Below are 115,343 nucleotides of genomic sequence, written 5' to 3'. Positions count from 1 at the left end.
ATTAAAGCTAAACCATTACCCTTGTTATTCAAGATTTTTTCCTCCTTTGTTTATATTTAAACAAAAAAATAAGAGAGATTAATAAATTAATCCCTCATTACTGGTGCGTTATCAGGGGATCGAACCCGGGACACCCTGATTAAGAGTCAGGTGCTCTACCAACTGAGCTAATAACGCATATATATGGAGCGGGTGATGAGAATCGAACTCACGTAACTTGCTTGGAAGGCAAGGGCTCTACCATTGAGCTACACCCGCATATCTTATTGACAATAACCATTATATATTCCAATAATATTACTGTCAATAAAAACTTTATACCCTTATATAATTTCAGTTAGAGATTTTAGCAAAATATCTCTGAATTTCTCACCATTTCTCTTATTTACATCTGCACTTTCACAAATATTTTTCCACTCTAACAGATTTAATCCCGTTCTTTCAATAAAATCTTCTTCTGTAGTTGTTATATAACTTGAGTTAACAACGAATTCTCCTAATTCTTTTGGCTTATCAAATATCTTTAAGTATAAAAATTCTTTGTTATCTCCATACCAAGTTCTATTAAAATCTCTACAAAATCTTTTTAATGATTTTATTAGTTTATCACTTGGTAAATTCCAAAAGCTTTTAATCATATCTAGGTGTTTTCTCATGTTATCCGCTTCTTCTTTTGAGATTTTGTTGTTTTTTTCACCGTCAGTAATTATTCTTTCTACTGGAACATTGGGTATATTTATTATTAATCTTTCTTTTCCATAAATCCATTTATAAAAAGCTTCTTGTAAAAATGAGTATTGAATATATCCTAATAATGTCCTTTCATTCGGAAAGTATGACCATATATTACTAAGACCATTATTTTTTGAAAATATTAAGCTATGAATATATATACTCTTATTATCTGGAAGCCTATCCATAAACATATGACCTCTTATAGTTTTATTTTCATTAATTAACTCTTCCCAATAATCAAAAGAATCATAATTATGCCTCACAGTATCACCTTTCTTTCAATTTCGAAATAAAATATACTATGAATATATTATATAGTATATTTTAACTCATTTTCAAGTAAATTTTCGGATTATAAAAAAGTAACTTTAAACACTTTGAATTCAAAAAAATTCATTTTATTCATAATATGTTAATTTTTATAAAATTCTTAATAATCTAGATTATTCTTCAAAATAATTATATAATATATGTAAAGAGATATAAAGTTATATAAAGGAGGCATGACTTTGTACCACTGTGAAATTTGTGGGGCTAAAGCAGATATACATCATATAGTTCATAAGCACGAAGGCGGTTACGATATTAATATAAACTATAAATATCTTTGTAACTACCATCATAGAGGTAAAAATGGACCCCATAACTGCATAGAAACCGACATTAAATATAAGCTTGAAATGCAAAAAAAGCTTTTTAAGCTTTTACCAAAGGATTACTATACAGCTAAAGAGCTTTATAGTCTTTTAGAAATAACAAATTCTTCATTAAAAAAGTTAGTGAAAAATTTAAAGCTTTATAAAGAAGGTTATTCTAAAAGAGAAATAATTACAAACTTAATGGGTGGTAAACTATACTCCTATAATATACTTGAAGAAATAGAACTAGAACGTCTTTACCATAATATTAATATTAGCTAAAATATTATTTTATATTCAATTTATTAAAAGAAATATCATATTTTTCTAAAATAATATTTCTTTATGTTGACATTAATATATTAAATAATTATAATAAATAATAAATATTTAATGCGTTGAAGAGAAGAGTAAACTACTTTTCATTTCCAGAGAGAGATATGCTTGGTGAAATTATCTTATTTGAATTTAGTTGAAGACCACCTCTGAGCGGCTCTAATAAAGCCCGTCAATATCACGTTACGATATCTTAAGAGGCCTACTTATATATTTAGGCAATTAAGGGTGGAACCGCGGGAAATATAGAATTTTATCACTCTCGTCCCTTCTATTATTGAAGGGATGGGAGTTTTTTTATTTTTAAAATACGAAGGGAGAATATAAGAAATGATTAAAATTACTTTAAAAGATGGATCTGTAAAAGAATTTGAAGCTGGTATTTCAGTACTTGATATAGCTAAAGCAATAAGTGAAGGTTTAGCTAGAAATGCTTGCTGTGGAATAGTTAATGGGAAGGTTGTAGATTTACGTTATACTGTAAATGAAGATTCAGATCTTGCAATCTGTACATTTGATTCTCAAGAAGGTAAAGATGCTGTAAGACACAGTATATCTCACGTATTAGCTTATGCTGTTAAGAGATTATATCCAGAAGCAAAATTAGCCATTGGACCAGCAATTAATGATGGTTTCTACTATGACTTTGATGTAGAAAATTCTTTCTCTGCTGAAGATTTAGTTAAGATTGAAGATGAAATGAGAAAAATAATAAAAGAAAATCCTTCAATAGAAAGATTTGAATTACCAAGAGCTGAAGCTTTAAAATTAATGGAAGATGCTAAGGAGCCATATAAGGTTGAACTAATAAATGATTTAGGAGAAGATGAAGTTATTTCCTTCTACAAAATGGGAGACTTCGTTGATTTATGTGCTGGACCTCACTTAATGTCATTAAAACCAGTTAAAGCTGTTAAACTTCTTAGAAGTGCTGGTGCTTACTGGAAGGGTGACGAAAAGAATAAGATGCTTTCAAGAATTTATGGAACTGCATTCTTAAAGAAATCAGATTTAGATGCTCATTTAGAAGCTTTAGAAGAAGCTAAAAAGAGAGATCACAATAAATTAGGAAGAGAACTTAAACTATTCACTACTGATGAAAAAGTAGGTCAAGGATTACCATTATTAATGCCAAAGGGTGCTAAAATAGTTCAATTGCTTCAAAGATGGGTTGAAGATGAAGAAGAAAAGAGAGGCTATGTATTTACAAAGACTCCTTATATGGCTAAAAGTGATTTATATAAGGTTTCTGGGCACTGGGATCACTACAAAGATGGTATGTTTGTTTTAGGAGATGAAGAAAAGGATACTGAAGTTATGGCTTTAAGACCAATGACTTGCCCATTCCAATATACTATTTATAATGCTGAACAACACTCTTATAGAGAATTACCTATAAGATATTCTGAAACTTCTACTTTATTTAGAAATGAAGCATCAGGTGAAATGCATGGTTTAATAAGAGTTAGACAATTCACTTTAGCTGATGGACATATAGTTTGTAGACCAGACCAAGTGGAAGAAGAATTTAAGGGTTCTCTTGAGTTAATAAAACACATAATGAGTACTTTAGGTATTGATGGAGATATTTCATATAGATTCTCCAAATGGGATCCAAACAATACTGAAAAATATATAAACAATCCAGAAGCTTGGGAAGAAACTCAAATATTAATGAAGGGTATCTTAGATCACCTTGAAATTGATTATGTTGAAGCTGAAGGAGAAGCTGCATTCTATGGACCAAAGCTTGATATTCAATTCAAGAATGTTCATGGAAAAGAAGATACAATAATAACTATCCAAATCGACTTCGCTCTTGCAGAAAGATTTGATATGACTTATATAGATAAAGATGGAAATAAGAAACGTCCATATATAGTTCACAGATCTTCAATTGGATGTTATGAAAGAACTTTAGCTATGCTTATTGAAAAATATGCTGGTGCATTCCCAACTTGGTTATCACCAACTCAAGCAATAGTATTACCTATTTCTGATAAATACAATGACTATGCTGAATCAATAGTTAAAGATTTTAAAAATGCAGGAATAAGAGTAAACGGAGATTACAGAGCTGAAAAGATAGGTTATAAAATTAGAGAAGCTAGACTTGAAAGAATTCCTTATATCCTAGTTGTTGGTGAAAAGGAAGCTGCTAACAATGAAGTTTCTGTAAGAAGCAGAAAGAATGGAGAAGAAGGAGCAATTCCAGTTTCTGAATTAAAAAATAGATTAATTTTAGAAATAGCTAACAAAGAAAGATAAGATAGTAAGAATATAACATTTTACAATTAATATATTAAAGATAAAAAGGCGCTTAGACGCCTTTTTATTAGTTATTAAGAAAGTTAATTAATATGTGCTACTGCTCTAATTTCAATTAATTGATCAGGAAATGCCATACCAGAAAACCCTACGAGAGTTCCAGCAAGCTTATGATTTTATTAAGTCCTCAATTAAAAGAATTGGAGGCAGATGCCTTGGTTATTCGTAAAGAATATCCTCAAGTTCCACCTAAAGTTGAGTACAGTCTGACACAGAAAGCGGAAACCCTATTACCTATTTTAGAAGAGTTATGTGAGTGGGGAGAAAAAAATCAGAATAATTAAACAATGTCATATTCGCTACTTAGCGATCTAGGCTCATTCCTTGCAAAATCGAAATCATATCAATATTATCTTTTACAATTTATATACTAAATGAAAAAATCCAGCAATAGCTGGATTTCTCTAGATTTTTATTTTATGTGTTTATCGTAATTTAAAGAAAATTTATCTCACTATTATTTGTCCAATTTTCTTATTACTTTACATGGATTTCCTGCTGCTAACACATTTTCTGGAATACTTTTAGTTACTACACTTCCAGAACCAATAACTGCATTTTCCCCTATTTTTACTCCTGGATTAATTGTAGTTCCACCACCAATCCATACTCCATCTCCTATTTCAACTGGATTTGCATATTCTAGTCCTTCCATTCTTTCTTTAGGTGATAAAGCATGATTTGCAGTAAATATATTTACATTTGGTCCTATCATAACATTATTCCCTATATTTACTCTTCCACAATCTAATATAGTACAATTAAAGTTAGCATATGAGTTTTCTCCCCAATGAATATTGTAACCATATGTACATCTAAAAGGCTGTTCGATATAAAATTCTTTAGGGCTCTCACCAAATAAACATCTTAATAAATCCATCCTTTTTTCAACTTCTCTTGGATGTAATGAGTTATATTTAAATATAATTTCACTAGCATTTTGCCTATCATTAAATAATTCTTGGCCTAATGAAACATACCATTCCCCTCGTAACATCTTTTCTTTTTCAGTCATATCATATGTACCTCCAATTTCTTATTGTCATAAATTATTGGTCATCATTTTATTTTTTTCTTTATAAAGAAATATAAATACTAGAAAAAACTAAAGAAAATAGCATTAGAATTGTGGCTACCCCAGCATCTCCATCCTTATTTTACCAGTAATCTGTAAAAAAAGAAAGCTACTATATAGCTTTCTTAATATAAATAAGTCTATTTATTTTCTTCCATTAACTTCTTAAGCTTATTTTGAAGTAGCCAAACCTTCTTTTGCTTTCTATTATAAGCAACCATTCTATCCTTATTATTTGTACTAGATTCCAAAAGTTTAGTTGTCTTTTCTTCATACATCTTTACAGCTTCATTAATAATTTGAAGTTCTTCTTTATTAAACATAAAAACACCTCTTACTCAAATGTAAAATAATTGATCATGCTATAATTATCATTTTATATTATAGTTTATAAAGATATGCTTTTCAAATTTAAATATTGTAAAATCACTTCTTCTATTAAAATTCATTATATTCTCTTATAACTAAAGCTTTTCAATTTCAACTATTATTTATAAATTTTATTAAATTTTGTATTTGTTATTATATAATCGAATTTAATATCATGATTTTCTCCATGAATAAAATCTACAATTTGTAAATCATATGCTAATACTACTTTATTCCTTATTGCTTTTATATCTTCTAAATATCTATCGTAATATCCTCCACCATATCCTATTCTATTACCGTAAAAATCGAAAACTGCACCTGGAACCACTATTAAATCTATTTTTTCTTTTTCAATATAATTACTATCATCAATAGGCTCTAATATTCCCATTGAATTTTTCTTTAAATCATTAAAGGATTTTAATCTAATAGCCTTCATAGACTTATCTTCTTTATATATCTTAGGTATAAATACTTTCTTTTTATCTTCTAATGCTTTATTGATTATATTTTCGGTCTCTACTTCACTACCAAAACTTAGATAAATAAATATATTATTAGCTTTTATATATAAATCAGAAGTTATTAGTATTTTATAGATTTCTTCATCCATTGCATTCTTAGTCTCTTTACTTAAAGAGTTCCTTATAGATAAAATCTTATTCCTTAATACCCTTTTCTCTTCTCTATTCATAACTTCTCCTATTAAATCCCTCTATTTTTCAAATTAATTATATCTCTTAATATAGATGCAGCAGCATTTATTGTTCCTGATGCACCACCAATAATGCTAATATCTCCTAAGGTATCTGTCTTATAACATACACCTTTATTTTTATTATCTACAAAGTATAGTGGATGCTGGCTATTTAATACTTCTGGCCTAACATAAGCCTTAATTTCATTATTTTCTCTATAGACTTTTCCTATTAATTTTATCTTATTTCCCCTATACTTTTCTTCTATTATCTTATATTGCTTTAAATTATTTATTCCTTCTACTTCTATATCCTTTAAAGTTAAATTAGAATTCATTAAAACATTTGCTAAAATCAATATTTTGCCAGCAGTATCAAAGCCTTCTACATCCAAATTATAATTAGCTTCAGCTATTCCTAAGGAAATAGCATCCTTAAGAGAAGTTTCATAGTCTATTTCTTCTTCATACATTTTAGATAAAATAAAATTACTAGTTCCATTTAGAATAGCTTCAATAGATAATATATCTGCTCCTGCTATATCAAAGCTTCCTACATTAATAGAAGGTAATGCTCCTCCAGTAGTACATCCTATTCCTAATTTCACATTATTTTTATCTGCCATATTTCTCAAAGCTTTATATTCTAAAATAATAGGTCCCTTATTTCCCGTAACTACATTAATTCCATTTTTCAATGCTAATTTAATATGAGTTAATCCAGGTTCTCCTGATTCTATATTTGTACTTGTAAGCTCTACTAATGTATCTATATCATTATTATTAATAATAGTATTTATATTTATATCTTCTTTAAAATCTAAAGTGTTTAAGTTATAGTTTTCTCTTATTATACTTTTAAGATTTATACCTTCCTTATTATAAATACCACCATTACTTTTAATAATATATTTAATATTTATATTTAATCCCTTTGCTTTGAGGGTATCTTCCTTATCCACTAATAGTTTTATAAAAGCCTTTCCAACTCCTCCAAAGCCTATAAGCCCTATATCCATAGTTCTTCCCCCCTATATTAATACAATAAGTTTATTTTGAAATTTCTATGTTATATCTCCATTGCTTTTCTTTTATATCTCTTGCTTTAATTGTAACAGTATTCCCAGTTACCTCAACATAAATTCCACTAATATATTCATCTTCTCTTCTAATTCCTCTTTCTTCATATTCATCAATTACTAAAGTATAATGAACTGCACCTGTATTTACTATGGTAAATGGCTTATCTAAAGATATGCTATTATCAGATAAATCTCTATGGGTATGAGAAGAAAATAATATTGCCTCTGGATACTCTGATAATATATTTCTTAGCTCTTCCTCTTGCTGAACTCCAACCCACTTGCTATTTGGATATTCTAATTGCTGATGTAAAAATACAAAAATAGGTTTTCCTTTTTCATATTTCTCAGCTATCTTTTCTTTAAGCCAATCTAATTGTTCCTTAGACAAAAAGGCTGTTACTGAATTCATAGTTTCAGAATTACCATCTTCAGAACCTAAGGAAATAAAATGATAATCTTTTATCCACTTATCATGATATACCTTTTCTTCTCCTGCAAATTCTAAGTAGTTATTAATAAAACCTTCAACTTCCTCCTTGGAATTTGTCTCAATATTATAATCAAAAAATTCATGATTACCTATATTCTTTATTATTATTTCAGGTAATAAATCCTTATTTTTTTCTAAGATTTCATTCATGGAGTCGTATTGCTCATCTATTCCTTGATCTACATTATCACCATTTAAAATTAGTGCATCCATATTTGGATTTATTTTATAAAAATCATCTATTGCTTTTTGAAAATGATTTATATTCTCATGTACATCTCCGAAAACACCAAAAGCAAGATCTGGATTTGTAATCTCTACTACTTCTTCAGCCTTCTTAGGAAAGATTTTAGATCTATTTATATATAATAATGAAGCTGCTATTAGAATAAAAATTGTACTTAAAGTCATTATTTTTGCTTTTTTCATTTCCTACTCCTTTCTAAGTATTATAGGTTTTAATATTCATATAACCTATACTTTTTATCTATATAATAATAATTTACCACTTATTTAGGAATATTTTAATAAAAAAATACAAATTTAACAGATTTTCTATATAAAAATAAAAACTCAGGAAACTAAATTTCCTGAGTTTTTTTATTTAAACTAATCTATATCTAAGATATTTTTAATTTCATTTTTGTAAGCATCTGCTTTTGCACCAAAGATAGCTTGAATTCCATTACCAACTTCAACTACTCCTGCTGCTCCTAATGCTTTTAATTCATCTTTGTTAACATTTGCTTTATCTTTAACTTCTACTCTTAATCTTGTAATGCAAGCATCAACGCTAACTATATTTTCTTCTCCACCTAAAGCTGCTAAAACTGCTGGAGCTTTTTCAACTATTTCGTTGTTCTTTCCGCCCTTTTTGTTTCCAGCTTTTTCATTGATATCAGCTTGAGGGATTCCAGCTTTTGCTTGATAATCAGCTTTTGAATAAAGCTTAACTTCTTCATCGCTTTCTTCTCTACCAGGAGTCTTTAAGTTAAACTTCTTAATTAAGAATAAGAATAAGAAGTAGTAAACTACTGCATAAACTATACCAACTAAGATTAATCTTAACCAGTGAGTTGGAACTCCTGCTCCTGCTGGTAATAAACCGAATAATGTAAAGTCTATTAAACCACCTGAGAATGTCATACCTATAAATACATTAAGTATATCCATTAACATGAATGATAAACCTGCTAATACACAGTGAACTACGTATAATACTGGTGCAACGAATAAGAATGTGAATTCAATTGGTTCTGTAATACCAGTAAGTAATGCTGTAACTGCTGCTGATGCTAATAATGATCCAACAACCTTTTTCTTGCTTGGAGCTGCTGTTCTATACATAGCTAATGCTGCTGCTGGAAGACCAAACATCATGAATGGGAATTTACCAGCCATAAATCTTGTAGTACCTGAAACCACTCTAGCCATATCTGCTGATGAAGCTCCAACTAAGCTACTCATACTTGATAATTGAGCAAAGTAAGCTGTATTAGCTCCTGCAACTGTTTGCCATGCACCATCTACTAAAATTTGTCCATCAACAAATGATCCATACCAGAATGGTGTATAGAATACATGGTGTAATCCAAATGGAATTAATGCTCTTTCAATAAGTCCATAGAAGAATGTTCCTATAGCTCCTGCATTTCTAACTAATTCTGAAAGTACACCTATACCATTTTGAACTACTGGCCATATGAATGCTAATAAAGCACCAACTATTGCCATAGCTAAAGAAGTAATTATTGGAACAAATCTTGATCCTGAGAAGAATCCAATAACTTGTGGTAATTGTATTGTATGATATTTATTGTGTAATATTGCTGTAACTATACCTGTAATAATTCCACCGAAAACTGACATATTTAAAGTAAATATACCTAAGTTAGTAGTAACATAAGTACCATATTCACCAACTGCATCTGGAGTAAGAACTCCTAATTGAGTTAATCCTAATGCTAACATTGAAGATATAACTTGGTTCATAACTATAAATCCGAAGATTGAAGCTAATCCTGCAGTTCCTTTATCCTTTTTAGCAAGTCCAACTGCAACACCTACTGCAAATAATAATGGTAGGTTTCCAAATATGATATCCCCTATATTTTTCATTATTGTTAATATTGCTGTAACAACTGGGATATTAACAAAAGCCATTAATGGTTGATAAACTGCTGGGGCATTTTCTAAACCTGCAATTCCTAATAAAGCTCCACCAACACCTAGCAATATACCAGCAATTGGTAATGCTGCTATTGGAAGCATTATAGCTTTACCGATTCTTTGTAATTGTTGTAACATTAATAATTCCTCCTTAAGTTAATCTTTATAAATAAATTAATCATTTGATAATTGCTAAAGTAGAATGTTTCTATTTACAGATATTATTTGCATTTATTTTTAATTTTATTATAAATTTATGAAAATAAAAAAGGACCAAAACTTATAGATATAGTTATAGTATACCTATAATAATTTTAGTCCTTGCCTGCTTTACCAGTAACACACTACTTATTTGATTATGCTCATATACTATCATAAAAAAAATCAAATGTAAATGTTTTTTTCGAAAAAATTTTATTGATATTTTATTTCAGATCTCATTAATTAAGTCATTTTAATTATATAAAAACTATCTTTTTATTTTTTTACATATATTATATTAAAAATACTTATAAACTAATTATCTATTTATCATTTTTTAGTGTTAATTCTGTATAAATTATCAAATATTTCTATGGATTTTTTGTAAAAGTGCATATATAATATTATCTATACTTTATATAACAAATTTCGAAAGGATTCGATAAAAAATGGCATTAATAGGAATACTAATAATCATAGTAGGATTTGCTCTTAAATTTAATACAATTGCAGTTGTAATTGTTTCTGGTATTGTAACAGGATTAATTGCTGATATGAGCATTTCTGAAATATTAACAACTTTAGGACAAACCTTCGTACAAAAAAGAGAAATGAGTTTATTTCTTTTAACATTACCAGTAATAGGTTTATGTGAAAGATATGGATTAAAAGAAAAAGCAATAGAATTAATTAAAAAAGTAAAAGGTTTATCTACTGGTAAACTTATATCAGGATATCTATTTATTAGAGAGGCTGCTTCAACTATGGCAGTTAAACTTGGTGGACATCCTCAATTTATAAGACCACTTATTAACCCGATGGCTCAAGGTGCTGCTATTTCAAAATACGGTGAACTTGATGAGAAGGATGAGGATTTAATCAAAGCTGCATCTGCTGCTAATGATAACTATGGTAACTTCTTTGGACAAAATGTATTTTTAGCTAATTCAGGTGTTTTACTAATTGCTGGTACTTTAGAAACCCTTGGATATAATGTTGATACCTTACAAATTGCTAAAGCTTCAATTCCTGTAGCTATAATAGCATTTATTTTAGGAGTTATTCAAAACTATTTATTAGACAAAAAACTTTCAAAAAAATATAAAAAATAGGTAGGAATATATATGGATATTAAAGCAATTTCAAATATACTATTAGAAATATTCTATATTATGGTTGGTTTATTCTTTATACTAACTATGATGTTTACTTTAAAAGATAAAAATCATAAAACTAGATATGGTACATCTTTATTCTGGGGAATTCTTGGTGTTATATTTATACTTGGAGAAATTATTCCATCAGTTATCACTGGTTCATTAATTGTAGTAATAGGTGTTTTAGCTGCCTTTAATCAAATTAATATTGGAACTTTAAAAGATTTAGATACAACTTTTGCAAGCTTAAAGTCAAAAGAAATTGGAATAAAAATATTTATCCCATCATTAATAATAGCTTTAGTTGCATTAGTTATTGCTCAATTCACAGAAATCTCTGGTGTTGCTGCTGTTGGTATTGCAGCTATAGTAGCTTTAATAACTACATTTATATTAACTAAAGCTAAACCTAGTGAGTTCTTAGAGGATAGTAACAGAATGTTCCAAGCTGTTGGCGCCACTGCAATATTACCTCAATTATTAGCTGCACTTGGTGCTTTATTCACAGCTGCTGGTGTTGGTGACATTATATCAAACATAATTTCTGGAGTAATTCCACAAGGGAATATACTTGTAGGAGTAACTGCTTACTGTGTGGGAATGGCTTTATTTACTGCTATAATGGGAAATGCTTTCGCTGCATTTTCAGTAATAACTGTTGGTATTGGAGTACCTTTTGTATTTGCTCAAGGTGGAGATCCTATAATAGCTTCTGCTTTAGCTATGACAGCTGGTTTCTGTGGAACTTTAATGACTCCAATGGCTGCTAACTTCAACATATTACCAGTGGCATTATTAGAAACTAAAGATAAGAATGCTGTTATAAAATATCAAACTCCATTTGCAATAATTTTACTTGCAATACACATAGCATTAATGTACTTCTTAGCATTTTAATTAATAAGGAGGATAACAAATGAAAATATTAATTACAGGTTTTGATCCTTTTGGTGGAGAAAATATAAATCCAGCTTTAGAAGCTGTTAAGAAATTACCTGATACTATTTTAGGACATGAAGTTATTAAACTTGAAATACCAACTGTATTTAGAAAATCTCTTGAAAAAATTGAAGAGAATATTAAAAAACATAATCCAGATGTAGTAATTTCTGTTGGCCAAGCTGCTGGTAGATTCGGAATCACTCCTGAAAGAGTTGCTATTAATATAGACGATGCAAGAATTAAAGATAATGAAGATAATCAACCTATTGATATATCTATATATGAAGATGGTGAAAATGCATATTTCTCTAACCTACCTATAAAGGCTATGGTAAAAGAAATGATTGACAACGGAATTCCAGCTTCTGTATCAAATACTGCAGGAACCTTTGTGTGCAACCATGTTATGTACGGAATTTTATACTTAATAGATAAAAAGTACCCAAATATGAGAGGTGGATTTATACATGTTCCATGTATTCCAGCTCAAGCAGCTACAAAGCCTAATATGCCATCTATGTCAGCAGATGATATAACTAAAGGGCTAGAACTTAGCATAAAAGCAGTTATAGAAAATTCATCAGATATAAAAACTATAGGTGGAACTATCTGCTAATGAATAAAAAGTTAAATATTTTTGTATATGGTAGTTTAAGAGAAGGCTTTTTTAATTATGACCTTTATCTAAAAGGAAAAATTAATTCTATAAGACCAGCTGAAATAAGCGGTTTTGAATTATATCATATGCCTTATAAGGGTTATCCAGCAGTATTGCCTGGAAATACTACCATAGTAGGTGAAGTTGTTGAACTTACGGATTATGATGCAACAATAGAACCTATGGATAAAATGGAAGGCTTCTTAGGTGAAGGAAATCCAAACAATGAATACTCAAGAAAAATTGTAAAAGTAAAATTAACTGATGATGAAAGCTATGAAGATTGTTATTCTTATTTTTATAATAAGGATGTAGATCCAAGATTCCAAGATGAAGCCATACATATACCAAATGGTGATTGGAAAGCATATATGCTAAGAGAAATGAAAAATGTAGAATGTAAAATGTAGAATTAATGATAAAACTCAGCTTAGCAGCTGAGTTTTTTTAATTTTTTTATTAAAATACTTGTTATCTTACAACTGTGGACCTCACAAGCTCCAAGTCGACATACGCATTAATAACTAGCAATTTTATCATTATATCTTATATTTAACTTTAAAAATCAAAGGAGAAAATTCAGCAAAAGCTGAATTTTTTATATTAAAAAAGTATTATATTCTCCTACTGTCGACCTCGCAGGCTCCAAGTCGGCCTGCGCATTAATATATCAAGGTTTCTCCTTATACAGTTTATATCTTGTAAAATTAATAAGTTAATGTTAAAACTCAGCATAGAGCTGAGTTTTTATTATTCATTATAAGTATCCTTTTCCTTCAATTTATCGTATCTTTTTAGCGCATTGAAAACTCCATTTTCTACTGCCTCTTTTATAACATAGTATAAAATAACAAAGAAAATTATACCACCTATTACTCCTAAAGTATTTACCATATTACTTCACCACCAATATTTAAATAATTGTAATGATTATAGATTTCTTAAAAATTCATTGCACTCTTTTCTATTTTTAAATATGTATATTTGTTTGTCTTTTTCTTCTTTAAGTATTTTATAAAATTTATCTCTATGTTCTTTATTGAAGTTCCATATCCATTGTAAAAACTCTAAATCGATTTTTTCTGGGCATCCTTCTGCCATATCTTCTCTAACTTTTCCACGATGTTGTATTACTCTTTTGAATACTCCTAAGAGGCATGTCCTTCTTGGATAATCTAAGTAAATTACAGTATCGCATCTATTTAATCTTTCTTTTAATGTCCTATCATAGTTACCGTCAATTATCCATTTATCCTTCTTTAGTTCTTCTCTAAGTAAAATATTAAATTCTTCTCTAGGTATATTAATCCACCCTTCTCTCCAAAACAGTTTGTCTAAATGGACTACTGGCAACTTAGTTTTTTCTGATAAAGCTCTAGATAATGTAGATTTTCCACTACCTCCACAGCCTATTATTATTACTCTATCCATTTCTTATTTATCTCCTACGTATATTATAATATATTCATTTTATACCCTCATTTTCTTCTATACCATTGCCTATTAATTCTTTTAGTTCATCAACGCTCCTAACATTGTTGCCACAATTATTTCCACAACAGATACCCTTCTTAATTGGTGCAATTAAAAATCCTGCAACAACTCCCCCCAAAAAACAAGTAAGTCCCAATAATATTTTTTCTTTATTTTTCATATATATCCTCCACCCTTACACATAACTTTTATTAGAATAATTATATCATATTAATATACATTTTTATCCATTATCAATTCTTTATATTAGAATTATATATAATATATTTTTCTTTAATAAACTGTAATAAATTCTTTTTCTTCATCTTTAACTAGAATATCTACTTCCTTAATATCAGTAACCTTTATTCTCTTTATTGAACACATATAAGTTTTTAAAAATTCTATTTTATCTCTTTCCCCTTGTATTTCTGCTTCAACTTTTCCATCATCTCTATTTTTAACCCATCCTGTTAATTTAAGTTTTGTGGCAATAAGATAAAGCTCATATCTAAAGCCTACTTTTTGTACCTTTCCAGAAAAAATTATATTTTTTCTAACAACATCACTTCTTTTAAATTCAGGAAGCTTAATATCTTCACCTTCATTTAATATATACTTATCCTGCAAATTTTTTAATAATTTTTTTATTAACATTTAACTTACCTTCTTTAAATAATTTTATCTTATAAATATTATAATATGTATTAATTAACAAATTCAAAAAGAGTGCCCATTAAAGCACTCAAATTTTTAATCTAATTTATTTTCTTTTCTACAGGTATCCATATTTCACAAAATAAATCTTTATCACTATTTTCCGGATAAAATTCAAAATCTAAATCATCTAACATATTATAATCAGAGCTAGGTAAAAACTCTTTAAATATTCTATCCCAAGTATCACTAATACATTCTGCATCTGTTCCTATACATTTAAATACTGCCCAAAGACTAGGTTTAACATTTAAAATTGTATATCCTTCTGGAAATTCTCCACCATCATATTTCATTGCTATAGCATAATCAAAACTATTACTTTCTTTTGAAATAGGTGTGCAAACACCATATGAATCGTACTCCTTAGAATATTTGCTTAATTCATCAAAAACTCCTGTATCACTACATTCTTTCCAGAAATCAGGTATTTCTGTATTCCCCTCTTCTGAAATACTTTCGTTTCTAAAGGATCTAACTTTACCTAATAGCCTAAATTTTTCTTTCTCAACAATCTTGTAATCCATTATTGTTCCACCTTCCAATATTATTTTTATTAAAAGGGGATTAAAAGATTTTAATTGTATTCCTGAGCCCTTTGCTTCCTTAGGGGTAACTCCATGAAACCTTGCAAAAGCTTTAGAAAAACTCTCTGGAGAATCATATCCATACTTCATAGAAATATCTATAATCTTAGAATTAGACATAGAAAGTTCTTGTCCAGCCATAGATAGCCTTCTTTTTCTAATATAATCATTGGCTGTTATTCCTGTAATCATACTAAAAAGTCTATGGAAATGATAGTTTGACATATAAACATACCTTGCAACATCTTCATAATTTATATTTTCTAAGATATTTTCTTCCATGTAGTTAATTGCTCTTTGTATACTTTGAATACAATCCATCTTTTCTTCACCTCATATATTTATTGTAAGGTTTTATAAATTTTAATTCCTAGCTTATCTTGCTCAATTTTGTCCATTAATCTATTGAAATATATGTTTCTTTTTATTAAAAAATATAATTAATACCTTAATTATATCACTTTTGTTAATTTATTCCTTATTTTATTTTTCCAATTATTTGTGTAATAATAAAAATATAAAATATAATAAGGTCGGTGATTAAATTATGAGTACTGAAATAGAAAAGTTATCTCAAATACTAAAAGAAAGTAATAATATTGTATTCTTTGGAGGTGCAGGAGTTTCTACTGAATCAGGTATTCCAGATTTCAGAAGTTCCAATGGTTTATTTAATGAAAAACTTAATATTACCTTTACCCCTGAACAATTGGTATCTCATAGCTTTTATATAAGATATCCTGAAGAGTTTTTTAACTTTTACAAGGCTAAACTAATATATCCTGAAGCAAAGCCTAATGAAGCACATATTGCTTTAGCTAAGCTTGAAGAAATGGGAAAATTAAAGGCTGTTATAACACAAAATATAGATGGACTTCATCAAGCTGCTGGAAGTAAAAATGTATTTGAACTTCATGGATCTGTACTTAGAAATTATTGTGTTAAATGTAATGCCTTTTATGACGAAAAATTTATATTAGAATCAAAAGGAGTACCTACTTGCACTAAATGTGGCGGAAGAGTTAAGCCTGATGTAGTTCTTTATGAAGAAGGTTTAGATGATGCTACTATTAGAGGAGCTGTTGATGCAATAGCTAAGGCTGATACCTTAATAATTGGTGGAACTTCTCTTGTAGTTTATCCAGCTGCTGGACTTATAAATTACTTTAGAGGTAAGAATCTTATTCTTATAAATAAGAGCACAACTTCTGCTGATAATAAAGCTGATTTAGTTATTCATGATTCTATTGGTAAAGTTTTAGGAGAAGCCGTTAATAATTTATAAACAATACATTCTAATAGTAGGAAGAGTTATTAACAACTCTTCCTATTTATCTTGTAGATAATTTATTTCTTTTTATAATTATAGAAAATATAATTAGTACAATTAGTATTACAATTAAGTTTCCATTAAATTTTATTAATTCTATAGAATATGCTAATGAAATTGAAGTAAATAATTTAGATAGTGCTGCTATTACAATAAATTTATAACTATTAAGTTTAGCTAATCCTGCTCCAATGCAAATAACTTCATCAGGTAATATAGGTAAAATAAACAACACAAGTATAATTAAAGTATCATTTTTTTCTATATATTTATTAAACTTATCTAACTTTTTCTCATTTACAATCTTATTTATTATATTTATACTAGCAAATTTTGCAATGAAGAACATAACTATTATTCCAAGAGTAGTTCCGCTAAATCCAATTATAGAAGCTCTTAAAGGGCCTAAAACTGAACTTCCCCCAACTATTGTAACAGGCTCTGGAAAGGGTAAGATTATTGGTTGTAAAAAACATATAATAAAATAAATTAATTGTTCCCTCATAACTTTATTACTCCCTTACATCTTTTCTAAAATAGTAAAAAGCTACTATAGATATCAATAGTGTTATTATTGCTAAAGAATATTTGCTAAAAATTAATATATTCAAAATAGAATCTAATATTGATTTCATAATTTATTTCCTTTCTTCTAATTGATTCACATAAATAATAAAAAAAATACTTTAATGAAATACCTATAAAAATATTAATTTTTCTTAATAAATAAAAGAAGCATAACCTCTAGTTATACTTCTTTTAAAATAATATCAAATTTTATATCCTTACCTATCTTTTCTGCTGTTATATTCCCTTCATGTAAATCAATTATTCTTTTTACTATTGCTAATCCTAGACCTGTCCCATCTTTATTTCTTGATTTATCTTCTCTATAAAACCTCTCAAATAAGCGTTCTAAATCCTCTTCTTCTATATTCTCACACTCATTTATAAATGAAATTAATATTTTTTTATCAATAGTTTTTAAAGATACTTTAAACTTAGAATAAGGATCACTATATTTTTCAGCGTTATTTATTAAGTTTTCAAAAACTCTTAAAATATTAACTGCATCAATACTACATAAAACTTCATTATATGGATTATCTAGTATAACCTCCATATTTTTTTCACTGAATCTTATTATACTCTCACCAACTGCTTGATTTAATAACATTGCTATATTAACTATATTTTTTTCAAGTTTAATATCATTACTTGCTAACTTAGTATACTCAAATAATTCATTTACTAAGGATTTAAGTCTTAAACTTTTGTTATAGACAATACTTATATATTCATCTCTAATATTTTCATCAACCTCTTTATTATTTAGTAGCTCTAAATACCCTACTATAGATGTTAATGGAGTTTTTAAGTCATGAGATATATTAGTTATTAATTCATTTTTATTTTTTTCAATTTTCTTTTCATTTTCAATCTTTTCACCTAATTCTAATGACATATCATTTATGCTCATGCAAAGTTCAGCTAGCTCATCATCCCCCTTTACCTTTATTGTTTTTCCAAACCCCTCTTCTTTAATTATCTTAACCTCATTTGTTAAGAACTTAATATATTTTACCTTTCTATTAACAAGTAAAACATATGTTATTAAAAATATTGCTATAACTATAAAGAAGAACAAATAAGCCATATTTATTGAAAAAAAATCATTCACTCCTAAGTAATTCATAATATTAGGAAATATTCTTATAACAATTGTACTTAAAAGAATTGTTCCTTCTATTGCTGTTATAATAGATATTAAAACTACTAAAATTAAATATATACTAATTTTATCAAAGTTTATTTTTCTAAATCTTTTGGTATTAAATATGACTATAGTTGCTAAAAATAATATTATTGCTAATATTTTAAAATAAACTATATCCTGATTTTGCAAATTAATACTTATAATTCCAACCCTATTTTCTTTTAAAGATAAAATTGCATATCCTTCAAATATAACTAACTGTGCTAAAACAAATCCAATAAGAACACCTAAAATCAAATTATATTTTATCTTTCTTAGATTTATCATATTTTATAACCTACTCCCCATACTGTTTTTATATATTCTGGATTTTTAGAATCCTTTTCTAATTTTTGTCTAAGCTTAGTTATATGAACCATTATAGAAGTATCTGCAACAGAATATTTATCTCTCCATATAGATTCATAGATTTTTTCTACACTAAAGACAATATTTCTATTCCTTGCAAGAAGCTCTAATATTTTATATTCAGTTGGGGTAAGATTCTTTTCTTCACCATCAACAATAACTCTATGCATTTCTGTATCTATTTCTAAATCTCCTATTTTAATAATACTTTTATTGCTATTATTAAAAACAGTATATCTTCTAAGCTGTGCCTTTACTCTTGCAATAAGTTCCATTGAGCTGAATGGCTTTGGAATATAATCATCAGCTCCTAAAGTAAGTCCTTGAATCATATCAATTTCTTCACTTTTTGCAGTTAAAAATATAACTGGCATAGTGTATTCTTTTCTTATATTTATTAGGGCTGTTGTTCCATCCATATTAGGCATCATTATATCTAAAATTACTAAATCATAGTCTTTCTCATTCACAGCTTTCACTGCTTCTTCTCCATTGGAAACTGTATCTATTTGAAATCCTTCAGACTTTAAATATATTTCTACTAAATCCCTAATTTCTTTTTCATCATCTGCTACTAATATTCTTTGATTCATAGCTACCTCCATTACATATTAAGATATAGGCTGGTGAAATATTTCTAAAAAAACATTTATCTTATTCCACTTAAATATTATTTTTTACAAATATAAAAATAAATACTTAATTTGTTACCTATAAAATTATTAATATTTATTAATAATTTATAAAGTTAATGCTAAAAATAAGAAAGAGAGAATTAAATTTACTCTTGATAAATTTAATTCTCTCTTTCTTTATATAAAAATCTATTTTCTATGTTCTAATATAAGTCCTTCGATTCTTGCTCTGCATCTTCCAGCTCCACATCTTCCTGTTCCAGCTTCTGTATCTTCTTGAATCTTTTCAAAAGTATCATTACCTTCTTTTATTGATTCAATTATAACATCATCAGTAACCCCTTTACATATGCATACTAAGTTCATTATTTCACCTTCTTTTTTTAAACATTTGTTTAATAATTAATATTATATAATATCAAATATTTATTATATCATATTTTTTTATATTGTATATAATTTTCAATAAATATAAACTATTAATATGACCTTAATATGATTTTTTCTATTAAATATATTTTATTTTAATTTCTACTCTATATCCTTCCACCATTTCTCTTGATAATTCATATATTTATCTAAATATACTGTTTCTCCAATTTTAGGAGTAACTGCATCAATACCAAGCTTTTCAGAAACAGTTAAAAATCTTTCTATTGGATCATCCCAGCCATGGTCTGATAATACAAAGGCTCCCCAATGAATAGGCATAGTCTTTTTTGCTCCTAGTATTCTTGTAGCTTCAGCTGCTTCTTCTGGAAACATGTGACTGTTATGCCACTTCATATTATATTGTCCGTTTTCCATAATAGCTAAATCAAAATCACCATACTTTTCATGTATTTCTTTAAAATGTCCTCCAAAGCCACCATCACCACTTTCATATACTTGGTAGTTTTCATTCTTTAATACCCAAGAAGCATAAAGCGTCCTATTAATATTAAATCCTTTTCTATTAGAAAAATGTCTAGCAGGAGTACATGCTATTGTTAATCCATTTACTTCAACTTCTTCCCACCACGCCATATCTTGAATCTTACTTTCATCAATATTCCAACGTTCCAGATGTTTATTAACTCCTAGTGGTACTATATATTTATCTACTTTATCATCAAGTTCTTTAATTGAGTTCATATCTAAATGATCATAGTGGTCATGAGAAATAATTACTATATCAATTTCAGGTAATTCTTCTATTGTAATTGGTGGTTCGCTAAAACGTTTTGGACCCATAAAAGAAATAGGCGATGAGCGTTCGGAAAACATATGATCAATAAGAATATTCATTCCATTCATTTGAATTAATAAACTGGAATGTCCAAACCATGCTACTGCAAATTTCTCTTTTGAAGTCTGACTAATTGATGGATTTGCTGATGGTAATACTCCTTTTGGAAGTTTTTCTTTCTTTGATACAGGATTATCAGTAAACTCATTTTTTATTTCATATTCTGATGGATAAATAAACCTTCCATTTACATAGTTTTCTGCACGTTTTTCATAATTACTTTTATCTTCTTTTGATATTCTCCCACCAAATACAGGGTTAATATATACAAATAACGTAATTATTATAGTTACTATTAATATCACTTCTAGTATTCTCAATGCTATTTTCCCCAGCTTCATTTTTTTCATTATTAATTTACTCCTTAAAGAATTTTAAAGTATCTAATTAATTCTTTCTCTTTTATAATGTTTATATTCTAAAATGCACCTGAAAATATTATATAATACTTTCAAGTGCATTTTTCATCTTCATTAATATTTGTTTTATAACTTTTTTTCTATTCTATCTCTTATTTCTTCCATACGTTTATCTAAAGCTGCACTAATTTCTGAGCACTCTAATAACTCTTTTCCAAGCATCTCATTTTCTTTTTGATCAATATTTTTCTTATACCTTAGCTTATGTTCAAGGCTTGCCCAAAAATCCATAGCTATGGTTCTCAGTTGGACTTCTACTTTCATAGATTTCTTTTCATTTCGTAAGAAAATTGGTACTTCAATAATTAAATGTAAGCTCCTATATCCACTTTTTTTAGGATTCTTTATATAATCTTTTTTTTCAATTAACTTAACATCATCTTGACTTAATAGGCATTCTGCTAACATATAAATATCTTCTGGAAATGAACAAATTACCCTTACCCCTGCTACATCTCTAATATTTTCTTGTATTGCCTCCAAGGAAAATGGTAAATCCCTATCTTTAAGCTTTTTTATAATACTTTCATAAGATTTCAATCTAGATTTTATACTTTCTATTGGATTTCTATCATACTCTAATGAAAATTGTTCATTTAATACTTTAAACTTTGTTTCTACTTCCATAATTGCACAACGATAATAAGTCATTAACTCGTTCATTGGCATCATATTTTTATGTATGCCATCTATAAATTCATCACTTATTATTTTGTCTCTAAAAAATTTCTTACTAAGTTTTTTTAACATATCCCCATCCTCTACCATAATTTAAATTAATATTAATACAGTAATATTTTAACACGAATTCAATATAAAAACATTAATCTCAAATCAATCTTAATTAATTTATAACAATTTTATATTAATTATTATAATAATAATATACATATTATTGAGTATATTATTATAAATATTACTCGAAATATGCTGAATTTTTCATCAATTTATAGTATCTTATAATTAAGTAAAGATAATTGTAACTTATTAAATTATGTATTGAAATGGGAGATGTTCATGAAAACAGGGAAATTAAATAAGATTACTGATGTTAAAGGAATAAAAGTGGGGCATAAGACAATTGATAATGGTGATATCCATACAGGCGTAACTGTAATTATTCCAAGTGAAGAGAATATTTTTTTAAATAAATATATAGCTTCTACCTATGTAATAAATGGATTTACTAAAACAAGTGGATTAATTCAAATTGATGAACTTGGTACCTTAGAAAGTATTATAGGCCTTACTAATACTTTAAATGTTGGTACCGTTCAACAAGCTATAGTAAAGCATATGTTAAAGGATAATCCTGATATAGGTAAAGATACTGGTACTATTAATACTGTTGTTGGAGAATGTAATGATGGATATCTTAATGATATTCGTAAATGTGCTGTAACAGAAGAAGATGTTTATGAAGCTATAGAAAATGCAACCATAGATTTCGAACTTGGCAGTGTTGGTGCTGGAAGAGGAATGTCCTGTTTTGAAATGAAGGGTGGCATTGGTTCTGCTTCTCGTATTATTGAACTAGATGAAAAAGAGTACACTGTAGGCGTTCTAGTATTAAGTAATTTTGGACTAAAGAAAGATTTCATTTTTGATAATGTTAGACTTTCTGATTATCATGATGAGACCTTAGAAAAAGGAAGTATTATAATTATTCTTGCTACAGATATACCTTTATCCTCACGTCAATTAAAAAGAGTTTGTAAAAGAATGAACGTTTCACTAGCAAGATTAGGCTCTCATTTAGGTAACGGTAGTGGAGATGTTGTAATCGGATTTTCAACAGCAAATGTTATTCCCCACTACAAAACAAATGATATCATTAATATAAATGAAATTCATGAAGATAAAATTGATACAGTATTTAGAGCTTCTATAGAAGCCTGTGAAGATGCAATTATGAGTTCATTATTAAATAATGAAACCCTTATTGGTAGAGATGGCAATACTCGTCTTTCATTATTAATACATTAAATATAATAAAAAAAGCACTCTATTAAATAAGTAATAGTGTGCTTTTTATTCTACTTAAAATTATATATTAAACTACTCTAGTTCCGTGAATTTCTTTAGCTCCAGTATATTCCATAATATAATCTCTATTTTGTTTATTTACGCCCTTACCTGGCATAATTATAATTCTATCATTTGCATACTTAATTAAATCTTTGATAGTTTCTCTTCCAATTAGTGCATTTCCACCCTTTCCACCTTTTGTTAGTATTCTATCTATTCCTAGGTCTACTAACTCATCGATAGCTTCCTTTTTATCTTCTATTTCATCAAAGGCCATATGGAAGGTAATATTCATAGGCTTGGCTACTTCTACTAATTTCTTAGTTGTATTTAAATCTATTTTATCTCCTTTTAAAGCTCCAATTACTACTCCGAAAGCTCCTAATTCCTTACAGCTTTTAATATCTTCTATCATAATTTCTACTTCTTCTTCAGAGTATTCAAAGTTTCCACCTCTTGGTCTTATAATAACCATTACTGGAATATTAAGAGTATTAATTGCCTTTTTTATATTTCCAAAGCTAGGTGTTGTCCCATCTTCTAAAAGATTATCACATAGTTCTATTCTATTTGCCCCTAACTTTTCCGCTTTAATTGCATCAGCATAATTCCCTACGCAAGCTTCATATATTTTCATAAACTCCTCCTTAGTTGACCCACTATAGAAATGCAAAAATCTATAGTATATTTTTATACAAATACATTAAGTATAAAGAAAAACTCAATCTAAATGATTTTTTTCTTTACACGCAGTATCATTTTAACTGTACAATATAAAGAAATAAATCACAAGATTGAGTCATGAATTTAATATTTTTTTAATTTTTTTAATTATAAAATCTTATTTTCTGCTAAACTCTTATATCTTTCATATCTTTCCTTAGCATTTTCTTCTGTCTTTTCAAATAGCTCATCTGCTATTTCTGGGAAAGCTTTTGCTAATGATGAATATCTAACTTCTCCCATTAAGAACTCTCTAAGACTTGCAGTTGGTGCCTTTGAATCTAAATTAAATGGATTCTTATTAGCAACCTTTAAATCTGGATTGTATCTATATAGATGCCAATATCCTGAATCAACTGCTCTCTTTTCTTCATATGGAGTATTAGACATACCCATCTTAATTCCATGAGATATACAAGTAGAATAAGCTATTATTAATGAAGGTCCCTTATAGGCTTCTGCTTCTGCAATTGCTTTAAGTGTTTGATTTAAGTTAGCTCCCATACATACTTGTGCTACATATACATAGCCATAAGTCATAGCCATTAAACCTAAATCCTTCTTTTTAGTTCTCTTTCCTGTTGCAGCAAACTTAGCAACTGCTGCTTCTGGTGTAGCTTTTGAAGATTGACCTCCTGTATTTGAATAAATTTCTGTATCAAATACTAAAACATTAATATCTTCTCCTGATGCTAATACGTGATCTAAGCCACCATAGCCTATATCATATGCCCAGCCATCTCCACCAAATATCCATTGTGATCTCTTAACGAAGAATTCCTTATCCTTTAATATTTCCTTAGCAATTTCTGAATTATCTTCTTCTAGAACACTTCTTAAGTTTTCTGCTCTTTGTCTTGTTCCTTCTCCATTATCTACATTATCTAACCAATCTTTTAATATAGCATTGGCTTCTGTAGACATATTTCCTTCTTCTAAAGCTATTCTTACATTATCTGCAATTCTATCTCTAATTGTCTTAACTCCTAAGAACATACCTAATCCATATTCAGCATTATCTTCAAATAATGAATTAGCCCAAGCTGGACCATTTCCTTCATGATTAGGTCTATAAGCAGTTGAAGCTCCTGATGCAGCCCAAATTGATGAACAACCTGTAGCATTTGCAATCATCATTCTATCTCCAAATAATTGAGTTACAAGCTTAGCATAAGTAGTTTCTCCACATCCTGCACAAGCTCCTGAGAATTCTAATAAAGGTTGTTCAAATTGACTTCCCTTAACTGTAGTCTTACTCATAGGATTTTCTTTTGGAGTTAATTCTTCAATTGCATAGTTCCAAGCCTCTATTTGTTCACTTTGTGTATCCATAGGCTTCATTACTAAAGCTTTTCCTGGTGCTGGACAAATTTCTGCACAGTTTCCACATCCAGTACAATCTAAAGGAGTAATTCCTATAGTATAGTTAAATTCTTTATCTCCTTTAATTCCATTTGCTTTAATGCTCTTATAGCTATCTGGAGCATTTTTTAATTCCTTATTAGTTGATAAGAAAGGTCTTATAACTGCATGAGGACAAACAAATGAACATTGGTTACATTGGATACATTTATCTGGAATCCATTCAGGTACATTAACTGCTATTCCCCTTTTTTCAAAGGCAGTTGTACCAGACATAAAGGTTCCATCTTCTGCTCCTGCATCTATAAATGTTGATACTGGAATGCTACTACCTTCTAATTTATTTATTGGAATACATACTTCTTCAACAAACTTTGGAACATTCATTTTTTCTTCCAACATATCATCTTCAGCATCCTTCCAATTTTCTGGAGGATTTATTTTAACTAATGACTCTAAACCTCTATCTATAGCTTCAAAGTTCATATTAATTACTTTTTCACCTTTTTTACCATAGGAAGTTACTACTGCATCTTTTAAATATTTAACAGCATCTTCAATAGGAATAATATTAGCTAACTTAAAGAAAGCTGATTGCATTATCATATTGATTCTTCCACCAAGACCTATTTCTTGTGCTATCTTTATAGCATTAATAGTATAGAACTGTATATTATTTTCTGCTATGTATCTCTTAATCTTAGCTGGAAGTTTCTTATCTAATTCTTCTTCACTCCAAATAGTATTTAATACAAATACTCCATTCTTTTTAAGTCCCTTTAAAACATCATAATTATATACATAAGATTGATTATGACATGCTATAAAATCTGCCTTATCTATTTCATAATGAGATTTTATTGGAGATTTACCAAATCTTAAGTGGGAAACTGTAATTCCACCTGATTTCTTTGAGTCATAGGCAAAATATCCTTGTGCATACATATTTGTATGGTCACCTATTATTTTTATAGCGCTCTTATTTGCTCCAACTGTACCATCTGACCCTAATCCCCAGAACTTACAAGCTGTTATACCTTCTGGAGTTGCATCTAAATCTTCCTTTGGTGTTAATGATAAATAAGTTACATCATCATCAATTCCTATAGTAAATCTATTCTTTGGTTTATCTAAATTTAGATTATCAAAAACAGCTTCTATATGAGCTGGATATGGGTCCTTTGAACCTAATCCAAATCTACCACCATAAACCTTAGGTGGATTTTCCATTTCATTAACTGCTCTAACTATATCTAAATATAAAGGCTCACCAATAGAACCAGGTTCTTTAGTTCTATCTAATACAGCTATTTTCTTAACTGTCTTAGGAATAACCTTTAATAATTTTTCTATTGAAAATGGTCTATAAAGTCTTACCTTTACAACCCCAACCTTTTCGCCCTTAGCTCTTAAATAATCTATAGTTTCTTCTGCTACTTCTATTACTGATCCCATAGCTACTAATATTCTATCTGCTTCTTTATCTCCATAATAATCAAAACAATGATATTCTCTTCCAGTAAGTTCAGTTATTTTAGACATATATTCTTCCACTATATCTGGAATATCATCATAATACTTATTTAATGATTCAGTTAATTGGAAGTATGTATCTGGATTTTGTGATGTTCCTCTTGTTACTGGATGATCAGGATTTAATGCATTTTTTCTAAAATTATTTAATGCTTCATAATCAACAAGTTTTGCTAATTCATCATATTCTAAAACCTCAATTTTTTGTATTTCATGAGATATTCTAAATCCATCAAAGAAATTTACAAAAGGCATTCTAGCCTTTATTGCTGTTAAATGTGCTACTGGAGCTAAATCCATAACTTCTTGAACAGAACCTTCAGATAACATTGCAAAACCTGTTTGTCTTGCTGCCATAACATCTTGATGATCTCCAAATATACTTAATGATGAGGTTGCTATTGCTCTTGCAGCTACATGAATAACTGCTGGAAGTCTTTCACCAACCATCTTATACATATTAGGAACCATAAGTAATAAACCTTGTGAAGCTGTAAAAGTTGTACTTAATGCACCTGCTTGAAGAGATCCATGAAGTGCTCCTGCTGCTCCTGCTTCAGATTGCATTTCAACTACATTTACTGGCTTTCCAAAAATATTTTTTCTTCCCTTTGCTACCCATTCATCTATATGTTCTGCCATAGGTGAAGAAGGTGTTATAGGGAAAATTGAACTTACTTCGGTGAGAGCATATGAAACATAAGCTGCTGCTGTATTCCCATCCATTGTTTTCATTTTTCTCATTTTCTATTAATCTCCTTTAATATTTAATAATATCTATTTATATAAAAACACTTTATTATTTTAAGTATTTGCATTGGCATGTTCTATTATGCAATTTGTTTTTGTACATATAACATGGCCCAAATTTACTATACCAAAATTTTCTTACAAATAAAAGATAATAATTATTAAAAGACAATTCCTAAACAATAAAAAAAGTAGGAGAAATTCTCCTACTTTAAAATTTTACCACTTTAATTGTTTTTTCATTTCAATTACAAGTATATGGGATTTTTTCTTAGCCTTAATGTTTATATCTTCTTCAACTATTTCAAGAGCATCTCTTTCATTAAGTTCAAGGTTATTAATAATTGAATCTCCTTCTATTTGAACTAAATAAGCCTGTCTATTAGATGCAACCTTAAAATCTATTTCTTTTCCTTCATCTAATTCCACTACATAGAAGTTTGCATCTTGATTAATTTTTACAGCTGCAGTTCCCTCTTTACTTGATACTATATTTAACCACTTATTTTTTCTATCTTCTTCTTTATACTTATAGTCTCCATAGGCTGGTTTATGTCCCTTTTTATCTGGAAGTATCCAAATCTGAAGTGATCTTATAGTTTCATCTCCTATATTTTGCTCACTATGATAAACTCCTGTACCAGCACTCATATATTGGACTTCTCCTCTATATATAGTGTTTTTATTTCCCATTGTATCTGAATGAGTTAATCCACCTTGGATAACATAGGATATTATTTCCATATCCTTATGTGGGTGATAATCAAATCCAGTGCCACCTGCTATTAAGTCATCATTTATAACCCTTAATACACCAAAATTCATATTATCAATATTATAATAATCTGCAAAAGAGAAGTGGAATATAGTCTTTAACCATCCTAAATCACTTTTCCCCATATTTCTATGGTCTATTTTTTTTAACATAATGTTCTCCTTATTTTAAAACCTTAACTCTATCTTCTATTGGAGTAAAAGCTTTTTCGCCAGCTGGTGCTAATATATTACCAAAAGGCATTTGGGCTAACATCTTCCAATTATTTGGTATATTAAATTCTTTTCTAACTTCATTATCTATTACTTCTGTATAGTGTTGAAGGCTTGCTCCAAGTCCTTCAGTTGCAAATGCAGTCCAAACTGCGAATTGCATCATTCCTGAAGTTTGTGTTGCCCATACTGGGAAGTTATCCTTATATAATTCAAATTGTTTTTGTAATCCTTCAACTATTGCAAAATCTTCAAAGAATAAAACTGTTCCATATCCAGCTTTAAAAGAATTAATTTTTTCTTCAGTTGCTGAAAAATTATCTGCAGGAACTACCTTTCTTAAAGCTTCCATAGTTATATTCCATAACTTATCATGAGATTCTCCTAATAAAATAACTGTTCTTGTTGTTTGAGAATTAAAAGCAGATGGTACATGTTTAACTACCTCTTCTACAATTTCTTTTATTCTTTCATCTGATATTGGTGAGTCCTTACCTATAGCATATATGCTTCTTCTTTCTTTTATTGCTTCAAAAAAATTTTTATTCATTTATTAACCTCTCCTTTTTTATTTATATTTCTCTTTAATTAATATTTATAAAATCTCTAGTTAATTATCACTTTAATACCTTTCTTAATTTAATTAAATTTTCAATAAGCTGTTTTTTACTATCATCACTTAAATCTTTAAATAAATTATCTAAAAAGCTCTTGTGCTTAGGAAATATATGGGCTATAAAACCTCTTCCTTTTTCTGTTAATGAAACATAATAAACTCTTTTATCTTTAGTACATTTTCTACGAACAACAAGCTCTTTCTTTTCTAACTTATTTATTACATAAGTAATTGTTCCACTTGTTACAAGTATCTTTTCAGCTACCTTTTGCACAGGTTGATCTCCCTTATGATATAACATTTCTAAAACACCAAATTCACTGATATTTAAACCAAATTCTTTAAAATTCTTTTCCATTTCAAAAAATAAACTATCATAAGTTCTACTCATTGCAATAATTAGCTTTAAATTCATATTGTCCATATATTCACCTACATTATCTTGATTTCAAGATAATTATATTCCTAATATATCTCGAAGTCAAGATATTTATTGAAAATAATTCTCAATATAGTTGAAAAACTATGGATTTAATTATCCATAGTTTTCTAACTTCTTATTTAACTATTAATCTTTTATATATTATTTATCTTCTTTGATTAAATTTAGTACTATATCTTCTCTTTCAATATCTTTAATAATCATTTTTAACTTATCTAAATTGTCAAAAGTAGTTAAATCGTACATAAATGAAATATTTATTCCACTCTCTGTATCTTCCATATTTCCATTAGTAAACTTATATATATTTTCTCCGCTTTCATCTGTAAGTATAATTTTATTTATTATATTCTCATCTACTTTTTTATTTATATCCATATTTATAATACTTCCAGTTGGCATAACTTCAATAGAGTTCAAAGTAACAATATCATTACTTTCTTCTGCTATATATTTTATTGTTTCTATTTGCTTATTTTTATTGTCTAAATCTAATGATAGTTTCCAATCTCCATCTATAGCAGTACTAAATCCTATATTTTCTTCATATAATTTAATTTCATCTATATTTATTGATAGATTATTAATATTATCTAGTTTTCCATCAATTGAGTACATTATTAAATAATATTTTATCTCACCAGTAATCTTATTGCTAGCATCTGTATTTGAGTTTTGACCTATCTTCATTGGAGTATATAAACCCTCTGATAAATGCTCAATAAGAACTCTACCATTATTATCTTTAATATTTAATCCCAGCTTAATATCATTAACATTTTTTAATTTACTAGTGTCATCAAATCTAAAAGTAAAGGCAATCCCAATTTTATTCTTATCTGATACTACAGAATCAATATTCATTGTAATACCACTATCTTTAACTAAGTTTTCTGTACTCTCATAGGAATAACCATTATTTGTAGCCTTTTGAATTCCTCTATCTTTAAAAATTGAGCTTATACTGGCAAATACTTTTGGACTAATTATAAGTCCACTTATAACTAGTACCGCAACTAGTGAGGCAACTAATTTTTTATTAAATGTACATACTGATTTCGCTACATTCCCTTCTTCTTCTCTAATTTCTTCAAAGGCTCTGTCAACTTTATTTAATACAGACTGAGGTATCTTTATATCTTTTTTTAGTTCTATCTCAATTTTTTCATCTAAATTCATATTCAACTTATATTACCTCCTAAATTCATATTAATAGAAGAATTTTCATTATCATATTTCAGATAATATTCTTTTAACTGTTTCCTCGCCCTACTAAGTCTTGATTTTATAGTTCCTTCTTTTTCCTTTAGTATTTCGCTTATTTCTCTTGTATTAAAACCCTCAACATAATATAAAATTACAACTATTCTATACTCTTCATTTAAAATGCTTAATGTTTCATAAAAAATAATATTTTCTTCAATAGTTGTATTATCAGTTAATAAATTATTGTTTGAATCATCATAATACTCTTCAACATATACTATCTTCTTATTTTTATTTATAATGTCATTGCATTTATTTACAAGTATTTTTATTATCCAGGTTTTAAAATAGCTTGTTTCCTTTAGAACACATATATTTTTATAAGCTGATAAAATAGTATCTTGTATGGCATCTCCAATATCCTCTTCAGAATTCAGTCTTGTCTTAGCCACTTTATACATATCTTGAGTATATTGATTTATTACTTTTATAAAAGCTTCTTTATCTCCTTTTTGTGCTTTTTTTATCATTAAATCCATGACTTTACCTCCTGTAACTTTCTCCATATGCGCATATGTCTTTGTTACATATATTAGACTTTAAAATTATATAAATAGTTGCAAAAAATGAAGAAGAATATAAAAATATTCTTCTTCATCTTATATGATTTACCTTTTATAATATTAAAATATTATATATATTCCTTAACTTTTTCTACTATATTTTCTACTGTAAAGCCAAATTCTTTATATAAATCTTCTGCTTTTCCAGAGGCTCCAAAGGTATCTAGTGAAATAATTTCTCCATCAAGTCCTACATACTTATGCCATCCAAAGAAAGATAATGCTTCAACTGCAATTCTCTTTCTAATCTTATTTGGAAGAACACTTTCTTTATATTCTTTATCTTGAGCATCAAATATTTCAAAGGATGGAATACTTACTACTCTTATATCTACTCCCTTTGCTTCTAGTTCACCTGCTGCCTTGTAAATTAATTCAACTTCTGACCCTGATGCCATTAATATTGCATCTGGAGTATCCTTCTTAGAATCCTTAAGTATGTATCCACCCTTTAATGCTTTCTTTTCAGATTCATTATATAAAGGTAAACTTTGTCTACTTAATACTATTGAAGTTGGACTTTCACCATTAGTTACAGCATAATACCAAGCTGCAGCAGTTTCCTTTGAATCTGCTGGTCTAAATACAGTCATATTTGGCATACTCCTAAGTGCTGCTAATTGTTCTATTGGTTGATGAGTTGGTCCATCTTCACCTACTCCAATACTATCATGAGTTAGAACATAGGTTACTGGTAATTTCATTAATGCTGATAATCTCATTGCCCCCTTCATATAATCAGTAAATACAAAGAAGGTTGCACAGAATACCTGTAATCCTCCATGAGCATAAATACCATTTGTTATAGCAGCCATGGCATGTTCTCTTACTCCAAAGTGAAGATTTCTTCCACTTCTATTTTCTTCTGAGAAGTCTCCTTTTCCATTCATATAACTTTTATTAGAAGGTGCTAAATCTGCTGATCCTCCAATAAAATTAGGAATTAATTCTGCTAATCTATTTATAATTATTCCTGAAGATTCTCTAGTAGCCATATTTTTATCAAAACTCCAGAAATCCTCATTATTTAATAGAGCTTCACTATCAATTGTTCCAGACATCCATTTATGGTATTCTTCTGCTAGCTCTGGGTATTGATTCTTGTAATCTCTAAATAAATCATTCCAAGCCTTTTCTTTTTCTATTCCTAAATTGATGTAATTATCCATATTAGAATATACTTCTTCTGGAACATAGAAATCTCCATCATTCCATCCTAGATTTTCCTTCATTGCTTTTACATTTTCAGCTCCTAAAGGTTCCCCATGAGCAGAAGCCTGCCCTTGTTTTGCAAGACATCCAAAGCCTATTTGATTCTTAACTATTATAATTGATGGTTTAGAAGTTTCCTTCTTTGCTTCTTCAATAGCTTTTTCAACTGCTTCTATATCATTCCCATCATTTACTTTAATTACTTGCCAATTGTATGCTTCATATCTCTTAGCTACATCTTCTCTAAAGGCTATATCTGTGTCGCCTTCTATAGAAATATTGTTTGAATCATATAGAACTATAAGTTTACCTAATCCTAAAGTTCCTGCTAATGAAGATGCTTCTGCTGAAATTCCTTCCATTAAACATCCATCACCAACTATAGAATAAATATTATGATTAACTATTTCATATCCTGGTTTATTAAATTTTTCTGCTAAATGACTTTCTGCAATAGCCATACCAACTGCATTACATATACCTTGTCCTAAAGGCCCTGTTGTTATTTCAACCCCTTTAGTATGACCATATTCAGGATGCCCTGGTGTTAAACTACCTAATTGTCTAAAATTCTTTATATCTTCAGTTGTTATTCCATATCCAAATAAGTGTAATAAAGAATATTCTAGCATTGAACCATGACCAGCTGATAGTATAAATCTATCCCTATTATCCCAATTTGGATTCTTGCCATTATGATTCATCTTAGTCCATAATGTATACGCCATAGTTGCTGAACCAAGGGGTAGTCCTGGATGTCCTGATTTTGATTTTTCAATTGCATCTGCTGAAAGTACTCTTATTGCATTTATAGATAATTCATCTAACTTTCTACTCATTTTCAGCCTCATTTCTCATATATTATATATGTTATCTACTATTGGATATTTAACTCTTTTTACTTTCCAAAAGCTGATTGCCAGTCTGCTTTGAATCTTTCTAAGCCTTGATCAGTTAAAGGATGCTTAAGCATGTTCATAATTAACTCATAAGGAACTGTAGCTATATCAGCACCTGCTTTTGCAGCTTCTATAACATGAATTGGAGTTCTTACACTTGCTGCAATTATTTTTGACTCAATTCCATGAATTGAGAATATTTCAGCTATATCTTTTATAAGATCCATTCCATTCATTGATATATCATCTATTCTTCCTAAAAATGGACTAACATAAGTTGCTCCTGAATTTGCTGCAAGTAGTGCTTGTGTTGCTGAAAATATTAAAGTAACATTTGTCTTTATTCCTTCTTTTGCTAAGACTTTTACTGCTTTAAGACCTTCTTCTGTCATTGGAATTTTTACTATCATATTCTTATGAATAGTAGCAATTTTTCTTCCTTCTGCAATCATACCTTCTGCATCTTCACTTACAACTTCACCACTTATAGGTCCATGAACTATTTCAGTTATTTCTTTAATAACTTCATTAAAATCTCTTCCTTCTTTTGCTATAAGTGATGGGTTTGTTGTAACACCTTTTATTACTCCCATATCATTTACTTTTTTAATATATTCTACATTTGCTGTATCTAAGAAAAATATCATATTAATACCGTCACCTTTCTTCTTAAGTCTTAATTAGCATTTTCTTCTTTTATAATCTTACTTCTGTTCCACATCATTAAAGCTAATGTAAAGATAGTACCTATTGCTATACCAACCCACTTAAATTTTACTAACATAATAGATATCCATGGGAATATGCTTGAGCCATAATCTATACTTGATATTAATGCTGTTCCACTTGGAATTGCAAAATTAGCTGCAGCTGCTGCCTTTGTAAATAGTGGTGCTAAATTTGTTCCTATTAATAATCCAAGAGCTAATGTTATAACACCTATAACGAAGGATCTAAAGAAGTCTCCTCTTGCAATAGGAACTATAAGAACAAACATAAATGGTAATCCAGCTAAGCTTGCAAATGGTAAGAATTGATTACCTGGTACAATAAATGCTAATAATAATGCTACTGGTATTGATACTAATGAAATTGCTAATGTTACTGGATGACCAACACCAACTGCTGAGTCTAATCCTATGTATAAAGTACCTTTTCCTGAATATCTCTTTTGAAGGAATTCTTGTACTGCTTCTGAAACAACCATTAATCCTTCCATAAGTACTGCAGCCATCTTTGGTGTTAATACTAATACAGCTCCCATTACTACTGCTAAATTAAGAGTTTCTTTAACATTATATTTAGCTAAAATCCCTAGTAATGCACCTATTATAGTACCTAATATAGCTGGTTCTCCGAAAACTCCAAATTTCTTTTGAATTGTAACTGCATCTAACTTTATTTTATTAATTCCAGGTATTCTATCTAATACCCAATTTATAGCTAAAGCAAGTGGTACAAAAGAAGCTGTAAATCCATGAGCTATTGAAACTCCTGGTAATCCTAAAGATTTTTCAACCATTGGTGCTGTTCTATCCCCAATAATCATAGTTATAATCATATTTAATGCTGATATAAATAAGCTTATCCATAGGTTTCCTGTTAGCATATATACTAAAGAACCAGTAAATGCAAAGTGCCAGAAATTCCATATATCAACATTAATTGTTCTTGTTGTTTTTGTTAATATCATAATTATATTTACTACCATACATAATGGAATTATTAAAATCCCAACTGTTGATCCAAATGCAATTGCTGATGCAGCTGGCCAACCAACATCTAATACTGTTAAATTCAATCCAAAGTTTTCAACCATTCTTTCTGCAGCTGGTCCTAAATTTTCAGTTAATAATGTTATTATTGCATTTAATCCAATAAATCCTATTCCAACTAATAATCCTGATTTAATTGCTTGTCCTAATTTAACTCCTAAAATTAATGCAAAAACTGTAAATATAATAGGCATCATAACTGAAGCCCCTAAATCCACTAAATATTGTAATGCAGCCATTAATATTCCTCCTCAAATCCTATAAATTTAATCTTATAATCCTAATTTTTCAACGATTTCATCCATTACCTTATCTACACCCATTCCAGTTATAAAAGGTAATCCTTTAACTAATGGCACTCCATAATCTTCTGTTGTCATAGCTGTTGTAACTATTAAATCATATCTACTTGCTTGCTTAGATAATTCAACTACTGTAGATTGTGTTATTTGAACTTTATCAAGTAATCCTCTTTTTTCTAATCCTGCTTTTATTTTTTGAATTGCTATTGTTGAAGTTGCTACTCCAGCTCCACATGCTACTATTATTTTTTTCATCTTAATCCGACCTCTTTCATAATATTAATTAATTTTTCATTATTATTTTCATTGTACAACTTAGTAAGAATATCCTCGTTAGATATTACTTCCATTAATTTTTGTAAAACTTCTACTTGTTTTTCTTTTTCTTTAACAAGTAAAACAAAGGCTATTTTAACATTTACTTCTTCTTCGCCTGCCATACTTATGAATTTTACATCATCTTTAAATTTTACAAACACTATTCCTGCTTCATTTACATGCTCACTATTACAATGAGGTATTGCTACTCCAATAGGTTCAACAGGTAATCCAGTTGGAAAAATCTTTTCTCTTTCTATTATTGCATCTTTAAAACTTTCCTTAACATATCCATAGTCTAATAATCTATCAGATATATTTTCTAAAAACTCAAAACAATCGTTGTAACTTTCATTAATAAATATTAAATCTTCCTTCAATAGTCTACACTTCTTTCTCTAATTGCCGTATATTTGTTTAAACTCCTTAAAATCTCTGCACTTAATTAATTTATTAACTTTGTTAATATCATCTATTCCACTATAAATTTCTAAAAATAATTCTTCAGAACCCTTACCTAATTTGAAGGCTAGCATCATAACAAGTTGTACTTTTGTCTTATCCCAATTTATTGGATTTTTTAAAATTGCAATTGCAATAGCCTCTTTATTAACTTTTCCTTTTATAAAGTGAGGTATAGCAACTTTATTGCCTATCTCTGTAGAAGACATATCTTCTCTTTCTTTAAAGGAACTTGCTGCCTCATTATCTATATAACCTTTTTCATACATAGTTTTAGATAAATATTCTATTATTTCATCCTTATTATCTAAATCTAAATTTACAAAAAATAAATCCTCTTTAAATATACTTTTTTTCAAATCATTATTTTTATCCATTGTAATAAATCTAGTTATTTTCCTACAATCTTCTTCAAGCATTATAGGCGATACATTTAGTACTGGTAATTTAACATTTTCTAATGGAATAGTACTTATAATTAAGTCATATGAAGATAAATCCATACTATTTAATTTAAATGCTGGATAGAAACCTTTAATCTCTATAAACTCGTTAAATTTACTTTCTAACTTAGTTTTTAATAGAATTGCAGTTCCTCCACCGGTGGCACAAACTACTATAGTTCTATATTTGTTTATTTTATTTGCTAATTTTAATCTTTCAACTGCTCCTGCAAAGTGTAATGTTATAAATCCTACTTCATCTTCTGATATATCTATATTAGCTTTTCTTTTTAATCCTTGGCAAAAAATAATAGCTATATCATAATCAAATGCATAATTAGACTTAATTTCATCAAGCATTGTATTTTCTATCTTCATTCCAAAATTAATTCTATTTATTGCACTTCTAAGATGAATTAATAATCCACTTTTCAAAATATTATCATTAAAAAAGTTTATTCCACTATGTTCATATACTAGGTTAAGACAGTACTTAAATAAATTATCAATATAATTATCCTTATAATACTTGTCCACATTGGTATCTATAGATAGCATTTTTTGTGATATTAAATGTTGATATAAATAAACAACTTCTTCATAAGGTAAATCTATAGCAAAATTTGAATCTAACATTTTTTTAAGCTCTAATGCAGCTTCATATTCTTTACATTCCTTATCACAACTTAAATTAGAATAAGTGATAAAATTATTTTTCTTCACTCTATAAATAGCTATTATTATATGAATACATAGATTTTTAAATCCTAAGTCACTTAATTCAATATCATATTTTTTAACTATATCTAATACAATATCTGATATTAATTTATATATGCTGTTATCCTTAGATGCTGAAAAATTAAAATCATTAACATTTAAATATTTAAGTTCCTTACTGTTTTTAAATAAATAATTTGAAATGAAGACTCTTATATCAATTTCACTTCCAATTAAGGATATTCCATTATTGGAAATTCTACTAATTTCTAAATTATATTTATTCAATATCTTTTTCACTTCTTTTATATCTTGCTTTATAGTTGATAAACTTACATATAATTCCTTAGATAGTTCTTCTAATTTTATGGCTTTATTATTTTGTGAAAAATTTCTTGAAATTAATATTTCTAAAATATCATTTAACCTATTATTATCATTTCCACTTGCAGAACTTTTTTCATTTAGAGCTTCTATAATTGTCCTTTTTTCATACTCATTTTCAGCTATAAATTTATAACCTAAACCTCTTTTTAAAATTAGCTCTGTATCTCTTTCCTTACAAAACAGTTTTATTTTCATAATTTCATTAGCTAATGTTCTTTTTGATATATTAAATTGCTCTTCTAATTCTTGGCTATTAATATAATCCTTTGCTTCTAAAATATACTTAAGTATATTTTTTTGTCTTATTGTTAAATTATAGTAAACCATTTCACCACCCGATTTCATTATATATTATGAGTACTTTTATGAATAGTCATATAAACTGCACTTTAAATTGCAGATAAATATACTACTTACTTATTTGTTTTTATTTCTTAATAATAATTATCCATTTGATTATATAAGTTATTTTAGCATATATATTTTTTAATGTATAAAGCTATATATAATAAAACCCTATCTATTTATTTAAATAAAAAACTATTGCAAAGAAATAAATTCATTGCAATAGTCTTATACTAAAATACTATTTTAACCAAATTATATATGTAATGTTGTTATCTATATTTAATAACTTATATAATTTTTATGTACTAATAATATATTTCTAAAGATTATTTAATACTTCATTATAATCATCTACATATTGAATAGATTCAGTCCAACCAGGTACCTCTTTGCCTAGTCTTTTAAATTGAGAAACAGTAATTAGATTTCCTTTTGTAATTAAGAATCTCTTTTTAAAAGGAACCTCCATATATTTATGTAATAATTCTCCTAGCATTTTTGCTACTTCTGGACTTGATGGTTTTAACTCTGGTGCGTCAATTACCAAAGCATAGTCCTTAGTAGAAAATTCCTTTGTACTATCAATATAATCCTTTAAGAAGGATTTTCCATCCTCCTCACTAAAAAACCCTGCTGCTTCAGCATGAAATACTTTTTTAATATTGTCCACATCAAATTGATAGCTTGAATTTTTTCCTTGATACTTTTTCATAAATAAACCCTCCTAAAGTTATATATTAAAAATATTTATACTTGTTATTATGAATATTATTTAAAACTTAAATAATAATACAGTTACTACTGAGCCAGAACCCATAGATGATAATGTTACATAATCTCCATGATTAATTTTTCCAGTTTTTAATGCTCTATCAAGAGCCACTATAGGACTAGTAGTTCCAGTATATCCATATTCATTACCTATATAAGTTGTTTTATCAGTATCTAATCCCAACTTTTCTAATGCTAGTTTAGCATCAGGAATTGTAAATTGAGAAAATATAAGATGATTAATATCTGTTACTTTTATACCATTGTCTTCTGCAACTTCTTTAATTAATTTTACCCATACATCTGATATAAAGCTTCCATCAAAGGGTTCCCAGAACCATTTATTATCATCTTCATTTTCAACACCACATCTAGTTATTTTTGAGTATCCTACTTTAGGCATAAGTATATTATTACATTCTGATGTTTGTGTTAAATGAGTGGAATCGATAAATCCTCTTTTAACATTTTCTTCTACCTTATCTAAAATAACCGCTGCTGCTGCATCCCCAAAATTAGGATAAGAAACTGAATCTCTTTGATTTCCAACAGAGCTAAATAAAATTCCTCCAACAACTAAAGCTTTTTTAAATCTTTTATTTGTCATTAATATTCTACTTGCTTGATCTAAGGCAGTTATCATTCCTAGGCAATTTGCATTTGTATCATAAGCCATTTGAATTCTAATATCACCTTTACCTAACATATCTAACAACTTCACAGCATTAGACGGTGATGTGTATTCTGGAGTATCTGTTGCAAATATAAGTAAATCTATATCTTTAATGCTTATATTTGCGTCATTTAATGCTTTTACACTTGCATTATATGCCATAGTTATTACAGTTTCATTAGGATCATTAGAAAGATATCTATATTCTCTTTCTAAATGCTTTAAAAGACCTTCTACTTCAATTCCCATTTCATTAAAATGATTAACAAAATAATCGTTATGTACTTTGTTTTCAGGATGATATACCCCTGTACTAATTATATTGATGTTTTTTTCTATCATAGAATCTACCCCTTGAAATCTTATTAATTATATTATTTCCTCCAAATATAATATGTATTTATTTTACACATTATATACATAAATACATATTATAACAAATAATGTCAAATTACAATAAAAATAAATTTTATTTTTAATATTATTTTTTATTAAATTATATTCCCAATTAAAGTGTAATATAAATTGGTTCTAAAACTTATTTAGAAGTCTTTCCACCGAATTTTGTATTGCTAATTTCATTATTATCTCAAAAAAAAACTATTGCAAAGAATTAATAAAAATTCAATACAATAGTTTTGTATTTAAAATATTATTTTAGGGGGCGAATTTAAGGTTTAATTCATATACTTATTTCTTATAAGTCCATACTATAACAAATAATTCCAAAATACAATAGTTTTTGCATTAATTTTAATAAAATCTTAATTTTAATTATATTTTATATTAAACTTTTGTTTATTTATATATTTATAAAAAAAATAAGTAATATTCTTATAAAGAATATTACTTATTTTTCTTTATTTTTCAATTTTCCATTAATCTTTTAACTTGATTGTAGTAATCCTCTATTTTAATTAATATCTCACTATCTTCTGGAATCTTTGCCACTTCAGATAATGATCTTTTTACTCCTTTACTTTTTATTAGGCTTTGCAACTTTACACTCTGCTCATCCTCCTCATTTTTATAATGCATAGCTGCTCCAACACCTAGTAGTAAGCTTTCAGACTCTATATTATATGACCTTGCAGTAATTAATGGTTTTATTAATCTATCATCTTTATTCAGCTTTCTTAAAGGCTCTCTTCCTACCCTTGCAACATCATCCTTTAAATAAGGATTTTTGAATCTACTAATTATTTTATCTATATACTTAATATGGCTTTCTCTATCAAATCCATATTTAGCAATTAAGGCTTCTCCACTTTCAATCATAGCTTTTCTTACAAACTCATATATCTTTTCATCATTTATACTTTCATCTATTGTTTTATATCCTTTTAAATACCCAAAGTAAGCAGTTATAGCATGTCCTGTATTTAAAGTGAATAATTTTCTCTCTATATATGCTACTAAATTATCTACTAAATTCATTCCTTCAATATTAGGAATTTCCCCCTTAAAGGCAGCCTTTTCTACATTCCATTCATGAAATTTTTCAACAACTACATCTAGAATATTTTCGCTTTTTACAGGAGGAACTATTCTATCAACTGAACAATTTGGGAAACCAATATTTTCATCTAAATATACTATTTCTTCTTCACTTAAGTACTTCTTAACTTCATCCTTAAGTTGAGAACTTGCATTTACAGCATTTTCGCAAGCAATAATATTTAAGTATTCTTTAATACCTGCTTCTTTTCTAATTTTAATTCCTTCAGCAATTGTACTTGCTATCCTAGGTAAAACTAATGGTCCAACAGCTGTTGTAATTATACTAGTATCCTTAATTTCATTTAATATATCTTTACTTGTTGACAGTACTCCACTTATATTACTAATTTTTTCTGTAGTACATTGAACATCCATAATATTTATTGTATATTCTTTGTCTTCATTAATTTTATTTATTACTTCATTATTTACGTCAGCAAAAACTACATTGTATCCTGACTTAGATAGCAATGCTCCAATAAAACCTCTTCCTATATTTCCTGCTCCAAATTGTATAGCCTTCTTCATAATAACCCCTCCTTATTTTTGAAATACTTCTAATATTTCATCTTCACTTTTAGTTTTTTTCAGTCTTTCTACTAGTTCCATATCTTCTAATGATATTGCTATATTAGATAATATTTCTATATGCTCATCTCCAACTCCAGCTATTCCTACAACTAAGTAAGCAAACTCTTCTCCAAAATCAACACCATTTGGGTATTGAAGAACTACTATACCTGAAGATTTTATCTCTCTCTTTGCTACTCCTATTCCATGTGGAATTGCAACTCCCATTCCTATATAAGTTGAAACAACTTCTTCTCTTTCTAGCATTGCATCAACATAGCTTTCTTTTACATATCCACCATTTACTAATAAATTTCCTGCTCTTTTAATTGCCTCTTCTTTACTTTCACTTTCTAATCCAAGCACTATATTTTTTTCTGATAATATTGGTAATTTATTATTTTCATCTTGTACATTTAAGGTATCTTTTCTTTGCATTTTTTGTTTTAACTTTTCCAACATATTATTCTCAAACCTTTCAAATAATCTATCAATTTTTTTATCACTTAAGAAATCGTCTATAAATATATGCTCTGTATTTGGTGAATTTCTTTTTACTCTATCAACTAACTTTATATGGCTTATTACTAAATCAGCATCTTCTGGTATAGCATCTACCGATGAGTTAGTTACTTCTATTTTTAAGCCTAAATTCTTTATTCTTTTCTTAAATCTTGTTGCTCCCATAGCACTTGATCCCATTCCTGCATCGCAAGCAAATACTATTTTCTTAATTTCATCATTTTTAACCTTACTCACTTCTACATATTCCCTTTTTGCTTCTTCTTCCCTTATCTCTTTATTTTTAGATGCCATCTTTACAAATGGTATTGCAATAATAAATGAAACTGCTGATGCTACTATTACTCCCACTAACATTTGAAAAATTCCTCCTTTTGGTGATAAAGCCATTAATGCAAATATACTTCCTGGGGATGGTGTTGCAACTAAACCTACTCCTAATATAGAAAATACTAAGGTTCCTGCCATTCCTCCTGCAATTACAGCTAGTAATAAGAATGGATTCATTAGAACATATGGAAAATATATTTCATGAATACCACCTAAAAAGTGGATTATCCATGCTCCAAAGGCTGATTGTTTTTCTGCTCCCTTGCCATATAGCAAATAAGCTAAAATAATACCTAAACCAGGTCCTGGATTAGACTCTAATAAAAACATAATTGATTTACCAGCTTCTTTTGCTTGCTCCATCCCTATTGGAGATAATACTCCATGATTTATAGCATTATTTAAAAATAAAATTTTAGCTGGTTCAATAAAAATTGAGATAAATGGAATAACTCCCTTTGATATAATAACTTCTGCACCATTTTTCAAAAAAATTGTTGCTCCAGAAATTATTGGTCCAACTGTTAAAAAAGCTAATAGTGCTAAAATCATACTAATTATCCCCATGGAAAAATTGTTAACTAGCATCTCAAAGCCAGCTGGAATTTTATCTTCTATTACCTTATCAAATATCTTTATTAAATAAGCAGATAGTGGGCCAATTATCATTGCTCCTATTAAAATAGGAACATCTGCTCCAACTATCATTCCCATTGTTACTACTGCTGATATAACTCCCCCTCTATAGCCTGCAATAACATTTCCTCCTTTTATTCCAACTAGCAACGGAAGTAAATATTTTATCATTGGCTCTATTAATGCTGATAAACTTTCATTGGGAAACCATCCTTCTGGAATAAAAAGTGCTGTCATAAATCCCCAAGCAATAAATGCTCCTATATTTGGCATAACCATGGAACTTAAGAATTTGCCAAATATTTGAATTTTAGCTTTGATCACTTCTTATCCCTCCAAACTCATCTGTATTTTTTTAATGAAAATTTCTTTTAATATTTTCTCAACTCTTTTAGAAACTTCTTCACTATTTCCTTCCTTTAAACTCCTTAAGAAATCTTCATCTTCAATAACTGCTCCATTTATTTTGCTTATAAGCTGCGAGGTAATTTCTTTAGGATTTTCAGGTATTATAGATACTAAAGCACCTTTAATTAATCCCTTTTCATTGATCATATTGTTTATTATTTTTAAATATCCAAATCTACCACCATCTAAACATTTACATTTACAATGTAAAAGTAATATACCTAAGTCTTTTATATAGGTACTATTAATTTTTTCTCTGCTTAATATATTATTTCTTATTTCTTCAGCTTCACTTATATTTTCAGTAAATAAATAACTAGCTTCATATATAAGTTCTTCAATATTATTAGTATTTTTCACTTCTTTTACTTGCACATTATCAACTATTGATAAGATTTCATTACCTATTTCAGTAATTTCTCTTATTCCTATTTTCTTACTATTACTATCTACCTTTTTTATTATATTTTTATATTTCTTTTGCTTAAGTATTTTTCTAAAGTTATCTTGTAATGCTGCTTTGTCTTGTATAGATAAAATCGGATCAACGCAAATATTTTTAAAATCTATCTCTAATGGTACTGTAGATACTATAAGATCTACTTGCTCTTCTTTAAGTCTATCTTCATTAATATTTATTGCAGAAATTGTATCTGCAACAGTCACATTATTGAATTCTTTTTCAAGTATTGCTGCCAATAAACTCGATGTACCTATACCTGTTGGGCAAGAAATTACAACTCTAATTTTTTCTTCAAACCCCTTTTTATAAATAGCTGCTGCTATGTGCATGGTTATATATGCTATCTCTGGTTCTGGTATTTCTTCTGTCTTAGTACTTGCTTTTAATATTTCACAAGCTTTTTTTGTAGCAATATACTCCATTGGGTACTTTTGTTTAATATTATTTAATAAAGGATTTCTTATATTCATTTTCATCTTCAACCTGTTAATAGCAGGTACTAGATGATTTGTAAGGTCCTTTAAAAGCTTTTCATCGTCTTTTAAGAAAACATTTAATTCTTTTTCTATTACTTCAATTATCTTTAGTGAAATACTCTTAATATCTAAATTAGCTATGTCATTCTCTAATTCTGAAATAGAACTTAACCTAAGTTTAGCTCCCTTTAGGTGCATTGTTATATATCCAATTTCATCTACTGGAATTTCTATATTAAACTTCTTTTCAATGTTTCTTACTAATTTTTCTCCTATTTTAAACTCTGGCAATTTAGATAATTCATCTAAAACCTCTTTGTCCATTTTTATATTTTCTTTATTTTTTATTCTTTGAATTGCTAGAGATAAGTGAACTACTAAGCCTATATAAGCGCTATCAACAAGCTTAATATCATTTTCCTTCTCCAATCCTCCAACAATTTCTTCAATAGACTTAATGATAGATTTATCTATGAAGTTTAAAAGTCTATTTTCTATTGAAAATTCTACTATCCCATTATCACTATTTGTCAGTAAGGAGCCTTTTAAAAGATTAATTAATTCTTTTTCTTCTAAAGTATCATATAAGATATTAGTTAAAGCCTTTCTATAATCATTTTCTTTACCATCAACATAAATTCCTAACCCTGGTTTTCTAATTAACTTTATATTAAATTTTCTTAACCAGTCTTCTATACTGTCTAAATCATTACTTAAAGTTCCTTCTGAAACCTTTAAAAGTGATGTAAAGTAAAATAATTTAATTGGCTCTTGTGAAATAAGAAGTTCACTAATCACTATCTTTTTTCTTTCTTCTTTGGAGTACTCTTTTTCAATTTTTTCAATTTCTAGTAGTTCTAATATTAACTTTTGGTTCTCTAAGCTTTCATCAATTACTAAACCTACTCCTGGCTTTTTAATAAATTTAAACTCATTTTCTTCTAACCATGCTTCTATCTTAGGCATCTCCCTAAGTACAGTTCTAGAACTTATTGATAACTTCTCTGCTATTGAAGCCGTTGTTAAGGGATTTGTAACTGTAGATTTAGTTAATATCTTTATTATTTCTTTCTGTCTAGAGTTTAGTTTTTTAGTTTTCATGTTAAACCTCTCCAATAATGACATTTTTGATTACCCAACTCCTTACACCCTTATTTTAACCCTTGATATATCTTAACTCAATTTAATCATCCACTATAATTGTCTCAATTAGATAGTGACATTTCTAAATAGCTCTCTAATTTTTATTTTAATTATATCAGAATATAATCTATTTCTTGAGAATGCTATTAAAATAACAATCCTTATGGAAAAAGGGCGTTCATCATAGTAATTTTTCTATAAATTCATAAATAATAAAGAAAAGGTGTAAATATTTTACACCTTTCAAGTATTATTATATATTAATTTATTTTGTAGCACCTGCTAACTCTTTACCTGATAATCTGTCATATAATCCTTGTATATTTTCATCTGTTAAGAAGTTTTGAATTCCGATAATCTCTGAATTCGGTGAAGATTTTCTAGCTCTATCTATTAAAGTATTATGAGTAACTACAATATCAGTATTGCTAGGTATTTCATCTACTGATGCATGAACAACTTCTATTCCAAGACCTAAGTCTTTAATTTTATTTCTAAATTTTGAAGCACCCATTGCACTTGATCCCATACCAGCATCACAAGCAAAAACTATTTTCTTAACCCTTGATTTATTTATATTTTTCATTTCTTTTACTTTTGCTTTTGCTTCTTCAAGATTTTCATCTTTTCCACTTTTTGCAGCTTTCTTAACAAATGGTGCTGCTACTATGAATGAAACTACTGTTGCTACTAAAACTCCAGCTAGAACTGGTAATAATCCGCCCTTTGGTGACATTGCTATTAATGCAAATATACTTCCTGGTGAAGGAGTTGCTACAAGACCAGCTCCTAAAACTGAGAATGTTAATATACCTGATGCTCCTCCAGCCATTACAGCTAATATAAGTGCTGGGTTCATTAATACGTATGGGAAGTAAATTTCATGAATACCTCCAAGGAAGTGTATTATTACTGCTCCTGGTGCAGATTGCTTTACAGCGCCCTTACTATACATCCAATAAGCTAAAAGAATACCTAATCCTGGTCCTGGATTTGCTTCTAGTAAGAACATTATTGATTTTCCTGCTTCTTGAACTTGTTCTATTCCTATCGGTCCTAGAATTCCATGATTAATTGCATTGTTTAAGAATAAAATCTTACCTGGCTCTATAAAGATTGAAACTAAAGGTAATAACTTTCTTGAAACTAACCATTCAACACCTGCTTTTAAGAAGCCTGTTAAAAGAACAACTACTGGTCCTATTGCAAAGTATGCAAGTATAGCCATTAGCATTCCTAAAATACCGATTGAGAAGTTGTTTACTAACATTTCAAAGCCTGCTGGTACTTTTCCTTCAACAGCTTCATCAAATTTCTTAATTACGAAGCCTGCTAAAGGTCCCATTATCATAGCTCCAATAAACATTGGAATTTCTGATCCAACGATAACTCCCATAGTTGCTACCGCTCCAATAACTCCGCCTCTTGCTCCTGCAACCATCTTACCGCCAGTAAAACTAATTAATAAAGGTAATAAGTAAGTAATCATTGGACCAACTAAAGTTCCTAATGATTCATTTGGTGTCCATCCAGTAGGAATAAAAAATGCTGTTATAAGTCCCCAAGCTATAAAAGCTCCAATGTTAGGCATTACCATACCACTTAGAAATTTTCCAAATCTCTGCATAGTATCTTTTGTAGTAGTTTTAGAATTTGTCATTAAATTCCCCTCCATTTATTTTATTTTTATTCTGTTGTAAACTTTTACTTTATAACCTAATTATATTTATCACTACTACCTAATTCAATTTGAAGAAACCTTCCTTTTGTCAACTAACATTGGTGACAAATTTGTCCATCTAGCTATTATGCCCTTTGTAGACCTCTGTAACTGTATATCTAATAGGAGGCAATCTATATATTTAGACAAAAAAAGATGCATAAAACTGTTAATTACAGTCTTGTGCATCTTTTAAATCATTTCCTTTAATGCTTTTGTAAATGCCTCTTCTTCTAAATCTGAATATCCTCTATGTATAACTTGATCTATATCTTCTTTATTAAATACATAACAATATTCTTCACCTAAATATCCCTCTGGATAAAGACATCCTAAATAATCATTTAGATTTTCACCATTTCCTGAATATATCTTTCTTCCTATTATTATTAATTTTTTATATCCATCTCTTAAAACAACTATTGTGCCTAATGGTAATAATTCCATCTTTTGTCCTCCAGACTCTACATATAATTCTATAAATATTGTACTACATATGGTTTTCTTTTTATAGTATATATTAATTTGTCCATAGATATAAAAAATATAATAAAGCACAGTAGAATAAATTTAACTTTTTATAACAATTCATAATTTAGGCATAATGGAACATCATAATTTTCACTTCTTACTAAATCAGCATCTATATTATATATATCCTTTAACACATTCTTATTCATTATTGAATTTGGCTCATCATTATATAATATCTTTCCATTCCTCATTGCTACTATATAGTCAGAATACTTTGCAGCATGATTTATATCGTGTAAAACCATTACTACTGTACATCCTTCTTTATCATTTAGATTCTTTACAATATTAAGTACTTCAAGTTGATGTGACATATCTAAAAAAGTAGTAGGTTCATCCAATAACAATATATCTGTATCTTGAGCTAAAGCCATAGCAAGCCACACTCTTTGTCTTTGTCCCCCTGATAAATCTGATAACTCTCTATCTCTAAATTCTATTGTATTTGTAACTTCTAATGCCCATTGAATTTTATTCTTATCTTCATTAGATAACTTATTTATATTACTTCTATGTGGATATCTTCCATAGGACACCAATTCTTCAGCTTTTAGTTGAGAAGGTGCAGTTGGATTTTGAGATAATATAGCTAATTTTTCTGCTATTTCTTTACTCTTCATCTCATTCATGTCTTTATCTAAAAGAAATATATTTCCCTTTTCTTTTTTAAGTATTCTACCTATACTCTTTAATAATGTTGATTTACCACATCCATTAGCTCCAATAATACTAGTTATTTTACCTTTTTCAAGAGTTAGATTTAGTTCTTCAATTATAATTTTCTTATCATATCCTACTTTTAAATCTTTTATATCAATAGCTTTTTTCATATCTTACCTCTTTATGATTTGTATAATAAATATATAAAATAAGGAATTCCTATTATTGATATTACTATTCCTACAGCTAATTCTGATGGTGCAAAAATAGTTTTAGCAATAAAATCTGATAGAATTAAAAGGAAAACCCCGATTAAAGCAGTTACTGGCATAAGTTTTCTATGATTTAATCCCACTAACTGCCTAGCTATATGAGGTGCCATTAATCCAATAAATCCTATATTTCCTGCAACACATACACATGAACTAATTAGGCCAACACAAGCAAATAGTAATTTTCTTTTTTCTTTATCTATATCTATTCCAAGGCTTACCACACTACTTTCTTCTAATTGAAAATAATCTAGTAAATGAACTTTCTTATATAGATACAAACTTAAAATTATTATCCAAGGTAGCATCATATATATAAAAGTCCAATTTGCGTTATATATTGAGCCTGCTTGCCAAACAGCTGCAAATTCAAAATCTCCTGCATTCATCTTCATTGAAAAAAGCATTGAAACAGCTGAAAACCCACTATTTACTGCTATACCAGTTAAAATAAGTCTTTGCATATCCATCTTTTTATTATTTTTTGAAAATAGTAATATTATTAATGCTGCTAATAGTCCCCCTATAAAACCAAACATAGGCATGGCGAATATACTTAAATAATTACTTCCATCAGTTCTCGTTGGGCTAAAGTTAATAAAATACATATATATAATTACTGCTGCTCCTGCCCCTGAATTTATTCCTAGTATTCCTGGATCAGCTAACTCATTTTTTGTTATTCCTTGAAGAAATAGTCCAGCAACTGAAAGTCCAATTCCGATTAATATAGCTATAATTATCCTTGGAAGTCTAAATTCAAATACTACTAATCTAAATTTCTCATTATCATTTAAATTAAATAAGGTTTGAAATACTTCAATTACACTTATATCGTACATCCCATTAATTACATGTAAGTAAAAGGCTAAAAATATTAATAAAATTAATGCTATTATAATAAAGGAATATTTAAGTTTTTTCTTATGCATTTTTTGATCCTCCCTTAGTTTTTATCATATATAAAAAGAAAGGTACTCCTATAATAGCAGTTACTGTTCCTATAGGTGTTTCAAAAGGAAATGCTATATATCTACTTAATAAATCGCATAATCCTAAGAAAAAAGAGCCTCCTATTAATGAATATGGAATAATATACTTATAATCATGTCCCACTATCATTCTAGTAATATTGGGTATTACTAGTCCAACAAAAGCAATCTTACCAACTAGTGCAACAGAAGTTGCAGTTAGTAATACCACCGCTCCCATAGATAGATACTTTACTATATTTGTTCTTTGCCCTAAGCTAATAGCTATATCCTCTCCCAATGAGCTTATAGTAATATCTTTAGCTATTATTATTGCTATTACAATGCCAATAACTCCTATTGGTATTACAAGCTTTAGTAAGTCACTGTTTACGGTATGAACCTTTGTGTTATACCAAGATGAAATGCTTTGAGACACTTGGAAGTACATGGCAATAGCTGAACCCAGACTACTTAAAAAACTCCCTACTATTGTTCCTATAATTGCAAGCCTAACTGGAGATAGTCCATTTTTTATAGATGACCCTATTCCTAATACTAGCAAAGCTCCAATTATAGAGCCTATTATAGAAACTAAAATTAGGCTTCCATTTGAAAGCCCTGGATAAAAAACCATTGCTATAGTAATTAAAAATGCTGAACCATCATTTACTCCCATAAGCGATGGTGATGCCAAATAATTTCTTGTTATACCTTGCATAATTGAACCAGCCACAGCTAAGAACCCTCCAACTACTAATACCGCAATAGCTCTTGGTAACCTATTATTTCTTATTATTATATGATCTACATTGCTTTCATCAAAATTAAAAATAGCATCAAAAACTACTTCTTTTGGTATTGATTTAGTTCCCATTCCTACAGATAAAATAGTCACACTAACTATCCCTACTAAACATATTATTAATATTAACAAAAATTTCTTATTAAGACCTTTCATATTTATCCCCTTATAGTTGCGCTAACGCACAATGTAAAATTAATAATGTAAAATGTAAAATTAAAGAAGAAACTCCTAGCGGAGTTTCTAAAATAATATTTTTAATAATTTGTTTTCTAAGGTATATTAAAAATTATACATTTTTACTTTGTAGCAATTACTATATCTACAAAATTTAAATTATCTTTTAATACTAACTTATTATTTTAATAAATTATCTACAACTGCATCTAAGAATCTAACCTTTGACCAAGCTGTTCCTCCTTGAGCTAAAGGTTCAACAGTATTTACGAATACTTTATTATTTTTAGTTGATTCTAAACTCTTAAATATAGGATTTGCTAAAAGTTCATTTAGAGCTTCTGGAGTATCTGCATTTTCACTATCTTCAAATTGTAAGAAAATAGCATCTGGATTTATTTCTGCTAAAGTCTCAATTGTTAATTCAGCTTGTGCTTTTGCTTGAGTAACTATATCAGGAACTTTTAATCCTAAATCTGTATATAAAACTGGATTTAAATATACATCTGCTGGATATACATACATTAATCCCTTTCTTACTCTAATAACTAAAATATCTTTATCCTTATATTTATTTTCTATATCTTCCTTTGCCTTTGAAGCTTTTGCCTCATAGTCTGAAATTAATTTATTAGCTTCATCCTTCTTATCTGTTAATTCTCCTAAAGCTAGAAGATTATCTTTCCAATTAGCTGATATATGTGAATATGGTAATGTTACTGCTATCTTATTTAACTGTGCCATTACTTCTTCTGAGAATTTTGAAGATCCTATAATAACATCGGGATTTAAACCTAGTATAACTTCTGCATTAGGCTTCATTTTATCTCCAACTAAAGTTGCATCTTTAAAGTCATCTGCTAAATATTTTGGAACTTGTCCAGCAACCTCTAAAACTCCTACTGCTTTAACACCTAAAGCTGCCGCATCTTCCATCCCTTCTAAACTTGCAAGAACAATATTCTCAACCTTTTTATCAAAGGAATATTCTTTTCCTAAATAATTTAGTGTAAATGCTGTGTTTTCACTTTCTACCTCAGTTGTTTCTGGTGTTGTCTTTGCTGCACAAGCTGTTAAACTTGTAAGTAAAACTGTTGATAGCAATAATGCTAAATATTTTTTCATGTTTATCCCCCATTCATAATGATAATCATTTTCAATTCATCAATATTTTATCAGAATCTAATGGGCTGTAAAATAGACTTTATTTTATTTTTTTTGTACTTTTGCCGAGGTTATTTTTTAATTAATACCATTTCCGCTACATCATTATTTATCTCTCTATATCTTCTTGGACATATCCCTACATTCTTTTTAAAGTTCTTACTAAAATAAAAGCAATCATTGTATCCAGTCATATCTGCTATTTCAGAAATTGTATAATTTGAGAACTTTAATAACCTTTTAGCTTCTTTTAATCTATACTCTGTTAAGTATTTTATAGGTGATAATCCTGTAACTTCTTGAAAAATATCACTAAATCTTCTTCTATCCATATCTAAAGTATCAGATATTTCACTAATAGATATTGGCTGATTATAATTTTTATTTATGTATTCAATTCCCTTATTAACTAATTTTAATTTGTCATTATAGTGTACTGATCTTACATTTTCTATTAAAGAATTAATTAAATTTATAAAATCAACCTTACAAGAAAATTTCGTGAACTTATCTGGACTTAATGATTTATCAGCAATATTTTCACAGTACTTTAATAAAGGTAGCCTATCATCAATTTCTAAATAAAAAGATTCTTCTTCTATGTTTTCAAATTTTTTAATGGTGGAAAGATTTTTATAATGAACTACATAATACTCTATACCTATATCTTCTGTTTCAATTCTTATATCCATACTAGAACCACAATGTAAAATTGTGTTTTTATTTAACTTATATTTTTTCTTATTTAAAGAAAAGTAACACTCCCCCATTATTGGTATTACTATGCCACATAAATCCTTTGCAGTTTTTCTGTTAAGATCCTTTTTATTAGAGGATAACTTGGCTTTAAAAATATCAACAAATTCAATAGAACTTTCAGAAAAATATTCTATTAACCAATTAATGTTTTGTTTCATGATTGTTGACCTTTCCCTTCTATTATTTTATACTTATTACTAAATATTAGCACAAAGGAGTATTTTTAATGGATAATTTTAAAATAAAATCAGCCTACACCAATAGCTTTTATGATATTAAATTCTACATTCCAGAAGATTCAAATGCAAGTGATTTGCCGATAATAATAGTCCTAGATGGTGGATATTATTTTGAAATAGTTAAATCTTGTATAAAGCAACAAGGTAAATTATTTATTAAAACAGGAATTAAACCTTCAATTATTGTTGGTATATTCCATCAAGAATTTGAGAAAAAAGATAAGAGATTTTTAGATTTTACAGCTCCAGCAGAAAAATATCATATAGATGAAAAAAGAAAGTCTATGATACCCAATAACCTTGGAGGTAGTGAGAATTTTAATAACTTTATAGAAAAGGAACTTCTACCTATAATTGAAAATAATCTAACTTTTGATAAAAATAATATGACTATACTTGGTCATTCATTAAGTGGTTATTATGTATTGTGGAACTTATTAAAAGGATCCAATATTTATAAAAATATAATTTCCTTTAGCCCTTCAGTTTGGTGGAATGACTATGAAATTCTAGATTTCCCTAACCTAGAAAAAAGCCATAACAATATATTTATAGGGGTTGGTGAAAAGGAAGGTTACATGGTTGATGGTGCTGAAAAAATACATAATAAAATTAAAACATTTAATGAAAACTCTACTATATATGTGGCTCCCGAAGAAAATCATGGTTCTGTAGTAGTTACTGGTATAAGTAGAGCACTTAGATATATAAATTCATTCTAAATAAAAAAGGATATAGATATTATATTCTTTTCGACCTCGCAGGCTCCAAGTCGCCAGAATATAATATCTATATCCTCTAGTACTGAAGGAAAGGAAATTATAAATGAAATACCTTCTCATATTCATTCGAAGGTATAAGTTCTACCAAACTAAATCAAAGATTTAGGGTATCACTTAAAAATTATTAACAGGATAATATTTTTATAATTTCCTAAAGAATAACAAAAAGTATGAAATATCATAATTCTTATAGCCTAATAAGTCCAAGCTATTGAATTAATGTATTTCATACTTTATAAATAAGCTTTCATTTATTTAATTTAGTAAGTTGTTATTTAAACGTTTACTATGTTGTTTAAAATATATATTCAATAATTAAAATTGAACAGTGTAATTAATTCTATCTAGGTTTTCATCAATAAATATATCTTGAAGTGTTAGTGCATTTCCTCTTAAGTCTACTACATTAGAAAGTTCATACTCCCATTTCCAATCATAATTATTAAATACATTTAAGGCCTTACTATTTTCATTAATGGCATAGGGCTCACTTATATTTCCTACTGCCAAAACTTTACTTTCATTAGAATCTTTTTCATCTACTAATACAAACTTTTCAAATTGATTATAATTACTAGGTAAATTATTTAGTGGATATACGCCCTTTTCTATAATATCATTTATAGTATCCTTAGTTGCTTTTAGTACTAATATTTTGTCTTGCCCCATTAAACAGCTTGTTAAACACATACAATCACCTCATCCTTTTTTATATCTCCCCTATAATTTCATTGTATATAATATATTTTACCAAATATATTATATTTTTTCAAAATACTATATTCTATTAAATAAGATATTTTAAAAATATCACACTTTATTATTTACAAATAGATTATGCATTCTAATATTATTTTATTATTATTTCTATTATAATATCTTCTAATCTATTAAATTAAGTATTTTTATATTTATATGATGTTTTACCACTTATTCGAAACTCTTTCTGCAAAAGCCAAAAAATCTTTTAACATTATCTTTCTGCCATCATCTAATACCATAGTTCCGTTAAACTTACCAAATACTTGATTTTGATCACTACAAATCAACTTAATATCAGTACAAGAGGCTCTATTTAAAATAGGTTCAAATTTCATTTCAAATCTTTTATCACTACTTGTAAAGGTCCACGGCTTAGTGTATAAATAATTCCCTTCTTCATCAGTTGGAATATTAAATGTAACCTCCTCTAACTTATGCAAAATACCATCATAGAAAATAACATTTTCAGTTGCTGCACTTGTATCTCCAAAACCATATCCAATATTAAAGCCTACTTCATGATTATCAACTATTCCACAACCTGCACCCCAATACCATACATTTTTATATGTCCAAACACCTCTACCCCAATCTAGAATTCCTCTTGTGTTATCTCTATTAAATTCATATTTAAAATCACCTAATTTAAAATATCCACTCACTTTAAAACCTACTATTTTTTGATTATAGTAAAAATGTTTTTCCTTTTTAAAGGGAGTGGCAATAACCATTGATTCTTTAGGCTCTTCATCTAATTCAAGATAGCAATAAAAACTTTCTTTATCATGAAAATTATCCATTCTACATTCTAAAATCCTTTTATTCTCTTTATGTTTATATGATAAATCAACATTTTTAGAAGTATAAACTACATCTCCTACTTTAGAGCTTGATGGCATATTCATTTTTCCAAGAGAAAATGGTTGAATTGGCGATACTGTTTTTTCTCTTGAATTTTTAAAGTCTAGAATAGAAACACTTTCTAAACTCATATAAGAATTATCTGCAAGGGTTAAAGCAATACCATATTCATCATTGTATATTAAATAATAATCCCATTCCTTAATACGAAGAGAACTAGCCTTAATATCTTTTCTATCATAATCTAAGATTAAGCTCCTTGCATATCCTGATTGATTTAAGTTTCCTTCTTTATTTAATAATTTTGTATTTCTTATAATCTCTCTTTGCATAGTAATCCTCCTTTAATTTATATCATAACCTCTTAAAATATCATTTGTTAAATTATAACATTTATTTTCATTACTTTATACTCTTTGATAAAGAATAAAATCTTTTTAATTAAATAAAAATGCACACCCTTATATTGTTATAAGAGTGTGCATTTTCATATATATTAAGCTTCTTTTGATAATTCTTCTAAATCAGCTATTATAACTTTAACTAAGTCTAGCTTTCCTTTAGCATAGTCCTTGTCATTTAGCCAATCAATACCAAGTTCTAATGCTTTTTCTGTTTCTTTATATTCATTTAATAGTTTTTTTACTAATTCTTCTCTCATAATACTTCTCTCCTTTAATTACAATCTATTCAACAGTAACTGATTTTGCTAAATTACGTGGCTTATCTACATCACAGCCCTTTTGTTTTGCTACGTAGTAAGCTATTAATTGAAGTGGAACTACTGATAAAATTGGAGTTAATAACTCATGAGTTCTTGGAATATAAATTACTTCATGACAAACTTCTTTAGCTTCATTATCTCCTTCAATAGCTATTGCTAAAACCTTAGCTCCTCTTGTAATAACTTCTCTAATATTACTTACCATTTTATCCTTTAACTTATCATCTGTTAATAATGCTATAATTGGAGTTCCTTCTTCAACTAAAGCAATTGTTCCATGCTTAAGTTCTCCACCAGCATAAGCATCTGAGTGAATATAAGATATTTCTTTAAGCTTTAAAGAACCTTCCAATGCTACTGCATAGTCTAATCCTCTTCCTAAGAAAAATAAATCCTTAGTCATATAATGTTTTGAAGCATATTTTTGTAATTCATCTTTCTTATCTAATATTGCCTTTACTTTTTCAGGTAATACTAATAATTCTTCTTTTAGGGCTTCTGCTAAATTGTTATCAATAGTTCCCTTTAGTTCTCCAAAGTAAATACCTAAAATATAAAATGCTATTAACATAGTTTCATAAGCCTTTGTTGATGCAACTGCTATTTCTGGGCCTGCCCAAGTATAAATAACATGGTCTGCTTCTCTTGAAACTGAGCTTCCTACAACATTTGTAATTGCAAGAACTCTTGCGCCTACTTTCTTAGCATCTCTTAATACTGCTAAAGTATCTGCTGTTTCACCAGACTGGCTAACAACTATTACTAATGAATTATCTGTTATAAGTGGATCTCTATATCTAAATTCTGAAGCTATATCAACTTCAACTGGTATTTTAGCTAATTTTTCTATTATAGTTTTTCCAACTAAACCTGCATGATAAGCTGTTCCACATGCTACTATAAATACTCTATCAAAAGACTCTAATTCTTCTTTTGTAAGATTTATATCATCTAATTGAACTGGGGCATTCTTTAAAACTCTAGATGTTAAAGTATCTCTTATAGCCTTCGGCTGCTCATGAACTTCTTTTAACATGAAATCTTCATAGCCGCCTTTTTCAGCTGCATCTATATCCCAAGTAACATGATAAATTTCTTTATCTACTTTTTCTCCATCTTCTGTTTTAATTTCTACTCCATCTTTAGTTAATATTACAAATTCTTTATCTTCTAATAAATAAACTTCTCTAGTATGATTAATAACTGCTGGTATATCTGAAGCTATAAAGTATTCTCCTTCTCCTACACCAACTATTAATGGACTATCTTTTCTAACTGCTACTATTTTATCTGGTTCATCTTTACAGATAACTCCAATAGCATAGCTACCTTCCATCTTTCCTGTTGCTTTAGTTACAGCTTCAAATAAATCACCTTTATAGTAGTAATCTACTAAGTTTGGTATTACTTCTGTATCTGTTTCTGAATAAAATTCATATCCCTTAGTTTTTAACCATTCTTTTAGTTTTATATAATTTTCTATAATTCCATTATGAACAACACTAATTGTTGCATTTCCATTTGTATGAGGATGTGAATTGATGTCTGATGGTTCTCCATGAGTTGCCCATCTAGTATGACCTATTCCTATTATTCCATTTAAAGGACTCTGCATTAAATTATCTTCTAAGTTCTTTAAACGTCCCTTATACTTTCTTACCTTTATTTCTCCATCTTCTAATACAGCTACTCCTGCTGAGTCATATCCTCTATATTCTAATTTAGATAATCCCTCAACTAATATTGGAGATGCTTCCTGTCTTCCTACGAATCCAACTATTCCACACATATTATATTCTTCCTTCCATTGTCTATTATTTTTTTGTTCCAAAATTAAAGAGCCACCACTACATTCAAAAATTAAAAATGTATAATGCAAAATATACCCTTTTAAAAGCTGATTATAAATTTTGTCATTAGTTTTACATTTCTCATTAATAATTTTCATTGTGCGATAGCACTTTGAAGGTTTTAACACCTAGCTAATATTGTGCTGTAAATCACTTTACAGTTTTGTTAGCCGTTAACGGTAGTGTGAATACCGTGGGGCACCCGCCGAAGTATCGATACTCCCCAACCTCGTCCACTTAAGTGACACCCCAAATCTTCGATTTGGTTGGTGGAACTTACTCAGCGAGCGAATGCGAGTCGAGTTTCCTTTAAAAATAAGCTTTATATAATTAAAAACTTATTGCTACTTTCCTCAAGTTAGTAACTTCTCCAAAAACTAATAAAAAGCTTGAAGATTCTAGGAAACTCCTTCTCATATTCATTCGATGGAGTAAGTTCGCCTGACTAAATCATAGATTTAGAGGCTCACTTAAGTTCTGGCGCTTTTTCTTCTTTTTCTATCCTCCTTTCTTTAATATTATGTTATTTAATTTGTAATATATATTATGCAAATACTCTTGATGTATACACTAATTTTAGCACACTTCTAATTAAAATCAACGATTTTAATCAAAATTTAATTATTTTAGCTTATATTATAAAACTATTCTTATATATCTCTGTTTTACTCCTGTTTACTCCTATTAATAACTATACATGTAGATGTCTAGACATATAATCAATGCATAATGGATAATTCATAATGCATAATTGCTAAAAAAACTCAGGCTAGGCTGAGTTTTTATTAAAGGAAGCTGAAATAATAATCTTCTTTATATTATCTCCAATAATATTCTTTTCCATAACCCTTACTCTTCTTAAGGGTAAAAGATAAATAATATTGCACTACTTATTTAAGGCTAATAAATTAAATATTAATACCTTCTGTAAAATTATCTATTAACTTTAATTTTTCTTGTCTTGATAATTGTTTTATTGCGTACTCCCTTTTCATGGCTTCTTTTTTATCTTCAAATTTTTCAAAATAAACTATCTCTACTGGAAGTCTAACTCTTGTATATTTAGCTCCCTTCCCACTATTGTGAGTTTTAAGTCTTTTTTCTAAGGAGGTTGTCCACCCTGTGTATAAAGTATTATCTGAACATTTCAAAATGTATACGTAATTCATTTTTTCTCCTAATCTACATTATTTTATATCAATAAATAAATTATAACTGAATAAAAGGTTATCTTAAACTCTACCTTTTAAGATAACCTACTATTTCTTAATTACTTAAATGAATTTTCTATTTTTGTTTTCATTGATTCTACTTTATCTTTAGCTACATCCTTCTTTTCTCTTATTGCTGTATCATATTCATTAAATAAATTTTCCATATCATCTAAAGTACTTCTTATAGAAGCATCTTTTACTGTATTTCTTAAATTTGTAAGTTTTCCTTTAAATTCTGTACTATATTTATCCCAATCTTCGGATTTAATATTTTCTACTCCACCGGCAACTTTTTCATTAAATTCTGTATATAAGTTATTTACAGAAGTTCTGCTCTCATTTAATGAAGCTCCTTGATTATTCGTTCCATTTGTATTGGAATTTGTTCCATCTGTTGTTCCAGTTCCATTTGTTCCATTCATTCCATTATTTTCATGCACCCCTGTACCATTGGTGCCATCTGTTACACCTGTACCTGAATTATTATTAGTTGATGGATTTTCTGTTTTATTTCTTCCACAAGCTGCTAGTCCTAAACTACAAGTTATCAACATACCTATTAATAATTTTTTCATTTTTACTCCTCCTCATTTAGCTACATAGTTATTTTTCCTCTAACTTTAGAAAAATATACTCTTAGCTAAATGTCATATTCTTTGTAGACTTTCAAGAAATAAGAAAAAAAGTTAATTTCCAAAATCCAATTAAGTAATTTGAAAATTAACTCTTAACTATTATCCCAATAATACTCCAGCTAAAATAGTAGTAGCATAAACTAAATTAGTAATAACAAAGTTTTTAACTGCTAATACAAAAGTATCCTTTTTAGTTTGAAGTTTATTAAATTTATTAATATTTCCTTGAACTACTTTTAATACTAATAAAGTTACTAATGAAACTACTGGTAATACTCTAAGTACTACAGCAATAACTATAGAAATATATCCAATATAATATAACCATTTAAATACCTTTAATGCATTTTCTTTGCCAATATATATTGGTAATGTGTATCTTTTATTTTCTATATCTTCATCTATATCACAAATATTATTTGCAAGCATTATATTTGAGATTCCCATTATTGGAGATAAACAAATTATAAATATATTGATTAATTCTATGAAATTGAAACTTATGTTTACATTACTTAATCCATTAATATTTACACCTAATACTCCTGTATCAAATATGTGAATATAAACAGATAAAAATGTTATTATTAAACCCATAGCAAGTCCAGAAAAAATTTCACCAAAAGGTGTTCTTGAAATAGGAATTGGTCCAAAGGAATATGTTATTCCAATTCCAAAGGATATTGCTCCAATTAATAGTACTATTATATTAGTATTTTTAACTAATAATAACCCTAAAGTTGCTGCTATAACTAACATAGTATAAATTAATAATCTAACTGCTTTTGGATTTAAGTTGTAATTTACTATTGCATTATGAGTTTCGTATCCATAACCTTCCTTTTTAATTGCCTTAGCATAATCCATATAATTATTTATTGCAGTTGTAGTCATATCAAATATTATCATTGATAAAAACATTATAATTGCATTTTTTAAATTAAAATTATCATATCTGTATAAAGCATAAAAAGTTCCTATTAAGTATGGAATTACGCTTGCTACTTTTGTTTGTATTTCCACTAGTTTTAAAAAGATCTTAATATTCATTTGTTTTCCCCCTTATTTATTATTTAAATATTTTAACATAATCTAAAGTAAATTATAATCCATGTAAAATATAGAATTTTTACTTATCTTATAATAACTTGAGTAGTTTTACATTAAATGTAATATATGTTATAATTATCAAATATTATTAGTAAATTTTTATTTTATAGGGGGCAATCATATGAAATTATCCTTAAATGAATCAATGGAATTAACAAAAACTCAGAGGAAAGGAAACATTATCTTACCATTTTTTATTCTTATATTAACACTTCTTGTAGGACAACTTATACTAATTCCTTTTCTATTTGCAGGAATAATAAAAATTTCAATGTTGGAAAATGGATTATTTAATCTATATGCAAATTCTATTCCAATTATATTAATTATTATTTATTGTAAATTTGTTGAAAAGAGGACTTTACCTTCCCTTGGAATTACAAAAAAGAGATTTCCAATTAATTATCTTATTGGAGTCTTAATAGGCTTAGCAATGATTTCTTCAACTTTTTTAATTAATTTTCTTCTTGGTTCCATTTCTGTTAGCATAAATCCAAATAGTATAAATTGGACATTTATTATTCTTTCTTTATTTGGTTATATAATTCAAGGCTTTAATGAAGAAATTCTTTGTAGAGGTTTTCTAATGAATGCAATCGCCTCTAAAAAAGGCCCATTAGTTGGAATACTATTAAACTCATTCTTTTTTGGTGCATTACATTTATTAAATCCTAATGTAACTTTTTTAAGTTTTATTAACATTTCATTAGTAGGAATAATATTCTCATTGATTTTCTATAAGACTAATAACCTTTGGATTGTTGGGGCTATGCATAGTATTTGGAATTTCCTTCTAGGACCTGTTTTAGGTATAGAAGTAAGTGGTTTATCTACATTCTCTTCTGTATTTAAAACTATTTCACTTGAAGGAAAAACTTTAATTAATGGAGGTTCCTTCGGATTTGAAGGAGGCCTTGCAGCAACTATTGTATTGACTATTTCATTAATTATTACTCTAGCAATTATAAAGAAAAATAATACTGAAGATCTAAATACTGAAGCATATTAAAAATAAAGGAGCTGTGGTGCAGCTCCTTTAACATTAATCTAATTTCTTAGTATCTATCCAGCTCATCATTTCTCTAAGTTCTTGTCCAACTTTTTCGATTGGATGTTCTGCTTCCATTTTTCTTCTTGCATTAAACATTGGTCTTCCAACTTGGTTTTCTAATAACCAGTTCTTTGCAAAGGTCCCATCTTGGATTTCTTTTAATACTTTCTTCATTTCCTTCTTTGTTTCATCTGTTACTATTCTATCCCCAACCATGTAGTCACCATATTCTGCAGTATCAGATATTGAATATCTCATCATACTCATACCACCTTGATATAGTAAATCTACAATTAATTTCATTTCGTGTAAACATTCAAAGTATGCATTTTCAGGTGCATATCCAGCTTCTACTAAAGTTTCAAAACCAGCCTTTATAAGTGCTGTACAACCTCCACATAAAACTGCCTGTTCACCAAACAAATCCGTTTCTGTTTCATCTTTAAATGTAGTTTCTAAAACTCCAGCTCTTGCTCCTCCAATTCCATTAGAATATGCTAAAGCTAAATCTCTTGCATTTCCTGTTGGATTTTGATATACAGCAATTAAACATGGAACTCCTGATCCTTCAGTATATGTTCTTCTTACCATATGTCCAGGTCCCTTAGGAGCACACATAAATACATCTACATCTGCTGGTGGAACAATTTGTCCATAATGAATGTTAAATCCATGGGCAAATACTAATGCATTTCCTTCTTCTAAGTTTGGAGCAATTTCTGATTTATAAACTTGTGCCTGTTTCTCATCTGGTAATAATATCATTATAATATCTGCTGCCTTTGCTGCTTCTGCAACTGTTGCTACTTCTAAACCAGCATCTTCAGCTCTTTTCCATGATTTACTTCCATTATAAAGCCCAACTACCACATCTACTCCGCTTTCATGTAAATTTAAGGCGTGTGCATGTCCTTGGCTACCATATCCAATTATTGCAACTTTCTTCCCCTTTAATAAATCTAAATTTGTGTCCTTTTCATAATACATTTTTGCCATTTTTCTAACCCCCTATTATTTAAACATCATCTTCACTTATTATTTCATTAATTGCTGCACCAGGTGCAACCATAGGAAATACCTTTTTATCATTGTGTATTACATAGTCTATTACAACAGGTCCTTTATATTCTAAAGCTTCCTTTAATACTGGAAGAAGTTCCTCTTTTTCAAAGACTCTATATCCCTTACCACCAAATGCTTCAGCTACTTTTACAAAATCTGTAGTGCTATTTAAAGTTGTGGAAGAATATCTGCCTTCATAGAAAAAGTTCTGCCATTGTCTAACCATTCCTAAAGAATTATTATTCACTATTATAACTATTATTGGTAACTTATTTTTAGCTGCTGTGGCTAATTCATTGCAGTTCATTCCAAAGCTTCCATCACCAGCAATATTTATTACCTGCTTATCCTTTAATGCCATTTGAGCCCCAATTGAAGCACCTAAGCCATACCCCATAGTTCCAAGTCCACCTGATGATATAAATGTTCTTGGTGTTTTAAATTTAAAGAATTGAGAAGCCCACATTTGATGCTGTCCAACTTCTGTTGTAAGAACAAAGTTTCCATCATCTAATTCACTTAATTTTCTAAATAAGAATTCTGGAGTTAATTCTCCTGTTTCAGATGTATCTTCCACATTTAAAGACTTAAGCTCTCTCATTTTCTGAAGCCATTCTTCATTTTTCTTTTCTTTAAGAAGTGGAATTAACCTTTGAAGCACTATTTTTAAATCCCCAATTACAAATGCATCTACTTTCACATTTTTATTTATTTCTGCTGGATCAACATCTATATGAATAATCTTTGCATTTTTAATATGATTTTGATTGTTTATTACCCTATCACTAAACCTTGCCCCAAGATTAATTAATAAATCACATTTACTAACTAATATATTAGAAGCTTTACTTCCATGCATTCCTATCATACCAGTATATAATGGATGATTATATGGGAAGGATGACATTGCCATAAGAGAAGTTGCTATTGGAGAATTTATTTTATTAACAATCTCCTTAAGTTCCTCATAAGCTCCTGATGCTACTATTCCTCCACCTGCATATATAAATGGATTTTCTGATTCATTAATTAATTTTGCAACACTTTCTAAAGCTTCCTTTGTTATATGCTTAGTTTTTCTTTCAACTTCCTTAGGAATTATTGGTTCATATACTGCTTTAGCAGCAGTTATATCCTTTGGTATATCTATTAATACAGGTCCTGGTCTTCCTTCCCTTGCTATATAAAAGGCTTCCCTTACTATTCTCTGCAGATCATTAACATCTTTAACAATATAATTATGCTTTGTTATTGGCATTGTAATTCCAGTAATATCTACTTCTTGGAAACTATCCTTTCCTAACAATGGCTTAGTTACATTCCCTGTAATAGCTACTATTGGAATAGAATCCATATATGCAGTTGCAATACCAGTAACTAAATTAGTTGCTCCTGGTCCAGATGTAGCTAAGCAAACTCCAACCCTTCCAGTAGCCCTTGCATATCCATCAGCTGCATGAGAAGCACCCTGTTCATGAGCAGTTAATATATGATTAATCTTATCCCTATATTTATAAAGCTCATCATATATATTTAAAACAGCGCCCCCCGGATACCCGAATATCGTATCAACACCCTCATCTAAAAGGGATTTAATTAAAATTTCAGCTCCAGTTATAATCATAAATACCCCCCTTTTTTAATTAGTAATGCATAATTGATAATGCATAATTGTTGAAATAATTCAGCAAGCTGAATTATCAAATTTATAAATCTCTAAACTCCGAAGAAGTTTATTCCCTAATTATGCATTTTGCGTAAGCAATAAGTTCTTTCATTTTTTCATGCAATTTTGCTTCAGCAAAGAAGCTCTTCATTTTTTCATAATTACGCATTATCTATTTTTCATTAATTCTTTCCTTTTCCAAAACTCCAAAGGAGTTTTTTCCTTAATTATGCATTACGCATTACCCATTATGCATTATTTAAGTATTGCTCCTGTGCTAGCAGAGCTTACTAGCTTAGCGTATCTTGCTAAATATCCTTCTGTTACTTTTGGTGGTAATGGTTTGAAGTTTCTTCTTCTTTCTTCTAAAACTTCTTCATCTACTAATAGTTCTAGTTTTCCATTTGGAATATCTATTGAAATAATATCTCCTTCTTCCACTAGTCCTATTGTTCCACCTTCAGCTGCTTCTGGAGAAATATGTCCAATAGCAGCACCTTTAGTAGCTCCACTAAATCTTCCATCAGTTATTAATGCTACATATTTATCTAAACCCATTCCCGCAATTGCTGATGTTGGTGATAGCATTTCTCTCATACCAGGGCCACCCTTAGGTCCTTCATATCTAATTACTACTACGTCACCTTTAACTATTTTCTTAGATAAAATTGCTTCTATTGCATCTTCTTCTAAATCAAATACTCTTGCTGGTCCTGTGTGGACTAACATTTCTTCTAATACTGCTGATTTCTTAACTACTGCCCCATCTACTGCTAAGTTTCCTTTTAATACTCTGATTCCACCAGTTGAACTAAATGGTTCATCTATACTCTTAATAATATTGTAATCAAGAACTTCTACTCCCTCTAAATTTTCCTTATGAGTTTTAGATGTAGCTGTTACACAATCTAAATCTAAAAGATCCTTCTTTGAAAGTTCCTTCATAACTGCTTGAATTCCGCCAGCCCAATATAACTCTTCAATATGAGTATCTGAAGCTGGTGCTAATCTACAAAGATTTGGTGTTACTTCTGATACTTCATTAATCATGTCTAGATTTAAGTCTACCTTTGCTTCATTAGCAATTGCTGTTAAATGAAGAACGCTATTTGTAGAACATCCTAAAGCCATATCTACAGTTAATGCATTTCTTATAGATTTTTCATTTACTATATCTCTTGGCTTAATATCCTTTTCTAATAAGTCCATTATTTTCATACCTGCATATTTAGCAAGTCTCATTCTTTCTGAATATACAGCTGGTATTGTCCCATTTCCAGGTAATCCTAACCCTAAAACCTCTGCTAAGCAATTCATTGAATTTGCTGTAAACATACCTGAACAGGATCCACATGTTGGGCATGCCTTATTTTCCATATCACATAAATCTCCCTCTAACATAGTCCCATTCTCAAATGCCCCAACTGCTTCAAACATAGTTGAAAGAGATACATCCTTACCCTTGAATTTACCTGCTAGCATTGGACCTCCACTAATTACTATTGCTGGTATGTTAAGTCTTAGTGCCGCCATCATCATACCTGGTACAATTTTATCGCAGTTTGGTATTAATACTAATGCATCAAAGGCATGTGCTTTGACCATACATTCAATAGTGTCTGCTATTAGCTCTCTTGTAACTAATGAATATCTCATTCCTTCATGTCCCATTGCTATACCATCACATACTCCTATGGTTGGAAATACTATTGGAGTGCCTCCAGACATAAGTACTCCCTTTTTAACTGATTCCACTATTTTATCTAAATTTATATGACCTGCTATTATATCATTTTGTGAAGTTACAACTCCTATTAATGGTTTGTTTATTTCTTCGTCAGTTAACCCTGTTGCCTTTAGTAATGATCTATGTGGTGCCCTTTGTGGCCCTTTTTTTATCACATCACTCCTCATATATTTCACCTCTCATTTTATATATTTTCTAATACTAGCTTTCCTATTTCACTAGTTCCAACTAGCTTCATTCCGTCACTCATTATATCCCCTGTTCTATATCCTTCTTCTAAAACCTTAACTACTGCACCTTCTATAACTTTCGCTTCATCTTCTAAATTAAAACTGTATCTTAGCATCATTGCTGCAGAAAGTATAGTTGCTAATGGATTTGCAATTCCCTTTCCTGCAATATCTGGTGCACTACCATGTATAGGTTCATACATTCCAAGCTTTCCTTCTCCTAAAGATGCTGAAGGCAACATACCAATTGATCCTGTTATCATACTTGCTTCATCTGATAAAATATCCCCAAACATATTAGAAGTAACTATTACATCAAACTGCTTTGGATCCCTTACTAATTGCATAGAAGCATTATCCACATACATGTGATTAACATAAACTTCTGGATAATCTTTAGCAACTTCCTCTATAACACTTCTCCAAAGTCTTGAAGTTTCTAATATATTTGCTTTATCCACACTTGTAAGTCTTTTATCCCTTTTTATAGCTGTATCAAAAGCAATTTTAGCTATTCTTCTTACTTCATTTACATTATATCTTTCAGTATCATAAGCACCTTGTACCCCATCTACCTCTTCTCTGCCTCTTTCCCCGAAATATATTCCCCCAGTTAATTCTCTAACTACACATATATCTATGCCAGCACCTATTATGCTATCCTTTAATGGTGATGCATCCTTTAGTGGTGCATATAATAAAGCTGGTCTTAAATTGCAATATAAATTAAGACCTCCCCTTAATCCAAGTAATGCTTGCTCTGGTCTAACTTTTGCATTAGGGTCATCCCATTTAGGTCCCCCAACAGCTCCAAGTAATACCGCATCAGCCCTTTTGCAAGCTTCTAAAGTTTCCTCCGGTAGAGGTGTGCCCTTTTCATCTATAGCACATCCTCCTGCTAATAAATATTCATATTCAAAAACATGATTAAATTTATCCCCAACACAATTCAAAACATTCACAGTTTGTTCCACAACCTCTGGACCAATTCCATCCCCTGGTATTACAGCTATTTTATAATTCATCTTATAACCCCCGTTTATTAATTAATAATGGATAATGCATAATTGATAATTATTGAAATAATTCAGACAAGCTGAATTATGAAAATCTCTAAATTCCTGCGGAATTTATTCATTAATTCTTTCATTCTTTCATGCTGCCTTTGCGTTAGCAAATAAGCTTTTCATTCTTTCATTTTCTAAAACTCCAAAGGAGTTTTTTCCCTAATTATGCATTACGCATTACGCATTATGCATTTGCTTGTTGCTTCTCTTTAATATAATTTACTAGTCCCCCGCAGTTAATTATTTTTTGCATGAATTCTGGGAATGGCTCTCCCTGATATTCTTGATTTTTAGTATTATTTTTTATAATTCCTGTTGTAAAGTCTACTTCAAGCTCGTCCCCTGCATCTATTGCTTTAACTGCTTCATCACATTCTAATATAGGTAATCCTATGTTAATTGCATTTCTATAAAAGATTCTTGCAAATGTGGATGCTATAACACAACTTACTCCACTTTCTCTTATAGCTATTGGTGCATGTTCTCTAGATGACCCACATCCAAAGTTCTTATTTGCAACAATAATATCTCCCTTTTGAACATTCTTTGTAAATTCTTTATCTATATCTTCCATACAGTGAGTTGCTAATTCCTTTGGATCAGAGGTATTTAAATACCTTGCTGGAATTATTACATCTGTATCTACATTATCTCCATACTTAAAAACTCTACCTTTTGCTTTCATTTAAAAGCCCCCTTTTTATTTAATGGGAATAATGAATAATTAAAAAATGAAAAAATGTAGGTAATAATTCAACAGAGTTGAATTATTGGTATATTTTAATATAGTCCCAAATTTTTTCTGTAATTCTTGCATTCTTTCATTTTTTCATTTCTTAAAGTTTCCCACTTCTTATTGCCTTAATAGAAATTCCAAAGGAATTTCATCCATAATTCTTTCATTTTTTCATGCCAATTTTGCTTCAGCAAAAAGGCTTTTCATTTTTTCATTACAAAAACTCCAAGGAGTTTTCTCCTTAATTATGCATTGTGCATTACGCATTGCCCATTGCTACTGTTTCTGGGTTTGTTATTTTCCCTGTTAGTGCTGATGCTGCTGCAACTGCTGGACTTGCTAGATATACTTCTGATTCCACGTGCCCCATTCTTCCTACGAAGTTTCTATTTGTAGTTGAAACTGCTCTTTCTCCTTTTGCTAGGATTCCCATATGTCCTCCTAAGCATGGCCCACAAGTTGATGTTGAGAATACAGCGCCTGCTTCTACTAAATCTCTTATTATTCCTTCTTCTAAAGCTTGAAGGTAAATTTTTTGAGTTCCAGGGAATACAATACATCTAATTCCTTTTTTAATTTTCTTTCCCTTTATAATATCTCTTGCTATTCTCAAATCAGATATTCTTCCATTTGTACAAGATCCTATAACTACTTGATCTACTTCTATATCCCCAACATTATCTATAGGTCTTGTATTTTCAGGTAAATGAGGAAAGGCAACTGTTGGTCTTAATTTACTTAAGTCTATTTCATAAACTTCATCATATTCAGCATCTTCATCTGCTTCATAAGCCTTCCACTCTCTATCTGAATGCTCCTTTAAATATTCAATAGTCACATCATCTACAGGGAAAATTCCATTTTTTCCACCTGCTTCGATAGCCATATTTGCCATTGTAAATCTATCATCTATTGAAAGATATTTTATTCCATCTCCGACGAATTCCATGGATCTATATAGTGCCCCATCAACGCCTATAATTCCAATGATATGGAGAATTATATCTTTACCACTTATCCACTTTGCTGGTTTATTCTTTAGAACAAATTTTATAGCTGATGGAACCTTAAACCAACACTTACCTATAGCCATGCCTGCAGCCATATCTGTGGAACCTATTCCTGTTGAAAAAGCTCCTAATGCCCCATAAGTACAAGTGTGGGAATCTGCCCCAATAGCAACATCTCCAGCAACTACTAATCCCTTTTCTGGAATTAGACAGTGTTCAATTCCCATTTCACCAACATCAAAGTAATTAGTAATTTCCTTTTCTCTAACAAATTCTCTTATCATCTTATTTTGCTCTGCTGCTTTTATATCCTTATTAGGAGTAAAGTGATCAGGTACTATTGCTACCTTCTCCTTATCAAAAACTTTTTCTAACTTTAATTTATAAAATTCATTAACTGCTACTGGTGATGTAATATCATTTCCTAGCACTAAATCTAAATCTGCCTCAATTAGCTGCCCCGCCTTTACACTTTCTAATCCTGCATGGGCTGCAAGGATTTTTTGAGTCATAGTCATACCCATGTTTTTAGTCCCCCTTTTTAAAAATAAGTTCTTAATTTCTTTTCTATATCTTTTATTAATTTATATTCTATTGAATCAACTAAAGCTATTAAACTAGCTTCTACAACATCTCTGGACACCCCAACAGTACTCCAATTTTCCATTCCATCTGTTGATTCTATTAAAACCCTTACCTTTGCTCCTGTGGCACTTTCTGAATCTAAAACTCTAACCTTATAATCTATAAGTCTTACTTCTTTCAATTGTGGATAAAAATTTTCAAGTGCTTCTCTTAAAGCCTTATCTAAAGCATTAACAGGTCCATCACCTTCTGCTGCTGTCATTTTATTTTTTCCTTCCACTACCACATTAATTAAGGCCGTTGATGTAAAATCCTTAGTATTCCAAGGTTGTTCCCCAATTGTTTTAAAATGTTTTAGTTCAAAGAAAGGCTTGTACTTTCCTATAGTCTTTCTAATTAAAAGTTCTACTGTGCCTTCTGCTCCTTCAAACTTATAACCTTCATACTCTAATTCTTTAAGTCTATTTGTTATCTTTTCCACTTCATCACTTTCTCTAGTTATGCTTGGAAAGATTTTTTGAATTTCTTTTAAAATTGTACTTTTCCCACTTACTTCAGATACTAGGAATCTTCTATCATTTCCTACAACTTCAGGTTTTATATGCTCATAGGATTCTGGAGTTTTACAAATTGCATCAATATGCATTCCCCCCTTATGAGCAAAGGCTGATGCTCCTACATATGGCATATTATCTAAAAGTTTTATATTAGATATTTCTGAAATATATTTTGATGTCTTTGTCAGCTCTGAAAGTTTATTTTCTGTAATAGCTTCATATCCAAGCTTTAATTGCAATGTTGGTATTATAGATGATAAATTTGCATTGCCACATCTTTCACCAACACCTATAAAAGTTCCTTGTACATGAGATGCCCCACATTCTATAGCTATTATTGAATTAGCTACAGCCATTCCTATATCGTTATGACAATGAATTCCTATCTTACCACCTACTGAAGTCACTACCTTCTCAACAATTTCTTTAATTTCTGAAGTTAAAGTTCCACCATTAGTATCACAAAGGGTTATTACATCTGCCCCAGCTTCCTTTGCCGATATTAATGTTTTTATAGCATAATCACTATTAGCCTTATAACCATCAAAAAAATGTTCTGCATCAAATACAACTTCTTTATTATGACTTTTTAAATATATTATAGAATCCCTTATCATATTTATGTTTTCATCTAATGATGTTTTTAATATTTCCCTTACTTGAAAATCCCATGACTTACCGAAAATAACAACCACTTCTGTATCTGCTTTTAATAAACTCTTTATATTATTGTCATCTTCAGCTTTTATATTTGCTTTTCTCGTTGCCCCAAAGGCTGATAATTTTGAGTTCTTAAGATTTATTTCCTTCATTCTCTTAAAAAACTCCATATCCTTTGGATTAGATCCAGGATTACCAGCTTCTATATAAGAAACCCCCAGTTTATCTAAAGCAATAGCAACCTTTATCTTATCCTCAAGAGAAAATGAAATATCTTCACCTTGTGCCCCATCTCTTAATGTAGAATCAAAGATTTCTATATACCTTTTGCTCATTGCTTACCCCCTTATTTAAATGTAGAATGTAAAATGAAGAATGTAGAATTATGGTTAATTCAGCATAGCTGAATTTTAATTTTCTATTTTATAACTTAGCTTTGCTAAGTTATTTCATTAATTTTACATTTTACATTCTTCATTCTTCATTATTAATTAAAGTATTCTCCATAATTAGTAATATCCTTATCTCCTCTTTCTAAGGCTGCTATTCCTGTTCTAACTATTTCTACAATTCCGTAGTCTTCCATTAGTTCTATTAGTGCATTGATCTTACTATCATCACCTGTTAATTCTATTGTTACAGTGTTGTGTGCAACATCTATTATCTTACTTCTAAATATTTTTACTACTTCGTTAATTGCCCCTCTTTTTTCTGGTGAAGCTTTTACTTTTATTAAAACTAACTCTCTATAAATTGAATGTTCTGATACTAACTCATGGACTCTTAAAACATCTTCTAGTTTATTAAGTTGTTTTATAAACTGCTCTAAAACATCATCGTTTCCCATTAATACAATAGTCATTCTTGATATTTCTTCTTTTTCAGTTCTTCCTACTGTTAAACTATCGATGTTAAATCCACGCCTTGCAAATAGCCCTGAAACTCTTGTTAAAACCCCCGATGAATTCCTTACTAATACAGATAATACATGCCTTTCCAAATTTTTAGCCCCCTTTTTTAAAAAATTGTGTAAAAAAACCACCCTTAATGAAAGAATCATTATGGTGGTATATAATTCCGCCTTAATTTCTACAATCACTAGGTTCTAACAAACCCTTGCCTTTAACGGTGCTTACCGGTTATCACTTATTAATACATCTTTGTACTTTCGGTGACACTGCTCTGGAGTGATTATATATTTAGAAAAGTATCCATTTACACCTACCATGGACTCTCTGAAACTTTTAATCTAAATAAAGGTCTCCTTCGTTGCATTTATAATCATAAGCTCATATTAAGTTTTGTTATTGCTAAAATTTTACTACCCCTACCCAATACTGTCAAGAATTTTCTGAAAACTTTGTCAAATTGCTTTTTAAATGGTTTATTCAATATAATATATTAACATTTTATTAATATATTAGGAATTTTATTAATAAATTTATATTATTTTATATTATTGTATATTTATATTTCATATTTTTTTCTTATAATTTAACAAATTAATTTATTTATTTTTTATGCATGTTTTAAAATAAATGTGAAATATATCCTCTTTAATGATACTTTCTTTTATAATAAAAATAAGAAAGGAACTCAAAGTATGAATTCCTTTCTTATTTTTTTATTCTATCCAATTTTAATACAAGTCATTGATACAGAAGAATTTTGTATGCTTTGATGAACAACTTCTACCTTATCTTCTTTATATTGTGCACCCATTACATACAAAAGAGGTAAAAAATGTTCATCTGTTGGTACTGCAAGTTTTGATATATCACCTAAAGCTTTATAGTTAATTATTGTTTCATAATTATAATTTTTAACTGCATTAACGATATAATTATCAAAGGCCTCAGCCCATTCATGAGATTTTCCATAGATATCATAATCTGCAGCTCTTAAATTATGAACTATATCACCACTACCAATTATTAATATCCCCTCTTCTCTAAATCTTCTTAGCTTTCTCCCTATATTGTAATGTTCTTCTTCTGTTAATAATGCATTTAAACTTATTTCAAAAGTTGGTATATTAGCCTTTGGATAAAGATATTTTAAAACTCCCCAAGCAGCATGATCTAAACCCCATTCATCAGTAAGTTTTGCACCTTCTTCTTTTAATTCCTTAGCAACCATTTCAGCATATTCTTCTCCACCATCTGGTTCATATTTTATATTATATATTTCCTCTGGAAATCCATAAAAATCATAAATTTGTCTTGGCTTATTACTGTATGTTATATATGTTCCTTTTGTTTTCCAATGAGCTGAAATTATAATAATAGCCTTTGGTTTTTCTAACTCTTGTCCAAGTTTTATTAATGAATTTGTATATTCATTATCTAAAACTACATTCATTGGACTTCCATGAGATAGAAATAAAACTGGCATTTTTTTATTCATTTTATCACCTCATAAATTTCATTTATTATACACATACTAATCATAATTATCCCCAATGTCAAATATACTTTTCAACAATAATATAAGTTATTCACAGTTAGCTCTTTATAATTCCTAAATAAAAGAGTCCAGACAAAGTCTGAACTCCTTCATTAAATCTTCACTTTTACTTCTTACTTTATCTTAGATTTTACTTAGTATTAAATCTACTAATCCATGAGCCATTTCATCAATTTCTTCTTGATTTTCACCTTCTAGCATAACTCTAACTAGTGGCTCTGTTCCTGAAGGTCTTATTAAGACTCTTCCTACTCCATTTAAAACTTCTTCTATTCTCTTTATTTCATTAACTATTTCTTCATCTTCTAAATAGATATTCTTCTTGTCATTTGGAACCTTCGCATTTACTAATACTTGTGGAAGTTCTTTCATTATTCCAGCAAGTTCACTTAAGTTCTTTCCACTTCTTTTTCTAATAGCTGCAACTTGTAGAGCTGTTACTAATCCATCTCCTGTAGTATTGTAATCTAAAAATATAATATGTCCTGATTGTTCTCCTCCTAGAACATATCCATCCTTAACCATTTCTTCTAATACGTATCTATCACCAACTTTAGTTTTTATAGTTTTTATCTTTTCTCCTTTACAAGCAAGATCTAAACCTAAGTTACTCATTACTGTAACTACTAAAGTATCATCTTTTAATTTTCCTAAATCTTTAAGGTGTTTTGCGCATAGCATTAGTATAAAGTCGCCATTAATAAGGTTTCCTTTTTCATCTACTGCTAAACATCTATCAGCATCTCCATCAAAAGCAAACCCTAAATCACACTTCTTTTTAACAACATATTCTTGTAATTCTTCTGGATGAGTAGAACCACATTTTTCATTGATATTAGTTCCATCTGGGTTATCATTAATTACATATACTTCTGCACCTAATTCTCTAAATGCTTTTACAGCAGCACTATAGCAAGCACCATTTGCACAATCTAATGCAACTCTTAATCCTTTTAAATCCACAGGAATAGTTGATAAAGCATAATCTATATACTCATCAATGGCTGCAATTTCAATATGTGATCTTCCTAAACTCTGTCCTGTTGGACTTGGAACTCCTTCAAAACCGCTTTCTATAACTCTTTGAATTTCATCTTCTAATTCATCTGGTAATTTATATCCTCTATTATCAAAGAACTTAATTCCGTTATATTCAACTGGATTATGTGAAGCTGAAATCATAATTCCTGCATCAGCATTATATTCTCTTATTAAATGAGCTACAGCTGGAGTAGGGACAACTCCTAGTATTACCGCTTCAGCTCCTACTGATAATATTCCTGAAACTAAAGCTGCTTCTAACATATCACCTGATATTCTTGTATCTTTTGCTACTAATATCTTTGGTTTATGAGTCCCTTCTGTTAACACATAAGCACCTGCTCTACCTAAACCATAAGCTATTTCAGATGTTAATTCTGTATTAGCAATCCCTCTAACTCCATCTGTTCCAAACATTCTACTCATATTTTTTTACCTCACTTTTTTCAATTGGTTATACATAATATCATAATAATAGTATATATTTATAGTTTATACATTACAACTTTATTATTTCTTAATTTTTTCCAATCTATCTAAAATTAACTCATAGCCACCAGCTCCATAATTTAAGCATTTATTAACTCTACTTATTGTAGCTGTACTTGCTCCCGTTTTATCTGCTATCTCTGTATAAACCTTCTTTTCTTTAAGTAGTTTAGCCACATGTATTCTTTGTGCTAATGATTTTATTTCATTGATTGTTGCAACGTCTTCAAAAAAATTATAACATTCATCTATATTCTCTAATTGTAAAATTGCTTCAAAAAATAAATCTAATTCTGGATTTTTTAGTTTACTTTCAACTATACCCAAACAATTCACTCCTAACTTTTATTAATAGCTTTTTAAGCTTATCATAACTAAAATTATATCTTTACTACTAGCAATTTACAACTATATTAGGCTAAAGTAATCATTCTTCTAAATCTTCATCTGATACAGCTTCTAAATCCTTTAATCCTCTTTCCTTTAGACTAGTATAAATTGAATCTGTTAGTACAAGCCACACTTCTCCTGTTCCCCTATAAACGTTAAGTAAACCTTCGCCATTTAGTGCTGTTCCAACAAGAGTAGTACCTGATTTTTCTACTGTAAATTCTATATTACCACTTCTTAAAATTGCAAAGTTCCCATCTATCTTTAGCGTATCTCTAAATAATTTACATCTGAATATTTCTTTTTCTGGAACTGGAATTTCTAGAACTACTATTCCACTTCCACTTAATCTAGTTTGATATATTCCTTCTTTTCCAAATATCATAGAAGATATGCTTTTTTGCATAACTGGTTCCACTTCTATTCCTTCTTCACAGGCATAGAATAATTCATCATCTATAATAATTTCTTCATCCTCTAATTCTATTAAAGTAAAGTGTCCAAAACTAGGTTCTAAAAACACTTCCCCTGTTCCCCTTAATACCGGCTTAAACATTGGCTCTCCTGTAACTTTACTTGAAAAAAACTTTTTACCAAGTCCTATTATTCCACCTGTTTTAGTTACTATATCAATATTTCCCTTCATATAACTTAAAGAACCTGCTTCTATTTTTACTTCACTATCATCTAAAATAATTCTAATTTGCTTTAATCTAATAGAGGAATCCTTCATTAAGTTAATTTGTAATGCAGTATTTAAATCCATTGCCCCTTGTAAATTATCATATTCTAAAATCTGAAATGTACTTTCATTCTTCATTTCTGATATCATATTAATTCTATTTTTCATATTATCTGAAGTTATCAAAACTATCCCCTCCTTTTTATAATTTTACCATATACTTGTAATTTTAAGCATTATATTAATAGTATCCTTCAGAAATAATGATAAAAATTAAAGAATGAAGTAATGAAAGAAGTGTGGTTAAAATCCTTAATGGATTTTTAAATTAAAAGATATTTATAATCTTTGTAATAAGTTTTTCTTGAAAAAACTTCCCCTATTCTTTCATTTTTTAATTTCTTCATTCTTTCATTAATAATTGCTTTGCAATTTAGATATATTCTTTAACTTCTTCTTCCCCATTTAAAACTCTAAGAGCACCCTCTGCTAAAGCTAATAATTCATCTTCTCCTGGGTAAACAGTGATTTCTGATATCCATCCTATTCTCTTTCTTAGTTCTTCCACAACTTTTTCTGAATATGCTATTCCCCCTGTAAGAATAATTCTATCAACCTTTCCTTTTAAAACTGTTGACATTTCTCCTACAGCTTTTGAAACTTGATATATAAAAGCATTAAAGTATAATTCTGCATTTTTATCCCCTTCACTTACAAGCTTTAATACATCTCTAGCATCATTAGTATTTAAATATGCTACATATCCGCCTTTTCCAACTATCTTTGCATAAACTTCTTTTTCAGTAAATTCTCCACTGTAGCACATTTTAATTAATGCTCCAACTGGAACAGTTCCTGCTCTTTCTGGTGAAAATGGACCTTCTCCATCTAGAGCATTATTAACCTCTATAACTCTACCATCTTTATGAGCTCCAACAGAAACTCCTCCACCCATATGAACTACAATTAAATTTAAATCTTCGTATTTTTTCCCATTTTCTTTTGCATATCTTTTTGCAACTGCTTTTTGATTTAAAGCATGAAATTTACTTACTCTAGGTAATTCTGGAACTCCTGATACTCTAGCTACATCATCAAGTTCATCAACAACTACTGGATCAACTATAAAAGCAGGAATATTTAATTCTCCAGCTATTTTATTTGCTAACATTCCTCCTAAATTTGAAGCATGTTCTCCTTGTACTCCTATTTTTAAATCTTCAAGCATCCTATCATTAACTTTATATGTTCCACTTTCCATAGGTTTAAGCATTCCGCCTCTTCCTACTATTGCTGCTAATGAATTTAAATCAAAATTCTTTTCTTTAAGTACATTTATTATTATGTTCTTTCTAAAATCCATTTGATTAAATATAGTGTCATATTTTGCTATCTCATCTGATGAATGTCTTAAGGTTTCTTGAAATAATTCTTTTCCCCCTTGGAAAACTCCAATTTTTGTTGATGTTGAACCTGGATTAATAATTAATAGATTATTTGACATACAACTTCTCCCCCAATACTATTTTATAGCTTCAGCAACTAATGCAGCTAAAGCAATTGAATTAACTTTTGTCTCAAAGCTATCTGCTCTTGATGTTAATATAACTGGTGCTGATGTTCCTACTAAAAGTCCACCATTTCTTGTTTTAGCTGTATAAGTTAATGTCTTATACATAACATTTGCTGTCTCTATATTTGGAAGTAATACTATATCTGCTTTTCCTGCTACCTCTCCTGTTATTCCCTTATGCTTTGCTGCTTCTACTGAAAGGGCATTATCAAGGGCTAAAGGTCCATCTACTATACAACCCTTTATTTGTCCCCTATCATTCATCTTAGCTAATAAAGCTGCATCAATAGTAGCTTGCATATCTTGATTTACAACTTCAACAGCACATACTGCTGCAACCTTTGGAAATTCTATTCCACAAGCATGGGCAACTCCTACTGCATTATTTAGAATTTGAACTTTTCCCTTTAAATCTGGATAAGTATTAAAGGCTGCATCTGTTAGCAGAATTAATCTATCTATTCCTTCTATTTCAAAAACTGAAACATGGGACATAAGTTTTCCTGTTCTTAATCCTACTTCCTTATTAAGTACACTTCTTAAAAATGTAGCAGTATCTACTAATCCCTTCATAACCATATCTGCTTTTCCTGTTGAAACTAATCTTATAGCTTCTAAGGAGGCTTTTGTTACATTTTCTTCATTAACTACTTCATAGTCTGATAAATCCATACCTATCTTATCAGCTATTTTTTTTATTTCTTTCTTATCCCCTACTAATATTGCATCTGAAATACCCTTTTCTTTGGCTAATTTGATTGCTTCTAATACAGGTTCGTCTTGGGCAACAGCAACAGCAACCTTTTTTTTAGAAATTTCATTAACCTTTACCAATAGATCTTCAAAATTTTTACTCATATTTACACCTCATATACATTTAGTTGATTTTACTCCCCATACTAATTTAAATATAATTGTTAAAAATTTATCATAGCTTTATATTTTTTTATCTAGATACATTATATTCTACCAAAAAAAATTCTGAAAATATCAATTTTCAGAATTTTCTTATATATTTATTCAATTGGCTTATATTTATTTATAATTTTTTCTGCAACCTTAATACCATCAACTGCTGCAGATATTATTCCACCAGCAAATCCTGCCCCTTCACCTGCAGGAAATAGTCCTTCTATAGATACGCTTTGTAAATTTTCATCTCTATTTATTCTAACAGGAGCTGAAGTTCTTGTTTCTATACCTGTTAAAATTGAGTCATGATTACCATATCCCTTAATTTTTTTGTCAAAATCAACAATAGCTTCTTTTAATGCTTCTATTACATATGGTGGCAGACATTTTCTTAAATCTTCAAAAACATATCCTGCTGTGTAACTAGGTGTAACACTTCCAAGCTTTGTACTAATTCTATCTTCCATAAAATCACCTAGTAATTGTACTGGTGCCTTATAGTTTTTTCCACCTAAATTATATGCTAACCTTTCATAATGTCTTTGGAATTCCATACCTCTTAAAGGTGATGTTCCTTCAAAATCCTCTGGAGATACAGTAACAACTAAAGCAGAATTAGCATTTTCTAAATCTCTAGCATGATAACTCATCCCATTTGATACTAATCTTTCATTTTCTGAAGCAGCAGCTACCACCACTCCTCCTGGGCACATACAGAAAGAATATACTGCTCTTTTTAGTTTTTCACTTTGATATGTTAATCTATATTCAGCTGCCTTAAGTTTTGGATTTTTATACATTTCTCCATATTGGCTTTTATTTATAACTTCTTGTGGATGTTCTATTCTTACTCCTATAGCAAAGGCCTTAGGTTCCATAAACACTCCAACTTTATTTAACATTTCATATGTATCCCTTGAACTATGTCCTATTGCTAAAATTAAATTTTCACAAGGTATTTCATTTCCATTTGCTATGATAGATTTAATTTTACCATCTTCTGTTTTTATTTCTTCTAACTTAGTAGAAAATAAAACTTCTCCTCCTAGAGACTTAATCTTTTCTCTTATATTTTTTACAACTCCCTTTAAAAGATCTGTTCCAACATGTGGCTTTGCTATATAAGTTATTTCTTCAGGAGCCCCTGCCTTAACTAATTCTCTTAATACATAATCACATCTATTATCTTTAATTCTTGTAGTTAGTTTACCATCAGAGAAAGCTCCAGCGCCACCTTCACCAAACTGAACATTAGATTCTGTATTTAGCTTTCCAGTTTTCCAAAAGTTATTAACAGTCTCTGTTCTTTTATCCACATCTTCTCCACGTTCTATTACAATTGGTTTATATCCCTTTTCTGCTAATAAAAGTGCAGCAAATATTCCTGCTGGCCCAAAGCCTACTACTACAGGTCTTGTTTTAAGTTCTTTTTCTCCAAATTCAATTTCAGCATTATATTTTGGAACTTCTAATCTTAAATCTTTATCTTTAAGCTTTTTTATTAGCTTCTCTTCATTAGGATGTTCAACATCTACACAATATACATATTTAATATCATTTTTCTTTCTAGCATCTAAGCTTTCTTTTATTATTTTAAAATCTTTTATTTCTTCCTTGGGAATTCTTAACTTTTTTGAAATTTTATTTATTAATAAGCTTTTATCTTCATCTATACTTAAGGCTATATTATTAATTCTTATTGCCATTTAATCTACCCCTTTCTAAGTATTACATTACTTATAAAGATATTTTAATGTTATACAATTTCTTATTTTAACATATATCAACGGAAAAAAATATGGTATATCTTTCTCTATAAAATATATAAAAAACTACTAACTAAAATTTAGCTAGTAGTCTTCTATATTTATATTATATTTTTATTCCCCAGTATTATCTTCCTCACTTGGAGAACCTTGTGCTATTTCTTTAGATACAGTAAGTGATATATGTTCTACTGCTTCTATTGAAAAGCTTCCATTTAGATTTTTTAATGTAACATTTGGAGTGGCATCAAAAGTTCCTTCTGATTTATAATTGCTAATATCTAAATTAGCTAATATATTATCTTCCGTGACACTTTCTATTTCATCTTGATATCCCTTTATAGTTACTTTTATACTTTCCTTATTAGGTAGTACCTTTATTCCATCATTATTACCAGTAATATTTAACTTAATAGAAAAATCTTTTGTTACCATAGAAACAACATTTACTCTTGCTGTTAATAATTCTTCTCCTTGAGCAACACTTATCCCCTCTGGTAATATCAGATTAAGATTAATATCCTTGTTCCCTGTTATAGTCGATAAATCTATTGGGTTACTTGAGACTTCATTTATAGAATCTAAAACCTCTCTTGGCCCTAAAATTTCAACTGTTTTTCTACTACTCTCTATGGACTTCAACTTAACTCCACTTGGTAATTGACCAGTAGTTGGTATTTTTACATTAACTGATTTTCCCTTACTAACTTTTACTTCTATTCTAGCAGTTTTACTAGATAGGGTAACTCCTAATACTTCTGTTCCCTTCTCATCAACTGCTTTAATATCATAGTCTCCAATAATATCTTCATGAACATCTTCTTTATTATCTGTTACAACTAGCTTTGAAACACTGTTAACAACAGATTCTGCTCCAGATACACTTACTTCCTCTGGATTTATAACTGGGGTTGATGCAAAATATCCTGACTTAGGAGTAATATTAATATTAGATGTAACAGGCATAGTTTTATCAACCATATCCTCTATTTTTATAGAAATACTTAAAGTATTTGTATTTCTTATACTAATACTAATAGGATAATCTACTATAGATACTGGTACTTTATTTTCTCCCTTTTTCCAAGCATATTCACTTAAATCTACTTGAAGAATGAAATCACTTTTCTTTATTTTATTAATATCGTTTGTATTGCCTTCTATTTTTAAAGTTACATAAAACTCTTGATTAGGTGTTAAGGCTAATTTAGATGAAGTTAAAGCGTCTAAATTTACTAACTCCACTGGTATCTTAGTTATTTCAGTAGTCCTTATTTTATTTTCAACATTAGTAACATAAACCCACAATACTATGGATAATAAAAGGCATATAATAGGTACTACGAATTTGTTTTTTTCTTTCTTATCCATGCCTTCACCCTCTCCCCAGCTGATTTAACTTTTTTATTCTCATTATGCTCTAACATCTTTAGTAAAATAATCCTTAGTTTCTCTTTATCATAATTCCTTGTTAATCTACCATTAATGGCTAAAGATATGACTCCTGTTTCTTCTGATACTATTATAACAATGGAATCAGAAATTTCTGATAATCCTATAGCTGCTCTATGCCTTGTTCCAAGCTTCTTATTTATTGCATTATTGCTTGTTAAAGGCAACACACATCCTGAAGCTAATATTCTATCGTCTCTTATTATAGTTGCACCATCATGTAAAGGTGTATTAACTACGAAAATATTTTCAAGTAAATTAGATGTAACCTTTGCATCTAAAATAGTACCTGAATTAGATATGTCCCCAAGTCTCGTTAGTTGTTCAACTACAATTAAAGCTCCTGTTTTACTTTCAGCTAAATTTCCCACTGCATTTACTATCTCATTAACAGTAATATTTCTTTTTTCTTCATCTTGCATTTTATGAAGTTCTTCAAAAGCACTTCTTCCTATATGCTCTAAGCCTCTTCTTATCTCTGGTTGGAATATAATAATTACCGATAATAAACCTATAGTAAGAGTCTTGTTTAAAATAAAATTAAGCATTTCTAAATTTAATAAATAGCTTATTGGTATAAGAATAATCATTAAAATAATACCTTTTAAAAGTTGTTCCGCTCTAGTTTCTTTAATTAATGAATACCCTTTATAGAATATATAAGCAACTACTATAATATCTAAAATCGATGATATTGATATGTTTTTTAATGTATTAATTAAAAATGTACTAATTTCTTGCATCAAAGGGTCCCCCCAACTTTTTATATATTATAATTATACACCAATTAATAAAATCTTAGTATAATACTTTGTTTTTTTAATAGTTTTAATAATATTTTAATATTTTCTATAATATAAATTTATGTAAATAGAAATGTGAGGTGATTAGCTTATGAATAAAAATCCTTTATCTTATTTTAAGGAACATAAAAATATTTTAATAGTTTCTTTTACATTATTGTTTCTTATATCAGTTTCTATAATTATTATTAACTATAACTCAAAAGAAAATAAAATAAAAAGATACTTAAAAGATACCTCTAAAGAATTATCTAAAATTACTTTAACTCTTTCTGATGGCATAAAGGATCTAACTATAGATACAACTATTACAAAAAATTTATTATCTGAAGGAATAGATAATTTAAATAAGCTTCTTCTATCTATTTCTGAAGTAGAAGAAGTTTCACAAAATATCTCAATAACCAAGACTAATTTAACTACTGCTGTAAATTCTACAACTTCATTATTTAATTATAGCCTTGAAACTTTATCTAACCCTGAAAGCATAAAAAGTGTTGATGACTTAAATAAGTTTGATACCTTAAGGGAAGCTTGTGTAACTGATTATTCTAATTTAGCACCTAACAAAATATATGTTAATTTTTCTAAAGAAACTATAACTTTTCTTAATAACTTTAGTAGTTATATGAATACCTTAATTAAAATTAATAGAGACTCTCAATTTATAAATTCTCAAAAAAGAGATTTTATCAATACTCTCCAAGGATATAAAAGTGATATTTCTTATTTAAATGAAGATTTATCCATAGCAATAAATAAGGTTAGAGAAGATAAAAGAGACTTAAATGTAATTATAGATGATTTATATAAAAAAGAAGGAATTTATAATAATTTAAAAGAAAAGCTTACTCTTATCTCTATTCCTGAAGGTTGTATGGATATTTATGAATCCTTAAATGATTATTTAAATTCTTATTCAGCTTACTTATTATCTATTAAGGATGCTGTTATATATGAAAAAACAGCAAAAAATTTAGATGAAGTCTCTAAAGAAATAGATAGTAAATATAAAAATTCTAGTTCTAAAAGAGAAGATGCTTTATCTGCTTATAGTGTATATGAAAACAAATTAATAAAATTTTAGTATTAAATTATTTCTTTTGGTAATAATAATTTTTGGATTATTATTTATCCAAAAGGAGGTTATTTATGAAATATTTAAGAAAAATCTCTATTTTATTAATAGCCCTTTTATTTTCAGCAAACATAAAAGTATTTGCTTATTGCAATACTACAGAAATGAGGAAGAACAATTTAAATGAAGAATTAAATCTAACATTAATAAATAAACCTAAGGAAGGAGCTATTGAAGTTTTTAGTCACAATGACAAATTAATTTATTTAACAAAAGAAGATTTAGACTTAATGGCAAAGATAGTCTATGCTGAAAGTAAAGGTGAACCTTATGAAGGTAAAATCGCAGTTGCGTCGGTTATTTTAAATAGAGTATTGAGTCCTGGCTTTCCTAATAGCATTAAAGAGGTTATATTACAACCTCAAGCATTTTCTTGTGTAGTAAATGGTGAAATTAATGTTACCCCTACAGATGAATGTTATAATGCTGTTTATGATGCTATTGAAGGAAATGACCCAACTAATGAAGCTTTATTTTTCTATAATCCTGCCATAGCTACTTGCTCATGGATGCAAGGTGTAGAAAAGAAAGATTCTAAAACTATTGGTCAACATTTATTCTTTAATACAAATAGCTAAGTGTACTAATGCACAATGTAAAATGAAAAATTTTTAATTAGGGGCTGTTAATACAGCCCCTTCAGTTATTCAAAAGTTCCTTTTACAATAACTTCTCCATTCTTAACCATTAATCTTCCCATGGCTATAACAGTATCTATTTCTAAAGTATTTTCATCTACTAATACTAAATCAGCATCTTTTCCAACTTCTATAGAGCCTTTGTTTTCTAATTTTAATACTTTTGATACATTTGAAGTAATGACTTTTAATGCCTCTTCTATTGGTATTTCATATGTTTCTATACACTTTCTTACTTCTTCATAAAGGCTTGAAACAGAACAAATCCCTATTTTTATTAACTTTCCCTTATCATCAAATATAGGCATACTGCCATTTCCATCTGATGAAAAAGTAACATTTTCAACATTAGATTTATTTTTTATTAAAATACTTAAAGCCTCACTTGCACTTAATTCTCCTGGTGCTAATTGGTCTTCTGGAGTACTAGTAGTAAAATCTATATATCCACCTTTATTAATATATTCTTCACCAGATTTAAATAAATCACCATTTCTATTTATATGAGTTGGTAATATTTGCGTTATTGGAAGTTCTGTTTCATCAGCTAATCTAAATAAATATCCTAATTTTCTTGTTCCATCTCCTAAATGAATATTTGCTATCCCTGATTTTCCAGATAATAAACCTCCAACTCTGGACTGTGCTATTGCTTGAACTAACTCATCATATGTAGCTTGAGAACTTCTAGTATCTGATATAGCTATTTCTCCAATTCCTATTACCTTATCTATTAGCATAATATCTTTTTTTATAGACCCAGTTAGAGTTTTTACTGGAATGTCATAAGAACCTGTATAGCAATAGGTGGTTATTCCCTCTTCTTCTAAAGCTTTTGCTTTTGCTATTAGACTAGACATATCTCTGCAAACACCATCTGTTCCTATACATCCAACAACTGTAGTAATACCTGCTTTTGTTAAGTCACTTAAAGCTATTTCTGGAGTTCGCATTTTAAAACCGCCTTCTCCACCAGCACCATTAATATGTACGTGATTATCTATGAAGCCTGGAAAAAGCAGTTTGTTTCTACCATCTATAACTTCTATATTTATAAAGTTTTCAGGTATATCTAAACTATCATATATTCCCTCAATTTTATTTGATGATATTACTAAGTCCTTTTTTCCTAAATACTCTGGAGCATATATTTTTACATCTTTTATTATCTTTATCATCTTACCCTCCTATAATTTCATTATTTCTTTCACATAGTTATTATTATATATAGAGTTTGGATAATTTATTATAATTTTATTAGCGTATTCCTTACTCTTTTTAGTATTAATATCTTTATAGAGTAAAGCCCCTCTATAATAAGCTTCTTGTATGTAACTACCTTCATTATAATTTAATATGTATTTATCATAATTATCAATGGCCTTATTTATATCTCCATTAGCCTCATAGGTTGATGCTAATAAGAAAATAATATCATCATCTAAATGATTAGTATTTAATTTATTTATTGTATCTTCTAATAAATTTATCCCTTCTTTATACTTAGCTTCTTCATAATAGGCAGTTGCTTTTATGTAGTTTTCTTTTATTTCATCATTACTTAACTCTTTTAATTGCTTATTTTTCTCTTGCTTTTCTATATTTATAACTTCATTATCTATTACTTCTTTTTCTTCTATATAGTTATTCTCAACTTGTATATCCTTAGTTTTAAAATTAATAATACCTTTTCCCTTTAATAAGCCCAAAATTATAACAATAAATATTAAAAGGCTAGCAAAAGTAAACTTAAATAAATTTCCATTTTTATATTTATATATTTTTTTTAAATTATTGTTTATTTCTTTTGCTTCTTTATTGTTCTTATCTAATTTAAATACCTTATCTAAATGCTCCTTAACTTTATCCTTATCTCCTTTTCTAAAATAACAAGTAGCTAAAGCATTATTAACATTAATAAAATTAAAGTCACTTTCTCTACATTTTTCTAATATATCTATGGCTTCTCCTATAGATAAACTTTCTATTAGCTCTTTTGCTTCCTTATATAATTCAAGTTTTTTAAAATCATTCTCTGCATCTTTTAAATATAAACTTGATATTTCATCATCATTATAATCTTTATTTATCTTCCATATATCTATGGCATCTTTTAAATCACCTTTTAAATATAAAAGAAGCCCTTTTAAATTAAGGACTTTAGAATTTGTTAAATCTCTAGATATTTCTTTTTCGCATATTTCTATAGCTTTTTCTATGCTTCCATTATTATATAAATAAAGTGCTTTTTCGTATCCCTTATTATTCATTTTCTTCCCTCTTTAAATAAACTAGCAAAGATTAAATATAAAATATTAATCCTATTATTGCTGAAATAACTATAACTAAAATAGGATGAACCTTTTTACTTAATAGTATTACTCCTATTATCGAAGCTATTATTAAACTCTTTAAGTCTGTATAGGATTCTTTTGCTAAATCTATAAATGCCTTAATTATTAAAGCTATTAATACAGGTCTCATTCCAAGTAAGGCTGATTTAATTATTGAAGACTCCTTGAATTTTTCTAAGGTCTTGCTTATTATTGAAACTAATATAAAGGATGTGAAAATAACTCCTAAAGTAGCCATTATACTTCCTAGCACTCCCCAAACATTATATCCAACAAAGGTTGCAGAATTTATAGCAATTGGTCCTGGAGTCATTTGAGATATACCTATAATATCCATAAATTCATTTACATCAATCCATTTATTATTCTCTACTATTTCTTTTTGAATAAATGGTAGCATGGCATATCCACCACCAAAGCTAAAGGTTCCTATTTTAAGGAAGGCTATAAATAGTCTTATTAATAAATCCAACTACTTCACCTTCTTCCTTAAAAATATTACCCCATATAGTGCAGATATAATTATAACTATAATTGGATGTATATCAAAAAACACTAAGGCTATTAATGCAATTACAATGGTTAATCCTGTTCTTATATTTTTTTCTAATCCCTTACTTAAACTTACTGCTCCAACTAACACTAGTAATGGAACTGCAGCATTTATTCCCATAAAGGCAGCATTAACATAATAATTATCTCTAAATTGCATAAAAAAAGCCGCTATTAATATAATTATTAAAAAGGATGGTAAAATTACTGCTAAAAGTGCCATAAGTGCCCCCATTAGTCCTGCAATTTTATATCCTAAAAATATTGAGCAATTTACAGCTAATGCCCCTGGGAGACTTTGAGAAACTACTAATATATCCATAAATTCATCTTTTTCTATCCATTTCTTATTATTAACTACTTCCTCCTCAATTAAAGGAATCATAGCGTAACCTCCTCCAAAAGTAAAGGCACCAATTTTAAAGAAGGCAATAAACATTTCTATAATTTTTTTCACTATTTCACCACCTCATTATATAATTATATATCTTTATTAAAATAAAAAGTCGCATTTATAGTATGCGACTTTTCGTATTTTTAATTATTCTTGTTCTAATATTATTTTCTTAGCTGTTAATATTGATGTAGCACTCATTGAGAATTCATCTAGACCATATTCAACTAATGTTGGAATTGCAGTTTCGTCTCCTGCCATTTCTCCACACATTCCAACCCACTTACCATGCTTGTGAGCTCCGTCTATAGTCATCTTGATTAATCTTAATACAGCTGGGTGCATTGGATTGTAAAGGTATGATACCTTTTCGCTCATTCTGTCAGCAGCTAATGTATATTGAATTAAATCGTTAGTTCCAATTGAGAAGAAATCTACATGCTTAGCTAATTCATCTGCATAAACAGCAGCAGCAGGTATTTCTACCATTATACCCCATTGGATTTTTTCTGAGTATTCTTTTCCTTCTGCCTTTAATTCAGCCTTACATTCTTCAACGAATTCTTTAGCAGCTTGGAATTCTTCTAAACCTGAAATCATTGGGAACATAACTGCTAAGTTTCCGTATACAGAAGCTCTAAGTAATGCTCTTATTTGAACTCTGAATATGTCTTTTCTATCTAAACATAATCTAATTGCTCTATAACCTAAGAATGGGTTCATTTCTTGTGGTAATGGTAAGTATGGAAGTGTCTTATCTCCACCGATATCTAGTGTTCTAATAACAACTTGCTTTCCATCCATTATTTCAAGAACTTTTTTATAAGCTTCGAATTGTTCTTCTTCTGTTGGAGCTGAATCTCTGTCCATGTATAAGAATTCAGTTCTGAATAATCCAACACCGTCTCCACCGTTAGCAACTACTGCTTCAGCATCTGCAGGTGATCCGATATTTCCGCAAACTTCAACTCTTCTTCCTGATTTAGTAACAGTTTTAACTGTTATTAATTTCTTTAATTCTTCTTGTTCTGCTAAGAATTTTTCTCTCTTTGCAGTATATTCATCTATAACTGATTGTTCTGGGTTTATTATGCAAACACCTTCGATACCATCAACTATAACCATATCTCCATTTTTAACTGAAGTAGTTATATCTTTTAATCCAACTATTGCAGGGATTTCTAATGTTCTAGCCATAATAGCTGAGTGAGAAGTTCTTCCTCCAATATTAGTTAAGAATCCAACTACCTTACTTCTATCTAATTGAGCTGTATCTGATGGAGTTAAATCATGAGCTACTACTACTGTATTAGCTTCTGTAATAGCAAAAGCATCTCCGCCTTTACCTGCTAAATTAGAAATAATTCTCTTTGATACGTCCTTTATATCAGCAGCTCTTTCTTTCATATATTCATCTTCCATTGAATCGAATATCATTACGAATGTATTGGTAACATTTTCAACTGCTTTCATAGCATTTGTGCTATTTGATTCAATTTCTAATAACATTCCGCCTGTAAATTCTGGATCATCTAATAAAGTTAGGTGAGCTTCAAAAACTTGAGCTTCGTGTTCTCCTATTTCCTTTAAAGCCTTATCTCTTATAGCAGATAATTGAACTTTTGATTGCTCTAAAGCCTTGTTTAAAGCTTCTTTTTCAGCTTCAACATTTGAAACCTTAGCATCTGTTATTACTATCTCTTCGTGTTCTTGTAAAAATACTTTTCCTATTGCATATCCCTTAGATGCAGCTATACCTTTTTTCATTGTTGAGATTCCTCCTTAAAATAATAGCTATAAATTTAAATAGTATATGAATTTATAGATTTTACTAATCTATTTAATTAATTACAACTATATTGTATTATAACATATTTTTTCTTTATGTTAACATAAATACACGTAATTTTTATAATTTTCTATCTCTATTTCCTTTTAAATATATATATTTTATTCGCATTTTTCTATATAAGTAAATATTTTCTTAAAAGTTTTCCAATTTACTTGAATACATTATAAATTTTAAAGGAGGTTTTATCATAATACATCTATTTATGATAATACCCCCTTTAAATTAATTCTAAATATACTCTAAATATATCTACTCTTCTTTAAAATCAAAACTTTTTAATATTACAAATCATCTACTAATGCTCCTGCCTTGGCATAAGCTGTTGATTTTGCTTCAAAGAAATCAGTTTTTACAGAATTTGCATCTGCTAATATATCTACCCAGCCTGCTGGATTAATTACATGCCCCTCATATATTTCATCTAATCCTATGGCTTTCATTCTTATATTTCCTAGATATTGTATATAATCAGTTATTAAATTCTTATTTATTCCCTGAATGCTATCTCCAATAACATAGTGTCCCCATGAAATTTCATGATCTACTGCTGTTATCATCATTTCCTTTAATTCTTCTTTTAATTCATCTGTAAATATTTCTGGCTCTTCTAATTGTAATTCTTTTAAAATATTTCTAAATAACCAAAGATGAGTATTTTCATCTCTGTTTATATATCTTATCTCTTGAGCTGATCCTGGCATCTTTCCATTTCTCTCAAGATTATAGAAAAACATAAATCCTGAGTAGAAGTAAATTCCTTCTAATATGTAATTTGCCATTAAAGTTTTAACTAAATTTCTTTCTGTTGGATCATTTAAAAAATTATTATAAAGATCTCCTATAAACTTATTTCTCTCTAATAGGATTTCGTCATCCTTCCATTGATATAATATTTCGTTTCTCTTTTCTGGAGAGCAAATAGTATCTAACATATAACTATAGCTTTGGGAGTGAACAGCTTCTTGGAAAGCTTGAATTGTTAAACATAAATTCACTTCACTAGCTGTTATATAGCTATTTATATTTGATAAATTTGCTGTTTGAATTGAGTCTAGGAATATTAGGAAGGAAAGAATCTTATCATAAGCAGTTCTTTCTTCCTTTGTAAGCTTATTATAATCTTTTAAATCCTGAGATAAATTTATTTCTTCTGGAATCCAGAAGTTATTCATTGCCTGCCTATACCAATCTGAAACCCATTGGTATTTCATATTATTGAAGTCATTTAAATTAGTTGTATTTCCATTTATCATTCTCTTTTTTGATGTTTCTATATCACCGAATTCATTAAAAAGAGGCTTCTTATTAACTAACATACTGTTCCTCCCATGTGCTTTTCTCTTTTTTTATAACTATGCTGAACAACTTTCACAATCACTAACTGTTAATGATTTTGATCTTACATAGTAAATTGATTTTACTCCTGCCTTGCAAGCTTCTATATATAAATTCATTATTTGTCTCATAGTATAATTTGTAGTTATATATAAATTAAATGATTGACCTTGATCTATATGTCTTTGTCTTATTCCATTAATTTGAACGCACCACTTTTGATCTATATTATAGGCAGAGTTATAATACCAGTAATTTTCTTCATTTAAATTTGGAGCTGTCTTTGGTATTATGCTCCCTTTTTTCTCTTCAAGCCAGAATCTAGCCATTACTGGATCTATTCCCTCTGATGTTCCTGCAATTGTTGCTGTTGAACCGTTAGGTGCTACTGCAATTAGATATCCATTTCTAAGTCCGTATTTTAAAACTTCTTCTCTAAGTTCATTCCACTTTTCTGAATTATATCCTCTTAATCTAAAGTACTCCCCAGTTTCCCAGTCTGAACCTTCAAAGCAGCTATATCTTCCCTTCTCTTTAGCTATATTCATACTTGCCTTTATAGCATGATAATTTATTCTTTCATATACATCATCAGCAAAATCCTTATGTGCCTCTTCTGTCCAATGAATTAAATTATTAGCAAGCATATGATGATATCCACTAGTTCCAAGACCTATTGCTCTATACTTCTTATTAGTTACTTCTGCAAATGGAACTGAATAATAGTTTAAGTCTATAACATTATCCATTGCTCTAATTTGAGTTTCGACAACATATCCAAGTTCCTCATCATCTTTAACTTCTACATTCCCTAAAACTACTGAAGATAAATTACAAACCACAAAATCTCCTGCCTTAGTTTTTTCTACTATAACAGTATCTCCATTTTCATCTGTAATCTCTGTTTTTTGTATATCCATAGGGCTCATATTTTGCATAATTTCTGTGCAAAGATTTGATGAATAAATCATTCCCTTGTGCTTATTAGGATTCATCTTATTTACTGTATCTCTATAAAAAGCAAATGGTGTTCCTGTTTCTGCAGCACTCTTTATTATAAGCCTAACTATATCCTTAACAGGCATTACTCTTTTGCTTATATTCTCATCTTCAACGCATTCATAATATCTTTTTTCCCACTCTTCTCCATAAAAATCTTCTAAAGAATATCCCTTAGCTAATCTGATTTCGTGTGGGCACATCATATACCAATTTGCATCTATATTTGTTTCTGCTAATTTCCAGAACAAATCTGGATAACATAATCCTGGGAAAACATCATGTGCTTTCTTTCTATCATCTCCATTATTTGTTTTCAACTGTAAGAATTCTGGCAAATCCTTATGCCATGCATCTAACCATATGGCAACTGATCCATTTCTTACTCCTAATTGGTCAACTGCAATGGCAGTATCATTAAATAATTTTATCCATGGGATTATTCCTCCTGATGCTCCTTTGAATCCTCTTATAGGTGATTCTAAAGCTCTAACCTTACCTATGTATATTCCCATTCCACCACCAAACTTTGATACTTCTGCAAAGTTATCTAGTGACTTATATATTCCCTTTAAACTATCCTCTACTGTATCTATAAAGCAAGAACTTAATTGATAAAATGGCTTTCTTGCATTTGACATAGTTGGTGTAGCCATAGTAGCTTTTAATGAACTTAATACATCATAAAATCTTTTAGCCCAAGCTACTCTATTTTCCTTTTTTTCTGGTATAGCAAGATGCATTGCTATTCCCATAAACATTTGTTGTGGTAATTCTAATTTACTTCTATCATAATCTTGAATTAAATATCTTTTTGCTAAAAGATTAATACCGCTATAAGTAAATAAGAAATCTCTTTCTGGTTTTATTTCTTTTTCTAATTCCCCAATTTCATCTTCTGTATAATTTTCTAATATATATTTTCCATATAAGCCCTTATTAGTTAATTCTTTTATAAATCCATATAGGTTACCATATAATTCATTATCTTTGCTTAATTTTCTATTATTCCTTACTTCATCATATAGTTTATATACATAAAGTCTTTCCGAAATTTTTTGCCAATCTGGTTCCATATCCGTAGTTAATTCTAATGAAACTTGTATAATAGAATCTCTTATCTCATCTTCACTCATGTTAGGTCTTATTATATGATTTAAAGCTCCTAAAAGCCTTTCTTCCGTATATATTCCATCCCTTTTGTTTATCCCAATTAAAGCATTACTGCAAATATTTAATAAATCCATAACTTTCCCCTTCCACTACATATAGTATATATTTAAAAACTGCTTAGAGAAATATACAACATATAGATACATTATAATTATCTTTTATATAGTTGTAAAATTTCAGATTCCAAAGATAAAAATAGAAAAAGGAGATATCTCTTTTAATATCTCCCTTTTTCAGCAACTGTCAAATAATATTAATTATTTTTTAAAACTTAAATTTTAAAAATAATTATTACTTGAATTCTTTATTCCATTCTTCTTCTTTGAAGCCTACTAAAACTTTATCATCTTTAACAACTATTGGTCTTTTAACTAGCATGCCATTAGTAGCTAATATATCTAATAGCTCATCTTCAGGTAAAGTCTTAACCTTATCCTTTAATTGCATTTCTCTATAAAGAACTCCTGAAGTATTAAAAAACTTATTAATTGTTAATCCACTTTTTTTAAGCCACTCTTTTAGTTCATCCTTTGTTGGATTTTCTTCTGCAATATGCCTATCTATAAATTCTATATTATTTTCCTCTAAATACTTTTTAGCCCTTCTACATGTAGTGCATTTTGGATATTCTACAAATAACACTGCCATATTATCACTCCTTAATTACTAATCTTAATTTCTTCCATTATATCATAGGATGACTTAGGTATAGTTAAATATATTTTAAACATATCTCCTTCTACTTCAATCTTTATAATTCCATTATGAAGTTCTACTATACTCTTTGTTATTGCAAGGCCCATGCCTGACCCCTCTACAGAAGAATTTCTAGACTTATCTGCTCTTGTAAATCTTTCAAAAATATCTTCAGTATTAAAATCTAATTCGTAATTAGAAATATTTTTAAATGAAATATCAACAGAATTCTCTTTAGAAATAATATCTATATATACTCTAGTATCGCTTAAAGAATACTTTAAAGCATTAACTATTAAATTCTCAAATACTCTTGACATTAACTTGCCATCTAGGTCTAATATAATCTCATCTTCATTTGAATTAACTTTAAACTCTATATTCTTTTCTTCATAAAGATTCGAATATTCCCCAATTCCTTGATATACTAATGAAACTATATCTATAGGTTGTTTTTCTATTTTCATCTTTCCACTATTTAATTTTGAAGCTTCAAATAAATCTTCAATTAGACTCTTTAATCTTCTTGAGCTTCTATCTAATATCTTTAAATAATCTTTTCTTTCCTCTTCTGTTATATTGGACTCATTTAATATATTTACATAGTTAATTATTGATGTTAATGGTGTTTTTAAATCATGAGAGACATTTGATATTAATTCTGTTTTTAGTTTTTCATTTTTAACTTGTTCATTTAAGGCTATTTTATAACCCTCTTTTATTTTATCTATGTTTTCAACTAATTCTCTAACTTCTCTTTCCCCCACATTACCAAGGGTGTATTCTAAGTCTCCAGAATTAATCTTTTTTAAGCCATCATTAATAATGGTAATATCTAAGCTCTTTTTTAATGAATATAGAACACATACTAAGGGAATCAACACTAATATTAATGTTCCCTTAAATGGGTACTTAGTTAAAAATGTTACAAGTAAATTTTGATTCCTTATACCAGCAACTAAGTATAAATAAACTAGGATTACGCCAATAGCTATTCCAAAGGATAATAATATCTTATTTCTTGTAGTTCTATATCTATATCCATACTTTAATACAAAAATTAATCTTTTTAATACCTTTATCTCTAAATGAATATTATTCCTATTAAAAATCAGATTAAATAGCACTTTTATTAATAAAATAATTGTAAGAATAGTAGCCACTATCATAATTTTACCTGTTAAGGCTTCTGCCTTTATAATATAGGTATATGAATCAGGGTTGCTATAATATATTTCAATGTATTTATCAATATACTTTAAATTTGCTTTGTCTGGCATACTCATTATATAGTAATTATACTTTTCTTTATTATCTAATCTAACAGAAGCTAGACCCCATTCCTTTAAATATGCATTTACAGTGTCTTCAAGCAACGGAACGTTATTATCCTCTTGCTTTACAGAATTAAATAAGTTTACATCATTTGTTGTAAACTCTCCTGTTTCTTTATTAATTAATACATAAAAAATATTATCATTATAATAAGGATCACCTGTTAAATTTTCATTTTCATATTTTATTGCACTTATATCTTCTAAATCCTTAGAATTAGTATATATATACTTTGAAATATCTCTACTTTCATAATATATCATTGATTGCATATATTTATCTTTATTAAATAAAGCATCAAATGTATTTAAATTATCTGATGAATTATTAAAAGCTTGATAATAACCTGTAATCAGTAATACTATTGATATAGCAAGAATTAAAAGTTCAAATCCCCATACACCAGTTATATAACGCTTAATTTTCTCTCTCAATTTTATATCCAACTCCCCACACAACTTTTATATATTCTGGGTCTTTTGTGTTTAATTCTATTTTTTCTCTTATTCTTCTTATATGAACAGTTACAGTATTTTCACTTCTATAAAATGGCTCTTCCCAAACTTTTTCATATATTTCTTTAATAGAAAAAACTTTACCTAAATTTGAAGCTAAAAGTTGAAGTATTTTAAATTCAGTTGCTGTTACCTTAACTTCATCTCCTCTTAAATAAATTGTCTTTTCTTTATTATTAATCACTAAATCCTTCACTTCTATTATATCAGGGCTTTCACCTTCCATCTCTAATGGCTTTTGGTATCTTCTTAATTGTGATTTAACCCTTGCTACTAGCTCTAAGTGGTTAAATGGTTTTGCTATATAATCATCAGCTCCAACATTAAGGCCTAAAATTTTATCACTATCTTCTCCTTTAGCTGATAACATAATTATTGGTAAGTTTCTTTTTTCTCTAATTTTTAAACAAGTCTTTATTCCATCCATTCTTGGCATCATTATATCTAGTACAATTAAATGTATCTTTTCTCTATCAAGAATTTCTAAGGCTTCAACACCATCCTGTGCTTTAAAAACCTTCATCCCTTCTCCTCTTAAATATATGTCAATGGCATCTCTAATTTCCTTTTCGTCATCAACTACTAATACATTAAACATATTATTAAACACCCCTTGATTTATTCTATCCTATAATTATAATATCTTATATTGTGCTATTTTACTAATTATAAAAATTACATTTTTATTAAATTAGCAAAATAAATAAATAATATTAACATAACTGCTTATTTAATATATAATCAGTTTGTGTAGATTACTTATAAATTTAAGGAGTTTAAAATGTTTGGCAGTATTTCAATTAATAAACACATGGTTTTAGATTTTATTCTTATTTTCATCGGATGCATTATAGCCTCTTTAGGAGTTAACTTATTCTTAGTTAATGCTCAATTGCTAAGTGGAGGTGCAACTGGTGTAGCACTAATTCTTCAATATTTATATAATATACCTTCAGGTATAACTGTATTTTTAATTAATATTCCATTATTTTTTCTTAGCTATAAAACCCTAAATAAAAGGTTCACTTTATATTCTGCTGTTGGTATGGCATCTTTATCATTTTCATTAATGATAACTAAGCCTTTATCACACTTAGTTAAGGTAGATGATTTATTACTTTACTGTATTTATGGTGGAGTTTTATGCGGACTAGGATATGGTCTTGTATTTTCTAGAAATGGTTCTACAGGTGGAACAGATATAATCACAATGGTTGTTAGAAAAAAATACTCAAATTTTGAGATTGGTAAACTTAGCTTTGGACTTAATTGCGTTATAGTATTTATAGGTGCATTAATCTTTGGACTTCCTAAAGCCTTATACACTTTAATTTCTATGTTTGTGCAAGGTACCTTAGTTGATAAAGTTATCAATGGTTTTAATAGTAAAAAACTTTTATTAATATTAACTGAAAAAGAAGAAGATATAATTCAATATGTTATTAAAGATATGAATAGAGGTGTTACTTCCCTTATTGCAGAAGGTGAGTATACTCATGAATTAAAGAAAATGCTCTACATAGCCGTTACTTCCTCTCAAATGGTTCATTTAAAAAATAAAATCTTAAGAATAGATCCTAAAGCATTTATTACTATAATAGATGTATCAGAGGTTAACGGAAAAGGTTTCTACAAAATTTAATTATATAACTAAACTAGAGAAATATTATGCTCAGCTCGACCTCGCTTCGCTCCAAGTCGACTTTCGCATTAATATTTCTCTAGTTTTTATTATGATATTTAAATTTATACTCTTAATGACTAAAGAAAATAATTCTTCACTCTTCAGAATTATCAAATATAATACCTATATATTTCTTAAATAGCTAAACTCTATCTAAGTAACTTTCATAAAATATATCCAATTCCTTAATTACTTAATTTCTTCATTATTTTATTCCTTTATTCTTTAATTCTTTCATTATTTCATTTTTTCATTCTTTAATTACTAACTGTCTTAAGGTATTGCTCTTGTCCCAGCTTATATAGATTATTTCCTTCTGTATCTATAATTACTATTAGTGGCATATCCTTAATCTCCATTTTCCTTATTGCCTCTGCACCTAGATCTTCATAAGCTATTATTTCTGATTTAGTTATACTCTTAGATATTAGTGCCGCTGCTCCTCCAATAGCCCCTAAATAAATAGCCTTATTTTTTATTATAGAATTTACTACTTCTTCATTTCTTTCTCCCTTACCTATCATAGCTTTTAATCCTAGGTCTAAAAGTCTTGGGGAGTAAGAATCCATTCTATAACTAGTTGTTGGTCCTGCTGATCCAATAACTTGTCCTTCTTTTGCAGGTGTTGGCCCTACATAATATATTGTCTCATTGTTAATATTTATAGGTAATTCTAAGTTTTTATCTAATAAATCTATTAATCTCTTATGTGCTGCATCCCTTGCTGTATATATAGTCCCTGATAATAATATGCTATCTCCAGCTCTTAAGTCTTTTATCTTTTCATAAGTTAGTGGTGTACTTAGCTTAACTTCCATAAATCAAATCTCCTATAAAATTACTTCTTTATGTCTAGTAGCATGGCAACTAATATTTACTGCCACTGGTAGCCCTGCAATATGAGTAGGGAATGTTTCTATGTTAATACCTAAAGCTGTAGTCTTCCCTCCAAAGCCTTGAGGCCCAATTCCAAGTTCATTCATCTTTATTAATAACTCATCCTCTAAATCAGCATAAAATTTACTTTCATTTTTACTATCTATTGGTCTAATTAAAGCCTTTTTAGACAAATATGCTGCTTTTTCAAAAGTTCCCCCTATTCCTACACCAACTATCATAGGTGGACATGGGTTAGGTCCTGCTTCCTTTACTACTTTTATAATAAAATCTTTTACTCCTTCTATTCCATCTGAAGGTTTAAGCATTTTTATCTGACTCATATTTTCTGAACCAAACCCCTTTGGTGCTACTGTAATCTTGAGTTTATCACCAGGTACTATATCATAATAAATTATTGCAGGTGTATTATCCTTTGTATTAACTCTATCAATTGGATCCCTAACCACTGATTTTCTTAAATAACCTTTATCATATCCTCTTCTGACACCTTCATTAATAGAATCTTGAAGATTTCCTCCTACAACATGAACATCTTGTCCTATTTCAATAAAGACACATGCCATTCCTGTATCCTGACAAATTGGCATTCTTTCACTTTTTGCTATTTCCGCATTTATTATTATTTTATCTAATATATCTTCTGCTAAATTCCAAGTTTCTTCCTTCTTAGCTTTATCTAATGAATTAACTACATCCTTTGATAAATTATAATTAGCATCAATACATAAGTTTTCAACAGCTTCTTGAATTTCATTAATATGTATTTCTCTCATCCTCATCTTCCTTTTCTTATCTAATTATAAATATTTTATCATATTTAAATAATATAGTATAAAATTAATAATAATTTTAAAGTATAAAATAAAACAAGGAGGTATATAAAAAACTATTTTTAGTCTTATACCTCCTTATTAATTTAACCTTTTATTATAAAATCATTTTTTATAGTATTATTTGATATATTTCCTCGGAAATTAATTTAGTTCTTATTTATTTCTTCAAAATATCTTTCTATTCCCAAAGAAATACCTTCCACTAAAGAATTTTGATGCTCTTCTGTTTGTAATTCTTTCTCTTCTTGGCTATTAGATAGGAAACCGCATTCTACTAAAACAGAAGCTCCTTTATAATCATCTCTAAGTATTAAATATGCATCTCCAGCTGGCTTTGATACTCTCTTATTATTATCCTTTAAAGTTTCTTTTACAGATTCTTGGATGTTATCTGCTAATTTTTTACTTATATCATTAGCTCCATGCCATACTTGTGCGCCATAACATTTTTCTTGAGGAAACATATTTTGATGTATAGATATAAATACATCACAATTTGTTTCTTTTTTCATATCTCTTCTTTTCTTTAAATCTTCCCTTTTCTTTTCCCTTATAGTTGAACCACTATTTCCAAGAGCTTCATCCTTTTCCCTAGTTAAATAAACCTTATATCCTTTGCTTTCTAAGGCCTCTTTAAGCTTTAATGATATTTGAAAATTTATATTCTTTTCTATTACACCATTTTTGGATTTGGCACCTCCATCAAATCCCCCATGTCCAGGGTCAATTAATATAATTTTCTCTTGCTCAACAGCAAATACCTTTATAGAAGTAAAAGCAATAGTAAATAATATTATTAATATAGAAGCTAATTTTAATTTTCTCATTTGTTTTCCTCCATATTTATATAGTTATAAAAATATTATTTCCATTAGATTGTTTTTTTACTTACATAAAAAAATATTATTCTCATATATAATTAAAAGATACTGTCTAATTATAAAATGAATCCTATGCAAAGGACATTTTAATTATAAACAGTATCTTTTTATATTTGTTAATTATTTTCTATAACACTTTCAGCTATATTCATAGAGTGATCACTAACTCGCTCTAAATTACTTACTAAATCTAAGAATATTGTTCCTGCATAAGCATTACAAATTCCATCATAAAGCCTCTTTACATGAAGGTCTCTATATTTCTTTTGTAATCTATCCACTTCTGACTCTATCTCACTAACTTGTTTTGCTTTAGTTACGTCATTACTTGCATAACTATCAATAGCCGCTTGCAGAGATTCAGATGTTTTTTCATACATTCTTTTTATTTGTTCCATAGCTTGAGTACTATACTCTAGCTTTTTATTAATCTTTTGTTGGGTTAACTCTGCTATATTTTCAGCGTGATCCCCTATTCTTTCAATATCATTAATTACATGAAAAGTTGCTGCAACAATCTTTGATTCCTTATCAGATAGCTCACGCTTTGATAATTTAACTAAATAAGTTGTAATAGTTTCATTTAAGAAATTAATTATTGCTTCATTATCATAAACTTTTTGAATTAATTTCTCATCATTTTTTTCAAATGCCTCTAATGCCAAAGCTAAACCCTTCTTAGCCTTATTTGCCATTCTTAATGTTTCCTTAGCTACTTGCCCAGCTGCAATTACTGGAGTTTCTAATAATCTATCATCTATGTATTTAGGACCTTGTCTCTCATCATCATCGTCTCCAGGAATAATAATATTAACAACTTTAATTAATAAACCTGTAAGTGGTAACATAACTGCAGTATTTACTAAATTAAATACTGTATGCGCATTAGCTATTTGTCTGCTTACATCTCCAGGGCTAATTGCAACAACTGCATCTCCTAAGATTCCATTAAGTAATACTGGAATAAATAATATTGTTCCACCTAAATTAAATATTAAATGAAGTATTGCTGCTTTATGTGCTGTTTTACTTGTTCCTATAGATGCCAGCATTGCAGTTATACAAGTTCCTATATTACATCCAAATACTATTGGTAATGCTATCTTAATATCTATTGCTCCTGCTGTTGCTAGAGCTACTAATATACCTGTTGTAGCAGAAGAGCTTTGAAGAACAGCTGTTATTATCGCACCTGTAAGTATTCCTAAATACCAGTGTCCTCCTACTGTACTTATTATATCTTTAAATATCGGTAATTCTGTCAAAGGCTTCATTGCCCCACTCATTTGACCCATACCAACAAATAATATACCAAAACCTAGAATAATGTTCCCAATATCCCTCTTTTGTTTTTTCTTAGCGAACATAATTATTGCTGCCCCTGCAAAAACAAATAAAGGAGCTATATCATCTAATTTAAATGCTACAAGTTGAGCTGTAATTGTAGTACCTATATTTGCCCCCATAATAATTCCAGCAGCTTGTGCTAAATTCATAAGACCGGCATTAACAAAACCTACTACCATTACAGTAGTAGCACTACTACTTTGAATTACCGCTGTAACAATTGCACCAACAATAACTGCAATTATTGGATTTTTTGTAACTTTTTCAAGAATTGACTTTAACCCATCTCCAGCAGCACTTTCCAGACCATCCCCCATGATTTTCATACCATAAACAAATAGTCCTAACCCACCAAGTAACTTTATAATAATCATTAATGGTTCCAAAATTATTCTCCTTTTCAACTTAATTATAACAAGTTAAGTTTACATTATTTTTTTACTTTTGTTAAGTAAATGAATATATTTTTAACATGAATTTAATATACAAACCTATCTATTAATTTATTATCTTACAAATCTATAAAAAATAAACCACTTAAAACTTTTCTTTAAGTGGTCCATACATATTTATTTTATTATTCTTTTCTTTGTTTTCCCCAGAAGAATAAAGCTACTGTTCCTGGACCAGTATGACTTCCTATAGTAGTTCCTACATTATTTATTTCTACTTTACCATTTAATTTAGGGAAACGTTCTTCAACTAACCTTGCAACTTCTTTAGCATCTTCATAGCAATAAGAATGAGAAATATAGCATTTATCAGAATAATCTAATCCATCCTTTGCATCTTCCTCCATTTTGTCTACTATGGCTTTAATAACCTTATGCTTTGATCTTATTTTATATCTTGGAATTAACTTACCTTTATCATTCATATCTAATAGTGGGCAAATTCCAAGTAATCCTCCAATAAATCCAGAAGTCTTTGATACTCTTCCACCTTTTATATAAAAAGTTAAATCTGTAGAGAAGAACCAATGATTTAATTCTAATTTATGTTCATTAGCCCATTTATAAACTTCATCTATACTCATTCCTTCATCTCTTAAATCTGCAAGCTTATCCATCATCAATCCATAACCTGATGACGCACCTAATGAGTCTACAATATAAATTTTTCTTTCTGGATACTTTTCTTCTAACATAGTTTTTGCTACCATAGCTGAGTTTATTACTCCTGAAAGTCCTGAAGATAAACTTACATGAAGAATATCTTTTCCTTCCTTTAAGAACTTCTCAAAGTATTCTTCAAACTCCTGAGCATTAACTTGAGATGTTTTTGTATCTGCTCCATTTTCCATGGCCCTATAAAAATCATCAAAAGATATAGATTTTCCAAGGTCATCAATATATTCTTTTCCATCTATTTCAAAGTGAAAGCAAATATATGATATATTTCTTTTATTAAAATGTTCTTCTGAAAGATCAGCAGTAGAACAACAACTAATTACATATTCATTCATTTAATTATTCCTCCTTATAAAGTAATATATCCTTATAAAATAATCCCAACATTAAATACACTAATATTATCTAAATAATACCATAAATTAATACTTTTCATAATATTATTATAACTTATAAATTACTATTATGTCATAATAATTATTAAAAATATAAAAAAATACCATAAACATAAAGTTTATGATACTTATAATCAATGTGTAATCTTATGTTCTAAGACCACTTCACATTGAAGTATTACTGCTTCAATTATAACATAAGAAACTTTATCACTTTATATCCCCAATTACTTAATTATATATTTACAAATTTTAACACTTATCATATAAATAGGCTATCACCTTCATATTAGATTGTCAATGATATATTATAAATAAATTATGATAATTAGAATTCAATAAAATTTATATGGAGTATAAAATATAATTCATCTCTATTAAATATTTTTATATAAAAATAAATCCCACAAACATAAAGTTTGTAGGATTTGTAAGCTTCCAAATATTATCTCTTTGAGAATTGAGGAGCTCTTCTAGCTTTCTTAAGACCGTATTTCTTTCTTTCTTTCATTCTTGGGTCTCTAGTTACGAATCCAGCTTTCTTTAATTCTGACTTTAAGTTTTCATCAGCTTTAATTAAAGCTCTAGTTATTCCGTGTCTTATTGCTCCAGCTTGACCTGTGAATCCACCACCATGAACGTTAACTAAAACGTCGAATCTGTCCTTAGTTGCAGTTAAAACTAATGGTTGATTAACGATCATTCTTAAAGTTTCTAATCCAAAATAGTTTTCGATCTCTCTGTTATTTATAACAACTTTACCATTTCCAGGTACAAGTCTAACTCTTGCTATTGATTTTTTTCTTCTTCCAGTTCCCATGTATTGAACTTTTGCCATTTTTTATTCCTCCTCCCGAGCCTGTATTAGTACTTTAATTCAAGTACTTCTGGTTTTTGAGCATCATGTCCGTGCTCTGCACCTCTGTATACTTTTAGCTTCTTAAGCATTTTTCTTCCTAAAACACCTGATGGAAGCATTCTTCTTACAGCTTCTTCGAAAGCGAATTCAGGTTTCTTAGCTAATACTTCTCTATATGGAGTTTCCTTTAATCCACCTGGATATAAGCTATGCTTTCTCATTAATTTTTGGTCTAACTTCTTACCAGTTAAAACAACTTTTTCAGCATTGATTACGATAACGAAATCTCCGCAGTCAACATTTGGTGTAAATGTTGGCTTATTTTTTCCTCTTAAAATTGAAGCAACTTGGCTAGCAACTCTTCCTAGTGGCTTACCAGCAGCATCAACAACATACCATTTTCTTTCAACTTCTTGCGCCTTAGCGATGTATGATTTCATGTTTTTCCCTCCCTGAACTTACATTTGTGCTTTACTATTTAAGTACTGCTTTTATGTCAAGACCCGGGGCTAGTGGATCTTATATACATAAACAATTCTAACAAACAAACTTATTATAATACACGCACACGGGTGTGTCAACATATTTTATCTTTTAATTTCAATTAATTTAATTAATTTTAATAATAAACTTTTTCTAAGACTAATCCCGTTGCAGGCACGCATATTCCAGCCTTTTCTCTGTCTTTTTCAGCTATTATTTTCTCTATTTCCTTTGGCTTAATCTTATTAGAACCAACCATAATTAATGTTCCTACTATTATTCTAACCATATTATATAAGAAACCATCACCTGTTACATAAATTTTAATTATATCATTATATTCTTCTACATATAATTGAGATATTGTCCTTACTGTTGTTTTTACTGAACTACCACTACTTTTAAATGCTGCAAAATCATGGGTTCCTATAAAATACTTGCAGGCTTCTTTAATAGACTCTATATCTAATTTACGCTTTACATGATATAAATAATATCTATCTATGGCTGAAGGTACATCTCTATTTAATATGGAATAAGAATATGTTTTCCCCTTAGCATTATACCTAGCATGGAATTCTTCATCTACTTCCTCTGATTTTAATATTACAATATCATCAGGTAGCTTATGATTAATTGCTTCTCTATATTTATCTGATGGTATATTGTTATTTGTTTTAAAATTAGCTACAAAGCCTTTAGCATGAACACCAGCATCTGTTCTAGAGCTTCCTATAACTTCTACCTCTTCATTAGTAAGAACTCTTATGGCCTCTTCTATTGTGTTTTGTATAGTACTCCCTATTTTTTGCTTTTGCCATCCTAAATAGTTGGTTCCATCATATTCTATAGTAAGCTTTATATTTCTCATATTACATCACCTTTATTTAATTATTATAAAACGAATCTTATTAGAAAACTTCCTATTAGTAATATTGAAAATACAGCAAATGCTATAGCATCTTTATTTGAAAATTTTAATTCCTTCATTCTTGTTCTTCCAGCTCCACCTCTATATGCCCTAGATTCCATAGCCATAGCTAATTCATCTGCCCTTCTAAAGGAGCTTATAAATAAAGGCACTAATAGTGGTATTAAACTCTTTGCTTTTTGAACTAATCCACCACTTTCAAAATCAGCACCTCTGGCTTTTTGTGCCATCATTATCTTGTCTGTTTCATCCATTAACGTAGGAATAAATCTTAATGCTATTGTCATCATCATAGCAAGTTCATGTGCCATTTCCTTTCCAATTGGTCTAAGTAATCTTTCTATACCATCAGTTAGTTCAATTGGAGATGTTGTTAATGTTAATACTGAAGTTCCCATAATTAAGAAAATAAGTCTTAATGCCATAAATCCAGCCGTTCTAAGACCCTCAGTATATATTTTTATAAAACCTAATTGTAATATTAATGTTTCTGATGTTCCTTTAATCATAAATATATTTAAAACAGCAGTAAAAATAATAAGAAAAAATACAGGCTTTAGTCCTTTATATAAATATTTAGGTGGTAATTTAGCTATATAAACAGTTAAAGCTAAGAAACCTACAATTAGTATATATCCTATAAATTTATCTATTACGAACAGAGAGACAATAAATAAAATAGATAAAATTATTTTAGTTCTAGGATCTAATTTATGAACAAAGGTTTCGCCTGGTATATATTGACCTATAGTTATATCTTTTATCATTTTTTATCACCCTAATTTTTATCTTTCTTTAAAATTCTAAGTAGCTCTTCTTTTCCTTGCTTAATAGTATAAACTTCATCTGAAACATCAAAGCCCTTTGCTTTTAATGCTCTCATAAGGTAAGTTACTTGAGGAACTGCAAGGCCTATACTTTCTAATGTATCAATTTCTTTAAATACCATAGCTGGAGTACCTTCTAAAGCAACCTTTCCACTATTCATAACTATTATTCTTTCAGCTAGTTTCCCTACATCCTCCATACTGTGACTAACTAATATGATAGTCATCTTATAGTCAGTATGTAATTTCTTTATTTGATCTAAAATATCATCTCTTCCCTTTGGATCTAATCCTGCTGTAGGTTCATCTAATATAAGAACCTTTGGCTCCATAGCAATTACACCCGCTATAGCTACTCTTCTTTTTTGTCCTCCACTTAAATCAAATGGGGATTTATTTCTATACGTTTCATAATCTAAACCTACCATCTTCATGGCATTCTTTACTCTTCTAGTTATTTCATCTTGTTCTAGTCCTAAATTCCTAGGTCCATATTCTATATCCTTTTCAATAGTTTCTTCAAATAATTGATATTCTGGATATTGAAAAACTAGCCCTACTTTTTTTCTTATATCAGTAAGTTTAACACCTGGCTTTGTTATATCTTCTCCATCTACTATTATTCTTCCTGATGTTGGTTTAAGTAAGCCATTCATATGTTGAATTAATGTTGATTTTCCTGAACCTGTATGCCCAATAAGTGCAACAAATTCACCATTATTTATTTCTATATTTACATTATCTAAAGCCACTTTTTCAAAAGGAGATTTTGGCATATAAACATGTACTAAATTTTCTATTTTAATTGACATATCGCATTCACCATCTCATCTACATTTAAAATATTTGTATCTATATCTATACCATTATTCTTTAATTCATAACATAATTCCGTAACTTGAGGAACATCTAATCCTATCTTTTTCATCTTTTCCACATTAGAAAATACTTCTCTAGGCTTTCCTTCTAAAATTACTTTGCCCTCATCCATTACAATAATTCTATCTGCCTCAGCAGCTTCATCCATATAATGAGTTATAAGTACTATTGTTATTCCATAATTCTTATTTATTTCTTTTATATTTCTTAAAACTTCTTTTCTTCCTGAGGGATCAAGCATAGCTGTTGGTTCATCAAATATTATGCATTCTGGTTTCATAGCTAAAATTCCAGCTATAGCAATTCTTTGTTTTTGACCTCCAGAAAGTAAGTGTGGTGCATGTCTTCTATATTCATACATTCCAACTTTTTTTAAGCTTTCATCTACTCTTTTTCTAATTTCCTCTGGGGGTACTCCAAGATTCTCTGGTCCAAATGCAACATCTTCTTCAACTATTGTTGCTACTAATTGGTTATCAGGATTTTGAAATACCATTCCAGCTTTAGATCTAATTGTCCATAAATTATTAGGATCTAAGGTATCTAAGCCATCTACTATTACCGTTCCTTCAGAGGGTAATAAAAGAGCATTCATATGCTTTGCAATAGTTGATTTACCAGATCCATTATGACCCAATACAACTAAAAATTCCCCTTTTTCCACTTGAAAGTTAACGCCATTAACAGCATACCTTTCCTCTTCTCCTTCATGAACTCTATATTTAAAAGATACATCATTGCATTTAATCATTGCTTCTTTCATAATATATCCCCTCCTTAAATTGGCTAATTTTCATTAAGTATTATATAAAATCTTAATAAGTGTATATACATTAGCATAAGAATATTATAATATACATTTTTTCAATTACAATTATTTTAATAATAAATTTTTAAGTTCTTATATAATATTTAATTTTTTATATGCAAAAATGGGGACTAAGTTATATCACTTAATCCCCTATATATTATACTAATTCTAGTATAACAACTTCAGCTCCGTCCCCTCTTCTTGGGCCTTTTTTGTACATTCTAGTGTATCCACCATTTCTTTCAGCGTACTTTGGAGCAACATTGTCAAATAGGTTTTGAACTACTTCTTCTTCGTGAACAAAAGCTAAAACTTGTCTTCTAGCGTGAAGGTCACCTCTTTTTGCTAAAGTGATCATCTTTTCAGCTAACTTTCTAGTTTCTTTTGCTCTTGTTTCAGTTGTTTCTATTTTACCATGCTTTAAAAAGCTTGTAACAAGGCTTCTTAACATAGCTCTTCTTTGGTCAGTAGGACGACCTAATTTACGATAACCTGCCATATGGATTTACCTCCTTACTCATCGTTTAGTCTTAATCCTAAGCCTAATTCCTTAAGCTTTCTTTCGACTTCCTCTAAAGATTTCTTTCCTAGATTTCTTACCTTCATCATGTCATCCATTGATTTTCCAGCAAGTTCTTGTACTGTGTTTATGCCAGCTCTCTTTAAACAGTTATATGATCTAACTGATAAATCTAGCTCTTCAACAGTCATTTCTAGTACTTTTTCTTTTTTATCTTCTTCTTTTTCTATCATAATTTCTACATCATTAGTGCTATCTCCTAATGACATAAATAATTTGAAATGTTCTATAAGAATTTTTGCAGATAAGCTTATAGCTTCATCTATTTTTATAGTTCCATTAGTCCAGATTTCTAAAGTTAATTTATCATAGTCAGTAATTTGACCAACTCTTGTATTTTCTACAGTAAAATTAACTCTTTTAACTGGTGTATAAATTGAATCTACAGCAATAGCTGATAATGGAAGGTCTTCACTCTTATTTTTATTTTGAGTAACATATCCTCTTCCTCTATTAACTGTTATCTCCATATATAACTTGCCATTGTCATCTAATGTAGCAATATGAAGATCTTTGCTTACAACTTCAACATCTCCATCAGTCTTTATATCTGCACCTGTAACTACTCCAGGTCCTTGAGCATCTATATATATTGTCTTTGGACCTTCACCATTCATTATTAATGCTAAAGATTTGATGTTTAAGATTATTTCTGTAACATCTTCTTTAACACCTTGTACAGTTGAAAATTCATGTAGTACTCCATCAATTTTTACTGATGTTGGAGCTGCACCTGGAAGTGATGATAAAAGTATTCTTCTTAGAGCATTTCCAAGAGTTATACCATAACCTCTTTCCAATGGTTCAACTACATATTTACCATAAGTACCATTTTCATTTGCTTCTATACATTCAATTATTGGCTTTTCTATTTCTAACATGTACAAACCCTCCTTATATTTTAAATGGCAACATTATTCTGAGGGCAATTGCTTATATATTTGTATTGTAAGATAAATCTTAACAATACAAATACTAAACTATTACTTGCTGTATAACTCAACGATAAGAGTTTCATTAACTGGAACGTCAATATCTTCTCTTGCTGGTTCAGCAATTACTTTACCTGAATAATTTTCAACATTTGCTTCTAACCATTTTGGTAATGTCTTTGGATTTTCAATAAATGTCTTGAATTTTTCAGTTCCTCTGCTCTTTTCTGAAACTAATATTTCATCATTAACAGAAACTTTATATGAAGGAATATCAACCTTCTTACCATTTACTAAGAAATGTCCATGAGTAACTAATTGTCTAGCTTCAGCTCTTGAAGCACCATAACCTAGCTTATAAACAACGTTATCTAGTCTCATTTCTAGTAACTTAAGTAAGTTTTCACCTGTAATACCTTTCATATGCTCAGCCTTTTCATAGTAAGTTCTGAATTGGCCTTCTAAAACTCCGTATATTCTTCTAGCTTTTTGCTTTTCTCTTAATTGTACTCCGTAGTTAGATAATTTCTTCTTAGCTGCTCCATGTTGTCCTGGCGCATAGCTTCTTCTAACAAAAGCACATTTATCTGTATAACATCTATCCCCTTTAAGGAATAACTTCATACCTTCTCTTCTACATAATCTACATGTAGCTCCAGTATATCTTGCCATTAATTACACCTCCTATATGAATACTAGACTCTTCTTCTCTTTGGTGGTCTACATCCGTTGTGTGGAATTGGAGTAACATCTTTAATTAGAGTTACTTCTAATCCTGCCGCTTGTAAAGATCTGATTGCTGCTTCTCTACCAGCACCTGGTCCCTTTACATATACTTCTATACTTTTTAATCCATGTTCCATAGCTGCTTTAGCTGCTGTTTCTGCTGCCATTTGAGCTGCGAATGGAGTGCTTTTTCTTGATCCTCTGAAGCCTAGAGCTCCTGCACTTGACCATGATAAAGCATTTCCTACTGCATCAGTTAAAGTAACTATTGAGTTATTGAAAGTTGATTTGATGTGTGCAGCACCATGCTCAATATTCTTTCTCTCTTTTCTTCTTCTAGTCTTTTTAACTTTTTGAGCCATCGAATTCCCTCCTCACTACTTCTTCTTATTTGCGATAGTTTTCTTTGGACCTTTTCTAGTTCTAGCATTAGTCTTAGTTTTTTGTCCTCTAACTGGAAGACCTTTTCTATGTCTAATACCTCTGTAACATCCAATTTCTACTAATCTTTTGATATTTAATGCAACTTCTCTTCTTAAGTCACCTTCAATTGTTAATGTTTTTACGTATTCTCTGATCTTAGTTACTTCATCTTCAGTAAGATCTTTAACTCTTGTATCAGGATTTACTCCTGTTTCTGCTAAAATCTTATGTGAAGTAGAAAGTCCTATACCATATATATATGTTAGACCTATTTCAACTCTTTTTTCTCTTGGTAGGTCTACACCTGAAATTCTTGCCATTAAACTTACACCTCCTGATATTGAAATGCATACAACTTTAATTATATGTTTTTTTATATAATTAAATCCTAGGTCAGTAGAGTCTAACTCTACTGTCAGCCGCACCTAAAATTTATCTGCTTATTTAAATGCCTATATAATCATATTTGAGTTTAACTCAAAAGTCAATACGATTTACATAGTAAAATTATACTTTTTTTGCCTATACTTTTTTGTATTAGCCTTGTTTTTGCTTGTGCTTAGGATTTTCACAGATAACCATTACTTTTCCTTTTCTTCTTATAATCTTGCACTTTTCGCAAATAGGCTTAACTGATGGTCTTACTTTCATCGCTAACCCTCCTTGTAATACTTAGTGGATCTTCCACTTTATTATTTAGCTCTCCATGTTATTCTACCTCTTGTTAGATCATATGGAGAAAGTTCTATTGTAACCTTATCTCCTGGTAGAATTCTTATGAAGTTCATTCTTAATTTTCCTGATATATGTGCTAGAATCTTATGCCCACTTTCTAGTTCAACTTGGAACATAGCATTTGGCAATGCTTCTAGTACAGTACCTTGCATTTCTATTACATCATCTTTTGACATAAGGTAATCAACCCTCCTTAACAATGCCTTTAAGTTTTAGAAATCTTTTTATTTTTAAATCAGTACCTCTATCCTTTGATATGATAGATGCTTTAATCTCATCATCTACATCCTCTAAAACACTTATATGCTTTAAATTCTTCTGTTTAGGCATCTGAACTGTTTTAGTGCTCCCATTACTAAGAATTACATAATCATCACTTAACTGCCCTATTACAACATATAAATGACTTTTATCTCTTCCTCTTTTTGAAAGAACCATTTTCCCAATTAAGTCATTGTTTTGCAAACTTTTCACCTCAATGATTACCTTAGTCATAAATCTACAAGCCACCCTTTGGTATCATGCGAATTTATAACTAAGCAACACTTATCTAATCAGTGTTAATATTTCGGGTCCATCTGGTAAAATTACAATCGTGTTTTCGTAGTGTGCAGATAGACTTCCATCACTAGTTACTACAGTCCAATCATTGCTTAATGTTTTAACTTTATAGTTGCCCACATTAACCATAGGTTCAATAGCTAATGCCATTCCCTCCACTAATTTTGGCCCTCTTCCTGGACGACCATAATTAGGTATATCTGGATCTTCGTGTACAACTCTACCTATACCGTGTCCTACGAAATCTCTTACTACGGAAAAGCCTGCTGCTTCTACGCAGTTCTGTATTTCATGTGATATATCAGTAAGTCTGTTACCTACTTTAGCATATTCAATTCCCTTAAAAAAGCTTTCCTCTGTTACATTAATTAACCTTTCAGCTTCTTTCGTTATATTTCCTACACCAAAAGTTCTTGCAGCATCACCGTGAAAGCCATTTATATTAGCTCCACAGTCCACACTAACTATATCTCCATCTTTTAATACATAACCTCCTGGGATCCCATGAACTACTTGCTCGTTAACAGATATACATAGTGAAGCTGGAAAACCATATAGACCTTTGAATGAAGGCCTTGCTCCATGCTTAGTTATAAATTCTTCTGCTATCCTGTCTAATTCAGCAGTAGTTATTCCTGGTCTTACTTTTTCCTCAATAAGTAGTAATGTTTCTGCTACTATCTTACCTGCTGATCTCATTAGATCAATCTCTTTGTTGTTTTTAATGATAATCATTATTTAACACTCCCTAAGATATTACAGATCCCTTCAAATACTTCATTAATAGCTTTTGTTCCATCTACAATTGAAAGTAAGTTTCTTTCTTTATAAAAATCAATCAGTGGTTGTGTTTGTCTCTCATACACATCAAGTCTTTCAGACACTGTTTCTTCTGTGTCGTCTTTTCTTTGGATTATATCACTTCCACAAACATCACATTTTCCTGCTATCTTTGGTGGATTAAACTTTATATGATAGCTAGCTCCACATGATGGACATACTCTTCTACCAGTCATTCTTTCTAAAATAAATCCAGTAGGTACTTCAATCAATAAAGCTGTATCAAGTGATTCATTTCTATCTGAAAGGAATTCTTGAAGAGCCTCTGCTTGATGAACTGTCCTTGGAAAGCCATCTAACAAGTATCCTTCTTTACAGTCTTCTTGTTGTAACCTATCTTTTACCATATTAATAGTAATTTCATCTGGTACTAACTGTCCTTTATCGATGTGCTTTTTAGCTTCTATTCCTAAAGGAGTATTTTCAGAAATGTTTTTTCTAAATATATCTCCAGTAGAAATATGTGGTATTGAGTATCTATTACTAATTGATTTTGCCTGTGTTCCCTTACCTGCTCCAGGAGGACCTAATAATACTATCTTCACCGGCATCATCTCCATTATTAATCTATTTTAAGAATCCTTGATAATGTCTCATTACTAATTGTGAATCTAATTGTCTTGAGAAATCAAGTCCAACACCAACCATAATTAATAATGAGGTTCCACCAAATTGAATTCCTTGTAATTGTGAATTTGAAATTAATATTGGTAGTATTGCTAATAAAGCTGCAAATACTCCTCCAATTAATGATACTTTTGTAAGTACTCTTTCAAAATGCTTTTCTGTTGCTTCTCCCGGTCTTATTCCTGGTACAAATCCTGCTGATTTGTGCAGATTTTCTGCCATTTCATCAGGCTTAAATGTAATTTGTGTATAGAACCATGTAAAGAATATAGTTAATATAGAATAAACTACTGGATACATCCATGTTGTTTCATTGAATATACTATATGGATTACTTACTATCCAAATTGCCCAGTCATGATTTGGGAAAAATTCTGCAATTGTCTTAGGGAACATCATAACTGACATAGCAAAGATTATTGCTATAACAGCAGATCCTATTATGCTTAATGGAATGTGAGTGCTTTGGCCTCTCATCATTTTAGATCCAACAGCTTTACCAGCATATTGAACAGGTATTCTTCTTTCTGCTAATGAGAAGAATATTACAAGACATAATAACAATATTGCAGCAGCAACAAATAATAAAATACCTATAATAGATATTTTCCCTTGATCCTTTAATGTAAATAATGACATTAAAGTTGTAGGTAACTGTGATACTATATTTACAAATATTAGTATGGATATTCCATTACCAAATCCTTTAGCAGTAATTTGATCTCCTAACCACATACAGAATGTTGATCCTGCTACTAACGCTATTAAAACAATAATAACTTCATACCATGACATCCCGAATGTAGCACCTCTAGCTGCAACCATACTATAAGTTCCAAAAGCAAGAACAAATCCAATTGCTATAGATAAAATTCTTGTAATCTTTTGTATTTTCTTTCTTCCTTCTTCACCTTCTTTTGAAAGTTGTTCTAATGAAGGAATTGCTATAGTCAATAATTGAACTATTATAGAAGCATTAATGTAAGGTGTTACACTTAGTGCAAATATACTAAATTGTCTAAATGCTCCTCCTGATATTAAATCATAGAAACCAAATATAGTTCCACTACTTGCTAAACTCTTTAAAACATCTGTGCGCATTCCAGGAACAGGAATATGTGTTCCTATCCTGAAAATTGCAACTAAAAATATAGTCCATAAAAATCTCTTTTTTAATTCGGGAACCTTCCAGGCATTACGTAGGGTTGATAGCATACTAAATCACCTCAACTTTTCCTCCAGCTGCTTCTATCTTTTCAGCCGCTGATTTTGAGAACTTACATCCTTTTACAGTTAGGCTCTTCTCTAGTGTACCATTTCCTAAAATCTTAACTCCGTCTTTTACCTTACTTATAACTCTTCTTTCAAGTAAAACTTCTGGTGTTATTTCAGTTCCATTTTCAAATATATTTAATCTATCAACGTTAATACTTACATATTGTTTAGCAAATATATTTGTGAAACCTCTCTTAGGAAGTCTTCTATATAATGGCATTTGACCACCTTCAAATCCTGGTCTAACTCCACCACCTGATCTAGCCTTTTGGCCCTTTTCACCTTTTCCAGCATTTCTACCTAATCCTGAACCAGTACCTCTACCAACTCTTTTAGGAGCTTTCTTACTTCCAGCTGCTGGCTTTAATTCATGAAGCTTCATTACTCAATGCACCTCCTCTTACTAAACTTCTTCTACTTTTAGTAGATAGTCA

Annotated in this window: 116 protein-coding genes, 2 tRNA genes, 1 pseudogene and 1 other annotated feature (2 of these 120 only partly in view); of the genes and pseudogenes, 14 read left to right on the top strand and 105 right to left on the bottom strand. The window is 29.1% G+C overall.

The window, feature by feature from the left end; all coding sequences use genetic code 11:
- From ACFYH6_RS02140 to ACFYH6_RS02125, 4 genes are all read right to left on the bottom strand, one after another.
- Positions 1 to 32, bottom strand: the 5' portion of a protein-coding gene (locus ACFYH6_RS02140) for a Na+/H+ antiporter NhaC family protein (RefSeq protein ID WP_416179301.1). Its footprint begins 1,246 nt before the window's first position; 32 of the gene's 1,278 nt are visible here — the first part of the coding sequence; its start codon is at positions 30 to 32; the stop codon falls past the left edge of the window.
- Between the two features lie 69 nt (positions 33 to 101).
- A tRNA-Lys gene (locus ACFYH6_RS02135) sits at positions 102 to 177 on the bottom strand.
- A 7-nt stretch (positions 178 to 184) separates the two neighbouring features.
- Positions 185 to 258: transfer RNA gene (locus tag ACFYH6_RS02130), tRNA-Gly, on the bottom strand.
- A 65-nt stretch (positions 259 to 323) separates the two neighbouring features.
- Positions 324 to 998 carry a hypothetical protein gene (locus ACFYH6_RS02125; protein WP_316343959.1) on the bottom strand — a complete coding sequence of 225 codons (675 nt, stop codon included), beginning with the start codon at positions 996 to 998 and terminating at the stop codon, positions 324 to 326.
- Between the two features lie 246 nt (positions 999 to 1,244).
- Between ACFYH6_RS02125 and ACFYH6_RS02120 the strand changes: the two genes are divergently transcribed.
- The 3 genes and pseudogenes from ACFYH6_RS02120 to ACFYH6_RS02110 all read left to right on the top strand — a co-directional run.
- Positions 1,245 to 1,655, top strand: a complete 411-nt coding sequence (locus ACFYH6_RS02120; protein WP_416246470.1) for an HNH endonuclease — start codon at positions 1,245 to 1,247, stop codon at positions 1,653 to 1,655.
- A 107-nt stretch (positions 1,656 to 1,762) separates the two neighbouring features.
- Positions 1,763 to 1,982, top strand: a binding site (T-box leader).
- Positions 1,983 to 2,039: 57 nt separating this feature from the next.
- Positions 2,040 to 3,977: a threonine--tRNA ligase gene (thrS, locus tag ACFYH6_RS02115; protein ID WP_416179303.1), complete on the top strand. Its 1,938-nt coding sequence runs from the start codon at positions 2,040 to 2,042 to the stop codon at positions 3,975 to 3,977.
- A 179-nt stretch (positions 3,978 to 4,156) separates the two neighbouring features.
- Positions 4,157 to 4,321: pseudogene (locus ACFYH6_RS02110) on the top strand (winged helix-turn-helix transcriptional regulator); the annotation flags it as partial.
- 173 nt (positions 4,322 to 4,494) lie between these two features.
- Here ACFYH6_RS02110 and ACFYH6_RS02105 read toward each other — a convergent pair.
- The 6 genes from ACFYH6_RS02105 to ACFYH6_RS02080 form a co-directional block, all read right to left on the bottom strand.
- Positions 4,495 to 5,052, bottom strand: a complete 558-nt coding sequence (locus ACFYH6_RS02105; protein ID WP_316345006.1) for a sugar O-acetyltransferase — start codon at positions 5,050 to 5,052, stop codon at positions 4,495 to 4,497.
- Between the two features lie 200 nt (positions 5,053 to 5,252).
- Positions 5,253 to 5,435, bottom strand: coding sequence for a hypothetical protein (locus tag ACFYH6_RS02100; RefSeq protein WP_316345005.1), 183 nt, complete (start codon positions 5,433 to 5,435; stop codon positions 5,253 to 5,255).
- Positions 5,436 to 5,599: 164 nt separating this feature from the next.
- A complete protein-coding gene (locus ACFYH6_RS02095) occupies positions 5,600 to 6,178 on the bottom strand; it encodes a 5-formyltetrahydrofolate cyclo-ligase (protein WP_316345004.1) in 579 nt (192 codons plus the stop codon).
- 11 nt (positions 6,179 to 6,189) lie between these two features.
- Positions 6,190 to 7,200, bottom strand: coding sequence for a homoserine dehydrogenase (locus ACFYH6_RS02090; RefSeq protein WP_416179304.1), 1,011 nt, complete (start codon positions 7,198 to 7,200; stop codon positions 6,190 to 6,192).
- Positions 7,201 to 7,231: 31 nt separating this feature from the next.
- Positions 7,232 to 8,185: a metallophosphoesterase family protein gene (locus ACFYH6_RS02085; RefSeq protein ID WP_416179305.1), complete on the bottom strand. Its 954-nt coding sequence runs from the start codon at positions 8,183 to 8,185 to the stop codon at positions 7,232 to 7,234.
- Between the two features lie 180 nt (positions 8,186 to 8,365).
- Positions 8,366 to 10,063, bottom strand: a complete 1,698-nt coding sequence (locus tag ACFYH6_RS02080; RefSeq protein WP_416179306.1) for a PTS transporter subunit EIIC — start codon at positions 10,061 to 10,063, stop codon at positions 8,366 to 8,368.
- Positions 10,064 to 10,575: 512 nt separating this feature from the next.
- Here ACFYH6_RS02080 and ACFYH6_RS02075 point away from each other — a divergent pair.
- From ACFYH6_RS02075 to ACFYH6_RS02060, 4 genes are read left to right on the top strand one after another with little or no spacing between them, the layout of a single operon-like run.
- Positions 10,576 to 11,238: a DUF969 domain-containing protein gene (locus ACFYH6_RS02075; protein ID WP_416179307.1), complete on the top strand. Its 663-nt coding sequence runs from the start codon at positions 10,576 to 10,578 to the stop codon at positions 11,236 to 11,238.
- Positions 11,239 to 11,250: 12 nt separating this feature from the next.
- Complete coding sequence (locus tag ACFYH6_RS02070) at positions 11,251 to 12,180, top strand: DUF979 domain-containing protein (RefSeq protein WP_316345073.1); 930 nt, start codon at positions 11,251 to 11,253, stop codon at positions 12,178 to 12,180.
- Positions 12,181 to 12,199: 19 nt separating this feature from the next.
- Positions 12,200 to 12,841 carry a pyroglutamyl-peptidase I gene (gene pcp, locus ACFYH6_RS02065; RefSeq protein ID WP_316345074.1) on the top strand — a complete coding sequence of 214 codons (642 nt, stop codon included), beginning with the start codon at positions 12,200 to 12,202 and terminating at the stop codon, positions 12,839 to 12,841.
- Positions 12,841 to 13,293, top strand: coding sequence for a gamma-glutamylcyclotransferase family protein (locus ACFYH6_RS02060; protein WP_416179308.1), 453 nt, complete (start codon positions 12,841 to 12,843; stop codon positions 13,291 to 13,293). The genes pcp and ACFYH6_RS02060 overlap by 1 nt, the downstream gene beginning before the upstream one ends.
- Before the next feature lie 340 nt (positions 13,294 to 13,633).
- On the opposite strand, the gene ACFYH6_RS02055 is transcribed toward ACFYH6_RS02060, so the two are convergent.
- From ACFYH6_RS02055 to ACFYH6_RS02035, 5 genes are all read right to left on the bottom strand, one after another.
- The gene (locus tag ACFYH6_RS02055) at positions 13,634 to 13,777 is read right to left on the bottom strand and encodes a DUF6019 family protein (RefSeq protein WP_416179309.1); all 144 of its coding nucleotides are present in this window, start codon (positions 13,775 to 13,777) and stop codon (positions 13,634 to 13,636) included.
- Between the two features lie 36 nt (positions 13,778 to 13,813).
- Positions 13,814 to 14,314 (bottom strand): DNA topology modulation protein, encoded by a 501-nt coding sequence (locus ACFYH6_RS02050; RefSeq protein ID WP_416179310.1) that lies wholly within the window; start codon positions 14,312 to 14,314, stop codon positions 13,814 to 13,816.
- A gap of 34 nt (positions 14,315 to 14,348) precedes the next feature.
- Positions 14,349 to 14,537 (bottom strand): hypothetical protein, encoded by a 189-nt coding sequence (locus ACFYH6_RS02045; RefSeq protein ID WP_316345079.1) that lies wholly within the window; start codon positions 14,535 to 14,537, stop codon positions 14,349 to 14,351.
- Between the two features lie 113 nt (positions 14,538 to 14,650).
- Positions 14,651 to 15,013, bottom strand: a complete 363-nt coding sequence (locus ACFYH6_RS02040; RefSeq protein ID WP_416179311.1) for an acylphosphatase — start codon at positions 15,011 to 15,013, stop codon at positions 14,651 to 14,653.
- A gap of 101 nt (positions 15,014 to 15,114) precedes the next feature.
- Positions 15,115 to 15,981 (bottom strand): AraC family transcriptional regulator, encoded by an 867-nt coding sequence (locus ACFYH6_RS02035; protein ID WP_416179312.1) that lies wholly within the window; start codon positions 15,979 to 15,981, stop codon positions 15,115 to 15,117.
- A gap of 226 nt (positions 15,982 to 16,207) precedes the next feature.
- On the opposite strand from ACFYH6_RS02035, the gene ACFYH6_RS02030 reads away from it, so the two are divergent.
- A complete protein-coding gene (locus ACFYH6_RS02030) occupies positions 16,208 to 16,945 on the top strand; it encodes an NAD-dependent protein deacylase (RefSeq protein WP_416179313.1) in 738 nt (245 codons plus the stop codon).
- 46 nt (positions 16,946 to 16,991) lie between these two features.
- Here ACFYH6_RS02030 and ACFYH6_RS02025 read toward each other — a convergent pair whose 3' ends face one another.
- The 7 genes from ACFYH6_RS02025 to ACFYH6_RS01995 form a co-directional block, all read right to left on the bottom strand.
- Positions 16,992 to 17,495 carry a VTT domain-containing protein gene (locus tag ACFYH6_RS02025; protein ID WP_316345524.1) on the bottom strand — a complete coding sequence of 168 codons (504 nt, stop codon included), beginning with the start codon at positions 17,493 to 17,495 and terminating at the stop codon, positions 16,992 to 16,994.
- 7 nt (positions 17,496 to 17,502) lie between these two features.
- Positions 17,503 to 17,625 carry a hypothetical protein gene (locus tag ACFYH6_RS02020; RefSeq protein WP_416246469.1) on the bottom strand — a complete coding sequence of 41 codons (123 nt, stop codon included), beginning with the start codon at positions 17,623 to 17,625 and terminating at the stop codon, positions 17,503 to 17,505.
- A gap of 113 nt (positions 17,626 to 17,738) precedes the next feature.
- Positions 17,739 to 19,034, bottom strand: a complete 1,296-nt coding sequence (locus tag ACFYH6_RS02015; protein ID WP_416179314.1) for a sensor histidine kinase — start codon at positions 19,032 to 19,034, stop codon at positions 17,739 to 17,741.
- Complete coding sequence (locus ACFYH6_RS02010; RefSeq protein ID WP_416179315.1) at positions 19,031 to 19,708, bottom strand: response regulator transcription factor; 678 nt, start codon at positions 19,706 to 19,708, stop codon at positions 19,031 to 19,033. Before ACFYH6_RS02010 ends, ACFYH6_RS02015 begins: the two co-directional genes overlap by 4 nt.
- A 231-nt stretch (positions 19,709 to 19,939) precedes the next feature.
- Complete coding sequence (locus ACFYH6_RS02005) at positions 19,940 to 20,116, bottom strand: (2Fe-2S)-binding protein (protein WP_416179316.1); 177 nt, start codon at positions 20,114 to 20,116, stop codon at positions 19,940 to 19,942.
- Between the two features lie 165 nt (positions 20,117 to 20,281).
- Positions 20,282 to 21,388: an MBL fold metallo-hydrolase gene (locus tag ACFYH6_RS02000; protein ID WP_416179317.1), complete on the bottom strand. Its 1,107-nt coding sequence runs from the start codon at positions 21,386 to 21,388 to the stop codon at positions 20,282 to 20,284.
- 135 nt (positions 21,389 to 21,523) lie between these two features.
- A complete protein-coding gene (locus tag ACFYH6_RS01995) occupies positions 21,524 to 22,207 on the bottom strand; it encodes a GTP pyrophosphokinase (RefSeq protein WP_416179318.1) in 684 nt (227 codons plus the stop codon).
- A gap of 267 nt (positions 22,208 to 22,474) precedes the next feature.
- On the opposite strand from ACFYH6_RS01995, the gene ACFYH6_RS01990 reads away from it, so the two are divergent.
- Positions 22,475 to 23,443 carry a P1 family peptidase gene (locus tag ACFYH6_RS01990; protein WP_416179319.1) on the top strand — a complete coding sequence of 323 codons (969 nt, stop codon included), beginning with the start codon at positions 22,475 to 22,477 and terminating at the stop codon, positions 23,441 to 23,443.
- Between the two features lie 67 nt (positions 23,444 to 23,510).
- On the opposite strand, the gene ACFYH6_RS01985 is transcribed toward ACFYH6_RS01990, so the two are convergent.
- The 25 genes from ACFYH6_RS01985 to ACFYH6_RS01865 form a co-directional block, all read right to left on the bottom strand.
- Positions 23,511 to 24,122 carry a copper homeostasis protein CutC gene (locus tag ACFYH6_RS01985; RefSeq protein WP_416179320.1) on the bottom strand — a complete coding sequence of 204 codons (612 nt, stop codon included), beginning with the start codon at positions 24,120 to 24,122 and terminating at the stop codon, positions 23,511 to 23,513.
- A 194-nt stretch (positions 24,123 to 24,316) separates the two neighbouring features.
- Complete coding sequence (gene nifJ, locus ACFYH6_RS01980; protein ID WP_416179321.1) at positions 24,317 to 27,847, bottom strand: pyruvate:ferredoxin (flavodoxin) oxidoreductase; 3,531 nt, start codon at positions 27,845 to 27,847, stop codon at positions 24,317 to 24,319.
- A gap of 225 nt (positions 27,848 to 28,072) precedes the next feature.
- A complete protein-coding gene (locus ACFYH6_RS01975) occupies positions 28,073 to 28,780 on the bottom strand; it encodes a pirin family protein (RefSeq protein WP_316343741.1) in 708 nt (235 codons plus the stop codon).
- A 10-nt stretch (positions 28,781 to 28,790) separates the two neighbouring features.
- Entirely contained in the window at positions 28,791 to 29,390 is a 600-nt protein-coding gene (locus tag ACFYH6_RS01970; protein WP_416179322.1) for a nitroreductase family protein, read from the bottom strand.
- 67 nt (positions 29,391 to 29,457) lie between these two features.
- A complete protein-coding gene (locus ACFYH6_RS01965) occupies positions 29,458 to 29,880 on the bottom strand; it encodes a MarR family winged helix-turn-helix transcriptional regulator (protein ID WP_416179323.1) in 423 nt (140 codons plus the stop codon).
- Positions 29,881 to 30,039: 159 nt separating this feature from the next.
- Positions 30,040 to 31,083 (bottom strand): hypothetical protein, encoded by a 1,044-nt coding sequence (locus tag ACFYH6_RS01960; RefSeq protein WP_416179324.1) that lies wholly within the window; start codon positions 31,081 to 31,083, stop codon positions 30,040 to 30,042.
- The gene (locus ACFYH6_RS01955; RefSeq protein WP_416179325.1) at positions 31,080 to 31,643 is read right to left on the bottom strand and encodes an RNA polymerase sigma factor; all 564 of its coding nucleotides are present in this window, start codon (positions 31,641 to 31,643) and stop codon (positions 31,080 to 31,082) included. The genes ACFYH6_RS01960 and ACFYH6_RS01955 overlap by 4 nt, the downstream gene beginning before the upstream one ends.
- Positions 31,644 to 31,795: 152 nt before the next feature.
- A complete protein-coding gene (gene tkt / locus ACFYH6_RS01950; RefSeq protein ID WP_416179326.1) occupies positions 31,796 to 33,778 on the bottom strand; it encodes a transketolase in 1,983 nt (660 codons plus the stop codon).
- 59 nt (positions 33,779 to 33,837) lie between these two features.
- Entirely contained in the window at positions 33,838 to 34,485 is a 648-nt protein-coding gene (fsa, locus tag ACFYH6_RS01945; RefSeq protein WP_416179327.1) for a fructose-6-phosphate aldolase, read from the bottom strand.
- 29 nt (positions 34,486 to 34,514) lie between these two features.
- A complete protein-coding gene (locus ACFYH6_RS01940; RefSeq protein WP_316343736.1) occupies positions 34,515 to 35,852 on the bottom strand; it encodes a PTS galactitol transporter subunit IIC in 1,338 nt (445 codons plus the stop codon).
- Positions 35,853 to 35,885: 33 nt separating this feature from the next.
- On the bottom strand, positions 35,886 to 36,170 hold the full coding sequence (locus ACFYH6_RS01935; protein ID WP_316343735.1) for a PTS sugar transporter subunit IIB: 285 nt from the start codon (positions 36,168 to 36,170) through the stop codon (positions 35,886 to 35,888).
- Entirely contained in the window at positions 36,167 to 36,613 is a 447-nt protein-coding gene (locus ACFYH6_RS01930) for a PTS sugar transporter subunit IIA (RefSeq protein ID WP_316343734.1), read from the bottom strand. The genes ACFYH6_RS01935 and ACFYH6_RS01930 overlap by 4 nt, the downstream gene beginning before the upstream one ends.
- Positions 36,614 to 36,631: 18 nt before the next feature.
- Positions 36,632 to 38,572: a BglG family transcription antiterminator gene (locus ACFYH6_RS01925; RefSeq protein WP_416179328.1), complete on the bottom strand. Its 1,941-nt coding sequence runs from the start codon at positions 38,570 to 38,572 to the stop codon at positions 36,632 to 36,634.
- 340 nt (positions 38,573 to 38,912) lie between these two features.
- Positions 38,913 to 39,305, bottom strand: a complete 393-nt coding sequence (locus tag ACFYH6_RS01920) for a hypothetical protein (RefSeq protein ID WP_416179329.1) — start codon at positions 39,303 to 39,305, stop codon at positions 38,913 to 38,915.
- 60 nt (positions 39,306 to 39,365) lie between these two features.
- On the bottom strand, positions 39,366 to 40,379 hold the full coding sequence (locus tag ACFYH6_RS01915) for a ketoacyl-ACP synthase III (protein ID WP_416179330.1): 1,014 nt from the start codon (positions 40,377 to 40,379) through the stop codon (positions 39,366 to 39,368).
- Between the two features lie 525 nt (positions 40,380 to 40,904).
- Positions 40,905 to 42,065, bottom strand: a complete 1,161-nt coding sequence (locus ACFYH6_RS01910; RefSeq protein ID WP_416179331.1) for a mannitol-1-phosphate 5-dehydrogenase — start codon at positions 42,063 to 42,065, stop codon at positions 40,905 to 40,907.
- A 12-nt stretch (positions 42,066 to 42,077) separates the two neighbouring features.
- Positions 42,078 to 43,874: a PTS mannitol transporter subunit IICBA gene (locus tag ACFYH6_RS01905; protein WP_416179386.1), complete on the bottom strand. Its 1,797-nt coding sequence runs from the start codon at positions 43,872 to 43,874 to the stop codon at positions 42,078 to 42,080.
- A gap of 48 nt (positions 43,875 to 43,922) precedes the next feature.
- Positions 43,923 to 46,043 (bottom strand): BglG family transcription antiterminator, encoded by a 2,121-nt coding sequence (locus ACFYH6_RS01900; protein WP_416179332.1) that lies wholly within the window; start codon positions 46,041 to 46,043, stop codon positions 43,923 to 43,925.
- A gap of 307 nt (positions 46,044 to 46,350) precedes the next feature.
- Positions 46,351 to 47,745, bottom strand: coding sequence for a PTS mannitol transporter subunit IICB (locus ACFYH6_RS01895; RefSeq protein ID WP_416179333.1), 1,395 nt, complete (start codon positions 47,743 to 47,745; stop codon positions 46,351 to 46,353).
- Positions 47,746 to 47,997: 252 nt separating this feature from the next.
- A complete protein-coding gene (locus ACFYH6_RS01890; RefSeq protein ID WP_416179334.1) occupies positions 47,998 to 48,252 on the bottom strand; it encodes a DUF4176 domain-containing protein in 255 nt (84 codons plus the stop codon).
- Positions 48,253 to 48,383: 131 nt separating this feature from the next.
- On the bottom strand, positions 48,384 to 49,169 hold the full coding sequence (locus ACFYH6_RS01885; protein WP_416179335.1) for an ABC transporter ATP-binding protein: 786 nt from the start codon (positions 49,167 to 49,169) through the stop codon (positions 48,384 to 48,386).
- An 11-nt stretch (positions 49,170 to 49,180) separates the two neighbouring features.
- Complete coding sequence (locus ACFYH6_RS01880; RefSeq protein ID WP_416179336.1) at positions 49,181 to 50,203, bottom strand: FecCD family ABC transporter permease; 1,023 nt, start codon at positions 50,201 to 50,203, stop codon at positions 49,181 to 49,183.
- A complete protein-coding gene (locus tag ACFYH6_RS01875; protein WP_416179337.1) occupies positions 50,196 to 51,203 on the bottom strand; it encodes a FecCD family ABC transporter permease in 1,008 nt (335 codons plus the stop codon). Before ACFYH6_RS01875 ends, ACFYH6_RS01880 begins: the two co-directional genes overlap by 8 nt.
- 201 nt (positions 51,204 to 51,404) lie before the next feature.
- Positions 51,405 to 52,349, bottom strand: coding sequence for an ABC transporter substrate-binding protein (locus ACFYH6_RS01870; protein ID WP_416179338.1), 945 nt, complete (start codon positions 52,347 to 52,349; stop codon positions 51,405 to 51,407).
- A 110-nt stretch (positions 52,350 to 52,459) separates the two neighbouring features.
- On the bottom strand, positions 52,460 to 53,305 hold the full coding sequence (locus tag ACFYH6_RS01865) for a helix-turn-helix domain-containing protein (RefSeq protein WP_416179339.1): 846 nt from the start codon (positions 53,303 to 53,305) through the stop codon (positions 52,460 to 52,462).
- Between the two features lie 68 nt (positions 53,306 to 53,373).
- Here ACFYH6_RS01865 and ACFYH6_RS01860 point away from each other — a divergent pair, with 68 nt between their 5' ends.
- Entirely contained in the window at positions 53,374 to 54,108 is a 735-nt protein-coding gene (locus ACFYH6_RS01860) for an alpha/beta hydrolase (RefSeq protein WP_416179340.1), read from the top strand.
- Between the two features lie 375 nt (positions 54,109 to 54,483).
- On the opposite strand, the gene ACFYH6_RS01855 is transcribed toward ACFYH6_RS01860, so the two are convergent.
- From ACFYH6_RS01855 to menA, 7 genes are all read right to left on the bottom strand, one after another.
- The gene (locus tag ACFYH6_RS01855) at positions 54,484 to 54,858 is read right to left on the bottom strand and encodes a hypothetical protein (protein ID WP_416179341.1); all 375 of its coding nucleotides are present in this window, start codon (positions 54,856 to 54,858) and stop codon (positions 54,484 to 54,486) included.
- A gap of 233 nt (positions 54,859 to 55,091) precedes the next feature.
- Positions 55,092 to 56,123, bottom strand: a complete 1,032-nt coding sequence (locus tag ACFYH6_RS01850; protein WP_416179342.1) for a DUF2804 domain-containing protein — start codon at positions 56,121 to 56,123, stop codon at positions 55,092 to 55,094.
- A gap of 164 nt (positions 56,124 to 56,287) precedes the next feature.
- Positions 56,288 to 56,452, bottom strand: a complete 165-nt coding sequence (locus ACFYH6_RS01845) for a hypothetical protein (protein WP_291707964.1) — start codon at positions 56,450 to 56,452, stop codon at positions 56,288 to 56,290.
- 25 nt (positions 56,453 to 56,477) lie between these two features.
- Positions 56,478 to 58,304 carry a glutamine--fructose-6-phosphate transaminase (isomerizing) gene (glmS, locus tag ACFYH6_RS01840; protein ID WP_416179387.1) on the bottom strand — a complete coding sequence of 609 codons (1,827 nt, stop codon included), beginning with the start codon at positions 58,302 to 58,304 and terminating at the stop codon, positions 56,478 to 56,480.
- A gap of 969 nt (positions 58,305 to 59,273) precedes the next feature.
- Positions 59,274 to 59,534, bottom strand: a complete 261-nt coding sequence (locus ACFYH6_RS01835; RefSeq protein ID WP_416179343.1) for a GIY-YIG nuclease family protein — start codon at positions 59,532 to 59,534, stop codon at positions 59,274 to 59,276.
- Positions 59,535 to 59,635: 101 nt separating this feature from the next.
- Positions 59,636 to 60,154, bottom strand: coding sequence for a hypothetical protein (locus ACFYH6_RS01830; RefSeq protein WP_316344000.1), 519 nt, complete (start codon positions 60,152 to 60,154; stop codon positions 59,636 to 59,638).
- A 159-nt stretch (positions 60,155 to 60,313) separates the two neighbouring features.
- Positions 60,314 to 61,264, bottom strand: coding sequence for a 1,4-dihydroxy-2-naphthoate polyprenyltransferase (gene menA / locus ACFYH6_RS01825; protein WP_416179344.1), 951 nt, complete (start codon positions 61,262 to 61,264; stop codon positions 60,314 to 60,316).
- Positions 61,265 to 61,445: 181 nt separating this feature from the next.
- On the opposite strand from menA, the gene ACFYH6_RS01820 reads away from it, so the two are divergent.
- A complete protein-coding gene (locus ACFYH6_RS01820) occupies positions 61,446 to 62,333 on the top strand; it encodes a type II CAAX endopeptidase family protein (protein WP_316343998.1) in 888 nt (295 codons plus the stop codon).
- Positions 62,334 to 62,366: 33 nt separating this feature from the next.
- Here ACFYH6_RS01820 and ilvC read toward each other — a convergent pair whose 3' ends face one another.
- The 17 genes from ilvC to cdaA form a co-directional block, all read right to left on the bottom strand.
- Positions 62,367 to 63,371, bottom strand: a complete 1,005-nt coding sequence (gene ilvC / locus ACFYH6_RS01815; protein WP_416179345.1) for a ketol-acid reductoisomerase — start codon at positions 63,369 to 63,371, stop codon at positions 62,367 to 62,369.
- A gap of 19 nt (positions 63,372 to 63,390) precedes the next feature.
- Entirely contained in the window at positions 63,391 to 65,061 is a 1,671-nt protein-coding gene (ilvB, locus tag ACFYH6_RS01810; RefSeq protein ID WP_316343996.1) for a biosynthetic-type acetolactate synthase large subunit, read from the bottom strand.
- A gap of 297 nt (positions 65,062 to 65,358) precedes the next feature.
- The gene (gene ilvD, locus ACFYH6_RS01805; protein ID WP_416179346.1) at positions 65,359 to 67,017 is read right to left on the bottom strand and encodes a dihydroxy-acid dehydratase; all 1,659 of its coding nucleotides are present in this window, start codon (positions 67,015 to 67,017) and stop codon (positions 65,359 to 65,361) included.
- A 17-nt stretch (positions 67,018 to 67,034) separates the two neighbouring features.
- Positions 67,035 to 68,105 carry a 3-isopropylmalate dehydrogenase gene (leuB, locus tag ACFYH6_RS01800; RefSeq protein ID WP_416179347.1) on the bottom strand — a complete coding sequence of 357 codons (1,071 nt, stop codon included), beginning with the start codon at positions 68,103 to 68,105 and terminating at the stop codon, positions 67,035 to 67,037.
- Between the two features lie 226 nt (positions 68,106 to 68,331).
- On the bottom strand, positions 68,332 to 68,832 hold the full coding sequence (leuD, locus tag ACFYH6_RS01795; protein WP_416179348.1) for a 3-isopropylmalate dehydratase small subunit: 501 nt from the start codon (positions 68,830 to 68,832) through the stop codon (positions 68,332 to 68,334).
- Positions 68,833 to 69,142: 310 nt separating this feature from the next.
- Positions 69,143 to 70,417: a 3-isopropylmalate dehydratase large subunit gene (gene leuC / locus ACFYH6_RS01790; RefSeq protein WP_416179349.1), complete on the bottom strand. Its 1,275-nt coding sequence runs from the start codon at positions 70,415 to 70,417 to the stop codon at positions 69,143 to 69,145.
- Positions 70,418 to 70,434: 17 nt separating this feature from the next.
- Positions 70,435 to 72,030 (bottom strand): citramalate synthase, encoded by a 1,596-nt coding sequence (gene cimA / locus ACFYH6_RS01785; RefSeq protein WP_416179350.1) that lies wholly within the window; start codon positions 72,028 to 72,030, stop codon positions 70,435 to 70,437.
- Positions 72,031 to 72,182: 152 nt separating this feature from the next.
- Positions 72,183 to 72,695: an acetolactate synthase small subunit gene (gene ilvN, locus ACFYH6_RS01780; protein ID WP_316343990.1), complete on the bottom strand. Its 513-nt coding sequence runs from the start codon at positions 72,693 to 72,695 to the stop codon at positions 72,183 to 72,185.
- A gap of 629 nt (positions 72,696 to 73,324) precedes the next feature.
- Complete coding sequence (gene ygiD / locus ACFYH6_RS01775; RefSeq protein WP_316344779.1) at positions 73,325 to 74,101, bottom strand: 4,5-DOPA dioxygenase extradiol; 777 nt, start codon at positions 74,099 to 74,101, stop codon at positions 73,325 to 73,327.
- 183 nt (positions 74,102 to 74,284) lie between these two features.
- Positions 74,285 to 75,628 (bottom strand): phosphoglucosamine mutase, encoded by a 1,344-nt coding sequence (gene glmM / locus ACFYH6_RS01770; protein ID WP_316344778.1) that lies wholly within the window; start codon positions 75,626 to 75,628, stop codon positions 74,285 to 74,287.
- An 84-nt stretch (positions 75,629 to 75,712) separates the two neighbouring features.
- On the bottom strand, positions 75,713 to 76,018 hold the full coding sequence (locus ACFYH6_RS01765) for a YerC/YecD family TrpR-related protein (protein WP_316344777.1): 306 nt from the start codon (positions 76,016 to 76,018) through the stop codon (positions 75,713 to 75,715).
- A gap of 100 nt (positions 76,019 to 76,118) precedes the next feature.
- A complete protein-coding gene (locus ACFYH6_RS01760; RefSeq protein ID WP_416179351.1) occupies positions 76,119 to 76,949 on the bottom strand; it encodes an AIM24 family protein in 831 nt (276 codons plus the stop codon).
- A gap of 247 nt (positions 76,950 to 77,196) precedes the next feature.
- Positions 77,197 to 78,267, bottom strand: a complete 1,071-nt coding sequence (gene buk, locus ACFYH6_RS01755) for a butyrate kinase (protein ID WP_316344775.1) — start codon at positions 78,265 to 78,267, stop codon at positions 77,197 to 77,199.
- 18 nt (positions 78,268 to 78,285) lie between these two features.
- A complete protein-coding gene (ptb, locus tag ACFYH6_RS01750) occupies positions 78,286 to 79,194 on the bottom strand; it encodes a phosphate butyryltransferase (RefSeq protein WP_316344773.1) in 909 nt (302 codons plus the stop codon).
- Positions 79,195 to 79,352: 158 nt separating this feature from the next.
- On the bottom strand, positions 79,353 to 80,954 hold the full coding sequence (locus tag ACFYH6_RS01745; protein ID WP_416179352.1) for an NAD(P)/FAD-dependent oxidoreductase: 1,602 nt from the start codon (positions 80,952 to 80,954) through the stop codon (positions 79,353 to 79,355).
- A 174-nt stretch (positions 80,955 to 81,128) separates the two neighbouring features.
- The gene (locus tag ACFYH6_RS01740) at positions 81,129 to 82,385 is read right to left on the bottom strand and encodes a YbbR-like domain-containing protein (RefSeq protein WP_316344771.1); all 1,257 of its coding nucleotides are present in this window, start codon (positions 82,383 to 82,385) and stop codon (positions 81,129 to 81,131) included.
- A complete protein-coding gene (gene cdaA, locus ACFYH6_RS01735) occupies positions 82,355 to 83,209 on the bottom strand; it encodes a diadenylate cyclase CdaA (protein ID WP_316344769.1) in 855 nt (284 codons plus the stop codon). Before cdaA ends, ACFYH6_RS01740 begins: the two co-directional genes overlap by 31 nt.
- A gap of 151 nt (positions 83,210 to 83,360) precedes the next feature.
- Here cdaA and ACFYH6_RS01730 point away from each other — a divergent pair, with 151 nt between their 5' ends.
- The gene (locus tag ACFYH6_RS01730) at positions 83,361 to 84,356 is read left to right on the top strand and encodes a hypothetical protein (RefSeq protein ID WP_416179353.1); all 996 of its coding nucleotides are present in this window, start codon (positions 83,361 to 83,363) and stop codon (positions 84,354 to 84,356) included.
- Positions 84,357 to 84,421: 65 nt separating this feature from the next.
- Positions 84,422 to 84,985 (top strand): cell wall hydrolase, encoded by a 564-nt coding sequence (locus ACFYH6_RS01725; RefSeq protein ID WP_416179354.1) that lies wholly within the window; start codon positions 84,422 to 84,424, stop codon positions 84,983 to 84,985.
- A gap of 65 nt (positions 84,986 to 85,050) precedes the next feature.
- Here ACFYH6_RS01725 and iadA read toward each other — a convergent pair whose 3' ends face one another.
- From iadA to ACFYH6_RS01675, 10 genes are all read right to left on the bottom strand, one after another.
- The gene (gene iadA / locus ACFYH6_RS01720; RefSeq protein ID WP_416179355.1) at positions 85,051 to 86,223 is read right to left on the bottom strand and encodes a beta-aspartyl-peptidase; all 1,173 of its coding nucleotides are present in this window, start codon (positions 86,221 to 86,223) and stop codon (positions 85,051 to 85,053) included.
- 9 nt (positions 86,224 to 86,232) lie between these two features.
- Entirely contained in the window at positions 86,233 to 87,315 is a 1,083-nt protein-coding gene (locus tag ACFYH6_RS01715; protein WP_316344149.1) for a tetratricopeptide repeat protein, read from the bottom strand.
- A gap of 31 nt (positions 87,316 to 87,346) precedes the next feature.
- Entirely contained in the window at positions 87,347 to 87,871 is a 525-nt protein-coding gene (locus tag ACFYH6_RS01710) for a chromate transporter (RefSeq protein WP_316344150.1), read from the bottom strand.
- Positions 87,872 to 88,408 (bottom strand): chromate transporter, encoded by a 537-nt coding sequence (locus ACFYH6_RS01705; RefSeq protein WP_316344151.1) that lies wholly within the window; start codon positions 88,406 to 88,408, stop codon positions 87,872 to 87,874.
- Between the two features lie 84 nt (positions 88,409 to 88,492).
- Positions 88,493 to 90,112 (bottom strand): phosphoenolpyruvate--protein phosphotransferase, encoded by a 1,620-nt coding sequence (gene ptsP, locus ACFYH6_RS01700; protein WP_316344152.1) that lies wholly within the window; start codon positions 90,110 to 90,112, stop codon positions 88,493 to 88,495.
- A 366-nt stretch (positions 90,113 to 90,478) separates the two neighbouring features.
- A complete protein-coding gene (locus tag ACFYH6_RS01695; protein WP_416179356.1) occupies positions 90,479 to 91,513 on the bottom strand; it encodes a ribonucleotide-diphosphate reductase subunit beta in 1,035 nt (344 codons plus the stop codon).
- 36 nt (positions 91,514 to 91,549) lie between these two features.
- Complete coding sequence (locus tag ACFYH6_RS01690; protein ID WP_416179357.1) at positions 91,550 to 93,778, bottom strand: ribonucleoside-diphosphate reductase subunit alpha; 2,229 nt, start codon at positions 93,776 to 93,778, stop codon at positions 91,550 to 91,552.
- Between the two features lie 217 nt (positions 93,779 to 93,995).
- Positions 93,996 to 94,352, bottom strand: coding sequence for an arsenate reductase family protein (locus tag ACFYH6_RS01685; RefSeq protein ID WP_316344155.1), 357 nt, complete (start codon positions 94,350 to 94,352; stop codon positions 93,996 to 93,998).
- An 11-nt stretch (positions 94,353 to 94,363) separates the two neighbouring features.
- A complete protein-coding gene (locus tag ACFYH6_RS01680; RefSeq protein ID WP_416179358.1) occupies positions 94,364 to 96,169 on the bottom strand; it encodes a sensor histidine kinase in 1,806 nt (601 codons plus the stop codon).
- Complete coding sequence (locus ACFYH6_RS01675) at positions 96,153 to 96,848, bottom strand: response regulator transcription factor (RefSeq protein WP_316344157.1); 696 nt, start codon at positions 96,846 to 96,848, stop codon at positions 96,153 to 96,155. Before ACFYH6_RS01675 ends, ACFYH6_RS01680 begins: the two co-directional genes overlap by 17 nt.
- Before the next feature lie 183 nt (positions 96,849 to 97,031).
- On the opposite strand from ACFYH6_RS01675, the gene ACFYH6_RS01670 reads away from it, so the two are divergent.
- A complete protein-coding gene (locus tag ACFYH6_RS01670) occupies positions 97,032 to 97,892 on the top strand; it encodes a YitT family protein (RefSeq protein WP_416179359.1) in 861 nt (286 codons plus the stop codon).
- Positions 97,893 to 98,191: 299 nt separating this feature from the next.
- Here ACFYH6_RS01670 and ACFYH6_RS01665 read toward each other — a convergent pair whose 3' ends face one another.
- The 24 genes from ACFYH6_RS01665 to rpmD form a co-directional block, all read right to left on the bottom strand.
- Positions 98,192 to 98,752 carry a Fe-S-containing hydro-lyase gene (locus tag ACFYH6_RS01665; protein ID WP_416179360.1) on the bottom strand — a complete coding sequence of 187 codons (561 nt, stop codon included), beginning with the start codon at positions 98,750 to 98,752 and terminating at the stop codon, positions 98,192 to 98,194.
- Positions 98,753 to 98,764: 12 nt separating this feature from the next.
- Positions 98,765 to 99,607 (bottom strand): fumarate hydratase, encoded by an 843-nt coding sequence (locus tag ACFYH6_RS01660; protein ID WP_316344160.1) that lies wholly within the window; start codon positions 99,605 to 99,607, stop codon positions 98,765 to 98,767.
- A gap of 206 nt (positions 99,608 to 99,813) precedes the next feature.
- Positions 99,814 to 100,494, bottom strand: a complete 681-nt coding sequence (gene cwlD, locus ACFYH6_RS01655) for an N-acetylmuramoyl-L-alanine amidase CwlD (protein ID WP_316345299.1) — start codon at positions 100,492 to 100,494, stop codon at positions 99,814 to 99,816.
- A gap of 170 nt (positions 100,495 to 100,664) precedes the next feature.
- Positions 100,665 to 102,281, bottom strand: coding sequence for a Na/Pi cotransporter family protein (locus ACFYH6_RS01650; RefSeq protein WP_416179361.1), 1,617 nt, complete (start codon positions 102,279 to 102,281; stop codon positions 100,665 to 100,667).
- 191 nt (positions 102,282 to 102,472) lie between these two features.
- A complete protein-coding gene (locus tag ACFYH6_RS01645) occupies positions 102,473 to 103,360 on the bottom strand; it encodes a DegV family protein (protein ID WP_416179362.1) in 888 nt (295 codons plus the stop codon).
- A gap of 505 nt (positions 103,361 to 103,865) precedes the next feature.
- Positions 103,866 to 104,258 carry a 30S ribosomal protein S9 gene (gene rpsI / locus ACFYH6_RS01640; RefSeq protein WP_316345303.1) on the bottom strand — a complete coding sequence of 131 codons (393 nt, stop codon included), beginning with the start codon at positions 104,256 to 104,258 and terminating at the stop codon, positions 103,866 to 103,868.
- Positions 104,259 to 104,284: 26 nt separating this feature from the next.
- Positions 104,285 to 104,719 (bottom strand): 50S ribosomal protein L13, encoded by a 435-nt coding sequence (rplM, locus tag ACFYH6_RS01635; protein WP_066889886.1) that lies wholly within the window; start codon positions 104,717 to 104,719, stop codon positions 104,285 to 104,287.
- A gap of 179 nt (positions 104,720 to 104,898) precedes the next feature.
- The gene (gene truA, locus ACFYH6_RS01630) at positions 104,899 to 105,633 is read right to left on the bottom strand and encodes a tRNA pseudouridine(38-40) synthase TruA (RefSeq protein ID WP_416179363.1); all 735 of its coding nucleotides are present in this window, start codon (positions 105,631 to 105,633) and stop codon (positions 104,899 to 104,901) included.
- A 23-nt stretch (positions 105,634 to 105,656) separates the two neighbouring features.
- Positions 105,657 to 106,460, bottom strand: coding sequence for an energy-coupling factor transporter transmembrane component T (locus ACFYH6_RS01625; protein WP_316345384.1), 804 nt, complete (start codon positions 106,458 to 106,460; stop codon positions 105,657 to 105,659).
- A gap of 11 nt (positions 106,461 to 106,471) precedes the next feature.
- Positions 106,472 to 107,332 (bottom strand): energy-coupling factor transporter ATPase, encoded by an 861-nt coding sequence (locus tag ACFYH6_RS01620; protein ID WP_316345383.1) that lies wholly within the window; start codon positions 107,330 to 107,332, stop codon positions 106,472 to 106,474.
- Positions 107,317 to 108,162 carry an energy-coupling factor transporter ATPase gene (locus ACFYH6_RS01615; RefSeq protein WP_316345382.1) on the bottom strand — a complete coding sequence of 282 codons (846 nt, stop codon included), beginning with the start codon at positions 108,160 to 108,162 and terminating at the stop codon, positions 107,317 to 107,319. The genes ACFYH6_RS01620 and ACFYH6_RS01615 overlap by 16 nt, the downstream gene beginning before the upstream one ends.
- Positions 108,163 to 108,367: 205 nt before the next feature.
- Positions 108,368 to 108,709 carry a 50S ribosomal protein L17 gene (gene rplQ / locus ACFYH6_RS01610; protein ID WP_136006894.1) on the bottom strand — a complete coding sequence of 114 codons (342 nt, stop codon included), beginning with the start codon at positions 108,707 to 108,709 and terminating at the stop codon, positions 108,368 to 108,370.
- 14 nt (positions 108,710 to 108,723) lie between these two features.
- Positions 108,724 to 109,671: a DNA-directed RNA polymerase subunit alpha gene (locus ACFYH6_RS01605; RefSeq protein ID WP_291625358.1), complete on the bottom strand. Its 948-nt coding sequence runs from the start codon at positions 109,669 to 109,671 to the stop codon at positions 108,724 to 108,726.
- A gap of 102 nt (positions 109,672 to 109,773) precedes the next feature.
- Positions 109,774 to 110,394 carry a 30S ribosomal protein S4 gene (gene rpsD / locus ACFYH6_RS01600; protein WP_316345612.1) on the bottom strand — a complete coding sequence of 207 codons (621 nt, stop codon included), beginning with the start codon at positions 110,392 to 110,394 and terminating at the stop codon, positions 109,774 to 109,776.
- Positions 110,395 to 110,417: 23 nt separating this feature from the next.
- On the bottom strand, positions 110,418 to 110,810 hold the full coding sequence (gene rpsK, locus ACFYH6_RS01595) for a 30S ribosomal protein S11 (RefSeq protein ID WP_316345685.1): 393 nt from the start codon (positions 110,808 to 110,810) through the stop codon (positions 110,418 to 110,420).
- 15 nt (positions 110,811 to 110,825) lie between these two features.
- Positions 110,826 to 111,191 carry a 30S ribosomal protein S13 gene (gene rpsM, locus ACFYH6_RS01590; RefSeq protein WP_291625365.1) on the bottom strand — a complete coding sequence of 122 codons (366 nt, stop codon included), beginning with the start codon at positions 111,189 to 111,191 and terminating at the stop codon, positions 110,826 to 110,828.
- A gap of 217 nt (positions 111,192 to 111,408) precedes the next feature.
- Entirely contained in the window at positions 111,409 to 111,522 is a 114-nt protein-coding gene (rpmJ, locus tag ACFYH6_RS01585; protein WP_016205879.1) for a 50S ribosomal protein L36, read from the bottom strand.
- Positions 111,523 to 111,563: 41 nt separating this feature from the next.
- Positions 111,564 to 111,782, bottom strand: coding sequence for a translation initiation factor IF-1 (gene infA, locus ACFYH6_RS01580; protein WP_066889870.1), 219 nt, complete (start codon positions 111,780 to 111,782; stop codon positions 111,564 to 111,566).
- Between the two features lie 7 nt (positions 111,783 to 111,789).
- Entirely contained in the window at positions 111,790 to 112,101 is a 312-nt protein-coding gene (locus ACFYH6_RS01575) for a KOW domain-containing RNA-binding protein (RefSeq protein ID WP_316345498.1), read from the bottom strand.
- Positions 112,102 to 112,152: 51 nt separating this feature from the next.
- Complete coding sequence (map, locus tag ACFYH6_RS01570; protein WP_316345497.1) at positions 112,153 to 112,902, bottom strand: type I methionyl aminopeptidase; 750 nt, start codon at positions 112,900 to 112,902, stop codon at positions 112,153 to 112,155.
- Complete coding sequence (locus ACFYH6_RS01565) at positions 112,902 to 113,552, bottom strand: adenylate kinase (RefSeq protein ID WP_316345496.1); 651 nt, start codon at positions 113,550 to 113,552, stop codon at positions 112,902 to 112,904. The genes map and ACFYH6_RS01565 overlap by 1 nt, the downstream gene beginning before the upstream one ends.
- Positions 113,553 to 113,574: 22 nt before the next feature.
- Positions 113,575 to 114,849 carry a preprotein translocase subunit SecY gene (gene secY / locus ACFYH6_RS01560; RefSeq protein WP_316345499.1) on the bottom strand — a complete coding sequence of 425 codons (1,275 nt, stop codon included), beginning with the start codon at positions 114,847 to 114,849 and terminating at the stop codon, positions 113,575 to 113,577.
- 1 nt (position 114,850) lies between these two features.
- Positions 114,851 to 115,291, bottom strand: coding sequence for a 50S ribosomal protein L15 (gene rplO, locus ACFYH6_RS01555; RefSeq protein ID WP_066889862.1), 441 nt, complete (start codon positions 115,289 to 115,291; stop codon positions 114,851 to 114,853).
- 21 nt (positions 115,292 to 115,312) lie between these two features.
- A protein-coding gene (rpmD, locus tag ACFYH6_RS01550; protein ID WP_008681171.1) for a 50S ribosomal protein L30 crosses the window boundary here: on the bottom strand, positions 115,313 to 115,343 show its end. Its footprint extends 149 nt past the window's final position; 31 of the gene's 180 nt are visible here — the last part of the coding sequence; its start codon lies off the right edge, out of view — the gene reads right to left on this strand; it ends in the stop codon at positions 115,313 to 115,315.

Source organism: Clostridium sp. HCS.1 (assembly GCF_047900555.1).
Classification (GTDB): domain Bacteria; phylum Bacillota; class Clostridia; order Clostridiales; family Clostridiaceae; genus Clostridium.
The sequence above is the reverse complement of the archived record's forward strand: the minus strand, read 5'-3'. Positions and strand labels throughout refer to the sequence as shown.

Bases quoted from the DNA above. Each gene is read 5' to 3' on its own strand.
- thrS (WP_416179303.1), top strand. From the start codon at position 2,040: ATGATTAAAATTACTTTAAAAGATGGATCTGTAAAAGAATTTGAAGCT.
- ACFYH6_RS02105 (WP_316345006.1), bottom strand. From the start codon at position 5,052: ATGACTGAAAAAGAAAAGATGTTACGAGGGGAATGGTATGTTTCATTA.
- ACFYH6_RS02100 (WP_316345005.1), bottom strand. From the start codon at position 5,435: ATGTTTAATAAAGAAGAACTTCAAATTATTAATGAAGCTGTAAAGATG.
- ACFYH6_RS02095 (WP_316345004.1), bottom strand. From the start codon at position 6,178: ATGAATAGAGAAGAGAAAAGGGTATTAAGGAATAAGATTTTATCTATA.
- ACFYH6_RS02090 (WP_416179304.1), bottom strand. From the start codon at position 7,200: ATGGATATAGGGCTTATAGGCTTTGGAGGAGTTGGAAAGGCTTTTATA.
- ACFYH6_RS02085 (WP_416179305.1), bottom strand. From the start codon at position 8,185: ATGAAAAAAGCAAAAATAATGACTTTAAGTACAATTTTTATTCTAATA.
- ACFYH6_RS02080 (WP_416179306.1), bottom strand. From the start codon at position 10,063: ATGTTACAACAATTACAAAGAATCGGTAAAGCTATAATGCTTCCAATA.
- ACFYH6_RS02075 (WP_416179307.1), top strand. From the start codon at position 10,576: ATGGCATTAATAGGAATACTAATAATCATAGTAGGATTTGCTCTTAAA.
- ACFYH6_RS02070 (WP_316345073.1), top strand. From the start codon at position 11,251: ATGGATATTAAAGCAATTTCAAATATACTATTAGAAATATTCTATATT.
- pcp (WP_316345074.1), top strand. From the start codon at position 12,200: ATGAAAATATTAATTACAGGTTTTGATCCTTTTGGTGGAGAAAATATA.
- ACFYH6_RS02060 (WP_416179308.1), top strand. From the start codon at position 12,841: ATGAATAAAAAGTTAAATATTTTTGTATATGGTAGTTTAAGAGAAGGC.
- ACFYH6_RS02055 (WP_416179309.1), bottom strand. From the start codon at position 13,777: ATGGTAAATACTTTAGGAGTAATAGGTGGTATAATTTTCTTTGTTATT.
- ACFYH6_RS02050 (WP_416179310.1), bottom strand. From the start codon at position 14,314: ATGGATAGAGTAATAATAATAGGCTGTGGAGGTAGTGGAAAATCTACA.
- ACFYH6_RS02045 (WP_316345079.1), bottom strand. From the start codon at position 14,537: ATGAAAAATAAAGAAAAAATATTATTGGGACTTACTTGTTTTTTGGGG.
- ACFYH6_RS02040 (WP_416179311.1), bottom strand. From the start codon at position 15,013: ATGTTAATAAAAAAATTATTAAAAAATTTGCAGGATAAGTATATATTA.
- ACFYH6_RS02035 (WP_416179312.1), bottom strand. From the start codon at position 15,981: ATGGATTGTATTCAAAGTATACAAAGAGCAATTAACTACATGGAAGAA.
- ACFYH6_RS02030 (WP_416179313.1), top strand. From the start codon at position 16,208: ATGAGTACTGAAATAGAAAAGTTATCTCAAATACTAAAAGAAAGTAAT.
- ACFYH6_RS02025 (WP_316345524.1), bottom strand. From the start codon at position 17,495: ATGAGGGAACAATTAATTTATTTTATTATATGTTTTTTACAACCAATA.
- ACFYH6_RS02020 (WP_416246469.1), bottom strand. From the start codon at position 17,625: ATGAAATCAATATTAGATTCTATTTTGAATATATTAATTTTTAGCAAA.
- ACFYH6_RS02015 (WP_416179314.1), bottom strand. From the start codon at position 19,034: ATGATAAATCTAAGAAAGATAAAATATAATTTGATTTTAGGTGTTCTT.
- ACFYH6_RS02010 (WP_416179315.1), bottom strand. From the start codon at position 19,708: ATGAATCAAAGAATATTAGTAGCAGATGATGAAAAAGAAATTAGGGAT.
- ACFYH6_RS02005 (WP_416179316.1), bottom strand. From the start codon at position 20,116: ATGAACTTAGTATGCATATGTAAAGGGGTTACTGATGATGTTATAATT.
- ACFYH6_RS02000 (WP_416179317.1), bottom strand. From the start codon at position 21,388: ATGAAAAAAATGAAGCTGGGGAAAATAGCATTGAGAATACTAGAAGTG.
- ACFYH6_RS01995 (WP_416179318.1), bottom strand. From the start codon at position 22,207: ATGTTAAAAAAACTTAGTAAGAAATTTTTTAGAGACAAAATAATAAGT.
- ACFYH6_RS01990 (WP_416179319.1), top strand. From the start codon at position 22,475: ATGAAAACAGGGAAATTAAATAAGATTACTGATGTTAAAGGAATAAAA.
- ACFYH6_RS01985 (WP_416179320.1), bottom strand. From the start codon at position 24,122: ATGAAAATATATGAAGCTTGCGTAGGGAATTATGCTGATGCAATTAAA.
- nifJ (WP_416179321.1), bottom strand. From the start codon at position 27,847: ATGAGAAAAATGAAAACAATGGATGGGAATACAGCAGCAGCTTATGTT.
- ACFYH6_RS01975 (WP_316343741.1), bottom strand. From the start codon at position 28,780: ATGTTAAAAAAAATAGACCATAGAAATATGGGGAAAAGTGATTTAGGA.
- ACFYH6_RS01970 (WP_416179322.1), bottom strand. From the start codon at position 29,390: ATGAATAAAAATTTTTTTGAAGCAATAAAAGAAAGAAGAAGCATATAT.
- ACFYH6_RS01965 (WP_416179323.1), bottom strand. From the start codon at position 29,880: ATGGACAATATGAATTTAAAGCTAATTATTGCAATGAGTAGAACTTAT.
- ACFYH6_RS01955 (WP_416179325.1), bottom strand. From the start codon at position 31,643: ATGGATTTAATGATAAAAAAAGCACAAAAAGGAGATAAAGAAGCTTTT.
- tkt (WP_416179326.1), bottom strand. From the start codon at position 33,778: ATGAGTAGAAAGTTAGATGAATTATCTATAAATGCAATAAGAGTACTT.
- fsa (WP_416179327.1), bottom strand. From the start codon at position 34,485: ATGATATTTTTCTTAGATACAGCAAATGTAGAATATATTAAAAAAGTA.
- ACFYH6_RS01940 (WP_316343736.1), bottom strand. From the start codon at position 35,852: ATGGCTGCATTACAATATTTAGTGGATTTAGGGGCTTCAGTTATGATG.
- ACFYH6_RS01935 (WP_316343735.1), bottom strand. From the start codon at position 36,170: ATGAAAAAAATAATAGTAGCATGTGGAGCTGGAGTAGCAACTTCAACA.
- ACFYH6_RS01925 (WP_416179328.1), bottom strand. From the start codon at position 38,572: ATGGTTTACTATAATTTAACAATAAGACAAAAAAATATACTTAAGTAT.
- ACFYH6_RS01920 (WP_416179329.1), bottom strand. From the start codon at position 39,305: ATGAAAAAGTATCAAGGAAAAAATTCAAGCTATCAATTTGATGTGGAC.
- ACFYH6_RS01915 (WP_416179330.1), bottom strand. From the start codon at position 40,379: ATGATAGAAAAAAACATCAATATAATTAGTACAGGGGTATATCATCCT.
- ACFYH6_RS01910 (WP_416179331.1), bottom strand. From the start codon at position 42,065: ATGAAGAAGGCTATACAATTTGGAGCAGGAAATATAGGAAGAGGTTTT.
- ACFYH6_RS01905 (WP_416179386.1), bottom strand. From the start codon at position 43,874: ATGGTTATGCCAAATATAGGAGCATTTATTGCTTGGGGATTTATGACA.
- ACFYH6_RS01900 (WP_416179332.1), bottom strand. From the start codon at position 46,043: ATGAAAACTAAAAAACTAAACTCTAGACAGAAAGAAATAATAAAGATA.
- ACFYH6_RS01895 (WP_416179333.1), bottom strand. From the start codon at position 47,745: ATGACAAATTCTAAAACTACTACAAAAGATACTATGCAGAGATTTGGA.
- ACFYH6_RS01890 (WP_416179334.1), bottom strand. From the start codon at position 48,252: ATGGAATTATTACCATTAGGCACAATAGTTGTTTTAAGAGATGGATAT.
- ACFYH6_RS01885 (WP_416179335.1), bottom strand. From the start codon at position 49,169: ATGAAAAAAGCTATTGATATAAAAGATTTAAAAGTAGGATATGATAAG.
- ACFYH6_RS01880 (WP_416179336.1), bottom strand. From the start codon at position 50,203: ATGCATAAGAAAAAACTTAAATATTCCTTTATTATAATAGCATTAATT.
- ACFYH6_RS01875 (WP_416179337.1), bottom strand. From the start codon at position 51,203: ATGAAAGGTCTTAATAAGAAATTTTTGTTAATATTAATAATATGTTTA.
- ACFYH6_RS01870 (WP_416179338.1), bottom strand. From the start codon at position 52,349: ATGAAAAAATATTTAGCATTATTGCTATCAACAGTTTTACTTACAAGT.
- ACFYH6_RS01865 (WP_416179339.1), bottom strand. From the start codon at position 53,305: ATGAAACAAAACATTAATTGGTTAATAGAATATTTTTCTGAAAGTTCT.
- ACFYH6_RS01860 (WP_416179340.1), top strand. From the start codon at position 53,374: ATGGATAATTTTAAAATAAAATCAGCCTACACCAATAGCTTTTATGAT.
- ACFYH6_RS01855 (WP_416179341.1), bottom strand. From the start codon at position 54,858: ATGTGTTTAACAAGCTGTTTAATGGGGCAAGACAAAATATTAGTACTA.
- ACFYH6_RS01850 (WP_416179342.1), bottom strand. From the start codon at position 56,123: ATGCAAAGAGAGATTATAAGAAATACAAAATTATTAAATAAAGAAGGA.
- ACFYH6_RS01845 (WP_291707964.1), bottom strand. From the start codon at position 56,452: ATGAGAGAAGAATTAGTAAAAAAACTATTAAATGAATATAAAGAAACA.
- glmS (WP_416179387.1), bottom strand. From the start codon at position 58,304: ATGTGTGGAATAGTTGGATTCGTAGGAAGACAGGAAGCATCTCCAATA.
- ACFYH6_RS01835 (WP_416179343.1), bottom strand. From the start codon at position 59,534: ATGAATTACGTATACATTTTGAAATGTTCAGATAATACTTTATACACA.
- ACFYH6_RS01830 (WP_316344000.1), bottom strand. From the start codon at position 60,154: ATGAAAAAATTATTAATAGGTATGTTGATAACTTGTAGTTTAGGACTA.
- menA (WP_416179344.1), bottom strand. From the start codon at position 61,264: ATGAATATTAAGATCTTTTTAAAACTAGTGGAAATACAAACAAAAGTA.
- ACFYH6_RS01820 (WP_316343998.1), top strand. From the start codon at position 61,446: ATGAAATTATCCTTAAATGAATCAATGGAATTAACAAAAACTCAGAGG.
- ilvC (WP_416179345.1), bottom strand. From the start codon at position 63,371: ATGGCAAAAATGTATTATGAAAAGGACACAAATTTAGATTTATTAAAG.
- ilvB (WP_316343996.1), bottom strand. From the start codon at position 65,061: ATGATTATAACTGGAGCTGAAATTTTAATTAAATCCCTTTTAGATGAG.
- ilvD (WP_416179346.1), bottom strand. From the start codon at position 67,017: ATGAGGAGTGATGTGATAAAAAAAGGGCCACAAAGGGCACCACATAGA.
- leuB (WP_416179347.1), bottom strand. From the start codon at position 68,105: ATGAATTATAAAATAGCTGTAATACCAGGGGATGGAATTGGTCCAGAG.
- leuD (WP_416179348.1), bottom strand. From the start codon at position 68,832: ATGAAAGCAAAAGGTAGAGTTTTTAAGTATGGAGATAATGTAGATACA.
- leuC (WP_416179349.1), bottom strand. From the start codon at position 70,417: ATGGGTATGACTATGACTCAAAAAATCCTTGCAGCCCATGCAGGATTA.
- cimA (WP_416179350.1), bottom strand. From the start codon at position 72,030: ATGAGCAAAAGGTATATAGAAATCTTTGATTCTACATTAAGAGATGGG.
- ygiD (WP_316344779.1), bottom strand. From the start codon at position 74,101: ATGAATAAAAAAATGCCAGTTTTATTTCTATCTCATGGAAGTCCAATG.
- glmM (WP_316344778.1), bottom strand. From the start codon at position 75,628: ATGAGTAGAATGTTTGGAACAGATGGAGTTAGAGGGATTGCTAATACA.
- buk (WP_316344775.1), bottom strand. From the start codon at position 78,267: ATGTCAAATAATCTATTAATTATTAATCCAGGTTCAACATCAACAAAA.
- ptb (WP_316344773.1), bottom strand. From the start codon at position 79,194: ATGAGTAAAAATTTTGAAGATCTATTGGTAAAGGTTAATGAAATTTCT.
- ACFYH6_RS01745 (WP_416179352.1), bottom strand. From the start codon at position 80,954: ATGGCAATAAGAATTAATAATATAGCCTTAAGTATAGATGAAGATAAA.
- ACFYH6_RS01740 (WP_316344771.1), bottom strand. From the start codon at position 82,385: ATGGATAAGAAAGAAAAAAACAAATTCGTAGTACCTATTATATGCCTT.
- cdaA (WP_316344769.1), bottom strand. From the start codon at position 83,209: ATGCAAGAAATTAGTACATTTTTAATTAATACATTAAAAAACATATCA.
- ACFYH6_RS01730 (WP_416179353.1), top strand. From the start codon at position 83,361: ATGAATAAAAATCCTTTATCTTATTTTAAGGAACATAAAAATATTTTA.
- ACFYH6_RS01725 (WP_416179354.1), top strand. From the start codon at position 84,422: ATGAAATATTTAAGAAAAATCTCTATTTTATTAATAGCCCTTTTATTT.
- iadA (WP_416179355.1), bottom strand. From the start codon at position 86,223: ATGATAAAGATAATAAAAGATGTAAAAATATATGCTCCAGAGTATTTA.
- ACFYH6_RS01715 (WP_316344149.1), bottom strand. From the start codon at position 87,315: ATGAATAATAAGGGATACGAAAAAGCACTTTATTTATATAATAATGGA.
- ptsP (WP_316344152.1), bottom strand. From the start codon at position 90,112: ATGAAAAAAGGTATAGCTGCATCTAAGGGATATGCAATAGGAAAAGTA.
- ACFYH6_RS01695 (WP_416179356.1), bottom strand. From the start codon at position 91,513: ATGTTAGTTAATAAGAAGCCTCTTTTTAATGAATTCGGTGATATAGAA.
- ACFYH6_RS01690 (WP_416179357.1), bottom strand. From the start codon at position 93,778: ATGGATTTATTAAATATTTGCAGTAATGCTTTAATTGGGATAAACAAA.
- ACFYH6_RS01685 (WP_316344155.1), bottom strand. From the start codon at position 94,352: ATGGCAGTGTTATTTGTAGAATATCCAAAATGCACTACATGTAGAAGG.
- ACFYH6_RS01675 (WP_316344157.1), bottom strand. From the start codon at position 96,848: ATGTTTAATGTATTAGTAGTTGATGACGAAAAGGAAATTAGAGATGCC.
- ACFYH6_RS01670 (WP_416179359.1), top strand. From the start codon at position 97,032: ATGTTTGGCAGTATTTCAATTAATAAACACATGGTTTTAGATTTTATT.
- ACFYH6_RS01665 (WP_416179360.1), bottom strand. From the start codon at position 98,752: ATGGAAGTTAAGCTAAGTACACCACTAACTTATGAAAAGATAAAAGAC.
- ACFYH6_RS01660 (WP_316344160.1), bottom strand. From the start codon at position 99,607: ATGAGAGAAATACATATTAATGAAATTCAAGAAGCTGTTGAAAACTTA.
- cwlD (WP_316345299.1), bottom strand. From the start codon at position 100,494: ATGAGAAAATTAAAATTAGCTTCTATATTAATAATATTATTTACTATT.
- ACFYH6_RS01645 (WP_416179362.1), bottom strand. From the start codon at position 103,360: ATGAATGAATATGTAATTAGTTGTTGTTCTACTGCTGATCTTTCAGAA.
- rpsI (WP_316345303.1), bottom strand. From the start codon at position 104,258: ATGGCAAAAGTTCAATACATGGGAACTGGAAGAAGAAAAAAATCAATA.
- rplM (WP_066889886.1), bottom strand. From the start codon at position 104,719: ATGAAATCATACATCGCTAAGGCGCAAGAAGTTGAAAGAAAATGGTAT.
- truA (WP_416179363.1), bottom strand. From the start codon at position 105,633: ATGAGAAATATAAAGCTTACTATAGAATATGATGGAACCAACTATTTA.
- ACFYH6_RS01625 (WP_316345384.1), bottom strand. From the start codon at position 106,460: ATGATAAAAGATATAACTATAGGTCAATATATACCAGGCGAAACCTTT.
- ACFYH6_RS01620 (WP_316345383.1), bottom strand. From the start codon at position 107,332: ATGTCAATTAAAATAGAAAATTTAGTACATGTTTATATGCCAAAATCT.
- ACFYH6_RS01615 (WP_316345382.1), bottom strand. From the start codon at position 108,162: ATGAAAGAAGCAATGATTAAATGCAATGATGTATCTTTTAAATATAGA.
- rplQ (WP_136006894.1), bottom strand. From the start codon at position 108,709: ATGGCAGGTTATCGTAAATTAGGTCGTCCTACTGACCAAAGAAGAGCT.
- ACFYH6_RS01605 (WP_291625358.1), bottom strand. From the start codon at position 109,671: ATGTTAGAAATAGAAAAGCCAATAATTGAATGTATAGAAGCAAATGAA.
- rpsD (WP_316345612.1), bottom strand. From the start codon at position 110,394: ATGGCAAGATATACTGGAGCTACATGTAGATTATGTAGAAGAGAAGGT.
- rpsK (WP_316345685.1), bottom strand. From the start codon at position 110,810: ATGGCTCAAAAAGTTAAAAAGACTAGAAGAAGAAAAGAGAGAAAGAAT.
- rpsM (WP_291625365.1), bottom strand. From the start codon at position 111,191: ATGGCAAGAATTTCAGGTGTAGACCTACCAAGAGAAAAAAGAGTTGAA.
- rpmJ (WP_016205879.1), bottom strand. From the start codon at position 111,522: ATGAAAGTAAGACCATCAGTTAAGCCTATTTGCGAAAAGTGCAAGATT.
- infA (WP_066889870.1), bottom strand. From the start codon at position 111,782: ATGTCAAAAGATGATGTAATAGAAATGCAAGGTACTGTACTAGAAGCA.
- ACFYH6_RS01575 (WP_316345498.1), bottom strand. From the start codon at position 112,101: ATGACTAAGGTAATCATTGAGGTGAAAAGTTTGCAAAACAATGACTTA.
- map (WP_316345497.1), bottom strand. From the start codon at position 112,902: ATGATTATCATTAAAAACAACAAAGAGATTGATCTAATGAGATCAGCA.
- secY (WP_316345499.1), bottom strand. From the start codon at position 114,849: ATGCTATCAACCCTACGTAATGCCTGGAAGGTTCCCGAATTAAAAAAG.
- rplO (WP_066889862.1), bottom strand. From the start codon at position 115,291: ATGAAGCTTCATGAATTAAAGCCAGCAGCTGGAAGTAAGAAAGCTCCT.